The following is a 112,209-nucleotide window of genomic DNA, read 5'->3' as shown; positions in this document are numbered from 1 at the left end:
GGCGTGTGTGCTTCTTTCTGGTCATCTCTGCTTATGGATACGGTGGCCCATAGGTCAACCCCGCAGCCCTCATCGGCTTCCCTCACCACGCCCTTGCCGATTCATCGGTACCCGTCGCGGAATTGCCCGCGCCCCATGCTGCGAGCATTTCCCTCAGAACGGCAATCCGTTGCCCAGTCGGCGTTCCGCCCGTTGGAATACGCGCAGGCGCACGGAGATCGGATTCCCCGGGGACGGCGGTGCCCACCATCAAAACCACCATTTCCGGTGGCGAGAGCAGGAGACCCTACGGATCGCGGCCAGGGCTTTGGGCCCGGCTGCGGCCAGCGTGTCGATCAGGCGCGGGACGGTCGGATCAGAGGCCACCGGTGCCAACGCGTCCGGCTCTGCCCGCAGTAGACCGACATCGGCCAGGCAGTCTCCGCCGAGTGCGGTTCGCCTGGGCGCCGGCCCCGATGGGACATCTGCCTGGGCCAACGGCAAAAGACAAAGGCAAGGAGAGCTCTCTCCTTGCCACTCTCAACATATAGCGCGTTGGGGGGCTTGCCGCAAGACCCGGGTCACGGCGCAGAATCATCGCCCGATGCCACAACCTGCGGAAATGGGGGGGGCAGCACGACGTGCATGTGTTGAGGGAAGGCAGTTGAGATGACTGAGCAGTACGTGTGCCATCTTCACGAGGTTGACGAGACGCAGGTCGCGGTCGTCGGCGGCAAGGGCGCGCACCTGGGCGGGCTGTCGCGGATCGACGGCATCCGCGTGCCGGCCGGTTTTTGCGTGACGACGGACGCCTTCCGGCGGATCATGGCGGAAGCGCCGTCGATCGACGAGCGGCTCGATCAGCTGTCGCGCTTGAACCCGGACGACCGGGAGGCGATCCGCACGCTCAGCGCGCAGATCCGCCGGACCATCGAAGCGATCGCCCTCCCGGACGACCTCGCGGCGGCGATCACCCGCGCGCTCGCCCAGCTCGGCGAGCAGGACGCCTACGCGGTCCGATCCAGCGCGACGGCAGAGGACCTGCCGACCGCCTCCTTCGCCGGCCAGCAGGACACGTATCTGAACATCGTGGGTCCGACGGCGATCCTCCAGCACGTCAGCCGGTGCTGGGCCTCGCTGTTCACCGAGCGGGCCGTGACCTACCGCCAGCGGAACGGCATCGACCACCGTACGGTCCACATGGCCGTGGTCGTGCAGCAGATGGTGTTCCCGCATGCGGCCGGCATCCTGTTCACGGCCGACCCCGTCACAGGCAACCGCAAGGTCGCCACCGTGGACGCCGGCTTCGGCCTCGGCGAGGCCCTGGTCTCCGGCCTGGTGAACCCGGACGTCTTCAAGGTGCGGGACGGCGAAGTCGTCGCCAGGACGATCGCCGCCAAACAGCGTGCCCTTCACGCCCTGCCGGCCGGCGGCACGCGGGAAGTGGCGATCGACCCGCAGCAGCAGGGGCAGCCGGCGCTGACGGACGCGCAGGTCCTGGAGCTCGTGCGGCTCGGACGGCGGATCGAAGCGCACTTCGGCCGCCCGCAGGACATCGAGTGGTGCCTGGTCGATGAGGGCTTCCGGATCGTTCAGAGCCGGCCGATCACCACGCTGTTCCCCATTCCCGAGATCGGCGACCAGGAGAAGCACGTCTACCTCTCCGTCGGCCATCAGCAGATGATGACCGACCCCATGAAGCCCCTGGGGATCTCCATGTGGCAGCTGACGGCCATGACGCCGATGCACGAGGCCGGCGGGAGGCTGTTCGTCGACGCCACCGCGCGCCTCGTCTCGCCCGTGGGCCGCGCCGGCCTCCTGGACCTCTTGGGGAAATCCGATCCGCTGTTCAGGGATGCGCTGGAGACCGTCCTGGACCGCGACGATTTCGTCCCGTCGCTCCCGGACACGGGCCCTGCCGGGCCGCCGGCCGGCGGTGCGCCCGCCCCCATCGAGACCGATCCGAGCATCGTCACCGAGCTGATCGAGCGCAGCCAGGCATCCATCGCCACCCTGCAGCGCGACATCCGCACGAAGTCCGGACCGGCGCTTTTCGACTTCCTGTTGGAGGCCTTCGAGGAGCACAAGCGCGTCCTCAGTGATCCGCTGAACTTCCAGGCGATCATGGCGGGCATGGAGGCCACATGGTGGCTCAACGACAAGCTGCAGGAGTGGCTCGGCGAGAAGAACGCGGCTGACACGCTCACGCTGTCCGCCCCCGACAACGTCACGTCGGAGATGGGACTGGCGCTGCTCGACGTCGCAGACGTGATCCGCCCGCATGCTGAGGTGGTGGCCTTCCTGCAGGGCGTCGAGGACGACAACTTCCTCGACGAGCTGGCGAAGCTCCCGGGTGGGACCGAAGCACGCGATGCCATCGAGGCCTACCTCGACCGGTACGGCATGCGCTGCGTCGGCGAGATCGACATCACGAGGCCGCGCTGGCGCGAGCGCCCGACCACGCTGGTGCCCGTGATCCTCGACAACGTGAGGATCTTCGAGGCGGGCGCCGCCGGGCGGCGCTTCGAGCAAGGGCGCCAGGAGGCGCAGCAGAAGGAACAGGACGTGCTGTCACGCCTGCGGGCCCTGCCGGACGGGGAGCAGAAGGCCGTCGAGACCAAGCGGATGATCGACCGGGTCCGGACCTTCATCGGGTACCGGGAGTACCCGAAGTACGGCATCGTCAGCCGCTACTTCGTCTACAAGCAGGCCCTGCTGGAGGAGGCCGAGCGCCTCGTGCAGGCCGACGTGCTTGCTGAGCAGGAGGACGTCTTCTACCTCACGTTCCAGGAGTTCCACGACGTCGTGCGCTCGCACCAGGTGGACGACCGGCTCATCCAGCAGCGCAAGGACGCGTTCCGGTCGTACCACGCGCTCACACCGCCCCGGGTGCTGACATCGGACGGCGAGGGTGTCACCGGGGCGTACCGGCGCGACGACGTGCCGGCCGGTGCCCTGATCGGCCTACCGGTTTCCGCCGGGACCATCGAGGGCAGGGCCCGCGTCATCCTCGACATGACGCAAGCCGATCTCGAAGCGGGCGACATCCTGGTCACGACCTTCACGGACCCCAGCTGGTCGCCGCTGTTCGTCGGAATCGCGGGCCTGGTGACGGAGGTGGGCGGCATGATGACCCATGGCGCGGTGATCGCCCGGGAGTACGGCCTGCCGGCCGTCGTGGGCGTGGAGCAGGCCACCCGGCTGATCCGGGACGGGCAGCGGATCCGCGTACACGGCACCGACGGGTACGTCGAGATCCTGTCTTGACCGACCGGACCGAGTAGCCCCATGTCCCCATCAGGACCACCCGCCAAGCGGCCGTTCAATGAAGGGGGCGACTACCACGGCAGATCTGGATACGGCGGCAGGCCGCCGCTGTTGACCCAGTTCCGGACGCGTTCGACCGTACTGGCGTCGTGCGCGTCCGTCAGCGTCGCGGCTCGGGTCAGTGGGGCCTGCGCGGCGGTGAGGCGGCCGAGTCGGGCGTGGGCGAGGGCTACGCACACCAGGGCCCGGGCTTCCTGAACTCGGTCGTCGAGCGCGCCCCAGAGCCGCGCGGCGGTGTCGTAGGCGGCGGCGCTGGCATCGTGGCGGCCGTCGGCTTCGCGGTGGAGCCGGCCGAGGTACATCAGCGTGGTGGCCTGCAGTTCCTGTTCGCCGGCAGCGCGGAAGTGGTCGCGCGCTCGGGCGAAGTGCCGGGCGGCCGGACCGGTGTGGCCCTGACTGGACTCGATGCCGCCGAGCTGCATCAGCGCGCGCCCGAGCAGGCCGGGATCGGGTGCGCGCGCGCTGCGTGCCGTGCGCACCGCGTCTTCCAGGTGGTCCTGGGCGCGGCGCCACTCGCCGCGGTCGCGGTGGGCGAGACCGAGGTCGATGAGGACTCCGGCGGTGAGCGATGCGTCGTGTGCCTGCCGGGCGCAGCGGACGGCCGCGTGGAGCGTGGAGAGGGCGCCGGACGCGTCACCCGAGCGGGCATGGGCCCGGGCGAGGGCGTGGAGCGCACGGGCCCGGCCCGCGGTGTCCGCGGTGCGTCGGCAGCTCTCGTGAGCCTGCTGCAGCAACCGGACCGCGCCCCTGGTGTCGCCCTCGGCGAGCAGGATCTCGCCGAGGTTGAGTTGTGCCCCGCTCTCCACATCCGCCGCACCCGCCCTGCGGGCGCGGCGGATACCGTCCCGTAGCGCGGCGACGGCCTCTTCGGTGCGGCCCGTGCGGTAGAGGCTGATTGCCTGGTTGCAGTTCAGTCGGCACTCGTCGGCGGGCTGTCGCAGCACGCGGTACAGCTCCTGGCTGCGCCGATAGGCGGTGACGGCCCGGGCGGAGTCGCCCGCGGCGTCGTGGGTGATGCCGGACTGTTCCAGCACGGTGGCGTGACCGGCCCGGTCCCCGTCGTCCTGGTAGCGCTGCGCCGCCTCGGCAAAGGCGGCGTGGGCGTCGTCGTAACGCCGCAGCGCCCGGTGGGCGGTGCCGAGCCGGACCAGAATGTGCGCGGCGCGGTCGCCGTCGAGGGCCGCGGTGTAGTGCGCGGCGGCGCGGTCGTGCTGGGCCCGTGCGGTGGCGATGTCGCCCAGTTCGATGAGGCAGGTGCGCTCATGAGGACCACAGGTGGCCTGGCCGGCCGGGCCGCGGTGCAGCCGGTGCGCCTCGGCTGCGGCACGGTGGGCTGCTTCCAGTTCCCCCAACTGCCGCAGGACCCGGGCGAGTCGGTACAGCGCCTGCGCGAGCGGAAGATGCCCACCGGTGGACCGCAGTTGGCGTACGGCGCGGGTGAGCAGGGTCCTGGCGCGGGCGTATTCGCCACGCGCCTCGTGCAGCCGGCCCGTGTTTGCCAGGGCCATGGCGTGGGCGGTGCCGTCTGCGGCGGCCGCCGCGGCGGAGGCCGCGTGCTGCGCGGTGGCCTGCCAGGCAGCCAGCTCCTCCTGCTCCTCCAGGTGCGGCGCGAGGGCGAAGGCGAGCCGCCAGGCATACGGGCGAAGCGGGGCCGGCAGCCCGGCGGCCTGTTCCACCAGGGCGAGCAGGTTCTCCAGCTGCTGATCCAGCCAGCCGGACCGCCGGGGCGCGCCCGCGGTCAACTGCTCCTCGTACCACTCCAGGACCCGCCCGAGGGCAGACCGGCGCACGCTGTCGTCGTCCTGCTCGGCCGAGCGCTCGTGGGCGAAGAGACGCAGCAGGTCATGGAAGTGGATCTGGCCGGGTCCCGCGGCGTCCGACTCCACCAGATGGAGCCGGATCAGCCGGTCCAGGGCGGCCCTGGCCTCCGGCAGCGGCACCCCCACCGTGCGGGCGGCGGCCTCGTACGGGAGATCGACGGTGTGCGCGACGGCAGCGAGCCGGAAGAGCCGTTGCTCGGTGTCGGTCAGTTCGCGGTAGCTGAGCTGGAAGCTGGCGCGTACGTCGAGATGGCCGGAGGCCAGGGTGGCCAGCCGCTGGCGTTCGTCGGCAAGCCGGGCGGAAAGGTCACGCATGGTCCAGCCCGGGCTGTGCTTGAGCCGGGAGCCCGCGATCCGCAGAGCGAGCGGCAGCCGCCCGCAGAACCTCACGACGTCATCCGTGCTCTGCCGGTCGGCGTTGACCGCGTCGACGCCGACGATGCGGGTCAGCAGCTCGACCGCTTCGGCATCGGTGAAGACGTTGAGGGTGAGGGAGTGCGTCGCCTCCAACCCGGCCAGCCGGGAGCGGCTTGTGATCACTATGGTGCACGAGGCGCTGCCGGGCAGCAACGGCCGCACCTGTGCCTCACTGGAGGCGTTGTCCAGCAGGATCAACGCTCGCTTGCCCGCGAGCAGGGTCCGGTAGCGCGCGGCGGCGGCCTCCACGGTGCGTGGGACGCGGCGCTCGCCGAGGCTGTGCAGGAACTGCTCCAGCACCGCCAGCGGCTCCGCGGGCTCCGGATCGTCGTCCGCGCCCCGGAGGTTGGCGTACAACCGGGCGTCCGGGAACCGCCCCACCACACGGTGCGCGAGATGGATCTGCAGGGTGGACTTGCCCACGCCGGGTGTGCCGTCGATGGCGGAGATCAGCAGCGTTCGCGAGCCGGCCTTGATCAGCCGCTGGAGCTCCAGCAACTCCTCCTCACGGCCGGTGAAGTCGCCCACGTCCCGCGGGAGTTCGTCAGGTGCTGCGGTCGCGCCCGGTTCGCCCGTCGTGGAGGCACGGACCTGCAAGGTGACGGCCAGCGCCAGCAGGGCGCCCTCCACCGCCCAGGGCGCCCACCCGCTACCGCCGACCCAGTCCTTGACCGTGTCGGTGGCCACGCCCTGCACGATCGCCAGCAGGCTCGCCGCGGCGGCGGGCAGCGCGGCAGGCAGGTACCGGCGGTGGCGCATGCGACGGCTCGTCCCCGCCACTACGGAATGATGGGCACCCGCGGGGCCGGCGGGGCCACCGGCGCGAGGTGCGGGACCTCAACCCGCGGCGGATCGATCGGCACCGACTTCCTGCCGGACGAGCCGGGACCCTCCTGGACGCGGCCCTGCCCGGCGCCCGACCAGCCCGGATAGTTGACCGAGCCCTGCGTGGGGAGAACGCCGGGATAGCGGCCGCCGAAGCCGGGGGTCGGGTAGCCGTTGGAGCCGTAGCCGAATCCGTACCCGCAGGTGTTGTAGGCGGGGAGGCGGACCTCCTCGTACCACACCTTCAGCTTCTTCAGCCCGTGCGCGCCCTTGCCGACCCCGTAGAGGTGGGGGAGCTTCAGCGTCTTGCCCACGTGCAAGCACGGCCCACCGGAGTCCAGCGCGGACTCCGCCGCTGTCCCCGACTCCTCAGCCCCGCTCGTCGAGGCGTGGGGCGTGGGAGTGGAAGTGGGCGTGGGCGTCGATGACGGTTCCTCCGGGCTCACGGAGGCTGCCGGCGGGCGCGCCGTGCGGTGGGCTTGTACCTGCCGGTCGGCCCCGCCGCTCACACCGGCGTAGAGCCCGGCGGCCATCCCGAAGAGCACCACTCCCGAGAGCGCGGCCCCCGGTGTCACACCACGCCTCGGAGTGCGCATGGACGTTCACCCCCTCTCCCGCTCACGGTAGGGGAGAGGGGCCCCACCATGACGGGATTCCATTGGAAAAGGCTGACTTTCGGCCACCGACCGTCGTCGCCGCCTCGCACACGGTCGCGTCCGCGGTGGCTTCATCACGCCGGCGTGAATCGTGGGCTCAGCCCGCCCTGTCCGGGGGAGGGCGGGAAGGCACGGATCACGCCAATCTCCCACGCTCCAAAGGAAGTTGCGCCGATCCGTTGACCGTCGGATCGGCGCCGCTCAACGATGTGGGGTCGCATCCCCCACCCCTGCCCCAGGAGGCAGCATGCAACGCTCCCGAGCGGTAGCCGTCGGCACTCTCATCCTGCTCACCTGCACCGCCGCAGGCGCACACGCCGCGGAGCCGAAGGGCAAAGCGCCCACTGCCGTGTCCTGGTGCGAGCAGCAGGGTGGCACCGCGCAGAAGGAAGTGCCCTACTACACCAAGACCGGTACGCAGATGGTCCAGCTGGGCGGTGAGCGGGAGATGTGTACGTTCAGCGCCAAGGACGGCTCCCGGATCATGATCGCGGCCGACTCGCTGGCCGCCGACAAGCCCACCCTGGCCGCCCTCGCCTACCTTCATGCACCGAAGGATCCCGGTGGCAAGCCGGGCAATCCGTCCATCGCCTACTGCCAGACCCTCAACGGCACGGCGATGTACGGCCCGAGGCCGACCGACGGCGGCGGCTGGGCGCCGCCCGGCGAAACCCGTCCGGACAAGGCCGTCACCGCCTGCATGTTCGGCGACGGATCGCTGATCGATGCCTGGGGACTCAAGTACAAGGAAGGTGGTGTCATACGGGGTGCCGACCTCACCAAGAAATTCCGCGCCGCCATCCCCTGAGCCCGTGACGTGGCCCGGGCCACGTCGGTCCACGGTGGAGCGACAGCAGGGCGGCAGCGCTCGCCCATGTGCCTGAGCCGGAGTGCAGGACGGGCCCGGAGCTCCATGCCCCCACCCGGCCGGGCCGCCCCGAACCTCACCTCTCCAGCAGCCGCCGCACGGACGGCACTGCCGCCAGGCCGTCCTCGTACCCGAGCACGGCCGCCACGCCCCGTACGTCCGGGTCGAAAGGATCGGCGCCGAAGCCTGCGCGTGCTCGTTCGGACGGCTCGATGACCACCGCCCGGTCGAGGACCTCCTGGCGTTCCTCGCTCGCGTAGGCCGGCAGCTCCGGCATCGGCCGGAGCACGATCACGCGGTCGGCGTCCCGGGCGAGTTCGGCGTTGGTGGCGGAGAAGGTCGCACCGTCGATGTAGTTCTCCTCTCCGATGGCGACCACCGGCCACAGTCCGGGGACGGCGCAGCTGGCGGTGAGGGCGTCGACGAGGCCGACCCCCGATGTGCTGGTGAAGACACTTCTGCTGCCGTCCCCGCGCACCGCGGTGACGCTGAAGCGGTCGCTGGGCCAGGAGTCTTCCGCCACCCGCTGGGCGACGGCGTCACGACGTCGGGACGGTTCGGTTCCGGAGCGCTCGTGGGACAGTTGCATGAACCGTCGGGTCTTCGCCGCCAGGGAATCCTCACTGCCGTGGACGGCGAGGATCTCCGGCATCACGTCGGTGAGGGCCACTGCCGGGGCGAGTTCGTCATTGCGGCGCCACTTGCGCACCACTCTGTCGTACTCGGCGCGCGCCGCCCCGGCCTGGAGCACGGCGGCCGCGACGGCGGCGCCGGCGGACGTTCCGATCACGTGGTCGACGGTGTCCAGGCGGAGGGACCCGGATTCTTCGAGTGCCGCGAGCGCGCCGATGGTCCAGCCGATCCCGGCGAGCCCGCCGCCTCCGAGCACCAGTGCCGTCGAATCGTGCGACATGCGCATCCCCCTCGCGTGGTCGGGCCGGTCGGCCGCTGTGCCGTGTCCGCTGTTCAGCCCGATCTTGAAGCGATCTATTCCGAGCGCTCGTCCCGCAATCCCCACCCGCCGGGGTGGGGCGGGGGAGCGACAACGACCCCTGGCCATCCGGCCGTTGTGATGAGCCCCGAGTTGGGGGCCGGTCCTGGTCCGGTCGAGGAGCCCGTCGACGCGCCTCCGGCGGAGGACGTCTGCCCCCGCCCGGTGGTGGCGTCGACCCCTCGCTCGCTGGAGATCGACGACTACACCGAGAGGAGCGTGCGCATGGCCGGACAGGCAGCGGTGCGCCGGAGGGTGCCCGCCCCGCACCCTGCGACGTGCTCCAGCGGTACGTGGACCGGCAACCCCACGACCTGCACGACTCCGACTGAAGCGGGGGCGGGCGGGTAAACGGCCAGCGTTGATCGAACGGCCCGGCCCGCTGTTGGGCATCCGTCGCGATGCGGGGCCGTCGCCCTACTTCTCGGGAGCTGATGGTGACCACCAACGCTGGCGTCAGCGTTTCGCGGACCGGCTCCGGCGGCCGGCCGGGCGGCGCGCGGATGCGTCCCTTCGCCCATCTGTTCCGGTGGCTTTCGGTGGCGGCGCTGCTCGTGGCCGCCGCCGGACTCGTGGCGGCGGCGGTACTGGCGTCGCCCTGGTGGTGGCCGCCGGCCCTGCTCTTCCTGGCCCTCGGCGGGGTCGGCACCGCGGACCTGGTGCAGCGTCGGCACGCGGTGCTGCGCAACTACCCGGTCATCGGCCATCTGCGGTTCGCGCTGGAGGCGATCAGGCCGGAGCTGCAGCAGTACTTCGTCGAGCGCAACTTCGACGGCCGGCCCTTCGACCGTGATGTGCGCAGCATCGTCTACGAGCGGGCCAAGGGGACCGAGGCGGAGGAGCCGTTCGGCACCGAGCGCGACGTCTATGCCGCCGGCTACGAGTTCATGGTGCCGTCGATGGCCCCCAAACCGGTTCCCGACCGGCAGCCGACGGTCCGGCTCGGCGGCCCGGACTGCACCCGGCCGTACGACATGGCGCTGCTGAACGTCTCGGCGATGAGTTTCGGTTCGCTGTCCGCCAACGCGATCCTCGCCCTGAACCGCGGTGCCGCCCTCGGCGGGTTCGCCCACGACACCGGGGAGGGCGGTCTGTCCGAGTACCACCTGCGGCACGGTGGCGATCTCGTCTGGGAGATCGGGACCGGGTACTTCGGCTGCCGGACCGCGAAGGGCGACTTCTCGCCGTCGGAGTTCGCCGACAAGGCGGCGCACGACAGCATCAAGTGCGTCTCGCTGAAGCTGTCCCAAGGCGCGAAGCCGGGCATCGGCGGGGTACTGCCCGGCGACAAGGTGAGCGCGGAGATCGCCCGGGTCCGGGAGGTGCCGGAAGGACGGACGGTGACCTCCCCGCCCTACCACCGGACCTTCTCCACCCCGCGCGAACTGGTCCGCTTCCTCGCGCGGATGCGCGCACTGGCGGGCGGCAAACCCACCGGCTTCAAGCTCTGCGTCGGCTCCCGGAGGCAGTTCCTCGCGGTCTGCAAGGCCATGCTCCAGGAGGGCGTCACCCCGGACTTCATCATCGTCGACGGCGCCGAGGGCGGCACCGGGGCCGCTCCCCTGGAATTCGCCGACCACCTGGGCGCTCCGCTGACCGAGGGCCTGATCACCGTGCACAACGCCCTGGTCGGCTGCGGGCTGCGGGACCGGATCAAGATCGGCGCGAGCGGCAAGGTGGCCACCGGCGCGGACATGGTCAAGCGCATGATCCAGGGTGCCGACTTCACCAACGCGGCACGCGCCATGATGATGGCCGTCGGCTGCATACAGGCCCAGCGGTGCCACACCAACACCTGTCCGGTCGGGGTGGCCACCCAGGACCCGCACCGGGCCCGGGCGCTGGACGTGGCGGACAAGTCCGCGCGGGTACACCGGTTCCAGAAGGCGACGGTGGACAGCGCCCTGCAGATCATGGGCTCGATGGGTGTCCAGCACCCCGGCGAACTCCGCCCCCACATGCTGCGTCGCCGCCTCGACCCGCTCACCGTCCGCTCGTACGAGGAGCTGTACGAGTGGCTCTCCCCGGGCGAGTTGCTGGCCGTTGCGCCGGAGGAGTGGGCCGCGGACTGGGCGGCGGCCGACCCCGACTGCTTCGCCGTCTGACCCCGAAGGGACCGCACATGGCTCGCCCTTCAGGTCCGGCATGGTGTGTGCATGCTCTTCGGCGGGGCAGGAGTTCCGTTGACCGGGCCTTACGAAGGGGAAGGAGCCACTCATGAGTGTCAGCAGCGCCAGGGCCGAGACCACTCAGGACGTCGGTGTCGTCGACGGGCCGACCGCGGTACCCGCTCCGCCCACCGAGCTGCCCCTGATCGAGTCGCCCGAGAACCTCGCCCCCGGAGACGCCCGGGAACTGACCCACCTGTTCTTCGAGCGGTTGGAAAAGCTGGAGGAGGGCACGCCCGAGTACCAGTACGCGCGCAATACGCTCATCGAGATGAACCTCTCGCTGGTGCGTTATGCCGCCCGGCGCTTCCGCAATCGCGGCGATGATTTCGAGGACATCGTGCAGGTCGGCACGATCGGCCTGATCAAGGCCATCGACCGCTACGACCTGGCGCGCAACGTGGAATTCACCACGCTCGCCATCCCGTACATCACGGGTGAGATGAAGCGCTTCTTCCGTGACACCACCTGGGACGTACGGGTGCCCCGGCGGCTGCAGGAGTTGCGGGTCGACCTCGCCCGCGCCGGTGAGCACCTCGCCAACGAGCTGGGCCGGGACCCCAAGGTCTCCGAGCTGGCAGCTCACCTGGATATTCCGGAGGAAGAGGTCATCGAGGGGCAGGTCGCCGCCAACGGCTACAGCGCCTCGTCCATCGACGTCACCGTGGGGGACGACGACAACGACGTGCCGCTCGCGGACCTGCTCGGTGAATACGACGAGGAGATGTACCTCTTCGAGGACCTGCACACGCTCAAGCCGCTGCTGGACGGGCTGGAGGACCGCGACCGCCGGATACTGGAACTCCGCTTCGGCCAGGAAATGACCCAGGCCGAGATCGGGGAAATCCTCGGTGTCTCCCAGATGCACGTCTCCCGCCTGCTCAACCGCTGCCTGGCCCAGCTGCGCACCGCCATGCTCCGCACGGACTGACCGACGACCGACGGGTGCATCAACGCCTGTCGAGTGCGGGTCCGTTTCTCAACGGACCCGCAAGCCGGCGCCGTCCGCAAGGTCGTGACTGCGGTCGTCGCCGGGATGCCGGTGCCCGCCCGGGCCGGCATTGCCATCACGTGGTTCCGTGCCCCTCAAGGGCGGCCAGGACGAAGGGATGTCCTGCGGGGTCCGCATATCGACGGATGTCGAAGGGCCCGCCGTTGTCCCGGGTCTCCAGGGGACGTGCACCGAGGTTGATGGCCTCACGCTCCGCCTGGTCCATGTCGTCCTCGGGGACCACGAAGTGCAGGTGTGCCTGCTGTGAGGTGTCCGGCCGGGGCCAGCTCGGCGGCGCGGCGCCGTGGTCCCGCCGGACGGCGATGCGGACGCCCGCGGACTCGACGATCTCTATGTAGTCCGGGTGACTGCCGACGCGTGACGAGCCGCCGAGGAAGCGGGCGTAGAACTCGGCCAGTTCCTCGGGTTCGGCCGCATCCAGCACCAGTACGCTGCTCTTGGCGACGGCCATTCTGGATCCCTTCCTCCGGGGCAGGCCGGTGCCCGCCGTACACGTCGGTTACCCGGGGACCGCCCCGTCACGCAGCTACGGACGACGGGCGTCCGGCACCACTCGCGTCCGGCACCACTGGCGTCCGACGCTATGGGCGTCTCAGTCCTCGCGGGTGGCGTAGTTGAGTGCGCGCTCGCCCAGCATCTGCTCGACCACGTCGAGGAGGTCGAGGACGCCTTTGGCGATGGTGGTGGGTTTCTCGCCCGCCACGATGCGTCGGCCGATCTCGCTGTAGACCAGCGAGTGGAACCAGCCGATCTGGCTGGCCACCACGCGCGGCGTCTGGTCCCCGGGCCGGGCGCCGGTCTCCTCGGCCAGGACCGCGGCGAGCGCATCGGTCATCTGCCGGCCGAGGTCCTCCAGCCGGGCGGTGAGCGTGGGGGCGGCCCGCATCATCTCGAAGACCGGGGCGAATCCCGTGCTCAGGCCGATCTTGCGGTCGCGGCGCCGTAGTTCGTCGCGGAGCCCGGCGAGCACGGCCCGCGCGGCGGACTGACCCGGCTGCCGGGCGCGCACCATGTCGGCGAGCCGCTGCGGGGATGCCTCGTCCGGCGGGAGGACGAGGTCTTCCTTGGACTCGTAGTAGTTGTAGAGGGTGTTGACCGACACCTCCGCGGCCGCCGCCACCTCGGCGATGGTGACGTGGTCGAAGCCCCGCGCCACGAACAGGCCGATGGCCGTCTCGGAGATGCGCTGCCGCGTCTGCCGCTTCTTGCGCTCCCGCAGCCCTTCACCCATGGCGGGAGTTTAACCGCACTCCGTTTTTGCAGCGCGGTGCAGCGTTGCCGTCCGCTGCGGGCTCCGGTCCGGTTGCGGCCCGAGGTCGTTCAGGAGCCACCGGTCGGACAGCCGGGCCCGTGCGGCGAGGTGGTGGACGTACGCCTCGCGGACCTCGTCCGGTCCGGAGAACCCCGGCTCACCGGCCAGCCAGCCGTCCGGGACCGCGGCGACCACCCGGCGGAGCAGCTCCGGAGTGACCCGGTGCGCGAGGTCGGCGTCCGCCGCCCCCAGGTCGAGGTGGGGCGATCCCAGAGCGTGCCACCGGAAGTCGTACGCCCTGCCGGCCGCGTCCGCGGCGTCCGCCCACCGGTGGTGGAAGACCAGGGCGGCGCCGTGGTCGATCAGCCACAGGCGGGGCGGGCGGTGGCCGGAGGCCGGCCACGTCAGGAGGTTGGGGCTGTGCACCGTGCGGTCCACGTTGGCGGTGAACGCATCCAGCCAGACGACCCGGGCGGCCTCCGCCGGGTCGACGTCCAGCGCACCCGGCGTGAAGTCGGCGGCGCCCGGCAGATGGTCAACTCCGAGGTTGAGCCCCGCACTGGCGCGCAGGAGATCCTGCACCTCCTGGTGCGGCTCCTCCCGGGCGACTGCGGGATCGAACTGCACCAGCACCAACTCGGGTGTCCGAAAGCCAAGTTGACGGGCGAGTTCGCCGACGATCACCTCGGCGACGAGCGCCTTGCGCCCCTGCGCGGAGCCGGTGAACTTGACGACGTACGTCCCCAGGTCGTCGGCCTCGACGATGCCGGGAACGGAACCGCCGCTGCGCAACGGGGTCACGTAGCGGACGGCCGTCACCGTGCGCAGTGCGTCCGAGGGTGTCGCCATACGTTCCGCCCCTGCTCCCGTGCTTCCGGTCGGCAACCGGCCGAACCGAATCCCAGAAAAACTGAAGTGCACTGCAAATATACAGTCCACTAAGGTTTTGTTGGACGCTTCGACGGGAGGATGACGATGGACATGAACGAGCAGTCCGGCGAGCGGGACGCTGCGGTACGGCGCGCCAACGCGGCCCTGCAGACGTACACGCTCTCCGACGACGGTTGGCGCCGAAGTCCGGGCGAGACCTTGCAGCAGCTCCTCGCCGACCTGCTGTGCTGGTGCGACGACACCCAACGCGACTTCGACGCGGCCCTGGAACGCGCGCGGTCCCGGCACGCAGGGGGCTCACCCAAGTGACTGTGGGCTTGGTCACGACCCGTCGCGTTGCCCTTCTGTACTAGGGCAGGGGGGAGCAGCCCGAACGCCGGACGAGAACGGTCTGCGCTAGTACAGGGGTGCGGTAGAGCGGAAGTTGGCCGGTTGAAGGGGAGGCGCGTACGCCGTACGTTCAAGCCGCGTACAGCGTATTGAAGGAGCTTTCCATGCAGACCGTTCTCATCTCCGGCGGGGGAATCGCCGGGCCCGTTCTCGCCTACTGGCTTCACCGGCACGGCTTCGCGCCCACCGTCGTCGAACGTGCCCCGGGCCCGCGCCCCGGCGGCCAGGCCGTGGACATCCGCGGTGTCGCGCTCGACGTCATCGAGCGGATGGGCCTACGGGAACAGACGCGAAGCGTGCGCACCCGGATGCGTGGCATGTCGATCCTCGATCCCGATGGCCACGAGATCGACCGGTCCACCGAGGCGACCTTCAGCAGCGGCCGACTCGACAGCGACGACATCGAGCTGCTGCGCGAGGATCTGGTGCGCATGGTGTACGCAGCCACGCGCACCGACGTCGAGTACCTCTTCGGCACCGGCATCACCGCGCTCGACGAGGACGACGCCGGCGTGCACGTCGACTTCGATCGCGGGGCGTCCCGCCGCTTCGACCTCGTCATCGGAGCCGACGGCCTGCATTCGGCCGTTCGGCGTCTGGCCTTCGGTCCCGAGGAACGCTTCGCCCATCATCTGGGCAGCTATCTCTCGGTGTTCAGCGCGGACAACTTCCTCGCACTGGACCACTGGCAGATGTGGCTGCGTGACGGCGACGCGGGATTCGGCATCATGCCCGTCCGTGACAACACCGAACTCAGGATCGCCTTCGGCTTCCGGTCCGCGCCGCTCGGCGATGACCTTCGCAGCCACGATGCGCTGCGGCGCCTCGTGGCGGACAAGCTCGCCGCCCTGAGATGGGAAGGGACGCGCCTGGCCAAGGCTGTCTGGGAGGCACCGGACTTCTACTGCGACGCCATGGCCCAGATCCGCATGGACCACTGGTCACAGGGCAGGGTGGCCCTCCTGGGAGACGCCGGCCATTGCCCCTCGCCGCTCTCCGGGCAGGGCACCAGCCTCGCCCTCGTGGGCGCCTACGTGCTGGCTGACTGCCTCGCTCGGGCACGCGGTGATCACCAGGCCGGGTACTCCCACTACGAACAGCGGATGCGCCCCTTCGTGCGCCTCAACCAGGCACTGGCCACGGAAAATCCGGGCGGACCTGCTTCCGAGGCCTCCGTCGCGCACGCCAAGAGCGCCCTCTCGCTGGACGGGTAGGGGGTTCGGTCCGGCTGCGTCGCATCGACGCGGACGGCACGCACCGCATCTGGTTCGACTACGAAGTCGGCCGGTAGTCCGGGACGTGACGAGCCCGAGCCACAGCCGGTTGCAGCCCCAAGCGGCAGCCACACGGCTCGGGTTCACCGTCGCGTCAGGGACTCACGACGTCTGCCTCGTGTCCGGTTCGGGGCTCCGGTCGCGAGGGACCGCCCACAGCCGGACCAGTCGATCGTCGGAAGCGGTGGCGACCAGGGAGCTGTCCGGTGAGAACGCCACGGCGCGCACGGTGTCGCAGTGACCCGTGAGCTCCGCGCCGGCGCCGTCGCCCCCATCGGTCCGCAGCAACCACACGGAGTGCTCGTCCCCTCCGACAGCCAGCCAGGTCTGATCCGGTGAGAAGGCAAGCGCCTTCGGCGCGAGGACCTTCGGTACGCGACTGCCGGTGACCACCGTCCAAGTGCGCTGACGGGTCTGGAGGTGGCAGAGCCGCACTCCCTCCATCAATCCGCCCAGTGCGAGGATTCTGCCGTCCGGTGAGAGGGCCATGGCAGTGATCGAGGGGCCGGCACTGAGCAACGGCTGCAGGCTGTTGTTGGCCGGCGCCAGTTCCCATGCAGCCATGTCCCACATCCACGCCCGGTTGCCGCGCTCGACGGCAACGAGCAGCCCACCCGGAGAGATCGCCAACGACTCGATCGGGCTTCCGTGGCCGATGAGCGGTTCCCGCACGGCCTGCTGGGTGGCCGGAGCCCACAGGCGGACCGCGCTGTCGATGCCGCCGGTCGCCAGCACCTCGCCGTCGTGGGAGAACGCCGCTGCCCTGATCGAGCCGGTGGGCGCAGGAAGCTCACCAACGAGCTCATGGGTCGCGGTATCCCACAGCTGTACGGGTCTGCCTGCCTGAACAGCGGCCAACAACCGGCTGTCCGGCGAGAAGACCAACGCCCGTACCATTCCACCGCGTTGGGTGAGCCGGGTACCGACGGGCTCGCGGGTCAGGGGGTCCCACAGTTGCACCGATCCGTCATCTGCTCCGGTGGCCAGGAGACGGCCGTCCGGGGAGAACACCACCGCTCGGACGCTGTGCGGGCAGACGAGCGGGGGCAGTGCGACGTGGTGGCCGCGCCGCAGGGCGTAGTGCACCGCGCTCGTGGCAAGCGGCTCCTCCGGCTGCGGATGGTCGCCTTCGGCAGGAAGGGTGGTGCGGGGGGCCGTGGGGCGGGCGGCGGCTGTCGGGAGTGCGAAAGCCCGCTGGCCGTGAAGAGCCTCACCGAGCAGTTCCACCGAGAAGTTCCTCAGTTGGACGTCTCCGTCAGCGCCGGCAGTGGCGACGAACGTACCGTCAGGTGAAAAGGCGACCGCGAAGATCGGGCCCTGGTGCAGTGCCGCGACGAACGGCCCCGTATCGTCCTCCTGCGCCCAGACCCGCAGCGTGCCGTCATGGCTGCCCGCCGCCACCAGACGCGAGCTCCCGGGAAGCATCGCCACGGCGTACACGGCGCTGCCGGGCGGACTCAAGGTCAGCACCTTGGCGGCGTCTTCGTGTCGGGTGTCTCCCACGTACACCGCTCCGCTCGCGTGCCCGACAGCGAGGGTGCACGAGGAGTCGGCCATCGCGAACACCGGGCCGTACCCCTCCAGGAATCGTGTGGGCTCACCCGAGTCCTGGGTCCACAACTTCACATGGCCGTTGGCGTCCCCGGCCGCAAGGTCGGAGCCGGGCGTGGCCAGGGCGATCATCGGGGTGCCCTGCCCGTCGAGCGGTGTGCTGTAGGGCTTGAGCGAGTACGTGAGCCACTGCCGGATGGTGCCGTCGGCGCCGGCCGCGACCACCCGGCTGCCGTTGCCCCGGAACGTCACGGCGTGGACAGGACCGTCGTGGCCCGTCAGGGGGTCGCCGACCGGCTCCCGCGAGTAGGTGTCCCACAGGCGCACCGTGCCGTCAGCGCCACACGTCGCCAAGTACCGCCCGTCTTGGGAGAAGTGCACCCCGTAGACCGGCCCCATATGTCCGGTGAGCGGGGCGCCGAGCGGCTTCGCCTCGCCTCCGCTGCGCGCGGTGGTGGTGTCCCAGAGCTGGATGGTCCCGTCCGCACCGCCGGCCGCCAAGCAGCGCCCGTCCGGGGAGAACGCCAGACAGTAGACAGCGCGGCTGCCCTCCACAAGGGGCAGACCGTACTTGTCGCGCATGCGGAGGGGCGGGGGCGACGGCGTCGAGTCCCCTTCAGGGTGCACCCGATCTACCGCGCCGTCGTGGTCCGGCCGTTCGGAGGAGACCGGCGTGAGGAGGGCGGTACTGCGCCTCGATTGCAGCGCGACAGCGGCTGTCCACCACGTGCGCCATTCGTCCAGCTCCCGTGCTCTGCGGTCGGGCGGAACACACTCCTCACCGTACTCGTCCCAGGACATCAGGGTTCGCACGATGAGCATGAGGGTGTCGATGCTGACGTGCTTTCCGTTGAAAGCGGCGCTCTGGGTTCCGAGCGGTAACGAGGTCGTCTTGCCGAACAGCGTCTTCGCGCGCGCTTCGATCTTGCGCAGGGAGGGTTTGCCCCGCTGCGTTTTCAGCCGGGTCAGACGCGTCCCCAAGTCCGCGAGTGCCTCTTCGTAGCTGCCTTCTGCCACCTGCTGGTCGACCACGTTCGTTCTCCCCGCTGCGTCCCGGAACAGCAGGTTAGGGCTCGTCCGACGAACGGGCGTGAACTTTCCTGAACAAGCCTGAACGCGAACGTGTTCGACTGAACACGGCCGTCGCTGAACGGTTGTTCCGAGCTGATCAGCGCTTTGCGGGTTCGTTCGATCGATGCAGGTCACGGCGGTGCACGGGGCCAGAGTTGAGGCATGTCGAACTCAAATCACTTCCCGCCCGTCAACGCTCCTTCCTCCGACCGAGCCGAGTCCGAGCCGGAGCCGCCGTTCTTGTCCGTGCACACCACCGTCGTGCTGTTGGCCGCCGTCGTCATCGGGATCGTCGTCGGCTGCCTGACGGCTCTGGCCGGGACGCCGGTCGCGGCAGCGGTCGTCGCCGGGATGGCGGCGGCCGGCGCCGGCATCCCGGTTCTGCGCTCCCTCATCCGGTGACAGCGCGCCCGCTGGGGCGACCTCGCTGCGTTGCGCCGCGTACCAGGAGAGCGACGGCCGGACCGCCGGCTATGCGCTCCACCGGCACAGCTCCGTGCCGGACGGGTCGGTCCCGCTCTCCTGAACGGCCGCTCAGCTGCCGCCGTCGGTCGACACGAGGATCTGGCGGTGGCGCTCTCGGTAGGTGGACCAGGACGCGGATCGGCTCGGCGGCTGAGGAAAAGCGCTGGTAGGCGCGTCGGCGCGGCGTGTGAGTGCCGTGCTCACCTGCGTCGATGATCGCCGGCGGCGGCTCTGCGCGACGGGCGGTCGTCGGGAATAGCATGGAAAGGAGCGGCACCGGGACGGGGCGCACCCGCCCGTAATGCCTCGCGGCGGGGACGCGAAAACAGGGAGGTGGAGCCATGCCCTGGAATCTGACCGGCACGTACCTGGAGAGCTGCAACTGTGACGTGGTGTGTCCCTGCACCACCTCGGGCCTGACCGCCCCGGCCGACCACGAGCGCTGCCAGGTGACCTTCGCGTTCCATGTGGACAGCGGGAACGTGGACGGCGTGGACGTGTCCGACCGCAACGTCGCCGTCTTCATCGACGGGCCGCGGGTGATGGCCGACGGTGGCTGGCAGGTGGCGCTGTACATCGATGCTTCGGCCGACGACGGACAGGCGTCGGCGTTGGGAAAGGTCTTCTCCGGCCAGGTAGGTGGGCCGATGGCGGTGCTCACTCCGCTGATCGGCGAGGTCCTCGGCGTGCAGCGCGTTCCCATGGAATACCGCGACGACGGCCGCCGCCACGCCGTGCGGGTGGGCGACGCCATTGACATCGAGATCGAGGACCAGATCGCCCCGCAGTACGGTGCGGACGGCCCGGTGATGGGCCTGACCGGCATGTTCCACCCGGTGAACAGCACACTGACGATCGCCCGGTCCACCCGGGCGACGGGCAACGGTGTGTACGGCCGGTCCTGGGACTTCACCGGCGGCAACGGACACCACGCACCCTTCACGTGGGCCGCGTGAACGGCCTACCGATTACCGTCCGCCGCACGGCGGTCCCCTCCGGGCTACTGCTGATCGCGGCGGCCGCCGCCTGGATCTGGGTGGCGACGCGCTGGGGCGGCATGCGGGCGATGCCCGGCACCATGGGACTGGGCCTGCCCGCCTTCCTGGCCGTGTGGACGCTGATGATGGCGGCGATGATGTTGCCCGCCACGGCGCCCGTCGCCGCGCTGTACGCCCGCACCATCACCGTCCGGCGGACGCCGCGCATGGTCGTCTTCACGGTCGCCTACCTGCTCGTCTGGGCCGCGGCCGGACTGCCGGCCTACGCGCTGGCCGTCGGCCTCGGTCGGGCGGCGAGCCTCCCCACCGAGGTGGGGACCGCAGCAGCCGCGGCCGTGTTCGCAGTCAGCGGCGTCTACCAGCTGACGCCCCTCAAGGACCGCTGCCTGGCGAGGTGCCGCTCGCCGCTCGGACTGATGCTGCGCTACGCCTCGTACCCGCGGCGATCGCGCGATCTGCGTGCCGGGGCCCACCACGGAGCCTTCTGTCTGGGCTGCTGCTGGTCGCTGATGGTGCTGCTGGCGGCGTTCGGTCTGATGAACCTGTGGGCCATGGTCGTCCTGGCCGCCGTGATCACCGCCGAGAAGCTCGTCCCGGCCGGCCGCCTGGTGGCCCGTGCCGTGGGAATCGCCTCGCTCGCCCTGGCCGTTGCGGTCGTCTGGGTTCCGGCGCTGGCCCCGGGCCTGACCGGCGGCGGAATGACCGGGATGTGAGGACGGGCCGTCCCGGGGGGCTCGCGCATCCTCCCTCAACGACACCATCGGCCCGACCTCCACCGTGGGGCCATCACCTCCCCACACGTCATGTCGCGGCGGCGCCCGTCGGTTTGTGAAGGCGTCAGGCAGAGCGTGGGGGTGATTCGAGGCCGTGCCGGAGCGGGGCGTGTGCGGGCTGAGAGACTGGCGGGCATGGATATCGAGCGCAGGAACAACGTCACCGTCACGGGCAACCCGCAGGGGCCGACGGTGGTGCTGGCTCACGGGTTCGGATGCGATCAGAACATGTGGCGGCTGACGGTGCCTGCCCTCGCCGAGGACTACCGGGTGGTGCTCTTCGACTACGTGGGTTCGGGCCGCTCGGATCCGGCCGCGTTCTCGGAGGACCGGTACGCCACTCTGGACGGCTATGCCCACGACGCGGTGGAGGTGTGTGACGCGCTCGACCTGCGGGGTGCGGTCTTCGTGGGGCACTCGGTCAGCGCGATGATCGGGGTGCTGGCCGCCGGCCTGGCGCCGGAGCGCATCGGGGCGCTGGTGATGGTCGCTCCGTCTCCGCGGTACATCGACGACGACGGCTACCGGGGCGGGTTCAGCGCCCCGGACATCGACGAGCTGCTGGCGTCACTGGAGTCGAACTATCTGGGCTGGTCGGCGGCGATGGCACCGGTGATCATGGGGAACGCGGACCGGCCCGAGCTCGGCGAGGAGCTGAAGAACAGCTTCTGCGCCACCGACCCGGACATGGCACGGGTCTTCGCCCGCACCACGTTCCTGTCGGACTCCAGGAACGACCTGAAGAGCGTGCGGGTACCGACGCTGGTGCTGGAATGCACCCAGGACGTCATCGCCCCCCGCGAGGTCGGGGCCTTCGTCCACCAGGCGATCCCCGGCTCGGAGTTGGTCACTCTCGAGGCGACCGGCCACTGCCCGCACCTGTCCGCGCCCGCGGCCACCAACGAGGCGATCGCCGGCTTCCTGGCAGGCCTGCGGTGATGTGCCGCACCGGGCAGCCGGACCCGCACGACGCGGGCGACGAGCAGACCTCGGATGCGGCGTTCGCCGCACTGCTGGAGGACAGCGCCGAGGAGCTGTACGAGAGTGCGCCGTGCGGTTACCTGTCCACGCTGATGGACGGGACCATCGCCAAGGTCAATACGACGTTGCTGGGCTGGCTCGGCCTGGAGCGCGCGGCAGTGGTGGGCCGGATGCGGTTCCCCGACCTGCTGACCGTGGGCGGGAAGCTGTACCACGAGACGCACTTCGCGCCGCTGCTGCGGATGCAGGGCGAGATCGGCGGCATAGCCCTGGAGGTCAAACGGGCCGGCGGTGCCCGGATGCCGGTGCTGGTCTCCTCCGTGGTCAAGCACGGCGATGCCGGCGAGCCGCTGCTGATCCGCACCACGGTCTTCGACGCCCGGGACCGCCGCGCCTACGAGGAGGAACTCCTGCGCGGCCGGAAAGCGGCCGAAGAAGCGCGCAAACAGGCGGAGGCCGACCGCGCCCGGCTGCAGGAGGCGCTCGCCGTGCTCCAGCAGTCGCTGCTGCCCGCCACCCTGCCGCCGGTGCCCGGAGTGGAGACGGCCGCGCACTACCACACCGCCTCTCCGGACCGGCTCGGCGGCGACTTCTACGACGTCTTCCCCGTCGACGGCAAACGCTTCGCCTTCTTCCTCGGCGATGTGTGCGGCAAGGGTCCCCAGGCCGCCGCGGTCACCTCACTGACCCGCTACACCCTGCGCGCCGCCGCCCTGCACGACCCCGACCCCGTCTCCGCCCTGTCCACCCTCAACAAGGTGCTCCACGAGCGGTACACCGGCAGCGGCGACCCGCGCTACTGCACCGCCGTGTTCGGCACTCTGGAACCCGACCCGGTGACCGGGCAGGTCGCCATCCACCTCGCCTCGGGCGGCCACCCGCCGGTCCTCGTCCTGCGGGCCGACGGCACAGCCGACTTCCTGCCCACCCCCGGCGGACTCCTCGTCGGTGTCCTGCCCTCCGCGCGCTTCGTCACCGCCACCACGTGCCTGGCCCCCGGCGACACCCTCCTGCTCTACACCGACGGCCTCACCGAAGCCCGCACCGGCCAGGACCGCACCAGCTTGTACGGCGACGAGGCCCTGCTCGCCTTCGCCGCCCGCCATGCCGGCAAGTCCCCAACTGACGTCATCCAGGCCCTGACCGACCTGCTGGATAGCTTCGGTGCCGGACTCGACGACGACACCGCCCTCCTCGCCCTCGGCGCCCGCGCCCCGACCCTCTGACGAAGAACACCCGATGAGCCCGCTGAAGATCACCGCCCAAGACGCTGCGACCGGTCCCGTCCTGGAGATCGCCGGCGAACTCGACCACGTCCACGCGAACACCCTGCGCGAGGTGCTCACCACGCTCACCCTCCGGCCGGGTCAGCGCCTCGTCCTGGTCCTCGCCGCCATGGAATTCTGCGACTCCAGCGGCATCACCGCCCTGATTGCCGCCTACCGCCATGCCCAGGCCGCCCACGCAGACTTCGCGCTCGCTGCCGTCCCCGCCCCAACTCGGCGCATCTTGCGCATCGTCGGCCTCGACCAGACCTTCCGCCTCCACCCTGACAGCGACACCGCCACCCGGCCCCGACCCACGACGACCTGATCCGGGGTCCGCAGATCTTGTGGGTGTAACGCTCCGTAACGCGGGTACGGGCTCACAACGCCGGAGAGCTACCGTGGCGTTGGTCAAGCCCGCGGTGCTGTACCGGCAAGGCACAGGAGAAAGGAGCCACCGTCATGAGGAGCATCTGGACCTACCCGGCCGAGACCGGCCACGACAGCGCGATGACGCTGACGGGGTACAGCGTGGAGACGCCCCATGAGGCGCTCGGGCAGGTGCAACGTCAGATGGACGACCCCGGACGGCAGCACCTTGTGGTCGACACCGGAGTGTGGTTCTTCGGCGAGAGCGTATTGGTCCCTGCGGGCATCGTGCGGACCATCGACACGGACACCAAGACGGTCACGGTCAACCGGACCAAGGACGAGATCAAGGCCGCACCCCGGTTCGCCCGCGACAGCCAGACGACCGACGCGGGCTACCTCACCGAGGTCGGCCATTACTACATGTCCCTTGGGGAACCGGTCCTCTTGTAGCCGCCCCGGAGGCCCCGTTCCAGGGCGCTGCGCTTTTCCCGGTTCGAAGAACCAGGAATAGCCCCTGATCACCGGGGCAGGCGATGCATCGTCACAGACCGGACAGAGAGGCGGAACGGAGAAAGGGCATGGCTGAATTCCTCACGGATATCGAAACCATCCGGGAGCGAGCGCGCGCGGAGATTGAGAAGGGCCCGATCACGGATGCCTACGGCGCGGATCTGGAGCGGGTCCTCCAGGTGCTCAACGAGGCCCTGGCCACGGAGATCGTCTGCACGCTCCGGTACAAGCGGCATTACTACACGGCGTCCGGGCTGTATTCGGAACCCGTCGCGGCCGAATTTCTGGAACACGCCGCAGAGGAACAGCAGCACGCCGACAAACTGGCGCAGCGCATCGTCCAGCTCGGTGGCGAACCGGATTTTGATCCCGACACCCTGACGAAGCGTGCGCACTCCGGGTACGACGCCAGTACCGATCTGATCGAGATGATCAAGGAGGACTTGGTCGCCGAACGCGTCGCCGTGGCCTCCTACACCGAGATCACACAGTGGCTGGGCGACGGCGATCCGACGACCCGCAGGGTCTTCGAGGAACTCCTCGCGCAGGAGGAGGAACACGCCGACGACCTGCGCGGCCTGCTGGAGCGGATTCCCCGGCACACCACGAACGAACTGTCCGACCGGGCCTGACCGGGTGTGCGGTGTCCTCCCGGCGAGCGAGGACACAGCGCACTGTCGACCACAGCGAGGGAGCCCCACACATGCCTGATTCCGACCTGCTGAGCGTGGAAGTCACCGTCATCGACGAGCGGACCGCGCTGGTCGCGGTGCGCGGTGAGCTGGACACCGACACCGGTACCGCCCTGCACCACCAGCTCGCCAATCAGCTGGCACACGGCCGGCGGTATCTCGTGCTCGACCTGAGGGAGGTTCCGTTCATGGATTCCTCCGGGCTGAACGTCATCATCAGGGCGCACAATGACACCCGTCAGGTCGGCGGGAGCGTGCACCTGGCCGCCGTCTCACCGACCGTCCGGCGCCTGCTCGACCTGACGGGGATCAGCTTCACCACACCGGTCCGGGACACTCCGGAGGAAGCACTGTTCGAACTCGCCGCCGCGTCCCTGCCGGAGCCGACTCCGCCTTCCTGAGCGCATGCCGGAATTCCGCAGACGTGGAACCCCGTTCAGGGGTGGGTGTCCAGCAGGTCGGCGACGAACTTGCGGAGGACGCCCCGGGTGACGGGGGTGACGCCGTGCATCAGCTGGGAGCCGTAGGCAAGCGCGACACCGCACGGGGCCCATCGTCAAGGCTCAGACGACCTGAGCCGCTGCGGATGCCGGGGACTGCTCACCGCGGGTTCCCGCCGCCCACCGTGACACCGGCCCCATGGCGTACGACGTCGCCAGTACCAGGCCCCCGAGCAGGAGCCAACCGGTCGTGCCCGCCCCCAGGAGCAGTCCGGTGAGCAGCAACGGCCCGAGCGTACGGGCGACCGTGACGCCGGTGCCGAAGAAGGCCTGGTACTCACCCACGCGCCCCGCCGGTGCCAGATCGAAGCCGAGTTGCCAGGAGCCGGCCGACTGGAGCATCTCGGCGGCGACCAGCAGCACCGACCCGCCCACCAGAACGGTGACCGCGACCCACGGCGCATGCCCGGCCGAGAACACGAAGACCCCACAGGTCAGCAGCATGAGCACCCCGGAGTGACGGAGGGCGCGGGCCGCCGTGGGCAGTCCGGTGACCGACCGAGCGGCACGGACCTGGAAGAGCATCACGGCAACGGTGTTGAGAATGAAGAGCGCGGAGACCAGCCACTCCGGGGCGTGGGTGCGCTCGGTGATCCACAGGGGCAGGCCCACGCTGAGCAGCGGCATCCGGAGCAGCAGTACGGTGTTGAGCAGGGTGACGACGGCGTACGGCCGATCCCGCAGCACCTCGAGCTTCGCACCCCGTGGCAGGTCAACGGGTGCGACCGCAGGCAGTCTCCCCAGCAGGAACGCGCAGAGCAGAAAGCTCAGCGCGTCGCTCGCGAAGACGGCCAGATAGGCCGACCGGGTCGCCGCTGAGAGCGCGAGCCCGCCGAGTGCGGCGCCCACGGCGAGGCCCGCGTTGAGCGTCGACTGCAGGTGGGCAAGCGCGCGGGTGCGCTCTTCCTTGGCGACCAGGCCCGCGAGCAGCGCCTGCCGGGCGGCGGCGAGACCCGACTGTGCGGTGGCGTAGAGGCAGGCGGCCGTGAGGAAGGGCACGAAGTCGCGCACGACCAGAAAAGAAGCGACCGCGGCGCCGGTGGCGAGGGCGAGCAGCACCGCGGTGCCACGCGGGCCCCGCCGGTCCGCGACCCGGCCGAGGGGTACTCCGACGACGGACCCGACCGCCCAGGCCAGCGTGAGACCGAGGCCGATCCTGGCCGGTGCGAGACCGACGACATGGGTGAAGTACAGGGCTGAGGTGACGTAGTACGCGCCGTCACCCACGGAGTTGCTCAACTGCGCCAGGGCGAGCGTGCGTTGGGGGCCGGGAGGCGGGAGGGGTGTGGACATGGGCCGACCGTACACAGGCAGCGGTGCGCTCCAGCAGGACAATCAGGCGGTTTGTTCGTGGGCCACTTCGTCCGCCTCGCCGACTGGCGCACCAACGGCGGCCCGAGGACGCTCGCCGGCCGTCACCTGAGGTGCTTGCCTGTGGACCCCGTTCGGGTCGCGGCGATGTCCCCGCTGCGGGCCGCGGTGACTGGTGCGCCGATCACGACGCCGAGCGCCACGCCCCGTCCCGCAGGCCGAACGCCGGCCCCCGCCGCAGCACGGCGCGCGGCTCCCCCATATCGTCGCCCATGGTCCGATGGCGTCGCCGTCTGTCGGCACGTTCACGCGATTGTCCCCATCCGTCTTCGTCCCCGAGGAGAGCACCTGATGACGTTCCGGGAGCACATGGCGCAGATGGCGGTGCGCGCCCTGGCGGACTTCCGCGAGGAACCGGTCTCCGGGATCTATGCCGTCACGTTCCGGATCGACAGCGTCGACCAGGACCCGCGCTTCCCCTACCTGGCGATCGGCTACAACACCGACGCGGAGGTGGCCCGACTGCTGGCGGCACCGAGTCCGCCGGAGTCCTGGGACGCGCGGTGGAACTACGCCTATTTCCCCCCATCGGGGCTGGAGGGCATACGCATCTGTGGTCACCATCGCCAATACGATCCCGTCGGCGCGGAGTTGCACCGGCGGGAGGCGAGGACGCAGGGCCTGTGGTACGAGGACGGCGACGAACTCACCGACGCGGAGCGGGACGCGCGGGACGAGCGCCTCGACGAAGGGTTCCACGGACTCTGTGTCGATCTGGCACGGCAGCTGCACAGCGGTGGCGAGATCGCCGCACGGCTGGGGCGGCCGGTGCCGGTGATCCTCTACGACATGTTCCAGCCCGACGAGATGTTCGCCCTGACCAGAGCCGCCAACCCGGCGGAGCTGGTCGTGGAGTTCCTCTCACAGGACCCGGAGGGGCAGGTGCCGCGCTAGGTGAGATGGCTGGGCCGCCCCGCATGGACCGGAGTTCGGCCGGGGTATGGTGCTCAGTCGGTCGCGCGCAGCAGCAGCTTGCCTGTCGAGGTGCGCCCGCCCATCAGCCGGTGGGCCTCGGCCGCCTCCGACAGCGGGAACTCCGCGGTGATCGGGAGGGCCACGGTGCCGTCGATGACTGTGCGGAAGGCCCGCTCGGCCAGTGAGCGCAGCGCCTCGGGCGCCGACTGTGCGAGCGCCAGGATGGAGAAGCCCGCGACGGAACGGCCCTGCGCGTAGAGCTCGGGCTGTCCGACCTGCCACGGCTCCGCCCCGCTGGCGTTGCCGAAGGAAACCAGGCGGCCGAAGACGGCCAGTGCGTCGAGCCCGCGGCGGAGGGTGTCGCCGCCCACCGGGTCGAGTACCAGGTCGACGCCCCTGCCGTGGGTGACGCGGCGGATGTCGTCGGAGAAGGTGTCGGCCGTGAACACCTCGTCGTAGCCGTGCTGGAGGGCGTGCCCGGCCTTTGCCGTGGAGGAGACCACGCCGTACACAGCGCCCGCGCCGGCCGCCCGGGCCAGCTGTCCGGCCACGGTGCCGATACCTCCTGCCGCGCCGTGCACCAGGACGCTCTCTCCGGCGCGCAGGCGCCCCACCTCGTGGAGCAGGGCGTGCGCCGTCGGCAACACGGTGGGCAGCGCGGCTGCGGTCCGCAGATCCAGGCCCTCGGGGAGCGGGAAGACGGTGGTGGCTTCGGCGAGCACCACCTCCGCGTAGGCGCCGCTGCCGACGAGCGCGACGACCTCCTGCCCCGGCTGCAGCCCCTCGACGCCGTGGCCGACGGCCCGGATCCGCCCGGAGACCTCCAGGCCTGGCCGGAAGGGCAGCGAGGCCACCCGGTACCCCTCGGCGCGTGCCTTGAGGTCCGCGAAGTTCACGCCCACATAGGCGGCATCGATGGTGACGTGGCCCGGCCCCGGCGAGGGCGGTTCGGCCTGGACGACCTGGAGTACCTCGGGGCCGCCGTACTGCTGGAACTCGATTGCACGCATGGGTGGGACGCATCCTTCGACAGAGTGTTCAATGGAAGGCGAACACTGGCACTGTAAGATGCTCATCGAACACTCGGCAAGTGGCTGGGTACGACGCGAACGGCCGGGTACGAAGCCGGTGCCCGGCAAGGACGCGCACGGTGAGGACGTGCACGGCGAGGAGAGGGCATGGCGAACCAGACCACGAGCGGCAGTCACCGCGCGGCGCCGGTACACACCGATCCCGATGAGGTTTCCCTCCTGACCGCGTTGTCCGCGCTCGCCGACTCCGTGCGACTCCAGCTGATCCGCGCGCTGGCGGGTTCCCCCGACTGGACCCGCAGCTGCGGCAGCTTCGACGTACCGGTCGGCAAAGCCGCACTCAGTCACCACTTCTCGGTCCTGCGCGGGGCCGGACTGGTCGAGCAGCGCGACGAGGGGCCCAAGCGGGTCAACCGACTGCGCCGCGAGGAGTTCGACGTGCGCTTCCCCGGGCTGCTCGATCTGATCCTCCGCCCCGACGACCCCGAGTGAACCACCGGACCGTGCGTCGGTCCCCGCGCTCCGGCTTCGCCTCTCGGGTGGTGGCCCCGGAGTCGTGGCGTTGCGGGCGGTTGCCAGGCGGTTGCAGCTCTTGGGTCCCTGAAGGAGCATGAGAGGTGTCGTGGGCGTCATGTCGAGTTGCCGCCGCGACTCGCGATCCTGCTGGTCAGCGGGGATTTCTACGGAGCGCAGCATGGAAGCACGACTGAACCCCTTCACCAACCCGGTCCTGGGCAAGGTCCTCAAGCACGTCACCGCCGCGGGGAAGGTGCTCGACGACTCAGCCCTGCCCGCCTCGACGCAGGAGCTGGTGAAGCTCCGCGCCAGTCAGATCAATGGCTGCGGTTTCTGCACCGACATGCATTTCAAGGACGCCAGGCACGCCGGAGAGTCCACGGAGCGCCTCAACCTGGTGGCGTCCTGGCGGGAGGCCACGGTGTTCACCGAGGCCGAGCGCGCGGCGCTGGAGCTGGCGGAGCAGGGCACCCGCATCGCCGATGCCGCCGGTGGCGTCCCGGACGAGGTGTGGTCGAACGCCGCCGAGCACTACGACGAGGACCAGCTCGCCGCTCTGGTGGGTGTCATCACCGTCATCAATGCCTTCAACCGCGCGAACGTCATCCTCCGGATCCCCGCCGGCGACTACCGGCCCGGCCAGTTCGGATGACCACGGTATGGGGGCGTGGTGGGCATGACTGCCCGTCGGGGCCGTAGCGACCTCTGCTCCTCGTCACAGCGCAACAACCGCTGCCTGAATCCGGTCCTGCGCGCAGCCTCGCCGATCCTCATGCGGTTCCGCGTCAGCTCTTGACCTTCACACCGGTGAGGGGCCTGAGCCCGCTCGGCGATACCGCTGATGAGTGATGAGGAGGCAGTGATGCCGGGAGCCGTGGTGATCGGAGCAGGTCCGGGAATCGGCCAGGCAGTTGCCCGCCGGTTCGCGCGTGAAGGACTGCCCGTCGGGGTCATCGCCCGTACCCGTGCCACGGCGCAAGCCGCCGCCGAGGCCGTGGCACAGGTCGGCTCACGCGTCGTGGCCCGGGCCGCCGACAGCACCGACGAGACCGCACTGCGAGCCGCCCTGGACGCGATCGCCGAAGAGCTCGGTCCGCCCGACGTCGTGGTGTACAACGCGGCACTCATCCGGCCCGACGCACCGGGCGAGCTGTCCGCACAGGCCCAACTGGACGCCTGGGCGGTCAACGTGGTGGGAGCGCTCACCGCCGCGGCCCACGTCGCACCGGCCATGGCGAGCCGCGGGCGCGGCACCTTCCTCATCACCGGGGGCATGCCCGAACCCGAGCGGGAGTACGTCAGCCTCTCGCTCGGCAAGGCCGGGGTGCGCACGCTCGTGGCGCTTCTGGACCAGCAGTACGGCCCCTCGGGCGTCCATGTGGCCACCGTGACCGTGGCAGGCCCGGTCGCCCCGGGCACGGCGTTCGATCCGCAGGACATCGCCGAGCACTACTGGCGACTGCACACCCAGCCGCGTCATGACTGGGAGCGGGAGATCGTGCACGGCGGGTGAGCCGAGCGGTTCCGCTGCGTCCTTACGGGCGGTCATGAACGTCTCGTGGGCCACCACGAGGTTGTTCGTCCCCGACCACGAAATGGTGGTGGCCGTGCCGGGGGAGCGGCAACACGGTGGTGCCTGCCGAGCCGCCAAGTTGCCTGCCAGGAAGGGCGATCGGGCGGCGAAGTGGCAGGTCACCGTGTGCGGTCCGGATGGTGAGACGGGGGCACGACGCAACCCCGGCCGGCAAGCCCACGTCTGCCCATGCGAAAGAGAAAGCAAGGGCCAAAAGTAGGGGCCAGATGAACGTCGGTCGCAGCAGTGACGGAGCCGTCCGGGACGAACCACCGGGGGCGGGTTCCCTTCGGCCCGGTCCGTCGGCCCGCGAAGGCGCGCCGCCGCTGGTCGGGCGCGGCGATGAGCTGACCGCCCTCGACGCGGTGGCCGAGGAGGTGCTGGCGGGGCGGACGCGCGTCGTGCACCTGGTGGGGAACGCCGGCATGGGCAAATCGGCCCTGCTGCACCACTGGCTGGACGGTGTGCCACGGTTCCGGGACGTGCGGGTGCGCTGCCGCCGGCTCCAACGCGATTTCGCCTTCGGAACGGTCCGGCGGCTGCTCCATCCGCTCGTCGCCGCGGCCGGTGAGCAGGACCGCGGGGCGCTGCTCGACGGCGTGGGGGAGCCGGTCCTGCGCATCCTCGACCCGGAAGGGTCCTGGGGCGGCGACTCCGGGGCGTACGCCGACGCCGCCGGTACGCTCGCCGGGCTGGACCGCCTGGCCTTCCGGCTGTCCCGCCGGGAGCCGTTAGTGCTCGCGGTGGACGACCTGCAGTGGATCGACCCGCCGTCGCTGCGGTGGCTGGCGCACCTGGTCGACCGGGCGGACGCGCACCCCATCCTGGTGGCCGTCGCGGTCCGCACCGGTGAACGTCCGGCGCCCGGAGACCTGTACGACGCGCTCGTGCACCCGTCGACCTGCCGCACCCTGGCGCTGGAGCCGCTCGGACCGGCGGACGTGGCGCAGCTGGTGGCGCTGGAGTTCGGGGTGCCCGAGCCGGACCCGTCCTTCTGCGCGGCCTGCCACGCCGCCACGGAAGGGCACCCGCTCTTCCTGCGTGCCCTGCTGTGTGACGCGCGGCGCGGCGGCGTGCGGCCCACACCGGAGGACCGGGACCGGATCCGGACCTTCGGCCTGCCCACGCTCCTGCGCGAGGTCGGGCACCGGCTGGGCCAGGGATCCCCGGCCATGGCCGAGCTGGCGCGGGGACTCGCGATCCTGGGGGACGGCATGCCGTGGCCGCTGCTCGCGGCGTACTGCGGCACCGGTGAGGCCGTGGTCCGCTCGGCCGCGGCGGAGCTGCGTTCCCTCGGGCTGCTGGGTGCCAGGGACGACCCGCGCTTCGTCCACCGGGTGGTCCGCGAAGCCGTGCTCGCGACGTGGACGCCCCAGGAGGTCGGTGCGGCCCACGCGCGGGCGGCCCAGGTCCTGCACCTCAGCGGGCGCCCCGACGAGGAGGTGGCCGCGCATGTGATGGCCGCCGGTCCGGTGGCCGGCCGTTGGCCCCTGGCGGTGCTGCGCCGGGCCGCGCGGGAAGCGCTCCGCCGGGGCGCGGCCGAGACGGCCGTGACCTATCTGCGGCACGCCGCCTTCCGGCCGGCCGCGCCGGGGGAGCGCGCCCAGGTGCTCCTGCAGCTGGCCGTCGCCGCCAGCCACTACGACACCTCGCTCGCCGTCTCGTACGGCACGGCCGCCCTGGAGGACCTCAGCGACGCCGCCGCCCGCTCCGAGGCCGTCGGGGTGCTGGCCTACGCCCACCTGCTGTCCCGGGGAGGCCGCGCCGACGGGCCGGACCTGGCCCGCCTGACCGCGGAGCTGACCGCGCGCACCGACACCGACGGCGGTGACCGCGAGACCTCGCTGCGCATGCGGGCGCTGATCGAGTGGCTGGAGTTCGAGAGACCCTCGATGCGTACGGCGGAGCACACCCGGCGCGCCGTCCCCGTCACCGACCTGGACGGCCACACGCCCGGAGAGCGGCAACTGCTCGCCGTCCGCGCCTTCGCGGCCCTGCGGGCGGGCGAGCCGGCCGACCGGGTCACCGAGCTGGTGGACCAGGCCCGGGTGAACCTGCCGGTGTTCTCCCACGAACTCTTCCCCCTGCACTACTTCGTCGCCCAGTCGCTGCTGTACGTGGACGCCCTCGACGCGGCCGACGGGCTCTGCGACCGGCTGCTGCACGGGACGAAGGACAAGGGGATGGAGCTGCTGGCCTCCTCGCTGCTGGTCTACCGGGCCGCCATCGCGCTGCGCCGCGGTGACGTGGGCCGGGCCGCCGCGGTGGCGCGGTCCGTGGTGGCACGGGGCGGTGCGGCGGGCGAGCTGCCCTACCGCTTGTCGTTGGACACGATCCGGATCGACGCGCTTCTGCAACTGGGCGATCCGGAAGGCGCCGAGGACATCGCCGCGGCCTGTTCCGCCGCGGACCTTTCCGAGACCTCCTGGGAGTGGCCGCGGTTCCTGATGAGCCTGGCGGCGTTGCGTACCGCCCAGGGGGACCGGCGCGGCGGGCTGGCGCTGCTGCGCGAGTGCGGAATGCACTTCGGGGCTGCGGGCACCGTCAGCCCGGCGATCGCCCCCTGGCGCTCGCGTGCGGCCGTGGTCAGCCACCGGCTGGGATACGGGCGCGAGGCGCAGGCGCTCGCCGAGGAGGAACTGGAGCTGGCCCGGCGCTGCCGGATCCCGCGGGCCGTGGGCGTGGCCCTGCACGCCGCCGGCCGGGTCGCCGGAGGGCCGCGCGGCCTGGAACTCGTGGCCGAGGCGGTCGGCGTCCTGGAGCGCACGCCCGCCGAGCTGGAACTCGCGCGCGCCCTGCAGACGTTCGGGCGTGCGCTGCTACGGCGCGACGACAGGCCCGGGGCGCGTACGGCGCTGCGCCGCGGCCTGGACATCGCGGTCAGATGCGGGGCCACCGCGCCGGCGCAGGACCTCCAGCAGCAGCTCTACGAAGCGGGGGGCCGGGTCGGCAGCCGGGGAGCGGGCGGCTGTCCCCTGACGGCGGGTGAGGAACGCGTCGCCGTGCTGGCCGCCGAAGGGTGGAGCAACAAGCAGATCGCCGAGCACCTCTTCGTCTCCTTGCGGACCGTGGAGACCCATCTGACCGGGGCCTACCGCAAGCTCCGGATCGGTGGACGGCATGAACTCCGCGGGGCGCTGAGCGCGCCGGCCTCCCGGCCCTGACCGCCGGCGAGCGAGACCGGCACGGAGCCCTCCGCACTTCCCGGCGTCCGCAAGGGGCCGGACCGTACGGAGGGCTGCCGCGGTTTCACCGGTGCCGGGTCAGCAGTTCACCCGCAGGACCTCGGCCACGTTCGGCCAGACGCCCTCGAGGTTGTAGCAGTGGTCCTTGTCGGCGTCGTCGATGGTGACGGTCTTCGGTGCCCCGCCGGTGTAGCCGGCGAAGGTCACCTTGACGGTGGCTCCGGTCGCCTCCGGGGGGAAGTACGCCTTCCAGGTGGCCCCCTTGGCCCTGGCGTTGTGGCAGTAGTTCTTCTTCTCCACGCCCTCCGGTCCCTGCCACTCGTAGCAGGTGTCGACGAAATACAGCGCGTTGTTCGTGAACGTGAGGGAGTTGTCCGCACTCGCGGCGGCCGACGGTGCCGTCAGAATTCCACCGCCCACCACCATGGCGAGAACGGCCGCGCCGTACCCGCCCGCCTGCGTCAACCGACGAGTTCTGGCATTCATCGCTTCGCTCCTCCTGGCCCGGCCTAGCACGTCTTCTCGGTGATCTTCGGGCCCCAGGTGTAACCGGAAAGCTCGTAGCAGTAGCCGCGCTTCAGGTCGGTGATCTGCGGAGTGATGTTGCCGCCGCCGATCTGTGCGTCCACCGTCACACTGAGCTCCACACCCGTCGCGTCCTCCGGTATCTCCACCCGCCAGTCCTGGTTGATGGTCTTTCCGGAGTCACAGCTGTCGGAGGTCGTGGAACCCTTCCATTTGTAACAAGTGTTGGCCACGAACCAGCCCTTGTTCGAGAACGAGATGTAGTGGCCCGAGCCGGCGAATGCCGGCGGCGCCGTCACCACCGCGCCGCCCAGTGAGATGCCGATCGCGGCGGCGGCACAGGCCACCGTCCGCCCGGTCTTCTTCATGGTCACGCCCTTTTCGTCGATCCGGTTCACTGTTCCATCAGCAGCTTCTGCCCGCACGGCACGATGTCCGGAGCGGCGCGCTTGGCACCTTCCTTGAGAGGAACTTCGGTACGCAGTCCGGAGATTTTGGCCCCGCCGAACTTCCCGCCCTGGACCGTGACATCGGAAACGATGCGTTCCATGTCGTGACCGACCTTGAGCATGCCCCGCTCACCGGGCTTCACGGTGATGTCGATGCTGCCGGTCTTCGTTTCGGTATTGGTCTCGTTGTACTGGGCGCTGGCGCCGATCCCGACGCCCTTGGTCAGCTCGATGTCGATGGACCCGCCCACGTTCCAGCCCCAGGCGAACGCGTGCATGCCGCCGATCTGCTGCTTGATGTCCGAGCTGCTCTGTCCGCAGTTCTCCAGCGGACCGGTGCCGGTGCCGGTGTTCTCCACGTCGAACCACTTCGTCACCCTTTCCGGGGTGCCGACCGTGGTCGCCGCACACGAAACCGACTGGCTCTTGCACTGCTCGAAGGCTTCCTTGACCCGCGCCGGATCGGTGTCCGTCAGACCGTTCTGATAGACGACCGTCGGCGTCGCCCCGTTCACCCAGTCGTCCGTGTGGCCGTTCACCGCGGGGTATTCCGCCTCGCCCGCGAAGGCCGCCGGTACCGTGCAGGCGAGTGCGGTGGTGAGTGCACCGACCACCACGCCCATGCGCACAATTCTCATGGCTCTGTTCTCTTTCTGTTTGTCAGCAGCCGGTTTCGATCAGCTTTTCCGAACCCAGCAGTCCCTGGATCTCGAAGCAGTGGTTCTTGCCGGTGTCCTTCACCGCGGCACTGTCCCGGACCGCTCCCCAGGGCGACAGCTTCAGGTCGATCACGGCCGAGGTGGCGTCCGCCGGGAAATACGCGGTCCAGGAATCCCCCACCGGCCGGCCTTGATGGCAGTAGTCCTTTCCGCTGGTGCCCAGCCACTGGTAGCACGTGGTGGCGACGATCCCCGCCTTGTTCGTGATCTTCACGTAGTTTTCGGGCGCCGCATGAGCGGCTGGTGCGAGGGCCACGGCACTGGCGCAGAGAGTCGCGCCGGCCGCCAGGCCGAATACGGTCCTTCGGGCATTTCTCAAAGTTCCGGGCCTTTCGTTGAACTGTGCTGCGGTGCACGGAAAAGCGCCGCTGTTCGACGCCGTACCGCGTTCCCCCTGTTATGCCCGGAACGGATCACCGTTGGGAAGGAAGAATGCCGAGAACTTCGGTGCCCCGGGGAAAGTCAGCGGGCGACCACGAATTACCCGATCGGCGACCACGGTTCTGCACCGCGGGGCGGCCCCGGCCGGGCCCTACGGGAACGTCCCGTTCCGCCGTGGCTCCCACGACGCTGACCCTCGCCCGGCGCTTCGCCCACCATCCCGCCGTATTGGGCTACGACTTGATCAACGAGCCCATAGGGCGACTCCGCGCGGGCGAGGACCTTCCGACCGCCGCCCATCGCATCGAATCCGGGCAACTGACCCCGATGTACCACCGGATCGCGGCCGCGATCCGCACCGTCACCCGCTACCCCAGGAGCCCCCGGACACGTCACGGTGACGGTATCGGCACGAAGCTGAGGACACGCGGCTCCGGTGGCTGTCACCGCAGCGGCAGGTCCACCCGCAGCAGCCACTGGTTGCCGTCCCGCCCTGCTCGGGCCTCACCTCCGAGGAGCGTGGCGCGCTCGCGGATGCCGCGCAGGCCACTGCCTCCACCGCTGCCGGCCGCCGATGCCGCGGCGGTCAGCGGATTGCGTACCTCAAGCCGCAGCCGTGCCCGCTCCACGACGATGCGCACGCGGACCTGGACGGGGCCCGCGTGTCGCAGCACGTTGGTGAGGGCCTCCTGGAGCATCCGATAGGCCTCACGGGAGACGGGCCCCGGCAGGTGCTCCAAGGACCCCGATACCTCCGCGTCGATGTGGGCGCCCGAGGACCGCGCGGAATCCAGCAGGGAGCCTGCCTCGCCGAGACCGGGGCGGGTGCCGGCCGGCCGCTGCCTCTCGCGCAGTGCGAGCAGGACTCCTTCCAGGTCGTCCAACGCGGCCCGCCCCGTCTCCTCGATGGCCTCCAGCGCCCGGTCGGTGAACCGCGGGTCAGCCGCGGTCCGGGCGGCACCCGCCTGTACCACGGCCAGGGTGAGCGCATGGCCGAGGGAATCGTGCAACTCCCGTGCGATCCGGTTGCGTTCCAGCAGCTGCTCGGTGCGCTCCTCCAACTCGGACAGCCGCTCCTTGACCGACGGCCCCAGCAGCCGACGGGCAGCCCGAGCCATGAGCGCGCCTGCCCCGGCAGACGCCGCCACCAGCACCAACAGGGGCATCGGTATCAGCAGGACGTACACCCAGCTCCCACCGGCATGTGGCACGAGGGGGTCGGCGACGCCGGGTTCTCCGGCGGCCGCCCCGGCGAGCGACAGCGCGAGCGCCATCAGCCGCTCCGTCCCCAGCGCGACGGCGAGCCCGGTTTCCACCCGCAGCAGCAGCCAGGCACCGGTTCTGGCCCGGTCGCTCCACGAAGCGGACGGAGCGGCGGAGACGCCCGGCTGCTCATCGCTCTTCACGCGTGCGTGCGGGCCAGGAAACAGCATCAACCGCGCCTGCAGCCCCTCCGCGCGGCGCACCGACGGAATCATGGCGACGGCCAGGACCAAGGGGAGGGGAAGGACCGCGATCAGCGCCCAGTCACCTGGCGACGGACTGCCCAGCCCCGGGAAGACCATCGCGCAGGCGAGCGGCACGATCGCTCCCATCAGCAGGTGAAGCCAACGGGTGTACGTGACCGCATGCGTCAGCGGCAGCAGGAGGCTCAGCATGCCGTCATGCTGGCAGAGCGGACAGAGCTGATGTCTCCCCCACGAGAGGCAGAGGGGCGCCTCCGGTCAGGCGCCTCCCATCAGGCCTTGCCGGCCCAGCGGCGGAGCAGGCCGACTGCCTGCGCACGGTCGGTGGGGGAGAGCGCGGCGATGGTGGCGCCGTGGTTGGCTCCGGGCGCCCACAGCAGGTGGGAATCGCGGTCGCTCGGCCGGAAGGGTTCGGCGACGGCAGCGTCGTGGCTGCCGTTGATGAAGAGCATCCGCTGCCCGCGGCGGCGGACCCAGTGGTCGATGTCAGGCATGGCGTCGGGATCGAAGCGCATGGGGATGTCGCGCGGTACGAACGTACGGGGCTCCATGGCGTCCGGATAGTGCAGAAGGCCGGACAGGTGGCTGGTGGGAACGCCGAAGTACCCCATCTGCGTGCCGAGTTGGTAGAAGTACGGGATGTAGCGCCGCGCGACCGGGTCGGAGTAGAGGGCCAGTCCGGCGACGTCGTCGAGCCAGGCGTACAGCTCATCGGTGCCGGCGTCCGCGCCGGGGATGGCGGCGCAGTCCTCGGTGGTGCCGTACTGCCAGAACATGAACGAAGCCCGCAGGACGGCGATTTCGAGCGCCTTGTCGGCGCTGCCGATGATGCGGAAAGTGGCGTTGTTGTCGCGTGCCCAGGCCTCGTAGCGGGCGACCATCTCCGTGCGGCGGAGCAGGATCTGCCGCTGTGCCGCCTTGAGGGCGTCGCGGCAGGTGGCGCTGCCCACGCTGTCCAGGAAGCGCAGGTAGGCCCGGTCGTCACGGTCGTCGACGTTGTTCGGGGCGGAGTAGGCCACGGTGGCGTCCACGTCGTGGGGGTGGAAGCGGCGGTGGTAGACACTGGCCATGCCGCCCTTGCTGCTGCCGGTGGAGATCCACGCGCCGGGGTACAGCGTGCGGAAGAGACGGACGACCCGGTGGTGGTCGGCAGCCGCCTGACGGATCGTCAGGAGCGAGTGGTCAAGCGTCGCCGGCCGAGAGGTGCCGAAGAAGCGGTGCTCGACCTGGACCTGATTGCCGCCCAGCAGCACGGTGGGCTCGGCTCGGCGCGGCGTGAGCACCGCCTCATAGCCGGTGGTGAACAGCACGGTGGGCCGCTCGACGGAGGTGTGCAGCAGGGTGAGGCGCTGCTCGAAGCTGCCGGCCGCCCGGTTCGTGTGGTCGACCGGCTGACGCAGCCCGAGGACGAAGAAGCGGTACCCCGGCTCTGCGCCCGGCCGTTCCTCGACCACCCGCAGCCCCGGCAGGGCCCGCAGGGCGTCACCGATGCCGTCTCTCTCGGGACGAGCTCCGCCGGTGACCGCTGCGGCTGCCCCCGCGGGGGCAACTGCCGTGGCAGCAAGGCCCCCCGCCAACGCTGCCGACCTCAGCAGACGTCGCCTCGTCCACGTACGCATCGTGATCCTCCCGCCCCACTGCGCTGCACCAGCCCCCCGAACCCGGTGCGACGCAGTGGCCTGTGGTGCTGTAACTGACTGACCGCTCCAGTACATCCGTCGGCCGAGGCAGGGGGATCCCGCGCGCGGGGGGAGCGTCTCCCCCGAGCGGGGGAGACGCCGGCATCCGCACCGGCCGCGGGACGGGCGGCGGTGCCGGTGCGCGTTCACGTGAGGCGGTGGCCACCATCGACATGCAGGACCGTTCCGGTGATGAAGCCGTTGCGCATCACTGAGACGAACGCCTGGGCGATGTCATCGGGGGTGCCGATGCGTCGGGCCGGGAGCCGCCCGGCCAGCTCGGCGAAGGCTGCCTGCTTGTCCATGGCGAGTTGGTCCCAGATGGGGGTGTCCACCCAGCCCGGTGAGATCACGTTCACCCGGACCGGGGCCAGTTCGATCGCCAGCCCGTAAGTCAGTGCGGTGAGCGCGCCGTTGGCAGCGGCCACGATCGTGTTGGAACCGTTCGGCCGGTACGCGTTGATGCCTGAGGTGTAGGTGATCGAGCCGGTCACCCGCCCGGCCGCGTGTTTGCCGACGAGCCACGCCCCGAGCAGTTTGGTGTCCACCACTGCCCTCGCGGTGGCCGAGGTGACGTCGGCGGTCCGGCCGTATGCCCCGCTCGCATCCATCGCGGTGACCACCACGTGCTCCGCTCGCTCCACCCGGGCGAACAGCGCGGCCACCTCCTCTTCGCGGCCGATGTCCGCCCGTATCGTGCCCACCTTTCCTTGTGTGGTGCGCTCCAGCTCCGCCCGGGCCGCGGAGAGCCGGTCCGTGGACCGGCCGACGATCGTTACGTCCATTCCTTCGGCCAGCAGGGTCCGGGCCAGGGCCAGGCCCATCCCGGAGCCGCCGCCGATGATCAGTGCGTCAGTCATGGGCCGAGGTTCCGTCCTCCGCCGCCGGCCCGGGAAGGCCGTACGGTTCCTGGGTGCGATACGGCCACCCAGGAGCGGGCCGCCCGATGGCAGACTCAACGGCGTGAACGCGATGGCGGAGTTCCTTAGGATCCGGCGCGGGCGGATCGGCCCGGCCGACGTCGGTCTGCCCCTCGGGCCGGGTCTCCGTCGGGCCCCTGGACTGCGTCGCGAGGAGCTGGCCGCGCTCGCCGGGGTCAGCATGGACTACTACACCCGCATCGAGCAGGGGCGGGAGACCGCGCCCAGCGACGCGGTGCTGAACGCGCTGGCCCGGGCCCTGCGGCTCACCGACGACGAGCACGCCCACCTGCTGGCCCTGGCCGACCGCGCCGCCGGGCGGACGCCGCGGCGCCGGCCCGTCGACCCGCAGCCCGTTCGCCCGGGCCTGCGACTGCTGCTGGAATCGCTCCGGCCCGGCCCGGCGTACGTGCTCAGTGACGTCAACGACGTGTTGGCAGCGAACCCGGAGGGCCTGGCCCTGATGCCGGGGCTCGACGACTGGCCTCCTGCCCAGCGCAACACGATCCGGTACACCTTCCTGCACCCTGCCGCGCGGACGGTCTTCGCCGACTGGGACCGGGTGGCCGGCAACTGCGTGGCTCATCTGCACACGGCCGAAGTGACCGCTCCCGGGCGCACCGCCGCGCTGGTCACCCAAATGTGCGAGGCCAGCAGCGAGTTCGCCGCGCTGTGGCGCCGGCACGACGTCCGGGTCAAGCGCGGCGGCCGGACCGCGTTCCGGCACCTGGCGATCGGCCCGCTGACCCTGGCCAACGAGGTGCTCGGCCTCGTCGGCGACGGCCAGCGCATGCTGGTCTACCAGGCGGCGCCCGGCACCGCCGAACACGACGCGCTGCTCCTGCTGACCATGGCCGGCGAGCAGGTGGGGAGCCGAGCGCGATCAAGCTGACGCCCACCCCGGGGTTCCGCAGCCCTGCCCACCCACGAGAGCCAGAAGCCGCGCCGGCGGGTATTGCAATGCAGGGAATCCAGGAGAATACTCAATATCCCTTGCGGGAAGGCATCGGAAGCGCGCTGCGTGTGGACGTATCTCCACACGCAGCGCTTGTATTTTGCATGCAACCGGCGGTGCCGCGCGCTGGTCACCGGCGATAGCGGTCCGTTTTCAGACGGTGACCCGCTTTTCCCGATGGATTTCCGAGCCGGCCCCGTCGCTCATGAAGCTGGCCCCCGAGGACGGGGACCAGTCTCGTAGTTGTTTGATGGGGTGGTCCTAGTAACGGCCTCCGCGGCCGAATCCGAACCCGAACCCGCGGCCGAATCCACGTCCGCGGCCGAATCCGCGTCCGCCGCCGTAGTCACCGCCGCGTCCGTAACCACGTCCGCCGCCGCGTCCGTAGCCGCCGCCGCGTCCGTAACCACGTCCGCCGTGGCCGTGACCCCATCCGCCATTGAGAGGAAGTACGCTCCGGAAGCTCATAGGGTTTCCTCCTTTGACCCCGAATGATGGTCCAGCCCTCTCTAGTTGGACCTGTTTCCACGCTACGCCGCGACGCGAAGTCAAATCAAACAAAGGAAGCCTGAAAGTTTATGTAATCTCGGGCTCGGCCGGACTTGGGTGCACGCAAGGTGGCCGCTTGTTTGCTCTATGGATTTTCGTCGCCCTATGGGGTCAAACTAATTCAGCTCATATTTCGGCGTCCGGCGGCATGATGATGTGTCGCGGGGGAAAGTGATGCGGGCAGCTTGCTCCACTGACCCGGCACCTGGCGCCAGTGGAGCAGCCGCACCACCGTGACCACCGCGGCGCCTAGCCCATGCTCTTGGCGCCATCCAGGGACTCGCGGATGATGTCGGCGTGGCCGGCGTGCTGAGCGGTCTCGGCGACGATGTGCATCAGCACCCGGCGGGCCGACCACTGCGCGTCGGCCTCGAACCACGGGGCCTTCGGCAGCGGCCAGGCGGCACTCAGGTCGGGCAGCGTGGTGACCACCTCGTCGGTCCGGCGGGCCGCCTCCGCGTAATCGTCCAGCACGCCGGTCAGCGTCTCACCGGGCAGCAACCGGAACCCATCTGCACGGCTGGCCAGGTCGGCCTCGGTCATCGCCGTGAAGTCCGGCATCGCCGAGGGACCGTTCAGGATGAAGTCGACCCAGCTCCGCTCGACCTGAGTGACGTGCTTGACCAGGCCGCCCAGGCACAACTCGCTGGCGGTGGTTCGCAGCCTGGCCTGCTCGTCGGTGAGGTCACGGGTGGTGAAGCGCAGGAAGTGCCGGGCCTGGGCCAGTTCCGCAAGCCATTCGGCGCGCTCGCCGGTGACGGCCGGACCCTCTGCCAGATCCCGGATAGCCTGTTCGTTGCCGCTCATGGTCTCCGCCTCTCGAAGTTCTTGTTCCGTCGTTCAGGACCAACGCTAAAGGCCAAAGAGGTCAGCCTCTGTCCTCAATCGACCGCTGTCCTCAATCGACCTCTGTCCTCGATCGGCCGCTGTCCTCAATCCGCGGCACCCGAGGTCGGCACCAACTCCAAGGCTGCGAGCCGTAGGTGGAAAATCGCTGGACGACCTGGAGCCACCGAGCTTACGGTGAGCGCACGCCCGTGATCACAAGGAAGGAGGCGAGAGCGATGACCATCACGACAACCGTGCGCTCCCGCCCCGTCCACCGGGCGTTGCAGGTCTGATCCGGGAGCGCGTCACTCTCCCGAAGGACTGTTTTCTCCATGACTGAACTGGTCATTCGCCCGCTCACCGCGGGCGAGACCCCTCTGTTCGCTTCGCTGCCGGACCCGGGCCTCGTCGGCCGCGCCGTGCTCGGCGACGTCTACGGCATGATTGCCGACGGCGGCGAATACCGGCCCGAATGGACCTGGGTCGCCCTGCGCGACGGCGTTGTGGTCGCCCGCGCAGCCTGGTGGGCCAAGCCGGAGGACGAAAAGCCCATCGCCCTCGATTGGTTCGACTTCACCGATGCCGACGCCGCTGTCCAACTGCTGCGTACCGCACCGCTGCACGCCGAGTACAGCCTGCTGCTGCCGGCAGGCTGGCGCGAGAAGCCGGACGTGCGGGCGGCGGCGGAGGCCCGAATGGCCGCTGCGGAGGCGGCCGGTCTGCGCAAGCTGGTCGAGCGCTATCGCTACAACTGGACCTCCGACTGTGCGCTTCCCGAGCGCACGGGGCGCCTGGTGTACCGGCCGGAGCCGGACGACGACGTCCTGCGGGGCGTGGTGCGCCGGATCCAGGAGGGTTCGTTGGACGCCCACGACCTGAACGGCATCGCCACGTACGGAAGGGACGGCGCCGTCGAGGAGCTGTTGGGACTCCTCAACTGGATGCCCTCCCCGCGCAGTTGGTGGCGCCTGGCCTACACCCCGGCCGGTGAACTGGCGGGCTTCCACGTCCCCGCCCGCAATTCCGCGGGTCCCTGCATCGGCTTCATCGGGGTCCTGCCCGAGCAGCGCGGCAACGGCTATGCGCGCGATCTGCTGATCGAGTGCACACACGACCTGGTGGCGCGGGGCGCGACACGCATCGCGGCCGCCACCGACCAGTCGAACCTCCCGATGGCGGCACACTTCGCGAGGGTGGGATACCCGATCAGCGAGGAACGCATCGACTTCGTCTGACCGGGCCGGACGGACCCGGCGGGCCGTCACACACCACAGGGTCGGCGCCGGCCTCCGCATGCGTCCACGTGCGAATCGACGTGCGCTGAGGCCGCGTTGCCCCCTCGGCGAGCCCGATTATCGGCGATCTGTACGCGATGTGCCGGTGGCCGCTGCGACCATGGTTTCCGGGCCGCTCATCCGTCGAGCGGCCCGGAAACCACGTGGCCATGGCAGAGCGGGCAAGGCGGGACTCGTAGGGGAGCCGCTGCTGTGGGCCGCAAGAAAAGCCGATGACTTGGCTGATCACCCCGTCCAGGAGGGCATGGCATGAGCACGGTAGTGGACATCGACGCACGCGGTACGCAGCACTGCGAGACGACAGCTCTGGGGGTACTGCTGCGGCACCAAGGACTCGATCTGTCCGAGCCCATGCTCTTCGGCCTCGGATCCGGCCTGTCCTTCGTCTACTGGGACAGCAAGAACATGGGTTTCCCCTTCCTCGGGGGACGGGTCAAGCCGTTCGAGCTCACCAGAAGCCTGGCCACCGGACTCGAGCTGGAGCTCCTGGTCCAGGAGACCACCTCGTCCCGCAGGGCATGGGAGAACGTGGCCGCCCCCATCGACGCCGGCCACCCCGTCGGGCTGCAGCTCGACAGTTACCACCTGGACTACTTCACCTCGAAGGTGCACTTCGGCGGCCATGTCGTCGCCATGTACGGCTACGACGATCACGCCGCCTACCTGGTGGACACCGACCAGCAAGGCGGAGCGGTGTCCACCAGCCTGACCAGCCTCGCCCGGGCCAGGGCCGCACGTGGCCCGATGACCGCCAAGCACCGCTCCTTCACCCTCACCGCTCCGCGGGACCTGCCCTCCCCACAAGACCGGATCATTCCCGCCATCACCGCCTGCGCCGACGCCTTCCTCAACCCGCCCATCGCCAACCTCGGCCACCGCGGCATTGAGAAGGCCGGCAAGCTGGTACGCACCTGGCTCCAGCGCACCGACCAACCGCAACGGGACCTCCCGCAGGCCGCCCTCTTGATGGAGAAGGCCGGCACCGGCGGCGCCTTGTTCCGCAACCTCTACCGCGACTTCCTGGCCGAGTGCACCGAACTGCACGACAGCAGCCACCTGCGCACGGGTCTCGGGCTGTACACCGAGGCGGCCACCCTGTGGACGGAAGTGGCAGCCCTCATCACCAAGGCTGGTGAATCGGGTGAGGCGCCCTTCCTCCATCAGGCCGGCACGATCCTCGGAGATCTCTCGCGTATGGAACGCGAGGCCATGCAAGCGCTGAGCCGCCTGGAGGCGTGAGGCACCGAGCGCACCTACCGGGCCGCGGCCCGCGCAGCCCTCACCACCGCCCAGGCAAGGGCGTGGTGTTGGCCCTGGCTGCTGGTCCGATCGCCCTCCCGTCATGCCCTGACTACTCCAGTCAGGGCATGACCGCATCCCATTGGCGGCGTTTCGACTGCTGAAGACGGCTGTCCGGCTCCTGCGGCGGCCAGGATGGCGGCTGACTGGCGAGCCACGCGAGCATTTGGGAGAGACCCACCAGTGAGCATCCTCAACGAACCCCACGGTGCCGCGGCAGCCGAGGACTCGTACGAAAACGAAGTGCCGATGAAGGGCAAAGAGCCCGGCAACGTCGTGATCAGGTGGCTGACGACCACCGACCACAAGACCATCGGCACCCTGTACCTGGCGACGTCATTTGCGTTTTTCCTCTTCGGCGGGGTGATGGCGCTGGTGATGCGCGCCGAGTTGGCCCGGCCGGGCCTGCAGATCGTGTCGAGCGAGCAGTTCAACCAGGCGTTCACGATGCACGGCACGGTGATGCTGCTGATGTTCGCGACGCCGCTGTTCGCCGGGTTCACCAACTGGATCATGCCGTTGCAGATCGGCGCCCCGGACGTGGCCTTCCCGCGGCTGAACATGTTCGCGTACTGGCTCTACCTCTTCGGCTCGATGATCGCGGTCGGCAGCTTCCTCACCCCGCAGGGCGCGGCCGACTTCGGCTGGTTCGCCTACTCCCCGCTGTCGGACGCGACCCACTCCCCGGGAATCGGCGCCGACATGTGGATCATGGGCCTGGCCTTCTCCGGCTTCGGCACCATCCTGGGCGCGGTCAACTTCATCACCACGATCATCTGCATGCGTGCCCCGGGTCTCACGATGTTCCGGATGCCGATCTTCACCTGGAACGTGCTGCTGACCGGTGTGCTGGTCCTGCTGGCCTTCCCGATCCTGGCCGCCGCGCTGTTCGCCCTGGAGGCGGACCGTAAATTCGGCGCTCACGTCTATGACCCGGCCAACGGCGGCTCGTTGCTGTGGCAGCACCTCTTCTGGTTCTTCGGCCATCCGGAGGTGTACATCATCGCCCTGCCGTTCTTCGGCATCGTCACCGAGGTCATCCCGGTGTTCGCCCGCAAGCCGATCTTCGGCTACATCGGTCTGGTCGCCGCGACCATCTCGATCGCCGGCCTGTCGGCCACGGTGTGGGCGCACCACATGTACGTCACCGGCGGTGTGCTGCTGCCGTTCTTCTCCTTCATGACGTTCCTCATCGCCGTTCCGACCGGTGTGAAGTTCTTCAACTGGATCGGCACGATGTGGAAGGGCTCGCTGTCCTTCGAGACGCCGATGCTCTGGGCGGTCGGCTTTCTCGTCACGTTTCTCTTCGGCGGTCTGACCGGCGTCATCCTGGCCTCACCGCCGATGGACTTCCATGTGTCCGACTCGTACTTCGTGGTGGCGCACTTCCACTACGTGGTCTTCGGAACGGTCGTGTTCGCGATGTTCTCCGGCTTCCACTTCTGGTGGCCGAAGTTCACCGGCAAGATGCTCGACGAGCGGCTGGGCAAGATCACGTTCTGGACGCTGTTCGTGGGCTTCCACGGCACGTTCCTCGTCCAGCACTGGCTCGGTGCCGAGGGCATGCCGCGTCGTTACGCGGACTACCTCGCGGCCGACGGCTTCACGACGCTGAACACCATCTCGACGATCAGCTCGTTCCTGCTGGGCCTGTCGATGCTGCCGTTCCTCTACAACGTCTGGAAGACCGCCAAGTACGGCACCCCGGTGGGCGTCGACGACCCGTGGGGCTACGGCCGTTCGCTGGAATGGGCCACCTCCTGCCCACCGCCGCGGCACAACTTCCTCACCCTGCCGCGCATCCGTTCCGAATCCCCGGCGTTCGACCTGCACCACCCCGAGATCGCCGAAGAGGACCACGCGGCGCGCCTCGGCAAACGTGACGCGGTGGAAGCACCCGGCCATGAAGGTGACCGGCCGTGACCTCACCGAGCCGCCAAGGGGCCCCGTTGGACCGGCAGGGCACGGCACTCGCCCACGAGGTCGAGGGCTACCTCCTTGCACAAGCGGAGCGCGAGCAGGCGCGGCGCGAGGCCGCGGCTCTCTGCGCGCGCCTGACCTGGCTCACGACGGGCCAGGCCGAAGACCTCGCCCGCCATTACATCGAGCAGCGCCTCGGTCTGACCCGCCAGGCACTCCAAGCCACCGCCGACCGGGCCAAGCGCCTGCGCGGCGAATACGAGGCCCGCTACGCCACATTGCGCCGCGCCCTGCTCAGACGGCATGCCGCCTGCGCTTGCCTGCTCTTCCTCTGTTCCACCGCGGCCGGTGCGACGGCTTGTCTGCTGGACCGCTGACCTGACCTGAGCAGGGTTCCAGCCGTCGGCCTCCGCGCGGCGAGGGCGGCACGGGACCCATCAGGCAGCCTCTGGCAGGGCTCTGCTGTTGAGCGTCGCCACGGTCAACTGCCATAAGGCATAGCTGGTTTGGGCGCGGAGCACTGATAGGCGGCGGCTCTTGAGCGCTCCCCGGTGGCTCATCGCCACCTGGGCAGGGCTGTGCCTGGCCGGCATCGCCGCCACCTCTGCCCTCAATGCCGGAATGGCCGCAGACAAGCCGGAGTCTTCCAGCGAGGAGCCGACGCAGAGGGGCACACACGTAGTCGACTGCAAAAAGCTCGCCGACGCGATCGAGCAGGCCCGAGCCGAGACTGGGCGCCACCAGCAGGAACCGTTCCAGCCGACCGCGACCCCTATCCACCGGGGCACAGTCACCGCCAAGGCAGTGGCGGTACCGGAGGAGTGCAGGGACGAATTCAAAGCCGCGGCCTCAGGTGACACTGAGGCGGCCCCGCATTGCGCCGAGCCGTAACAACACCTTCCGGGTCGTGGGCCCAGTGGCCAGTCGCCGAGCCGGTTCTCCGGGTTGAGGCCGCCGCTGACTGGAGCACGCCGCCGAGGTGTGTGGCCGGCTGCGGCGGAATCAGCCCAGCACGCCGGTCAAGGCGCGGACGAGCACGGTGTCGAACCGGTCGACGGAGTTGCCGTCGGGCAGGGGAGCGGCGAGCAAGGCAGTGATGCGGGGGTGGCTTCCCGCGGCGGCAACGTGGCGGAGGTAGGCGGACTGGCGCGCGGCGCCGGTGTCCGCGGCAGCCATCTCGTTCTGCACGAACAGCGCGGTCAGGCCGCTGATGAGGGCGAATGCCTCGAGCTTGCAGGCGGGGTCGGCCGGGTGGTCCGCGAGCACGTCGAGTACGTGCTCCAGTAGGTCGACCCCGTGGGGGCCGAGGGTGGGGCGGCCCATGACCACGGCGGGGAGCCATGGGTGGCGGTGCATGATCTGCCGGGCCTGGTGGCCGATGGCGAGCAGGTCGGCCTCCCAGTCACCGGTGGGGGCGGGAAGGTGGTATTCGCTCGCGGTGCTGTCGGTCATCAGGTCGAGCAGCTCGTCGCGGGTGGCCACGTAGCGGTAGAGCGAGGCGGCGCCCGTACCAAGGACCGATGCGACGCGGCGCATGGAGACGGCCTCCAGGCCCTCCCGGTCGGCCAGTTCCACCGCCGCAGCGGTGATCTCGGCGCGGCTGCGCTCGGCCGGGCGTCCGACCGACGCTTGCTCCGGCCGCATCCAGATCACCGGCTCCTGCTGTCCTGCCACTGCCACCTCCCACGTTGCCACCAGCCTACCTATCGCATACAGTGTTCGCGAACGACGTTTGCGAATGGAGGATGCGATGGACACGATGACGCGCTTCGTGCACAACGGCGAGATCGAGATCGCCTTCGAAGACCTGGGCGGAGCCGGCGGCGACCCGCTGCTGCTGGTCATGGGGTTGGGGGCGTCACGGTTCTGGTGGCCGGAAGGCCTGGTGGCCGAACTGATCGGTCGCGGCTTCCATGTCGTGGCCTACGACCAGCGCGACGCAGGCGAATCCACCCACCTGCCCAACCGACGCGTCGGCTCGCCATTCAAGGCACTGCTGCGCCGGGAAGCTCCGGCCTACAGCGCCGAGGACCTGGCCGACGACGCGGTCGCCGTCCTCGACGCCCTCGGCTGGGAACGCGCCCACGTCTTCGGCCACTCGATGGGCGGGCTCGTCGCGCAGCGCACCGCGATCCGCCACCCGCGGCGCGTGCTCAGCCTGGCCACCTCCTCGGCGGTCCCCAGTGACGTGAAAGGTCTGCGCGTCCTGCGTTACCTGCGCCTGGCATGCCTGCCCCGTTTCACCCGGCTTCACTATCCCGAGACCCCTCAGGGCAACCTGGATCTGGCCGTGGCCCTCGCCCGCATCTTGGTCGCGCCCGGCCAGCACATCGACGAGCGCGATGTGCGCGAATTCGTGGACAAGGAGGCGGCGCGCCAGGTTGCCGGCTTCCGTGACCGGGAGGCGCAGAGTCGCCAGATCGGCACAAAGTGGCACGGCGGACCACTCTCCCAGATCACCGCGCCGACCCTGGTACTGCACGGCGAGCGCGACCCGCTTCTGCGTGTGGCGGCCGCACGCGACATCGCCGCCGCCGTCCCTGGTGCCCGCCTCCGCACCCTGTCCGGAGTCGGTCACTTCCTCGCCCGCGATGTCTGGGCCACCTACGCCGACGAACTGCGCGCGCTCGCCGATCGCGCCGACAAGCAACCGCAGATCAACCTGGCCCCACGCGGCTGAGATCAACCTGGCTCCATGCGGCTGACCGGGGACCGCGGGGTCGGAGGTCTTGCGCACGACAGTGGAGGGCAGGCGCCCCGGCGCCTCGTGCGCGCCCATGAACGTGGGCTGTTGCCGCTCCCTGGGAAGAACTGACGGTCGTCCGCCACCGTCGCCGAGGGCAATTGCCGGTGTCCGGCGGACGGTGCGTTGGACGGACGGGTTACGTTCGTCCAACGCACCGTGTCGCGCGCCACAACGAGGCACTTGTCGACGTCCTCTGCCGGGCGGCTATGGGTGACCCGGCCGTGATGGTCCGTCAGGACCCGTCGTGGTCCGTCGGACCGGTGCCTAGCGGCGACCTCTTCCCCGGCCGGTCAGGTCATTGACCAAGTCGCCGGAGATGTTGCTGCTGCGGAGACGCTGGTCGAAGTCGAAGCGGGCGTAGTGCCTGTGGGCGTCGGTGTACCTCTCGTTGTCGATGAAAAGGAACGTGCGGCAGTCGTTGCGGCTCGGGAAGAGCAGACTGAACGACGGGGCGCCGCACTGGCGATGGCCCAGCCCGAACGGGTCGTGCGACGCTGACCGCCAGCCTTCAGCACTCGCCGCGCCGACTGCCGACAACACCAGCGCGCCCGCGCCAAGAGCCACCGAAACGATCCGACCGATTTTTCTCACGGTGCTGTTTCCTCCTGTGCTCGTCCCGATCTTGTGTCGGGTTCGTCGCGGTAACGAGCACGTCTTTTGAAGATCACGCAGCGATACTCCATCCAGCCCGCGGCTGAGCGGGCGAGATCGATGCCTGGGCCTGACCGCCTCCCCCGTTCGCGGGGCGCTGATGGTGTGGCGGAGTGGGCGCTGACCTGCCCGGATGATGACCCGTTGTGGGCCAGAGGAGTGTTTCCCGATCCGGCAGGGCCGTTCGGCAGCCGGTTTCCGACCAAGACGCCCCGGCTTCGTCTCACCGCCCCAAGCCTCGTGCATGGTGAGCGAGGTGGTGAGAGGCGGACCTCCGCGGGCCGGATCGACGGGCCGGTCCCCTCCCGCACGTCGCCGGGTAGCTGGGCCGTTCGGGTGCGTGGACGCGCGCCCGCCACCGAATCGTTGTGTCGTTGACACGGGCGCGTGTCGAGATCCGGGGCTCGGCGGTTCGGGCGCTCAGTCACGGAGACGGACGGAGATGGCCATGCCCCTCATACGCGGGTTCGTAGCACGCCGCCGACGTGGTGCCGCTGTCCTGGCCGCGTTGGTGACCTGTTCGAGCGTACTGACCGGGCAGGACCTCGCCGCGGCCGACGGGATACCCACACCTTCGGTGCCCGCACCGCAGTTGGACTGGAGTCCCTGCGCGCACGGCAGCGAGTTCGACTGCGCGACCGCGAAGGTACCCCTGGACTACGGCCACCCGGATGGTCGAGCCATCGAGCTGGCGGTCATCAAACGGAAGGCAACCGGCCCCGGACGGCGCATCGGCACCCTGTTCTTCAACCCCGGTGGCCCCGGCGGGCCCGGAACGGTGCAGATGCCACAGAACTACCGGTCCTTCCCGCGCGAGGTGCGGGAGCGGTTCGACATCGTCAGTTGGGATCCCCGCGGGGTCGGCAGCAGCACCGCGGTGAACTGCTTCGCCGGTCCTCAGGAGGCCGCTGACTGGAGGGCGAGCAAGGCGGCGGGCTTCCCGGTGGGAGAGAAGGAGCGGACGGCCTTCATCGCCGCGTACAGGGATCTGGCCCGGCGCTGTCAGCAGCGTGACCCCGAGCTCCTGCGCCACGTATCGACCGCCGACACCGCTCGCGACCTCGACCAACTCAGACGAGCCGTGGGGGAGTCGCAACTCACCTACCTGGGCATCTCCTACGGCACGATCCTCGGCGCCACCTACGCCAACCTCTTCCCGGGCAAGGTCCGCGCCATGGTCCTCGACAGCAACATCGACCCACGAGCCTGGACGAATCACGCCTCCGACCAGGCACCTGAACTCACCACCTTCCTGCGCATGGGCTCCGACCGCAGCGCCGCGGCGACCCTGGACCAGTTCCTCACCCTGTGCGGGGCCGCCACCGCCACCCGCTGCCCCTTCTCCGCCGGCGGCCCGAGAGCGACTCGGAGGAAGTTCCACCAGCTGACGCAGCGGCTGCGGACGCGTCCCGTGGGCGCGTGGACCTACGCCGGCACGGTCGCCGACGTGGTGAACAGCCTCTACGCCGTCCATCCCGGGTGGACGGACCTCGCCGGCCGGCTCCAGAACCTGTGGCAAGGTCGCGTCCCCAAGCACCCTCCCCTCCCACCCGCACCACCGGTCCCGCATCCGAATCCGTATCTGGGCGAGGAACAGGCCGCTGCGGTGCTGTGCGCCGACAGCCCCAACCCGCGCAACCCGGACGTCTACCACGCCCTGGAAGAGGCAAGCGCCGCCCGTGCGGGCGACGCCGGACGCTTCTGGACGTGGGCCACCGCGGGGTGCGCCACCTGGCCCGCCGTAGCGGCGAACCGCTATCGCGGTCCGTGGAACAGGCCGACGGCACACCCCGTGCTGGTGGTCGGCACCACCTACGACCCCGCCACGCCCTACAAAGACGCGCAGGCCATGGCCGAGGAACTGGCCAACGCCCGCCTGCTCACCCACTACGGCTACGGGCACACCGCACTGACCAACCCCAGCAGCTGCATCCAGGCCCACGAGAGCCGTTATCTGATCGACGGCCTCCTCCCACCGCCCGGAACGACATGCCGACCGGACACCCCGCCCTTCTCCCGCTCCGCGCCCCGGCCGAACGGCGGCGTCGCCACCGGCGGCGGCGGAATGGCCGGCACCGTCTCCTGAGCCGTCCTTCGACGAAGTTCCGTGTCGCATGCCAGAGTTGGCGCCATGGAGGCGGCGGAACCGGCGGACGTAGCGGTGGACGAGGTCGAAGCGTTGACTGCGGACGCTCTGCGATGGTTGCTGGGAAGTGCCCGGGAAGTCGGGGACGACGGGCTCGCCTGGGCCACCGTGCCCTCCGACGACGAGCCCGATCCCACGTTGTACGGCGGTACGGCGGGTGTCATACCCGTCCTTCTGGAGGCGTGGCGGCACTTCGGCGACGACCGGTACGGCGACGCCGCGCTGCGCGCCGCGCGCAGCGTGGCCGCCGCCGTGGACGGCCGGGAGGACAACTCCCTGTACTTCGGCCTGACCGGCTTGGCGTTCGCGTTGCGGGCGGTCGACACGGAACTGGGCGCTCCGGATGCCGCTGCCGCCGCGGATCGGGCCTTGGAGCTGGTGCGCTCACGCTTCGACGGGACGCGCTGGGGCGACTGGTTCGACCTGCTCGGCGGCAACGCCGGCATCGGCCTCGGCGCATGGGCGACGGGCGATACCGACCTGGCCGTGCTCGCGCTGGAGCCCTATCTGCGCACGGCTGAGCAGACTCCGGCCGGTGTCCACTGGGAGGCGGAAGCCGGTAGGGTCCCGCGGTTCCACCACCTCTCGCACGGCACGCTCGGCATCGTGTACGCGCTGGCCGGCGTCGGCCGGGCCACCGGCCGCGCCGACCTGGTCGAGCTGGCGCGAGCGGGCGCGGCCGACGTCGTGGCACGGAACGAGGCCGGCCCGGCCGATTTCCTCGTCCCGCACTCCGACCCGCAGGACCACCCCGACCTGACCGCGCGCCACAGTTACGGCTGGTGTCATGGCCCGGCCGGTGACGCCCAGGTCTTCCGGTTGCTGCGGGACGTCCTCGACGATCCCGCCTGGCAGAGTTTCGCCGACCGCTGCTGGCACACCGTGACCCACTCCGGCCTGCCGCGCCGTCTGCGGCCCGGCTTCTGGGACAACAACGGACGGTGCTGCGGCACGGCCGGCGTCCTGGCACTGGCCTGCGACCGGATGGCCGAGCAGGACGACCGCCCGGACTTCGCACGGCTCCTCGTCGCGGACCTCGTCTCCCGCGCGACCCGGGACGCCGACGGCGTGCGGTGGTCGAACATCGAACACCGGGCCACACCGAGCACCCTCGAACCCCATATCGGGTATGCGATGGGTAACGCCGGCATCGTGCGCGAACTGCTGCGTTTCGTACGGATGAGTCGAGGAGGCGACCCGGCTTATGTGGTGGCCTGGCCGGATCAGCCGGTGGTGCATCGGAACGGGAGCTCCGGACGTGCCTCCGTGCCATTGAGCGGTTTTCAGCCACGGGACCGGGGGCTTTCCGTCAAACCGTAGGCGAGGCACGTCGCGTCCCGCGGATTCATCGACGGTGACGGTCAGTTGGCGGTCCGTACCGTTCGCCGGGAGCCTCAGGTGTTGTTGGCAGGGCGGGGCGGTGCACGCTGTGCTGCCTGGGAGACACCGTGGGAGGTGGCCCGGCGGCGCCCGCTCACGCGGAGCAGGCAGCGGCGGTCCCTTGGACGCTCTTTCCCCGTGATCGCCTTCGGGGTTCGGTGCCCCTTGCGGAGGACACCTTCGGTACATGTCACCCTGTAGCGCAGATGTCGTCGGAGGGGGATGAGGGTTGGATCACCAAGAGTTTGCCCAATCAGCGGATGCGTCGGCTTGTCTCGACGAGAGCGTGCATGCCGCGAAGACCGCCATCGCCCGCAGGCTCCGGCACATCCGCCAGCAGCATCCTGAGGGCCCCTTCACCCTGGCCGGGCTGGCGGAACGCGCCGGGGTCTCCAAGCGGACGCTGGCGTCGGCCGAGTCCGTGGACGGGACGAATCTGACCGTTGAGACCCTCGTCAAAGTGGCGCACAGTCTCGGGATCTCCCGAGTCGGCTACTTCCTGGACGACCAGGTCTTCGACCAGGTCAACTCGGAACTGGAGTGGCTGAAGAAGATGCGCAGCCAACGGGTGGAGAGCGTTGCCCTGCGGCAGTCGGCGCCCGCGGGGTCGCCGGCCGGTTCCTCCCTGAATGAGCTGAGCCACCTCATCACGCATCTGGTCAGCACTGCCGAGGCAGCCCGCGCGACCCTCGAGGACTTGCCCCGGCAGGATCTCCCTGACGACACCCAGCCGTGATAGTGATGCGCTGGCGACGCAAGGGCGGAGATCTGCAGGCGGTATGGCTGCGTGAGCAGTGCGAACGACGGGTCGACGCGCTGGGGCTGCCCAGTCGCACGAAGCTGTCGATCGATGCGTTGTGCGACCACCTCAGCGAGCTCTCCGGGCGTCCCATCCAGCTCATGCCCTTCGCGCTGCCGCTGGGAAGCCCGGACGGCCTGTGGGTGTCCGCGGCAGGGGCGGAGTACGTCATCTACGAGCAGCGGCTCGCCCCGATCCACCAGCAGCAGGTCGTCCTGCACGAACTGGGGCACCTCATCTGCGACCACGAAGCCACCCCCGTGCTCACCCCCGAGGCCTCCCGGCTCCTCCTTCCCTCGCTCGATCCCGACCTGATTCGGCGGACGCTCGGACGGGAGCACTCACAGTCGTCGGCCGAAGTGGAGGCCGAGTACATCGGCACCCTGATCGGCCGCCGCATCGGCGCCTGGACGTCGGAGCACGTCCGGCCGGTCCCCCCTGAAATGCAAGAACTCGCCGCCCGGCTCAGTGCGTTGGACAACCCCGCCTTCCGAGGGAGCAATGAATAGCGTTCTCTACCCCCTGTGTGCCGCAATAGCCTGCCTGGCACTGCTGTACAAGCTTCGAGTGCTGCGCGCGGACCGTTCGGTCACCCAGGTCGCCCTCGTCGGCAACTTCTTCTTCCTGTTCATCACGTACACCGTCTCCACACCCGTCGTCTGGGTGGCCACCAGCAAGGCCGTGGGCGTGGTCAACTTCTCCGGTCTGCTGACGCAGAGCTGCGTCATTCTGCTGACCGCCTGCCAGCAGGTCGTCCTGCTGCACCTGAGTCACGAGGCCCCCACCGCCTGGCGCAAGGCGAGACCGCGGCTGATCGCGCTCGCACTGGTCCTGGCCGGCATGGTGGGCCTGTTCGTCGCAGCCACCAGCCGGGGCGAGAAGCCCGACGACTTCGCCATCGACAGCGCCCAGTACTACCCCGCGTACCTCACCATCTATCTGCTGGCCTACGCGGCGAACCAAGTGGACGTCGGCGTGCTGGGCTGGCGCTACGCGAAGATCGCCCCGCATCCCTGGATGCGCCGGGGGCTGTATCTCATCGCGGCGACCCTGCCCTTCGCGCTCATCTACACCGGCTGCCGCGCGGCGGACGTCGTTGCCGCACAGTTCGACGTGAGCGGGGAGGCATGGGAACCCCTCGCCCAGGTCGCCGTCACGATCGCCACCCTCACCAAAACCCTGGGCTGGGTGCTCCCCGACTGGGGCCGCAGCCTCAGTGACCTCTGGCAGCGGATCGACGATCGCCGGGCCTACCGTGACCTGGCACCGCTGCACCGGGAGGTCACCGGACAGGTACCGGAACCCGTGCTGCATCTGGAGCCCGACACGGATCTGCGCACCCGGCTCTACCGTCGGCTCGTCGAGATCCGCGATGCCCAGTGGGCCCTTCGCACCTGGACTCCCGCGGCCGTCGCCGAAGCCGCGGAGCGACGCGGCCGCTCAGCGGGCCTGGCCGACACCGACCTGGCGGCCACGATCGAAGCCGCGCAGCTCAAGGCCGCCCTGCAGGCCCGGGCCGCACAACGGCAGCCGGTCCCGCACACCCTCTCGCCGCGGGTGGCGGAGCCCGAAGACCTGGCCGCGGAACTGGCCTTCCAGCGCAAGATGGCCCGGGCGTTCGCGACGTCCCCCGTCGTCGCAGCCGTGGCCGCAGACTTCGTGCCCAGCCCGTCCGTCCAGGAGAACACGTGACCCAGCAGATCCCGTCGCCGGCCCTCAGTCAGCCGTTCGACCAGGAGTTCTTCAACGATCCGTATCCCGTCTACGCACGGCTGCGGGCGGCGGGACCGGTGCACCGGGTCGCCCTCCCCGACGGCTCCACCGCCTGGCTGGTCACCCGCGAACGCGACGTGCGGCCGGCTCTGACCGATCCCCGGCTGTCGGTGAACAAGGCCCACTCCACCACCGGCTACCAGGGCTTCTCCCTGCCGGCCGCCCTGGACCGCAACCTCCTCAACATCGACCCGGACGACCACCTGCGCCTGCGCCGCCTGGTCTCCAAGGGCTTCACCCCACGTCACGTCGAACGGCTGCGGGACCGGGTCGCCACCGCCGCGGAAGACCTCGCCGATCACCTCGCCGCGCTGGGACAGGCCGATCTGGTCAGCGAGTTCGCCAACCCGCTGCCCCTCGTCGTCATCGGCGACCTGCTGGACGTGCCCCACGCCGACCGCCGCCCGTTCTCCTCCTGGGTCAGCGCCATGTTCGCCCCCCAGCACCCCGGGCACACCGCCGAATCCATCGACCGCATCCACCACTTCCTGCTCGACCTCATCGCCACCCGGCGCGCGCATCCCGGTGACGATCTGCTCTCCGCACTGATCGACGCGCGCGACGACGGCGACCGGCTCAGCGAGGACGAGCTGGTGTCGCTGGCCTTCCTCATCCTCATGGCCGGCAGCGAGAACGCCCAACACCTCATCAGCATCGGCCTGTTGGCCCTGCTGCGCCACCCCGACCAGCTGGAGCTGCTGCGCTCCCGGCCGGACCTGATGCCCGGGGCGGTCGAGGAGGTCCTCCGCTTCGCCCACCCCAACCAGATGGCCATCCGCCGTTTTCCCACCGAGCCGATCGAGATCGGCGGCGTACCCATTCCCTGCGGCGAGACGGTGCTGCTCTGCCTCGCCTCCGCCAACCGCGACCCGGACCGCTATCCGGAACCGGACCGCTTCGACATCCGCCGCGCGGACGTGGCGCACCTTGCCCTCGGCCACGGACTCCACTACTGCCTGGGAGCCGCCCTGGCCCGGCTGGAGATCGGCACCGCCCTGGCCACCCTCCTCCGGCGGTTCCCGGACCTGCGTCTCGCCGTGCCCGCGGAGACGTTGCAGTGGCGGGCCTCGTTCAGGTCACATGCGCTCAGGCAGCTGCCCGTACGCACCGGATGAGGCGTCAGCGCCCCTCCGCGGCCCTCACGAGGCCCGTTGTCCGACGGGCCGAGGGATCGTGTCGTCAGTAGCCCGGCGCCTCGTCGTATGCGGAGCGGAACCCCGCACAGGCCATCACGGTCGAGGGCAGGCCGTGGCTCTCGTACGACAGGCACTGCATGGACCCGCGAATGATCCGTTCGGCTTCCTTGCGGGCCTGCCCGAGTCGGCTGCGCCAGACCAACTCCTCAGCGATCCCGTACGCCCATGCGCCGAACCACGCGGCCTGTGGTGCGCACTGCAGCGCCAGCGCGCTGCTGTAGGTGTCGTACGCCCGCAGGAGCTGGGAGGACAGGGCGGCGTCCGGGTGTTGGGCGTGCGCGCGCTCGTGTAACGGCGGGACGTGCTGCCCGTCGAGGAAGCGAGCGACCCGGGAGTACAGCAACTCGACTCCCTCGGCGACCTTTTGGACGCTCCCTCCGCTCGGTGCCGACTCCTCCCAGAGGTCTTCGAGCGGATCCCGGGCGCCGAGCGAAGGTTGCGGGACGGGAGGAAGGACCGCGCAGCCGTCGGCCTGCGGAAGGCAGAGCTGGTCCTCCGTCAGGTACTCGCAGGTCTCCGCGTCGTCGCCGGCGAGTTCGTCGCTCGCCGCGGCATGGTGGATGACGTGCTCGTGGCGCAACTGGGACCAGGTGGCGCGCGGGGCGCTGGGCCCGGTGAGTTGGCGCCAGACGGGGTTGATGTCCCAGGAGTAGCCGGTCACTCGCTCCACGTGCCCGGAGGCGCGGGTGGCGAACACGGCGAACCGGCCGGTGAAGTCGTCCTGCACCTGGGTGTAGAGGCCGTCCCCGACCTGCCAGGCCCCTCCCAGGCGGAACGGAACGGGCTGTGAGCCGGCTGTTGTTCGCCCGGCGGCGGGGGGAAGGAGCACATGGAGCGTGTCACTGACCGGCTGGTGTGCCGGGGTCACGAGGAAAGGGAGCCGCTGGCGTGAGCTCCTGGAGAGAGAACTGTTCCGATCAGTGCCCATGCCGGCCCCTTGACGCGGGACGGCACGGTGTCTCACCGATGGACGGAGTAGCGGCACGAGCGATGACGAACAATGGTCAACCCCCTCTGGCCCACTTACAGGGCCTCTGCGGCGAGACGATAGGCACACATGCACCGCGGTGCAACTTGCTGCCGGATGGGTGCAATGAATTGCAACGCCGTGATGTGCCTCCGCGTGGCGGGAGTTGGGCCGGCGGGCCGCCCTCCGGCCGAACGGCAGCGGAAAGGGCCGGACGGTCCCTGGCCGGGGAGGCCGGTGATCTGGAGGCTGGAGATGTCATGGCGGACGTGGGCCGTCGGTCCGGTTACGGAGGAAACTTCATGATGAACACTCCGCACATCGTCAGTGACGTGATGACCGAGACCGTCGCCGCGGTCGACCGCCAGGCGCGGTTCAAGGGGGTCTTTCTGCGTTCGGACGAAGACCTGGCGGAGGAGGTCCGCCGGAACGTCCTGAGCGAGCCGTTCGCGCCGCCGGCCCAAGGCCTGCGGGTCGAGGTCGCCGACGGAGTCGTCACCCTCGGCGGGCGAGTCCGGGCCTCACTCCAGGCCGGCCGCGTGATCGGGGACGTAGGTCTGCAGGTCGCGGGGTGGCCGTTGATAGCCGGTGTTCGGCGGCCGGGGCGGGAGGTCGAGCTCCGGCGGGGTGACGTGGTGGTAGGGCACCGTGGACAGCAGGTGGGCGATCATGTTCAGCCGGGAGCGGTGCTTGTCGTCGCTCTCGACGACGTACCACGGCGCCTCGGCGATGTCCGTGTGCACGAACATCTCGTCCTTGGCCCGTGAGTACTCCTCCCAGCGGGTCAGCGACTCGAGATCCATGGCGGACAGCTTCCAGCGCCGCGTGGGGTCCTTGAGCCGCCGCCGGAACCGTTTCTCCTGGACCTCGTCACTGACCGAGAACCAGTATTTGCGCAGCAGGATCCCGTCCTCCACGAGCATGCGCTCGAAGACCGGGCACTGCCGGAGGAACCGCTGGTGCTCGGCGGGCGTGCAGAACCCCATGACCCGCTCGACGCCGGCCCGGTTGTACCAACTGCGGTCGAAGAGCACGATCTCCCCGGCCGCGGGCAGGTGTTCCGTGTAGCGCTGGAAGTACCACTGGGTTCGTTCACGCTCGGTGGGCCTGGGCAGTGCCACGATCCGCGCGACCCGCGGGTTGAGGTACTGGGTGACCCGCTTGATGGCGCTGCCCTTGCCGGCCGCATCGCGTCCCTCGAAGACCACGACGAGGCGGGCGCCCTCGTGACGCACCCACTCCTGCAGCGCCACCAGCTCGGTCTGCAGGCGGTACAGCTCCCGCTCGTAGACCGACCGGGACAGTTTGGTGCGGTCCTCGTCACCTCGCTCCTTCGCCATGAGACGACGGTACGAGGAAACCTCCGTCTCCGGCTCGGGCAGGTGGCCTGAACGGAGCCAGAGAGGCCGGCTCGGGGCGCGGCAACGGGCGTGGCGCATCCAGGACGGCCGGTCGGCGCGGGCAGGGGCCGGACGGCCCCTGCCCGGCGAGCGGGGACGGCAGCAGGCTGGAGGTGTGACCACCGGCCGTGCCTCTGCGGTCCGTATCGAGGAGGCGTCATGGAGCACTCTCCGCACACCGTCGGCGATGTCATGACCCGGAGCGTGGTGGCCGTCGGGCAGGATGCGCGGTTCAAGGAGATCGTCGAGACCATGGAGCAGTGGAAGGTCAGCGCGCTGCCCGTGCTGGCCGGGGAGGGGCGGGTGATCGGCGTCGTCTCCGAGGCGGACCTGTTGCCGAAGGAAGAGTTCCGGGGCAGCGCGCCCAGCCGTCTCGAACAGGCACGGCGGTTGGACGACGTGCGCAAGGCCGGTGGTGTGACGGCCCGGGACCTGATGAGTGCTCCCGCCCTGACGGTGCACCCCGGCGACACCCTCGCCCAGGCGGCGCGGACGATGGCGCACAAGTCGGTGAAGCGGCTGCCCGTGGTCGACGACGAGGGGCTGCTGCGGGGGATCGTGAGCCGTTCCGACCTGCTGAAGGTCTTCCTGCGTTCGGACGAGGAACTGGCGGCGGAGGTGCGTGCCGACGTCATCGACCGGCTGTTCGCGGGCGCCGCGGAAGAGGTGGAAGCCGTGGTCACCGACGGTGTGGTCACGCTCAGGGGCCGCTTTCCCACGGCCTCGATGCTGCCCGTCGCGGCCCGCTTGGTGCGGGCGGTGGAAGGCGTCGTGGACGTGACGCTCGACGTCACGGGCACGACCCCGGCCCCGGCAGAGCCGCCCGCGGCGGGGCCGAGATGAAGCAGCGACGGGTCGGCAGCGTGATGACGGACGACGTCGTCAGCGCGCGGCATGACACCTCGACCGAGGACATCGCGCGGTGGCTGGCGGAGTACGACATCAACGGGCTGCCCGTGGTGGATGCCGAGGACCGGGTGATCGGCGTCATCTCCGTCACGGACCTGGAGCGCGGCCGCGGTTCGGGGGCCGGCACCGGCCTGCTCACCGCCGGCGCGGTGATGTCCGCTCCCGCGCGCACGGTCCGCGCCGACGACTCCGTCGTCCGTGCGGCCCGCCTGATGTGTGCGTGCGGCGTCGAACGCCTCCCCGTGGTGGACGAGGAGGCCCGTCTGGTCGGCATGGTCACCCGGCGGGACGTGCTGCAGATCTTCGCCCGGCGGGATGCGGACATCCGCCAGGAGGTGATCGACCAGATCGTGGTGCGGGCGCTGTGGCTGGGGCGGCAGAGCGTGGACGTCGCGGTCGATGACGGGGTGGTGACCCTCAGCGGGCACCTGGAGAGCAGCGGCGCGGTGGCCGTTGCGGTGCAGATGACCCGGCAGGTCGACGGTGTCACCGCGGTGGTCAATCGCCTGACCTCGGCGCGGGAGGCGCCGTACTGCGGGCCGGTGTAGCGCCGGCGCCGTGGCTCAGGGCTGCCGGTGCCGTCCCTGGGCGTCCAATCCCGCCCAGTCCTTCTCCCACTGGGCGTAACGCCGACGGTTCAGCAGGACGACTCCGGCCTTGTCCGCGCCGATCAGCAGCAAACCGGTGGTGGACGCGGCCACGATGCCGACCGCGATGCTCTCGACGACGGCGTCTTCGGGAGTGACCGGGTCCGTCAGCAGGGATCCATGCCGGTCGACCCGTGCGGTGGTCCGGTCGCCGGCCCGCAGGCCGGGTTGCACGGCCGTCACTCCGGTCCGCACCGTGCCGTCCCCGGCCGCCCAGCGCACCGTGGCGTGGACCCGGCCGGCGGTGCCGCCCGGGGTGTCCACCCCGATGGCGGTGGGGGCGTCTTCCGTGAGGACGGCGGTCACCGGCACCGACGCGCGGCTCTGCTGCTCGGCCGCGTGGCTCACGGCACCGGCCGCCGTCACCCCGGCGGCCGGGGCCAGCACCGCGATCAGCAGCCCCGTGGCCAGGAGCAGCCAGGACTCCGCCACGTCCGTGCCGCGCTTGAGCGGGTTACGCAGCCACAACCATCGGATCTTCGTCAGAGGCATGGCACACCTCTTTCGCCCTGCCCTCCGAGAGTGGCACACCCGGCGGGCGCGGGCGAGGGCCGAACGGCCTTGTCGGGAGAGCACGTGGGGGGCGCCGGCGGACGGAAGGCGGCGTCCGGATCTGGCGCGGCCCCCGGGGGTGATTCACGATGGGGGGAGGAGGCGTCGGTTCGTACCACCGGCCCGGAGGACGCCATGAGCGAGGCAGACGGTTTCTCACCGCAGCGGCCGATCCGCGTGTTCCTCGTGGACGACCACGAGGTGGTCCGTCGTGGTGTCGAGGACCTGCTGGACGCCGAACCGGACATCGAGGTGGTCGGCGACGCGGGGACGGCGAGCCATGCGCTGGCCCGCGGACCCGCGCTGCGACCGGACGTCGCGGTGCTCGACGTGCGGCTGCCGGACGGTGACGGGGTGTCCGTCTGCCGGGAGCTGCGCTCGCGCATGCCGGGTCTGGCCTGTCTGATGCTCACCTCGTTCGACGACGACGAGGCGCTGCTGGACGCGATCATGGCCGGTGCGGCCGGATACGTCCTGAAGGAGATCAAGGGTGCGGATCTGGTCGCCGCGGTGCGCACGATCGCCTCCGGACGCTCGATGCTCGACCCGGCGACGACCGCGCGGCTGATGAGCACGCTGCGGGGCGAGGACGCCGACGAGCCCGAAGCCAGTGCGCTGTCGAGCCTCTCGCCACGGGAGACCGAGATCCTCGGCCTGATCGGCGAGGGTCTGACGAACCGTCAAATCGGAAAGCGGCTCTACCTTTCGGAGAAGACCGTCAAGAACCACATCTCCCGCATGCTGGCCAAGCTCGGCGTGGAGCGGCGCATCCAGGCGGCCGTCCTCGCCACCCAGGCCGCCCCCGCTCCGGGCCCGGCGCCCGGCCGGCAGCACGGCTGAGGCGGCACGGCTGAGACGTGCGACGCGGCCGAGGCATCCGGCGCGTCACCCCGCGGGCATCGGCACCTGCCACACCAGCCGCGCGCCACCGCCCACCGGTGTCTCGACGGCCATCGCGCCGCCCAGCCCCTCGGCCCGCGCGGCCAGGTTGCGCAGACCGCTGCGCCGGCCGTCCGCCGGGATGCCCACACCGTCGTCCTGGACGGTCACGGTCAGCGTCCGGTCGTGGAGGACCAGGGACACCGCCGCAGCGCCGGCGTGAGCGTGCCGCGCGGTATTGCTCAGCGCCTCGTCGAGTACGGCCAGTACCTGCTCGGCGATCTCCGCGGGCACCTCGGTGTCCAGCAGGCCTTCCATGCGCAGCGACGGCGCGAAGCCCAGCGCCCGCGCGGCCCTTTCCACGGCACCGACCGCGCGGGCCCGCAGGCCGTGGGAGACACGGGAGGACTCGTGGGCGCGGAGCCCGAAGATGGTGGAACGAATGATCTTGATCGTCTCGTCCAGATCGTCCACCGCCCGCAACAGCCGCTCACCGGCCTCCGGATGATCGACGAAACGCAGCGCGCTCTGCAACGTCATGCCCGTGGCGAAGAGGCGCTGAATGGCCAGATCGTGGAGGTCGCGCGCGATGCGTTCATGGTCCTTCAGCAGGGCCAGCTGTTCGGCGGCCCGGCGCTGGTCGGCCATCTCCATGGCGAGGGCTCCCTGACCCGCGAACGTCAGCAGCGGCGTGGTCTCCGACTCGGTGAACGGATCGCGGCCGCGGATCCGGGCCAGCAGCAGCGCCCCCCGCACCCGGTCGCCGGTGATCATCGGCACCGCGATCGCGGGCCCCAGACCGCTCCAGCGGGGCGGACCGGCGGTGATCCTCGGGTCGTGCTCGACGTCGAGGCTGGTCAGCGGGCGTCCGGTGCGCAGCGCCGTACCGACGAAGGAGCCGTCGAGGGGGAGGACCAGGCCGCGATGGGCCTCGGCCTCCACGCCGACGGCGAGTGCGACGCTCACGTGGTCGTCGTCGACCGGCAGTGCCAGCGCGCCGAGATCCGCCGCGAGGATCCGCACGGCGTGACCGAGGATCATTTCGAGCACGTCGTTCTCACCCGGCCCGGGCAGCAGACCGGCGACGATCTCGCTGTTGGCCTCCAGCCACTGCCCCCGGTAGCGGACCTCGTCGTACAGCCGGGCGTGCTCGATGGCCACACCGGCCGCCACGGCCAGCGTCGCGAGCACCGTCTCGTCCGCGGCGTCGAAGGGGCGGCCGCCGCGCTTCTCGGTGAGGTAGAGATTGCCGAACACCTCGTCACCGACCCGTATCGGCACCCCGAGGAAGGAGTGCATCGGCGGGTGGCCGGGCGGGAATCCGTACGACGCGGGATGGTCGGCGAGCTCTGTCAGGCGCAGCGGCGTGGGGTGGCGGATCAGCTCACCCAGAATTCCGTGCCCCTCCGGAAAATGGCCGATGGCCTCGGCCTGCGCCGGGGGGATCCCGACGGTCAGGAACTGGGAGATCCGGGTGTCTTCGCCGATCACGCCGAGGGCCCCGTACTCGGCGTCCACGAGGACCACCGCGACCTCGACGATGCGGCGCAGCACCTGCGACAGCTCCAGCCCGCCGCCCACGGACATGACCGCTTCGAGCAGCAGATGCGGCGACCGGTCCGTGGTGTGTTCCATCGCCCGGAGCCGCTCCTGCAGATCGTCCGGCAACGCGCCCAGGCTCAGGCGCGCCCCGTCGCCTCGGTCAGGCCTCTCGCCAGCCACCATGTCCTCCGCGATGGCCGCCCCGGCATCCGCGGCCACACCTTCCACGGTAGTGACCGCGGCGGGACGGGCACGTCCGTGCCGGGCGTGCGCGGCGCCGGACCGCGCGGCGGTGGGCCGTTCGGCCCCCTGACGGCACCCTTCGGCTCATTGCCGACCGGGGGAGCATTCAGCAGGCTCGACACGTGGGACGGGTGCATCGCGACCCGTACCCCTCTCCGCCCCGGAAGAAGGACAGCCATGGAGCCGGAAGTGATCACCGTGGGGCTCGACGGCTCTCCGGAGAGCCTGGCAGCCGCAAGCTGGGCAGCTGACGAAGCGGACCGGCGGCACTGGGTGCTGCGACTCCTGCACGCCTGGATCCTGCTGGCCGCCGAAGCCCCCGACACGCCCCCCGAGCGCGACCAGAACGCCGGCGCCCGGCAGATCGTGCGCCGGGCGCGGGAAGAGGTGGTGAGCCGCCATCCCGATGTGCAGGTCATCGAGGACCTGGTCGGCTCGGATCCCTTGCCCGCGCTGTTGTACGCGGCGAACGATTCGCGGATGGTCGTGCTCGGGACCCGTGCGCTGACGGCGTGGGAGAGCTATGTGCTCGGCGATGTCAGCCTGGACGTCGTGGGCCAGGCCGACCGGCCGGTCGTGCTGGTCCGCGGGGGCTGGTCCGTGGAGGCACCACGACCCGCGGCCGAGGTCGCGGAGCCACGCATCGTCGTCGGGGTGAGCCTGAACGGCCCCTGCGACCCGCTCCTCGACTTCGCCTTCGACGCGGCGGCGAGCCGCGGTCTGCCGCTGCAGGCCGTGCACGGCCGGGCGCTCCCGGCAACCGCCTATGTGCCGTGGGGGATCGAACCGGAGGTGGCGGAGGAAATCGCCAAGGAGGCGGACGGGGAACTGCGGGAGGCGATCCGCCCCTGGCGGGAGCGCTTCCCCGATGTGCCGGTACGACTGACCGTGCTGCCGGAGAACCCGACCCGGGCCATGGTGCAGACGGTCCCGGGCGCCGAGCTCCTGGTCGTCGGCCGGAGGAAGAACCATCCGCGCCTCGCACCCCGGGTCGGTCCGGTCGCGCACGCCGCGATGCACCACGCCACGTGTCCGGTGGCAGTGGTGCCCCACGACTGAGGGACCTCCGGCCCCGGCCCGCGAGGGGCGCGTCCGGCGGCCGCTCAGATCCGCGGCACGACCGCCACGGGGCAGCGGGAGTGATGCAGCACGGCGAAGACGACGGGCCCGAGCAGCATCGGCGTCCGTTGCATGCGTCTTCCCACGACCAGCAGACTCGCCCCGGAGCAGGACTCCAGCAGGACCGGTGTGATCCGGCCGCGTCGCAGGTGTACGACGACGTCGACGTCGGGGAACTTCGCCCGCCACGGCGCCAGAACGTCGGCGAGCTTCCGCTCCTCCTCGGCCGCGAGCTCTCCTTCGTCCGGCGGCGGCGCGGTGGTGGGCACGCACTCCACCACGGGCGGCTCCCAGGCCCGTACGGCGCGCAGCCGCGTGTGATGGGCCTCGGCGGCAGCGAACGCGAACTCCAGCACCGCCTCGCCCCGCGAACCGGCTTCCTGGACGCCGACCACGACTTCGGGCCGCTCGTAGGCGGCGTTCTCCTCCTCGCGCACGGTCACCACCGGGCACTCCGCGCGACCGAGGACGTGCAGGCTGACCGAACCGAGCAGGAAGCCGGCGATCGCGCCGTGGCCGCGCGATCCGAGCACCATCATCGTGGCCCGGCCACTGCGGTCCACCAGCGCGTCGACCGCTTGCTCGGAGACCTGCTCGGTCGTGACCGCAACGTCCGGACACACCTCGTGCGCCATGGCTTCGGCCGCTCCGAGTACCTCGTCCCCGTAGCGCTTCCGGTCCGCGGCTCCCCGGGCGCCGGGGACGTCCAGCGGCTGCGAGACCCAGGAATGGAGGAGGTGCAGCGGAAGGCCGCGGGCCACCGCCTCCGCGGCGCCCCAGCGCACGGCCGGCACGCTGTTCTTGGTGCCGTCCAGACCTACGACAACAGACCCGCCCATGACGTACCTCCGTGCAGTCAGGGCTCTCGGATACCGGCTTTCTGGTTCCAGCATCGCCGCAGCCCGGAACGGAGCCCATGGGCCGAGTGGGCCCGGACGGGGGCCGGGTGGCGGTGCGGGCGCGGCTCCCGGTCGGCAGTCCGGCACCGCCTGCCCAGGGGCGCCGCGATCCGGGCTGTTCGGCCCACCGATCGGCGCCGAACAGCCCCTGCCCCGAGCACCGTGCGCGGACGCACGCTGGAGGGTGACCGACTTGCGGAAGGCCGGCCCGCACGCCGCCGGCCGGAAACCGGGAGCAACCGCCATGACCACGGAGCCACTGCTCACTGCGCTGCCGGCAGAAGGGCGGGAACGCCTGATGCGGTTCGCCCACGAGGTGTCGTTCCCGGCCGGGAAACGGATCTTTGACGAACACGGGCTCGCCGACCGGTTCTGGATCATCCGCACCGGCTCGGTGAACCTGGACGTCCACATAGCGCCCGGCCCGCCGACGGTCGTCGACATGCTCGGGCACGGCGACCTGGTCGGCTGGTCATGGCTGGTACCGCCGTACACCTGGCGCATGGGCGCGGAGACATCCACCCCCGTACGCGCCTACGAGTTCGACGCCACGGCCGTGCGTGCGCTGTGCGAGGCGGACCGGGAGCTCGGCCTGGCACTGACCCGCCGGGTCCTCGGCGTGGTCGCCCGCCGCCTCCAGGCCACCCGGCTCCGGCTGGCCGACATGTGCGCGCCCGGGGCGACCACCATGCCGGCCCCGCCGTGAGCGGGGTCGGTCACGACGTGGTGGTCGAGGGCGTACGGGCCCCCATGACGCGGATGCGGCGTCCGGTGATCCGGGTCGGGTGCACCGCGATCCAGAGGCCGCGCCCGTCGCCGGTCCAGGGGCCGGTGTGTGCGCGTTCGTCCAGCCGGCGGCACTCGGACCTGGTGGTGACCGTACGGGCGGGCCCGACGACGAGGACGCTCCATCCCTGACTGAAGGCGTCATCGATGTGGTCGACCTCCAGCGCGACCTGCTGGCCGGCCGCGGCAGCCGGGCCGGAATCCGGGGCGGTGCGGTAGGCGATGACCTCGTCGGCGACGGTGTAGTTCACGGGGAAGATCGCCGGCGCACCGTCAACGGTCACGGCCACTCTGCCGACCCCGTGGGTGGAGAGCAGGCCCCGGCACTCATCAGAGCTGAGGACCAGCACCTCCGGGTGGGCCGCTGCCGTGCCGAAGCCCGCCGGCAGCTCCGCCGTGCCCCCGGTGAGTTCGGCCACCGTCGTTTCCAGCGCACCGGCAAGGCGCAGCAGGAAGCCGATGGCGGGCTCGGCGGCGCTCTCCTCCACGTACCGGAGATACTCCGGCGAGGCGGCGGCCCGTGCCGCGACCTCCTCGCGGGTCAGCCCCAACTGCTGACGGCGCAGGGTGGCGCGCCGGCCGAGGTCACCGCGCGTGGGGACCGGCTCCGACGGGGGCTCGGGCTGCTGGTTGCTCATCGTCCACACGTCCCTTCGTCGCGGCGCTTCATGCGTGTGCCGCGCTCCGTCCGGCGGGTCGGGCCGAACCGGCGGCCACGGCCGGCCGCAGCTCTTCGGAGACCGCGACGACGCCGTCGACGCCGGCGCACATGCGCATGAGGACGGGTATCAGCAGCGGATCGTCCACCGAACCGTGCAGCGTGACCTGACCCCGCACCACCTTGGCGGTCACTCCCGCTGCGCCGAGGCGTGCCGTGCGTCCGATGACCTCATGAGAGATCTCGTCCTCGATGGCCTGGTCCTTGCGCAGGAAGACGCGCAGCAGGTCGCTGCGGCTGACGATGCCCAGCAGCACGTCCGCCTCGTCGACCACGGGGAGACGCTTGACGTTCTGGACCTCCATCAGCCGTGCCGCCTCCACCACCGTCCACTCCGGGTGCGCACACACTGCCGGCGCGGACATCAGCTCACCGGCGGTGCGCCCCTCGGCCCGGGCCCGCTCCCACGCCTCCAGGTGGGGCACGGGCGTCCTGCCGGAGAGGTCGGACCGGTCCGCCGCCTTCCGCAGCAGGTCGGCCTCCGACACGATGCCGGCCGGCCGGCCGAGGGCGTCGAGGACCGGCACGGCGCTCACCGCGTGGTCGGCGAGGACCCGCGCGATGTCCTTGAACGGCGTGTCGAGCTGCACGCTGACGACCTTCCTCGTCATGAGCTCGCCTATCGTGCGGTGTTCCATCTCCGGCTCCTTCCGCCGGCGGAACCGACGGGGCGTTCACGTCGCAGACCGCCGGTCCGCGTGCTTCTCCAGCCTGGCCGCGGCGGACCGGCCGGGGGATGAGCCGATCGGCCCCCGGGCGGTGGCCGGCAGGCCCGAAAGGCCCGGGTGGCCCATGGTCAGGGTCCTATGGCCCCTGACCCGGCCCGGCCGCACCGGCGACGCTGAAGAGGTTCTGCGATCCCCTGCCCGCCGCTCCGGGAGGCACCCGGTGTTCACCAAGATCCTCGACGACACCCTGGTCAAGAACCTGGTCGCCGACGCGGTCACCGCGCCGTCCATGCACAACGCCCAGCCATGGCGCTTCCGCTACGCCCGCCACAGCCGCACCTTCACCCTGTCCACCGACCCGGACCGCGCGATCCCGCAGGCCGATCCGACGACCCGCGGCATGCACCTGGGCTGCGGAGCGGCGCTGCTGAACCTACGGGTGGCTGCGGCCCACGCCGGCCACCGCACCTGGACCGCGCTCCTGCCCGACCCGCACACCCCGGCGCTGCTGGCGACCGTGCGCCTGGACGACCCGCACGGCCACACCGACGAAGCCCTTCCCGACCTCCATCAGGCGATCCGCGAACGCCACACCAGCCGTTTCCCGTTCACCGAGCGGCAGATCCCCGACACCGTCCGCACCGCCCTGACCGAGGCCGCGGCCCGAGAGGGCGCACAGCTGAGCTTCCTCACCGACTCGCACCGCGAGACCGTACTGGACCTGATCAAGCACGCCGAGGGCTACAACCGCATGGACGACGCCCGGGACGCCGAACAACGCGGCTGGACCCGCGACACCGGTACCGGGCCGTCCGCCGACGACGGGATCCCGGCCTACGCCTTCGGTCCCCGCAAACGCGCCGGTTCCACCCCCGTCCGGGACTTCGCCGGCCGGCACACCGTGCCCGACCGCGACTACGCCGACTTCGAGAAGAACCCCCAACTGGCCTCGCTCAGCACCGCCGGAGACGAGCCCGCGGACTGGCTGCGCGCCGGCCAGGCGCTCGAACGCGTACTGCTCGTGGCCACCTCCGAGGGAGTTTCCGCTTCGTTCGCGACCCAGCCCGTCGAATGGCCCGACCTGCGATGGATCCTGCGCGACCCCGTCTCGGGATCCGGGTACGTGCACATGCTCCTGCGCCTGGGGTACGGCCCGCGGGGGCCCCGCACACCGCGACGCCCGGTGGACGAGGTGCTGACGATCACCGCGTGATCGAGGCTCGCATCTTGGGAGTCCCGGTGCGGGGGCGTGGCCTGCACGGCCTCCGCGCGCACTGCCTCCCCGGCCACCCGTTCAGGGCGCGGTGAAGTCGTCGCGCGCCAGGGCGTAGACGGTGCAGGCGCGGCCCAGGACGCTGTCCTCGCGCAGTGGTGTGAATCCCAGGCGACGCGCCACGACGGCCGAGGCGGTATTGCCGTGATGGATCATTGCGGTGATCTGTGCGAGTTCCAGCGTGCCGAAGCCCCAGGTGAGGACGGCCTGGGCCGCTTCCGTGGCGTAGCCGTTGCCCCAGTGGTGTCGAGCGAAGGTCCAGCCGATCTCGGTTTCGCCGAACTGCTCCCACCAGTTGAGGCCACAGCGCCCGATCGCCTCGCCGCTGCTTGTCAGTTCCACGGCGCACAGGCCGTGGCCGCGCAGAGTCCACTGCTGTTGGATGTCGCGCAGCCGCGCTGCGGCTTGCTCTCGTGAGTAGCCACCGACGAACCGGTTCACCTCGTCATCGGCGTGAAGGCGCACCCACCAGTCGGTGTCGGCCTCGGTGAGTGGGCGCAGTCGCAGGCGTGGTGTGGTGATCACTGTGCTTCAGTCCTTGCTGTCCATGGTCAGGAGCACCCGTCCGAAGGGCCGGTCCTCGATCAGGTGGCGTTGTGCCTCGGCCGCCTGCGCGAGGGGGTACTCCTTCGCGACGGTGGGCTCGAACCTCTTGTCGGTCAGCCAGTCCAGGAGGGTCTGCCGTGCGGCGCGCGTGACGTCGTCCGGGAACATGTCGAACTTGTAGCCGTGCACGCGGGCGGTCTTCCACATGAGGTCCGTCACGTCGATCGTGCCGCGGGTGCCCGCCGAATAGCCGATGGCGATGTAGGTGCCGCCATGGGCCAGGGAGCCGATTGCCTCACCGAGCAGCGGGCCCGCGACGCCGTCGAGGACGACATCGACGCCTCTGCCGTCGGTGAGCCGTGCCACGCCGTCGCGCAGGGATTCCCGCGACAGGTCGATGACGTCGTCGAAGCCGGCAGCCCGGGCCCGCTCGGCCTTCTCGGTGCGACTGGCCGTGGAGATCACCCTTGAGGCACCCAGCTGTGCGGCGACGTGTACGGCTCCCATGCCGACCGCTCCTCCCACGCCCGGCGCGAGCACGCTCTGGCCCGGCCGGAAGCCGGCCAGTTCGGTGAGCGCGAGGTAGGCGGTGGAGTATCCGGCCCCGGCCAGCATCGCGGCCATCTGCCGATCACTGACCTCGTCGGGCAACGGGACGAGTGCCCCCGGGTACTCGGCTATGTACTCCCTCCAGGTGCCGTCCGTGCTCAGGCCGCGTCCCGCACCGTTGATCGCTACGCGAGTTCCTTCGGGCAGGCCGCTGGCTCCCGCGTCGACCACGACGCCCACGGCGGCTCCGCCGGGAACGAGGGGAAGCGGTTTGCACAGCGACGGTGACATGCGCCCCGCACGCACGGTGTCGTCCAACGGGCTCACCGTGCTGACGGTCACCCGCACCAGCGCCTGACCGGGCGCCGGTTCGGGCAGGTCCATCTCGACCAGGCGTAGCCGGTCGTATCCCCCGTGTTCCCGGTACTGGATCCCGTACATGGGACTTCCCTCTCTCCTCCAACAGAACAACTTCTGTTACAACAAAGGTCATGAAAAGCGAGCGGTGAAAGGCAACCGGTGGAAGAAGACTGGCCCCGGTTGAGGCAGATCCATGGGGTAGGTCTATGTCGACGGGGCGGCCAGCGTCTCGCGCAACATGTCCTCGATCGTCGTCCGGCCCAGTGCGCTCCGCGCTGCGTCCTCGGCTTCGTCGTAAGCCTGGCGCAGCGCGGGTCGGATGCCCGCGCCGACGGGGCACTTCGGGTTCGGGGCGTTCCGATGCAGGCCGAACAAGGGCTCGTCCTCGACTGCTTGGAGGACTTCCAGCAAGGTGATCTCGCCCGGATCGCGGGCCAGCCGCCACCCGGCCCCCGCCCCATGACGGACCTCAACCAGCCCGGCGTCGCGCAACCCGCCCAGACAGCGCCGAATGACGACCGGATTCGTGTTCACGCTCTCGGCGGCCTGTTCCGACGTCACCAACTCCCGGCCTCGCCGATGGACCAAGGCCATCCAGACCAAGACATGGACGGCGACGGTAAGTCTGCTGTTCGCGGCCATCGGTCCTCCTTTGAAAGAACAATTTCAGTTACATAGGGAGATCGTCAAGGGCACTCGTGTCTCCAACTCAGCCCCATGTCGCGATGGTTGCGAAGGAAGGCGGCGGGCTCGCCCCTTGATGTCTGCCGACCGCTCGGCAGTGGTCCTACGTTCAGAGGGGCTGCGCCGGACGGTCCTCAGGCCAAGAGCAGCCTGGTCGCCGCGTCGAGCACGTCGGCGCGGCTGCGTGGGCCGTGGTCGGCCGCCAGGAAGTGTTTGCCGACGGCGAGCGAGAAGGCGAGCATGCTGCGGGCCTCGACTTCGTCCTGGTCCTTGCAGAACGTGCTGAACAACGAACGCGCGTATTCCATCCGGCGGTTGTCGACGCGGCGGAGGCGCTGGGCGACGGCCGGGTCGCGCCGCGCCCAGTCCCGGACGGCAAGGTCGATCGGCAGCAAGGTGTCGGAGAAGGTGAGCGCGCCCGCACGCCGTACCTTGTCCCGGGCGTCGCCGCCTTCGGTCTCGACGCGTTCGATCACCTCATCGGTACTCATCCGCTCCCAACTGTCGAGCATCTCCTCCAGCAGTGCACCCCGGTCCTTGAAGTGCCAGTAGAAGCCGCCTCGGGTAACCCCCAATGCCTTGGCCAGCGGCTCGACCCGCACGGCGCCGGGACCGCCCGCGGCAAGGGCCCGCAGCCCGGCTTCGATCCACGTACTGCGCGGGGTGCGCGTCGGTGCCGCCATCGGTTTCTCCTCGGTGTTGTCGTCTCCGCCACGGAGTCTGCCTCCTCCGGCGTGCGACTGCTACGCTCCATCCATACACCACTGTATGGATGAGGTGGCTCATGACGCTCCCGCATGCCCCGCGCACCTCCCGGCCTTGGCCCGTCCATGGCTCACCAGCGGTTTCCGGCTGCGAGACGTCCGGGTCACTCCCATGTCCCTGAGGAGTAGCGATGATTGATGCCACGTCACCACCGCAGGTCCCGGGTCGGGTGCGTCATGTCCCGGTGCCAACCGACGCGCAGCGGATCAGTACTCTCGACCGGATCGACTACGAGAACGCCCTGCTCGCCGACCTCGGCCCGACGGAGGACCGCACCGCCGAGCAATGGGCGCGAACGGTCCTGGAAGAAGCACCTCGTGACATGCGGCGGGCCCTCACTCAGGGCTGGACCGCACTCGGTCTGCAGCTCGGCCCGGCCCTGTCCGAAGGATGCGTGCTCGGCTGGCCGGTGCGGCACAGCACTCCGGACTCCGTGCTCCTCTCCACCAGCTCCACCCTCGGGCTGCACGGCCAGCTTGTCTTCCAACGCCGGCCAGGAGAACTGCTGTTCGCCTCCTTCATCCAACTGGAGGGCGACGCCGCACGCGCCCTGTGGGCTTCGGTCGAAGGCCGCCACCCCGATGCCATGCACCGGCTTCTCGACCGAGCCATATCCCGGACCACCCCGGCCTGACCACATCACCACAACACGCCGATCGGCGGGGCGGCGATGCGGCGGCAGGCGGGCGCCGGAGCGGCCAGCCGGCTGTGATCCTTCCCATTCGGAACCGTCTCTGCGCTCCACCCGGTCGGCGCCTTGGTGCTACCGGTGCGCACCCCGAAGGCAATTGACCCGACGTCAGACCTGTACCGCGGCCGATTGTCAGTGGGTCCTGTCATAGTCGACGGCATGACGACTCCGCTTGTGTGGGTGTCCGCCGCGCGCGGCTATGAACTGGCGCTGGACGGCACGACGTTGAGGTGCCGCAGGACCGATGGACGGGACGTGAAGTCCCCGCCGAAGGGCGTGCTCGCCGACCCGGTCGGCGAGCGGTTCGCCGCGCTGCGGGACCGGTTGGTGCGGCATGAGGAGGAGTGCCGGGACACCGTGGAGTCGTGGTTGCTGAGCGGGGTGCCGGTGCCGGCCGGGCTGCTTGCCCGGATCTGGCCGGATCCGGGCTGGCGGTCCTGCCTGGAGCATCTGGTGGTGCACACCGACGGGCGCATCGGGCTGCTGGTGGACGTCGCCGAGGACGGGCGGGTGTCCGTACGGGACGAGAGCGGCGTCCTGTACGGGCCGCCGGCCGGCGCCTCCGTCACGCTGCTGCACCCCGCCCTGCTCGGCGATCTCGGGCCGTGGCACCGCCTCCTGGAGGCGCATGGCGTCGCACAGGGCTGGGCGCAGCTGGACCGGCGGGTGTACCGACGGCCGGAGGGGACGGATCCGCAGGCGACCGGTATCGACGCCTTCGAGGGCGAGCCGTTCACGGCGCAGTGGCGTGCCAGGATGAACGCCCTGGAGAACGGCTTCGTCGTGCGGGGCGGCTTCGCCGTCGCCAAGTTCGCCGAGCGGTTTCTCCGGATGGAGGCGCGCTGCTGGGTGGGGGAGGCCGACCCCGGGGCGTCCGAGGAGGCCGGACGGCTCCTATGGGTCGACGAGGCCGAACATCCGGTAGCCGTCGGCACGTTGGGACCGGTTGCCTGGTCCGAGGGGCTGCGGATGGCGGAACTGATCTACGGGGGAGCGACGAACGATGACGCGTGAAGCGCACGTGAGGGGCGAAGGGGGCGCCGCGGCGGCCGCGGACGAGCCGGCAGCGGTGCTGGATGCGGCGCTGGCGGCGGGGTTGGCGCCCGTAGGAGCGCCGGACGGGGAGCCGATCACCGCCCGGCGCTACGACCATCCCCATCTCGGTGGGCGGCCGGTGGTCCGGCTGACCGGGCATGCGGTGGCGCCCGTCGAGGACCGGCTGCTGGCCGACCTCGGATTCTCCGCCCCGGAGGCCGGGGACCCGGTGGCGTCGGGGCAGCGCCCGCAGCCGCGCTACCCGGCGTGGGCGCTGGTGCACGACCTCGCGCACGCCGAGGTCGCGCTGGCCGCCGGGGTGGAGATGGCACGGGCCGGGCGGCTGGCCGTCCCCAAACCGGGGCCCGCGCTGGAGAGGTTCCAGGCGATCGCCGCGACACTTCCCGATGACCACCTGCCCGTGTACTGGGAGGAGGTCGGCCGGATCTTCCTCGCCGCCGGGCGGGACAAACAGGCCACGATGATGTTCGGCCGGGCGCGGACGGCGGACCGGCAGGCCACGGGGCCCGTCGCCGACCCGGCCCGGCGCCGCGCGGTGTTCCTGGAGTTCGCGCTGGCCGGGGCGCTGTCGGCCAAGGACATCAAGGCGTACGTCACCGAGCTGAGCCGGCGGCCCGACCCCGTCGAGGCGTACCGCGAGCTGTGGGAGCTGGCCGTACGGCGGACGACGGGCGGGCTCGCGCCCTGGCCCGAGATGCTCAAGCAGATCGCCAAGCTCGCCAAGGCCGCGGGGCGCGAGGTCGTCACCGAGCACCGGCTGCTGCTGGAGGGCCTGGTGGACGCGCCGGCACTGTGGCGGGTGGCGGACGGGTTCTGGACGGCGCAGCGCACGCTGCTGCTGCCCGTGGTCGCCGGTTCCGTCGTGCTGAAGCGGCGGTTGCTGTGGCGGCTGACCGCGGTGCCGCGCTCAAGGATGGACGCCTGGTGGTGCGCCCTGCTGGAGGAGACCGGCGCGCTGGACGAGCTGGCCGGTGATACGGGCAACTGGCTGTCCGCGATGCTCGGCCGGTACGGCGACCGCGGTGCCGCCGCCCCCGAAGAGCTGCTGCGGCTGGTTCCGGCGCTGGCGGACCGTATCCGGGAAGCGGGGACGCCCGTACGGTTCGACGCCGGCGAGCCGGATGAGTACCACAGCATCGATGCCGTCGCCCTGTGCCGCTGCCTGGAGGCGGGCGTCCCCGTGGCGGACCCCGGCCCGAAGGCCTCGCTGACCAACTGGCAAGGGCCCGCCCGCGTCGATCTGCGGTCCCTCACCGACGACACCCGCTTCGGGCCGGTGCTGGCCCGGTCCGTTCCCACCGGTGGAGGCGAGTTCCGCTCCCTGTGGGGGACGAAAGCCCTGCGGCCCCTCCTGGGCAAGACCGTCGGCGCGCGACTTGGGCAAGCACGGTCGGGCGGCCTGGAGGACGCCAGGACGGCCGTGCGCTGGCTGGGCGAAAACATCCGAGCGGACATGCTGACGGGGATACCGGACCTGGCCACCCGGATCGAGGACCTCGACATGGTGACGCCGCTGACCCGTACGCTGCGCGCGGGCATCCTGGACGAGCTGGGCTGGGCCGCCCTGGACGAGGCCGCCGCCGAGCTCAAGGGCGACAGCTGGTGCTGGGCGAGCTGGCCCGTGCTGGTGGTGCACGACCGCAGAAAGGCCATGGCGATAGGGCCCGGCGGCCGCATCGCCGAACACCGGCTGCGGGTCCCGCGCGGAGCCGACAAGTTCGACTACGACGTCAAGGTCTTCTTCTCCGACGGCCAGTTCCTGGTCTGCCACTTCGTCAACGGCCGCCAGATGCACTACTGGTCGGACACACCGGAGGAGCTGTTCTCCGTACGGCCCAGGCTGTGGGAGTCGCTCTACTACGAGCGGGAGCAGCTCGGCTACACCTTCATGGCGCCGAGCGGACGAAGGTTCATGGGCCACAAGGTCCTCGGCCCCGGCGAGAAGCGGGTCGGTCCGAACGGCCAGATGTTCCACGACGGCCGGGACTTCTGGTGGCACGCCACCGACGAGCTGGACTCGCAGGTGCACCGCGTCGACCTGGCGACCGGTGAGCTGACCGACGCCGAACTGCCGGAATTCTTCGATCCGTCGCTGCTCGGCAAGGACGAGCATTGGCGCTTCGATTCCTCATGGCTGGCGCCGCTGCCGTACGGCGTTACGGGGTCACCGCTGGGCAGCGACGGCAGGCACGTGGGGCTGCGCGTTGCCGAGGACCGGGCCACCGGACGGGTCCGCTATCACCGCATCGACGGCGTCCAGGGCGTGTTCGACGGGTCCGGCGGCACGGCGGTGTGGGGGCTGCTGGACATCCCGGGATCCGCGAAGCCACTGGTCCTGAGCGGGGGTCTCAGGCGGTACGACCCGGTGGTGGCCCGCGACGCCGAAACGGGCGAGCAGTACTGGGCGGCGCAACGGACGAACTACGGCTACACGCGCCACGATCCGTCCCCGGTGGCCGCCGGGACGCGGCTCATGCCGCCGTCCGCCTTCTGGCACTTCCTCAAGCCCCGCGATCCCGCCGGATCGGCGGCGCTGCGGGAGGTCTCCGAGGACACGGCGCGACGTCTGCTGAAGGCCGCCGCCACCTCCGAGGAAGCGCTGCGGACCGCCGTCGCGAAGCTGCTGCCCGAGGTCGGTCATCCGCTGCTCATACGGGGCGTCATCGGGTGCGTCCAGGAGGCCGCCGCAACGGCCCGTTCCCACAACGCACTCCTGCGCCGCCTGAAACGCGTCGAGTACCCGCGGCTCAAGGTACGGGAACGGGATCTGGGCGGGGCGCTGGAGGGGCTGCTCAGCCGATACACCACCGGGGACGAGGGCGGGGTGGCGCAGATCGAACTCGCCTCGGCGTTCCTGGCCGGCACGATCGGCGGCGACAGCGGGAGGGAGCAATGGCGGGAGTACCCGAGTGCGGTCGACTGGACCGAGCTGCCCGGCCGGATCGGCGGTCTCGCGGTCCGTGCGGTCAGTGCCGTCACCGGCCCCGCACACAGCCGGGCACTCCTGCGGCTGCTCCGCTTCTGGGCCGTCTCGCCCCTCGCCGAACCCGGGCTGCAACGCGGTCTGTTGAAGGGCGAGGAGCCTGGCGCGGTGTCCGGGGAGAACGGCAGCCTGCTGCCGCTGCACAGCGCCATCCGTAACGGCTCGTGGGCCCGGTCCCTCGCCGTCGCCGACGAGGAGCTCTGCGTGTTCCTGCAACGGGGGACCGTGCCGCACCCCGACGGTGTCGTCGACATCCGTCCGGTGCCCGACGGCTGGGCCACGCCCGAGCGGCTCCAGCGGCTGGTGGACGAAGCGGAGCGCAGCGGCTCGGTCCCCTTCGAGCCCGGCGAGGCCGACCGGCTCGCCGATGCCACCGGTCTTGACCGCGGCGCTGCGGCCCTGCTCCTGGCCGGTCTGCCGCACATCGAGGGCGAAGGCCGCGACTTCCTCCCCACGGCGGTCCGCAAGGCCCTGGACCTGAAGGTGACCGAAGCCCAGACCGGTCGCGACCGGCTGCTGCGGATACGCCCGGTCGCCCGGCTGGAGCTCTACGACGCCGCCATGCCCGACGACCCCGCCGACCTGTGGGACCAGGCCGCGACGGCCGACCGGCTGGCGCGGGCGTGGAAAGAGGTGGCGCCTGGATGAGGATGAGACCGGCTCCCCCGTGCGGGGGAAGGATCGGTGCCCTGGCCACCTCGGAGGATGAGCGATCTTCCGTCCCGGGCTCGATGCCTTCGAACGCGGGCCCATGGAACCGTGTCTCTTGATCAGAATCTGGGCGGACAAGGACAAGTTCCGGAAGTGGTACGCGGTCGGCGGCGGTCCGTACCTGTTCGTACTCAGCGGCCTGGCACTGCTGGTGGGCATCCTGGCGTTGAGCCTGGTCCGGCCGTGGGGTCTGGTGTTCCCGAGCTGGACCCCGTTCCTCGCCGGGTGCAGAGTTCCGCGCCGGACGCTGGCCGCCACGGCCTTCACCGTCTCGGCCTTTCTCCTCCTCTACACCCTCTGGGCAGCTGCGCAGACGATCAAAGACTTCGACGACGACGGCATTTTCCGCCCCTGGATCGTCGTCTACGGCATCCCGCAGTTCCTGGTGTGGGGCGTCGGCTTGGCCATCGCCGCACTCTCCTACCGCCGCCGCACATCAACCGGGCGCTGAGGACTGTCCGGCGGGTCACGAACGAAGCCAGCGCGCCCGGGGCACTCCGCACGCGGTCACGGGCTTGACTCATCGCCAAGACCCGCGGATCGGTGCGGTTGTCGCCCGCTGCTCCGGCACCATCGGATCTCGCCCTCGTGCCATGCGTCGGTGGGCATGAGCCCGGCGGCGGTGGCGACGGCAGTCGATGCCTGATGTTCGGGGTGGATGTGGGCGATGACGGTCTGCACGGGCTGCCGACTGAGCCAGTCGACGAGCCCTCGGGCCGCTTCGGTGGCGATGCCTCGTCCCTGCCACGGGGTCCCCACGACCCAGGCGATCTCGGCGGCGGTGCCCTGGCCGGAGGGGCTGACCGTCGCCTGGACCGTGCCCGTCAGGCAGCCCTCGTCACGGAGCCAAATCACCCAGTTCAGCCAGGAGACGGCCGGATCGGGTGAGCCCGCGGTCAGCCGCTGGTAGCGCGAGCGCAGGGCTTGTGGGGTGTCCGGGGTGCCGCCGATGAAGGTGTGCAGAGCCGGATCGGACAGCACCGCGGCCATCTCCTCGGCGTGCTCGACGCGAAGGGGCAGCAGGTCCAGCCGCGCAGTCCTGAAGGCCCGGGCGTTGAGGGTGCTCATGCCGCGTCCCCCTCGAAACGCTCGACGCAATGGCCGAGTTCGCAGCGGGCGCCCTCCCGGGCCCGATCCACAGGTCTTGCGCATTTTTCCACGGCCGGGCGGTCCGGCTCCTCAGCGGCTGGTAGCAGGACTGTCATTGCTCTGTGATGCGGCTGCCGTTGCCGTGCGGGGTGTTGGGCGGAGGGTGAGTGCGGCGACGACGGTGACACCCATCGCCGCGGCGCCGATCCAGGACGCTGCCGTGTATCCGGTGTCGGTGGGGAAGGTCGAGCCGGCCGGGGTGTGGGCGGCCAGGGTCAGGCCGCCCAGGGCACTGCCGACGGAGAAGCCGACGCTGCGGACGACTTGATGGAAGCTCATCGCGCTGGAGGTCTCCTCCGCCGGGGTGACGGCGAGGATCGCGTTCGGCATCGCGGCGGAGAAGACACCGACGCCCAGGCCGAGCACGCCCATGACCGTGAAGGCCAGCCAGAGCTGGCTGCGGTGGACGGCGAAGAGCGCCAGGGCCGCCAGTACGGCAGTGGCCCCGGCGGCCAGGACCGTCGCGGGTGCGAGCCGCCGGCGTAGCGGAGGCACCAGCTTGCCGCCGGCGAAGCCCAGTGCGGAGAACGGCACCAGTACCAGGCCCGCGATGACGACATCGACACCGAAGCCGTACCCCGTCGACTCAGGTGTCTGCACATAGCGGGTCACCAGGGTCAGCAGCAGATACATGCCGATGCCGCCGAGCAGCATGACGGCGTTGGCGCCGGCGACCGCGGGATGCCGCAGCAGGGCGAGGTCCACCAGCGGGGCGGCGCACCGGCGTTCACGGCGTACCCAGGCGCCGATGAGTACGACCGCGGCGGCCACGAGCGTGGCGGCGATCGCCGGGCGATCGGTCCACACGGGGTGGTCTGGCTGATCACCAGGAGCAGGGCCAACGGGCCGCCGCCCAGCAGGGCCGCGCCCGCTACGTCGACGGATGACGCGCGGCCAGGGGGCGGCTGGGGCACCGACCACCAGGCCGCGGCCAGCGCGATCGCGGTGATCAGCAGGCCCAGCCCGTAGGCGGCAGGTAGCCCGGCGAGGTCGGTCAGCAATCCCGCCAGCGGGTAACCGACACCGATGCCGATGGTGGAGGCCACCGAGAGGAGTGCAATCGTCGGGCCGGAGCGCTCGGCCGGTCATCGGTTCACCTCGGTGGTGAGGTGCGAGAACAGACCGGCGTGGATGCGGGTGGTTGCCTGGCGCGCCCAGTCGGCGTCGACGTCCGCGGCGGCGAGCGCGGCGTTGGTGTTCAGCAGCATCCCGAACGCCATGAAGGTCTTGATCTGCACCGCGTCGAGGCCGGTGGTGTCGCTGACGGTCGCCCACAACTGGCCGAAGCTTTCCCGCACCGCCTCGCGCACCTCGTCGTCACCGCACGCGGCGAATGCCTGCAACTGGAGCAGCAGCAGGGTGCGGTCCTTCAGACTCGCGTCGTAGCGCTGGCCCATGGCTGCCAGTGCCTCCATGCCGGAGGCCGGGCCGGCGGAGGTGGCGAGGCCGTCCGTCATCGTGGCGAAGGCGCGGCGGACGACTTCGAGGAAGAGCTGCTTCTTGGTGCCGAAGAGGCGGAAGACGTAGGCGTGGGTGATGCCCGCCTTACGTGCGATCACCTCGGCCGAGACTCCGTGCAGACCGTGCTCCGCGAACTCCTCCGCGGCGATCTTCAGCACCTGCTCACGACGCTCCGCACCGGCCAGCCGCTTGCCGCGCTCCGTGGCCACGGCAACCTCCCGAGTAGAAACTAGTAAGTCACCTGTAACTTACCTCGTAGGTACGGCAGATGGGGAATGGTCCGGGCGCCTGGCAGCATCTCCTCGCAGCCACAACGAGACAGCCACAGCCAATACGAGCGACCGCCCGCGCCGGTGGGACGGCGCATTCGCCGATCTGGCCCGCGAACAGGCGGCAACCGACGCGGCGCTGGCCGCGTACCCGGATCTGGGCGCGCGGGTGGGGCGCGACCGTAACGCCGTCCGGGAGCTGTGGGTTCACCGGATCGAGGAGTACGCCCGCCACTGCGGGCACGCCGATCTGCTGCGCGAACGCATCGACGGCCGGGTGGGGCAATAGCAAGAGCGCACTCGACCGCCGGGAGCCCGGGGCTCCCTCAGGCGTGGTCGGGTAGGGGGACCCATCACTGTGCCCCACTACCCGGCCAAGTCGACCTGGCGGCCGTCACCGGCCCTGGCCGCTACCGGTCCTTGGCCAGAGCGACGAGCTCGGCGAACAACCCGCCGGCGTCGACCAGTTCGTCGTAGTCGCCCTGCTCGATGACCCGACCCTCGCGCATCACAAGGATGCGATCCGCCAGCCGGGTGTTCTCCAGTTGGTGCGTGACGACGATCGTCATGCGCTCGGCGGCAATGCGCTTGACCTCCAGGAAGATCTGGTGTTCGCCGCGCGGGTCCATCTGCGAGGTCGGCTCATCCAGGATCAACAGCGGCGTGCGCCGGTAGAGCGCACGTCCGCACACCAGGCGCTGCCACTGTCCTCCGGACAGCTCCACCCCACCGAAGAGCTCCCGAGCGAGCAGGGTGTCGAGCTGTCGGGGCAGCTTCTCGATCGCCTCGCGCATCCCCACCGCGTCCACGGCCTCCCACACCGCCTCGTCGTCCCATGTCTTGGGCTGCCCGAGGGTGATGTTCTCCCGTGTGCGCAGTGGCCAGCAGGCGAAGTTCTGCGGGACCAGGGCGGTGCGTTTCCATACGGCGTCAGGGTGCGCACGGGCGAGGTCGATGCCGTCCCACACGACACTGCCCTTGTCGGCCAGGAGGATTCCGGTGATGAGTTTGGCCAGCGTGGACTTGCCCGAGCCGTTCTCGCCGACGATGGCCAGGATCTCGCCGCGGCGCAGAGTGAGGGACACCCCGTTGACCGCCGGCTCGTCCTTGCCGGGGTACTGGTACACCACCTCATCGAGGCGGATCTCCGCGACCTGATCGGGGATGGTCAGCTCGCCACGCTTCGGCGCACGCTCGGCGGCCATGTCCAGGAAACCTCGCATGTCGGCGAGGTACAGGGAGGTGTGGAACAACGCGGCGCCGTAGATCACGAACTGCGAAAGTGCGGCCAGTGTCGTTTGCACGGCGACGACGGCGGTGGCCGCGATGGGCAGGGCCACCCGGCCGGTGGTGGCCAGCCAGGCCAGGGTGGCCCAGGTGCCCAGGAGAAAGGCTCCACCGACAGCACTGGTCACCAGGACGATGCGCAGCATGCGGGGCGCGGCGCTCAGGGTCCGTTTGTCGATCCGCTCGGACAGGGCGCGGTACCAGAAGGTGAGGTAGCCGGTCATGCCGTTGGCCCGGACCTCGTCGCCGTGCCGGGAGTAGGTGGCCCACCAGCGCATCATGCCGCGGACGTTGCGGTCGCCGACGTTGGCGTAGTGGGTCTCGTAGTCGACGCGCGCGCAGAGCACCGCGCCGATGCCGGCGGGGATGACGGCGAGCAGGAGCAGTGGGAGCATCATCCAGTGCAGGGCGGTGATGACGCCGCTCGCGGCGATCATGCGGATCAGTGAGGCCATGAAACGCTGGGCGTCCTGGACCATCATCCGTGTGCGGGTGACGCCGACTTCGGCCGCTTCCTGCCGGTCGGCGAACCCGCTCTCCCCGTAGGCGGACGCCTCGACCCGGCACACGGCGGACACGAGCGCGACGTCCGCCTCGGTCATCAGCAGAGGGGTGATGCGTCCGTCGGCGTAGGACGACAGGGCGCTGCTGATGCGGCCCACGCCCGCGGTGGCTGCCACCACGATCAGGGCGGGCATCGCGGCGTGCAGGCGCAAGGACACCGCGCCCGACCCGAGGAGGTGGGTCATGGCCTTCGCGGTGAACCCGAGGACCATGGCCGCCGAGGCGCCCGTGAGGAGCTGGCAGATCAGCAGCAGTGCGACGGCGGGCTTGTCGACGGACCAGGCCATGCGCGCGGTGTGGCCGAGTACCGCGGGCAGGCGCCGGCACATGGCCGCGAAACTGGCTTCTGCCAGGGGATTCTTACCGTGTTTGCCCTCGAAGGTGATGGTCGCCGGCGGGGGAGGGGGCGGGTTCTCCGCACGTGCGGTCGAGGCGTCGGTCACAGTCATCTGCATCCTCCCTGGGGCGGGCGCCGCGTCTGGATGGCTCGGCGGTGCACGGCATAACGACGGTCCGACGGAATCGAACGCGCTCGATTCCGGACTGGCTGAGACCCTGCAAACGCCGGGAGTTGACGTTCTGGACGCGGCACTACGGCCGCCGTGGCGAGGACGGGGATGGCCGAAACACCGAGACCCGTGAAGCGAGTGACGGACGGGAATGGGCACGCCCCGCGGCCTCTTCGCGCCGGGGCGCGCCGGTGAAATGGTGAGGTGGTCGGGGTGGTGAGGTGGTGAGCGCGCAGCGCTACCGGTTCCCGTGCTCACCGGAAGGTGTTGATCGTTCCGGTACAGGGGCAACCGGGGTGGTTGGGTGGGAGATGTGGAGGAGTGCCCGTTCCGGGCTCATCGAGAACAGGTCTCGCTAGCATCTCGGCGGAACGCGTCGAGGAGAGAGGGGGACTCATGCTCTTGAAGAGGCTGGCCGCCGTGGGGGCGGGCGTCGCGCTCGTGGTGAGCCTGAGCAGTACACCGGCAAGCGCGATCCCACGCACCACCGGCTTCCGGAATCAAGCCACGGACAAACCGTGCCTGGACTTCCGGGCCGACTACGGTCCGTACGTCTTCAACTGCAACCGCACCGACTACCAAAGGTGGCATTGGGACGACGACTTCGAGTACACGGCATTGCGGCAGGTGGCAACCAAGCTGTGTCTCACGCTGCGCAACGACCGACTGACCATGAAGCCCTGTTCCGCTGCCGACCAGGCAGCGCTGTGGCAAATCGACGAGACGGAACCCGTGCAGATCAGGAACAGCGTCAGCCACAAGTGCCTCGCGCGGATGGCGAACGACCGTGTCTCCACCGCCCGGTGTACCGGGGGCAAATCCCAGCGCTGGACGCTCAGGTAGACCTCCTGGAGAGAGAGGACAGCGGAGGCGTTGACGCCCCGTCACCGAATGTCCTGACGGTCCGCCTTCAGGAGAGTGTCCCCACCCGGTCACTCTCCTTCTCCGTACGGTCGACCTGCTCCGCACAGGCGAGGCCCTTCTTCCCTTCACCCTCCGCAGTGCGGGCGACACCTTGCCGCCCCTGGTGCCATGTCCCGGTTCGCCCCGCCGCCGGAGCCTGCCGGGATCCGCGACGCATCTCCTGCAACCCCCTGTCGATCCCGTCGCGCAGCCAGGCGCCCACCGAGCGCTCCACCCACCGGTTGACGGCGTACGAGAGCACGAGCATGAGGGCGATGATCGACGTGAGCAGTACCGGAGCCGGCAGACGGTGCCGCAGCAGGGAGATGAGCGTGAACCCGATGTACATGTGCAGCAGGTACAGCGGGTACGTCAACGAGCCGGCCCGGCTCAGCCAGCGCCACCGCACTCCGTCGAACAGCCCCAGCGCGATGGCCGCCATGAGGAGGAAGGCCAGCAGGACGCCGATGCGTGCCGGCCAGTCGTGTGCGGTCGCGGCCTTGTCCCCGAGGTTCATCACCACGCGACCCTTTACGTAGTGCTGGGCCAGCAGGAATTCGACCGCGACGATCGCCCACAGCAGCATGGTGGGCCGGAAGCGGTACATCAGGTAGAAGGCGATTCCCGCGATGAAATAAGGGGAATACGGCGCGATGGCCCATACCGAGAGGAAGCTGGTGTCGGCCTTGTAAGCGACCACGCCGGCGACCGTCCACAGGCCGCAGAACAGTACGCACCTGCGATAGGTCACGCCCTTGTAGACGACGAGAGCGAAGAGCAAGTAGAACTTCAGCTCGATGAACAACGACCAGTAGACATCGTCGAGATCGGACACCCCCACGCCTTGCTGCAGCATGGTGAGGTTGGTGAGCACCGTCTCCAGACTGTCCGCACTGCGTACGCGCGGCCACAGGGTCAGGACGGACGCCGTCAGGAGAACGGCGACCCAGTACGCGGGATAAAGACGCGAAACCCGGGACTTCACGAAATCGCCCAGGGTGCGTCCCCAGGCGCTCATGCAGATGACGAATCCACTGATCAGGAAGAAGACCTCGACACCCAGCCAGCCGAACTGTGCGACGTGGTAGAGCTCCGGTGAGAACGCCTGCGGATCGTTGCCCCATCCGTCGCGAAGGGTGAGGTAGTGGTAGCCGAGGACCATCAGTGCTGCCACGAACCGCAGCCCGTCGAGCACATAGAGTCTGGGGCGCCCGAGTGCCGTCTCCGAAGGTGCCGGACCGTCAGGCGCGACCAAGCGCATACCGCTATTCCTCATTCTTCCTGGGCTGTCGGGCGTGGGTGTCGGGCGTCGTCCTCGCTCCCCGTGGGCGAGTGAGGAATTGTCTCTTCGATCGTGGCAAATATCGATCACGCCGTGCGGCAGGGTGGCGCACGGCGGCGCGTGAGCGGGTGGGGGAACAGTCTGTCGTGCCGAACTCCGGGGCCGCTCGCGTTCGGCGTGCGGACGCCCGGGAAGCGCCGGCAGGTGGGTTATGGAGGGTGCGGGCACGTGCGTGGGTTCCGCCAGGTGGGGGGACTTTCCGGCTTTCGTGCACTGGAAGAGGGGAGCCCCCGGCCTTCGGTTCAGTGAGTGCACCGCATTTCTCCCTCCCGACACGCCGACCGCACCTCCGGTCAACCTCAACGTCAACGTCGTCGGGAACGCGAAGGGAAGGCGAGTCGAGGCGTCCGGTCGGGTCAGCGTGAATGACGGACCGCCCCCCTCGGTCGATGTCGTCAGCGTGCCGTGGCTGTGGGTGTCCGCTCGATGAGGGTGGCGGTGGCGCGGTCGAGGAACTCGCAGAACTGGCGGTGTTCGTCGGTGCTGAAGCGATCGGTCAGGGCGCGTTCCCACACGATGACCTCCTGGTAGGCACGGTCGAGCAGGTCTTACCCGGCGTGGGCGCGGGTGCCCACCCGCGGCGGACGGACCCCGTCCCGCCTCAATGTCCCCGCGCTTCGAGCGTGGTGAGCCACTGGGTGACTACCGTGTCGATGAACTCGTCGGTGGGCTGTGCGCGGTCCAGGAGGAGCCGGGCGAGCACCGGCCCGTAGAGCAGGGTGTACTCGCTGTCGCTGATCTGGACGCCCGAGGGTTCCAGCAGTGTGTTCAGGGCCGCGAGGCGGTCCTGGCCGATGCGCGCCAGGGCCTGTGCGCTGTCGGGGTCGTGGTCGGCCTGGGCGGTGACGGCCAGTACGGCGGTGCGGATGGCCGGTTCGCTGATGCCGGCGCGCAAGCTCTTGAGCCAATCGGTGGCCACGGTGCGTACGTCGCTGCCCGGCTCGGGGTAGTTGCCGAGGTCGGGGCCTTCCAGGATCAGGTCGAAGAGCAGCGCGGCCCGGTTGGGCCAGTGGCGGTACAGGGTCTGGCGGGTGACGTCGGCGCGCTCGGCCAGCAGTGCGTACGTCAGCCCGGTCGGTCCGACCTCGGGCAGCAGCTCGCGTGCGACGGCCATAACGCGGTTGCGGGTGCGCTGGACGCGAGGGTTGCCAGGGGTCGGCTGGCGGCGATGGGGAGGCGGCTGCTGCATGGCCGCCATCCTACCCATGAATCATACGAGACGTGTGATTCATGGCATACCTCGAATCACACGCGGTGTGTGATACACAGGAAAGGAAATCACACGCACTGGATGATTCATGGTGTGTGCGGTTCCCTTTCCCCAGGAAGTGCCTGATGCCTACAGCGATCACCTTCTCCGAGTACGGCGGGCCCGAGGTCCTCACCCTGTCCGAGGTCGCCACCCCCGAACCGGGCCCGGGCCAGGTCCGCATCCGCGTACGGGCGACCGCCGTGAACCCGATCGACGTGCGGATCCGTGCCGGGCGGATGCAGGGCCTTTTCCCGGTCGCCTTCCCGATGGTCCCGGGCTGGGACGTGGCCGGTGTCGTCGACAAGGTTGGCGCGGGCGCCACCGCCTCGGTCGGCGACCAGGTCTTCGGGCCGGCGACGTGCGGTGGCTACAGCCAGTACGCGCTGCTCGACCAGCCCCTGGCCAAGCCCAAGGAGCTGTCGTTCGAGACCGCGGCCGCGATGGTCACGGTCGGCGAGGCCGCCTACCGGGCGATCAAGCACCTCGGCGTGCGGTCGCCGCCGGCAAGCTCGACGTCCCCGTCCGGCATGCCTATCCGCTCGCCGAAGCAGCCCGGGCCCACGCGGACATCGAAACCCGCCGCAACAAGGGCAAGACCGTCCTCCTTCCCTGACCCGAGCCGCAGTCTCGGGCGAGGCGTTCGCAGCGCACGCGGCCCACCAACGCACAGCCACGCGCAGACTGCCGCGGCGCCCTGACACGGCCCCGCCCCACCACCCCACAACCCCTGCCACCCCACAACCCCCATCACCCCTGACGGAAATTCACCGAGAGGAACGTGACATGAAGGCCGCGCAGTTCACTGGCTTCGGCGCACCGGACGTCCTGCAGATCAACGACGTCGACCGCCCCGCCCCCGGCGCGGGTGAGGTCCTGGTGTCGGTCGAGGCGTCCAGCGTGAACGGACTCGACACGATCGTCCGCTCAGGCGGATTGCGGATCGTGACCGGACGCCGGTTCCCGATGGGGCTGGGGTTGGACTTCGCCGGGGTTGTTGCCGCAGTCGGCGATGGCGTCCATCGGTACCGGGTGGGAGAACGGGTGTGGGGCACGGTGCACCCGCTCAAGCGGCACACCGTCGGTGGCGCCGCCGAATACGTCGTGGTCCCCGCCGGTCGTATCGGGCCCGCGCCGGCCGGCGTCTCGTCGGTGGAGGCGGCCTCCCTGGTCGTCGCAGGGGCGACAGCGTTGCTCGCACTGCGGAAAACGGTGCACCTCAAGAGCGGTGAACGGCTCCTGGTACGCGGCGCCGCCGGGGGAGTCGGCACGGCCGCCGTACAACTCGCGCACGCGATGGGTGGGCACGTCACCGCGCTGTCCCGCAGCCGCCATGCCGATGCGCTGCGTGAGTTGGGTGCCGACGAGGTCTTCGACTACGGCGCCACCACCGCGGACCAGATCGGGCCCTTCGATGCCATCCTGGACACGGTCGGCTCGGAACTCCGTTGCTACCGACGCCGATTGGCCCGTGGCGGCAGGATGGCCACCATCGCCCTGTCGGCTTCCTCGGTGGCCGCCATCGCCGCCTCGAGTGTGCACGGCACCCGCCGCATCCGCACACTGAGCACGAACCCCGATACCGCCGTGCTGCGCGACCTGGCCGCCTACGTGACCTCCGGTGCACTGCGCCCCGTCATCGACAGGGTGTATCCCTTGGCGGACATCGCTGCGGCGCACCAGGCATTCGAGCGCGGTGGTGTGGTGGGCAAGCAAGTGGTGGCGGTGTCCGGGGAGTAGGCAAAACGGTGCGTGGACTCACGAGTCGCCGTCTGCCGCAGCCGCGACAACAGCAACGGCGAACACCGAGGCGGCTGCTCGACCGGCCGGGCAGCCGCCCCATGCCGCTGCCGCTCCTAGTACGGATGCTTCTCCAGCCGGTTCGTCCATGCCGCGTAGGCCTTGGAGCCCAGCTCGGGGTAGATCTGCTTGATCTTGATCCGGCGCTCGTCGAGCGGTTTGGTGAAGTCCTCGTACTGGAACGAGTCATCGAAGCCGATCTTCCGGGTTTCGTCGAGATCGCAGCCGAAGTAGACCGCGTCGATCCGCGACCAGTAGATGGCGCTCATGCACATGGGGCAGGGGGCGCCGCTGATGTAGATCGAGCAGCCCTGGAGCATACGGGCGCGTTCGGGGACGGGGTCGGGCGAGCCCTCGGGGCGCGGGACGTACTCCAGCGTGCTCTCGTTCTGGTGATCCGGGGAGATTGACGGCGCCTCAGGGTTGAGCATCTGCACGGCCTTCCGGATGGTCTCCACCTCGGCATGGGCGGTGGGATCGCCGGTCAGCAGTACGCGGTTCTGCCCGCGGGCGAGGATCTCGCCATCGCGGGTGAGGACTGCCCCGAAGGGGCCGCCCCAGCCCTTTTCGACGGACTCCGTAGCGAGTCGTACCGCCTCGGCCATGAGCTCTTTCTGTTCCATAGCGGGGTCTCCCCTCGACGCGGCCAATCGGCCTCTTTCCGGAACCGAGAATTAAATGCCCCATTTGCCGTTTAAATGGTTTATGCACTAGGCTACTCCAGGTGAGTGCCCGTGCAAGCCGTGACTCCACGGCCGACATTGCCACCGTGGTGACCTCGCAGAAGGTCCGCGAAGGCCGGGCTGATGAGTACCGGCGCTGGCAGGACAGAACCAACCACGCGGCCCGTGAATTCGAGGGTTTCGTGGGCGCCGAGGTATATCCACCCGGTGCCGGCGGTGCAAACGAATGGGTCACTGTATTCCGCTTTTCCGGAGTGGACCACCTGACGGCCTGGCTGGATTCGGAGCGGCGGGCGGACCTGCTCGAGGAAGCGCGCGGACTCTTCGAGGGGCCTCCGTCCCAGGAGGTACTGCGCGGCGGCAGTCCGGCTCAGGTGACGCCGAAGGTCGTCACGGCCGTCATCGCACACGATGTGAAACCAGGATGCGAACAGGGCTTCCTCAGATGGCAGGAGAAGACACTCAAGGTCCAGGAGAAGGCGCCGGGCTTCATGGGCTCCGAACTGTTCAAGCCGGTCGAGGGCGTTCAGCAGCACTGGGTGGTCGTCTTCCGGTTCGACTCCCGCGAACACCTCGACGACTGGCTCGAATCGGAGGTGCGTGCCGCGCTCGTGGAGGAGGGAAGCAAATACTTCACCGCCTATGACGTGCGCAAGGTCAGCTCGGCGTTCAGCGGCTGGTTCCGGTTCGGCCACGGCGAGGGTGAGGGCGCGCCGCCCAACTGGAAACAGGCGATGACCGTGCTCCTGGCGCTCTATCCGACCGTCATGGTGCTCACGCTGACCCTCGGCGACGCACTGAACCGCGTCAAAGTCCCTCTCTACTTCGCCATGTTCGTCTCGAACATCCTCAGCGTCAGTGCGCTGACATGGCTTCTGATGCCCTTGGTGAACAAGGCCCTCGCGTTCTGGCTGGAGCCCGGCAGGACACTCGGCCGCCGGACACAGATGGCGGGCATCGCCGCCGTGGCGCTCTGCTATCTCGTGTCCCTCGCCGTCTTCGCCCTGATCACCCACATGATCCACTGACGTCCCTGACGGTCCGCTGCGCATCGAGGAGGCGACATGGGCCGACGGACACCGGTGTCCGCGCCGAACCTCGTGGGGCCCCTGATCCGCCGGGGTGATGCCGGATACGAGGACGCCCGAGCCGAGGCGGTCTGGAACCGTGTCACACCGGCGCGGTTCCCCGACGTCATCGTGCGGGCCGCCTCGGAGGGGGACGTCGTACGGGCCGTCACCTACGCCCGCGACCACGGGCTGCGCCTCTCCACCCGCTCCGGCGGGCACAACTGGTCCGGCGCCCCGCTCCGCGACGGCGGGCTGCTGCTCGACCTCTCCGGACTGCGCGAGTGCACCCTGACCACGGCCGATGGGCCGGGCCCTCCGACGGCCACCGTCGGGCCCGCCGTCACCGGCCAGGAACTGGTCGCCGTCCTCACACCGCGCCAACTGGCCTTCCCCGTCGGCCACTGCCCCACCGTGGCGATGGGCGGATTCCTGCTCAGCGGCGGCCTCGGCTGGAACTCCCGGGCCTGGGGCGCCTCCTGCGCCGACGTCCAGGAGGTCCGGGTGGTCACCGCCGACGGACGGGCCGTCGACTGCAGCGAGACCCAACACCCCGACCTCTTCTGGGCCGCGCGCGGCGCCGGACCGGGCTTCTGCGGCATCGTCACCCGCTTCCGGCTCGCCCTGCACCCCCACCCCGTGTCGATCATGACGACCAGCTGCACCTTCCCGCTGGCCGACACCGTCCGGGTCACGGAGTGGGCGGAGCCGATCGCGCGCGGGTTGCCGCCGTACGTGGAGACCGCCTTCGTCCTCACGGCGTCCGGCCCGGCGACGGCGTCGGTGCCCCCGGGGCCCCGGATCACGGTTGCCGCCACAGCCTTCGCGCCCTCGGCCGAGAGTGCCCGGGAGGCCCTGAAGCCTTTCACCGAGTGCCCCTTCGGTGAGCTCGAAGTCGCTGCGGGGCCGCCCGCGCCGACCTCGTACGCCGCCCTGCACGAGGGCGCGAGTGCGGTCTGGCCGCCGGACCACCGTTACGGGGCGGACACCCTGTGGGCCCCGGAGAGCTATCACACCCAGATGACCCGCCTGGTGGAGCCGGTGGCCGCCGCGCCCTCCGGCAAGTCGCTGGTGCTCGCGCCCGTGCAGCCGGTCTCCGAGGACCCGGCGCTGCTGAGCACCATGGCCTTCGCCCCGCTCGGCGCCTCCTACCTGGTCTGTTACGCGATCTGGGACGACCCGGCCGACGACCCGGCGAACGGTCGCTGGCTACGGGAGGCGATGGCCGCGGTGGACCCGCGCGGAGACGGCCGGCACTACATCGCGGAGGCCGATCTGGAGGCCGGCGGTCCGCGGGCCGGGGCCTCGTACGCACCGGCCGCCTGGGACCGCCTCGCCGAGATCAAAGCCCGCTGGGACCCGGAAAACCTCTTCCACTCCTACCTCGGCACCTGAGCGGCCCGGAGTGCGGGCGCCCCCGGGGTGCCGCGCATCATCAGCAGGCCCGGCCCCAGCCGTGGTGGAAGTCGGCCGTGCGATGCGTGACCGGTGGCAGGTGCTGCCGCGGGTAACCCCTTGGGGCGTCTGGATGGGTGTAGGGGGCGTCGCGTTGGTGTGGGCGAATGCGGGGGAGTGTGCGCCTGGCGTGGAGAGGTTGTGTAAATGTCTGTGTTTTGTAACACCAAATAGGAATTCTTCCGGCAAGGCATGACGTGGGGTCACTGTGTGGGGGCCCGGTCAAACCGGCCGGGCTTCCGGTTTCTTTCCGGCACCTGCTTCGGGTGCCTCAGGAGGGGATTTCGTGTTCCGTCACGCTTCGCGCATCGCCGTAGCCGTAGCGGGGGCTGCGGCTCTGGCCGCCACCGCCGTGCTGCCGGCCGCCGCCGCCGACCACCACCGCGGCCACCACGTCCCGGGCCGGCACCACCAGGTGCGCTCCGCGGTGGTGCTCGGGCCGATCCAGTACGACAGCCCCGGCCGCGATGACCGCTCCAACCGGAGCCTGAACGCCGAGTGGGTCACGGTGAAGAACACCGGCCGCTGGCCCGTGACCATCAAGGGCTGGACCCTCTCCGACAAGACCGGGCACGGCTACCGCTTCGGCAACGTCCGTCTGGCCGGCCACAGCCAGGTCCGCGTCCACACCGGCATCGGCCGCGACGACCGCACCGACCTGTTCCAGGACCGCCGCACCTATGTCTGGGACAACTACTCCGACACCGCGACCCTGCGCAACGACCACCGCCGCGTCGTCGACTTCAAGTCCTGGGGTCACCGCGGCCACTGGGGGCACCACTAGCACACTCGGCCGCCGGTGAGAGGTGACGTCACTCACCGGCGCCGTCCACGATGCGCCGCACGGGTCCGGTCCTGCGGCGCATCTTCATGTCCGGCCGGACACGGCATGTTTCCTCATGCGGTGAAGGGGCACACGGGATGTCAGTCCCCGGCTGGCCTCCCCCGTCCAGCCGGGGACTTCGCCCCCGGGCCCGCCCGCGTGCCGTCCCGGCTCGGTCCCGCTGCGAGCAGCACCGCTCGGCGCGTCGAGGGGGACGCATGGCACGGGTCAGCTGAGGTTGGTGATGGGGAGCAGGCCACGTTCGGCGAAGACCTTCTTGGCGACGAGTGTGGCGTTGATCGACCGCGGCATGCCGCAGTAGACGGCCGAGTGCAGCAGCGCCTCGGAGACCTCGGTGGCGGTCAGGCCGACATTGAGCGCCGCGTTGATGTGCACCTCCAGCTCGATCTCGCAGCCACCGAGCGCGGTGAGCACGCCCAGGGTGACCAACTGCCGCTCCTTCGCGGCCAGTTCGGGGCGGGAGTACATGTCGCCGAACGCCCATGCCACCACCTGGTGACCCAACTCCGGCGAGGTGTCCGCGAGAGAGTCGACGATGCGCTGGCCCGCTTCGCCGTCGACCTGCTCCAGCACCTTCATGCCGTATCCGTAGCGGTCTTCGCGGTTCATGGATGCTCCTCAGGGTTCTGGTGTGCGTTCCGGTTCCGTCCGGTGCGCTGTGTCCAGCCTGGCCTGAGCGGCGCCCATATCTGCTCCATAGGCATTACTGCCTATACTTCCCATGCCTGGGAGGTATGGATGGAGCTAAGGCTGCTCGGCTACGCAGTGGCGATCGCGGAAGAGGGAAGCATCAGCGGTGCGGCGCGCCGGCTGCATCTGACGCAGCCCACACTCAGCCGTCAACTGCACGAGATGGAACGGCAGTTGGGGACCACGCTCTTCGTCAGGCAGGGGCGTGGGCTGACGCCGACGCAGGCCGGCCAGGTTCTGGTGCGGCGTGCGGTCACCGTGCTCGCCGAGGCGGAGGCCGCCCTGAAGGACGTACGGCTGGCGGCACAGGGCATGACCGGGCGACTGGTCGTGACCTTCGCCGGTTCAGGCATCAACGGACCCCTCGGTGCGGCACTGGGCCGCGTGCGGCGCGAACTCCCCCGAGTACAACTGCAGTTGGAGGAAAGCTTCAACGATGCCGAGATGTCGACCGGGGTGCTGGAGGGGCGCTACGACCTCGCGGTCCAGCGCCTTCCGGCGCGCGATGCCCGGCTGGCCACCCAGGAGTGGTGGCGCGAACCACTGACGCTGTTCCTGCCCGCCGGTCATCCGCTGGCCTACCCCTCCGAGCCCGCCCCGCTCACGGCACTGGGCCAGATCCCCTTGGTCATCTGGCCACGGGACGTCTCACCGCGGTCCTACGACGAGATCATCGCTCTCTGCCACGGCGCCGGCGTCGTGCCGCGGATCGGGGCGGAAGGCCGCAGTGTGCAGACACTGCTGGCCCTGGTCGCGGCCAAGTTCGGCGCGGCGGTGCTCGCCGATTCGCACCGTGCGCTGCGCCGCATCGGAGTGACCCCGCGGCCCTTGGCCGAGACCTCGACCACCTTGCACCTGGTCTGGCGGGCCGAGGACACCAACCCGCTCATCGATCGGTTCCGCACCGTCCTCACCGACGCAATCGGTGGATGAGGTTCGAGCTCGGGGTGGTCGCACCGACCGGGCCGCGACGCACGACGTTCCCCATGGCGTCCTTCATCGCGTAAGGAACCCCACGGCGTCGACGGCGCCCGCGTTCAGGGCGCCGGCCGGGGATCGATCCACAGCGCCTCGGAGACGGCGCACAGTTCGCCCTCCGCCGTGGCGAGCGCCACACCCGTCATGTGCTTGCGGCCGGACTCCGACAGCAGCCACGCGTACGCCAGGTACGGCTCACCCGCGGTGACCGGCCGCAGAATCGTGCCCGTGAGGGCTGCGGTGACCGCGCCCGGACGCTGGGTGCCGAGAAGGCGGCCCGCCCAGTTTCCCGGGCAGTCCAGGGCACCCCAGACCAGTCGGGTCGGGAGGAGGCCGTCGGGACCGGCGAAAACGGGGGACGGGACCCAGGCAGTGGCCACAAGGCCGCGATCCGGCACCGGCGTGCAGTGCATACGCAGGCCGCGGTCAGCAGGACGCAGACCGCAGCCGAAGCAGTCGACCACACCCGACGGCGGTGCCGCCCGGAACCTCTCGGCCGCGGCCGCCGCCTCGTCCCAGGAGGGCGCGGCCGGGGTGTCAAGCAGCAGCTCGGCGGGGCGCGCAGCGGCCAGGGGCCGCTCGGTCTCGCCCAGCTCCACGCCTCCTCCCGCGGTCTCGGCGATCCGCACGGGCACGTCCGTCGGCACCGGCCCGCGGAAGTCCACCCGTACCGTCTTCGCCTCGGATCGCTCCGCCAGCACGCCGGCGACGTAGCCGCCGAAGGCCACTCCGGGATAGCCAACGTACAGACCCGGCACCACGATTGCGTCAGTCCTCATCATGATCCCCATCTCACCGCATCTCCGGGCCAACCGCACCGCCTCGCCGCCGAGGCGCGACCGCCGTCGCGGCGGGCGCTCTGCCGACGGACACCGACCCGGATCAGGTCGTGTACGAGCTGGTGGGCTGCTACCTGGCCCTGAATCAGGAAATCCAGCTCCTGGCCGGTCCGATGGCCGCCGCCCGCACCCGCAGGGCCGTGGGCCGGCTCCTCGACCAGCCGTAGGGATCCGGGTACGGCGAGCGAGAGTTCTGCGAGAGAGTCTTGTCCCCCGGCCCGCGCGAGAACCGTGCCGTGACGGAGCACAGACCTGTTGCGCGACTGATGGGTTACGGTTTTCCGGACTTGTCGGATCGTCGCAGAGCCACGCGGAGAGAACGTTTGACTCCTCACCACTCAGCCCCTGCGCCTTCCGATCCCTCTCGGACCAGCGCCGTGTCGCATGTCCGTGGTCTGCGCCGGCCCCGTGCCCTCGTACGGGCGGTGGCGTTGGCGAGCGTGGTGGCGGGAACTGCGGTGCTGCTGGGCGGCTGTGGGCAGGCCAGCGCGCCCAAGAGCGCGGGGCATGCGGCTCCCGTAACCGGTCCGGCAGAACTGTGGCCCGGCAGCAAGCCCGCGCCGGCGGCTTCACCGGCCACAGGAGGGCAGGAGAAACCGCAGCCGCTGACCGCGGTGCCACGGGTGCCGTCCGGGGACATCCGGAAGGTGTCCGCGGGTTCCGTGCTCCTGGCGCAGATCGACGCGGACAAGCGCCGCGACCAGCCGGTCTTCGAGGAGAACGAGGAGCGCACGATCCGCTCCTGTGCCGACAAGCCGGGCTCGGGCTCCTGCCCGGTGCGGGCCCCCGAGTACCACGATCTGACCGGCGACGGGAAGGACGAGCTGATCGTCGGCGTTCGAAGCGGAAGCAACCTCCTGATCATCTACGCCTACACGCTCAAGCACGGGGTGGTGACCTCGATCCTGGGTTCCACCAGTTCGCCGCAGTCGGTGGAGGTCGCCGACCACAAGCTGGTCATCCACGAGCCCGGTGACGCCCCCGGATACGAGAGCCGCACGGTCTATGCATGGGATGCGCGGCACCAGGTCATGACGATCCAGGATGTCGGCTACGGCCGGCGGGCCCCGGCCTCCGCAACCCCCTCGGGCAGGTGAGCCGTGCGCACTCCCCGACCGCGACCACCGCGGTGGCTGCATGCCTGGACGGCGACGCTCTACTGGAAGGCCGCCGTCTTCATCACCGTCATGTGCTGCCTGCTCGCCGCCGTGCTCGGCATCCTGGTGCACGTCCTGGTCGACCGGCAGACCCAGGACCGTGCGCGCCACACGGCGCTGGCAGAACTGGACCGCAGCAAGTCCGTGTACGTCGCGGGGGACCCCCTGGACCGCAACGTTTCGGTGAATCCGGCCGACCTTCCCGCTCCGCTGCGCGAGATGGCCGTGCGACGGCACGAGCGCGGGACCCAGCTCGCCACGCACCGGGGCCGCCCCGTGATGTGGGCCGCCACCCCCGTCGCCGGGGGGAAGGTGCTCGCGCTACGGCTGGACTACAGCGAACAGGCAGCCTCCCTCCGCGGCCTGGACGGGGCCATCATCGGCTCCTCCGCCGCCGCGATCGCCCTGACCCTGGCGGCCGGACTCATCTCCGTCTCCCGCATCACCCGCAGACTGCACCACACCGCCCGCGTCGCCCGACGTATCAGCACCGGCGACCTCGACGCCCGCGTGAACGACCCCCGCGCCCGGCGCCCCGCCCGGGCCCAGGACGAGGCCGCCGCCGTGGCGACCGCGCTCGACGCGATGGCCGCAAGCCTCCAGACCCGACTGCACAGCGAACAGCGCTTCACCGCCGACGTCTCCCACGAGCTGCGCACCCCGCTCGCCGGGCTCCACTCAGCGGCGGAGCTGCTGCCGCCCGGCCGCCCGACCGAGATGGTGCGGGACCGGGTCCGGGCCCTGCGCGGGCTGACCGAGGACCTGCTGGAGATCTCCCGGCTCGACGCCCAGGTCGAGAGCGCCGACCTCGATATCCACCAACTGGGACCGCTGGCCGAACGCGCGGTACGGGCCACCGGAACGACGACCGAGGTCCGCATCGTGGGGGACGACCAGGTCGAGACCGACCGGCGCAGGCTTGAACGGGTGCTGGGAAACCTGGTCGCCAACGCCCACAAACACGGCCGCCTGCCCGTCGTGGTCATCATCGACGCGCCCGTCATCACCGTGCGGGACCACGGCGACGGCTATCCCGCGTACCTCCTCGACCAGGGCCCGCAGCGCTTCCGGAGCCAGTCGGGCGGGTCTGACGCCGGCAGGCGAACCGGCCACGGCCTGGGCCTGACCATCGCCGCCGGCCAGGCCCACGTGCTCGGTGCCACCCTCCGCTTCTCCAACGCCCCCGACGGCGGCGCCGTCGCCGAACTCCACCTTCCGCCGTCCCCCGACCAGGTCGATAACTGACCTGCTCATTCCTCCACGTTGGACGGCAACACCGGTACCGCCACCGTCAAGGACCCTGAGCACGGTGTCACCAGGGTGCTGAACCACGACACGCCTGGCCCGGTGCCGAGCCGGATGGAGCCCAGCGGAACCCTCATGCTCTCCGAGCCGAAGCCCGCGGCGCAGGCCGATGCCACCGCCAAGATCATCTACCGGCACGACGCGCATGGCCGGGTGGCGACGCGTGACGAGCGGCCCAACGCCCCAACTCCCGGCGGACACGGCCTAGCGGAGCTCGACGGTGACCCCCATCCGCTCCAGGAAGGGCACCACCGCTTCGAAGTAGCTCAGCTCGCCCTCCGCGTCCACGCTGACATCCACCAGTGCCTGCCGGGACACGTCCGCGTCGTGCCAGACGAGCGTGAAAGGCACGCGGGGCGCCTCGCCGCCGCATTGGCAGCCGCGCAGCACGTTCCAGCACTGGTGCCATCGGGATCCCGGGCCGCCGACCGCCTCGCCGATCGCGCAGTGCAGGCCCGGGATGTCCGTGGCGTACCGCCCGTCCATCTCGCACACCGCGCCGGGCTCCTCGGGGCCCAGGCACACCTCCGTGAACCGTAGCCACTCACTGCGCCCCACGGTCGGGAACCGCGCCCACGCGTTGCGTTCGCGGGGCGGGCCCGCGCGCCAGGCGTCCCACACGGGCCGGGCCGCGGGCGGAAAGGGCACGCGACGGAAGAGCCCGCCCTTGAGCGTGACGTCGATGAGGGCGCCGCCCAGCGTGGAGGGACGGCACTCGTCGACGTCCACCGCGATGTGCTCGTCGACCGCGGTGGGCCGGCCCTCACCGTCGAGGAGCCAGAGCTTCAGGTTGTCGCCGCCGTGGCGGGGGTGGACCAGGCGGCGCACCAGGTTCGGCGCGGGCTCGCAGCCGATGAGCCGTACGGGCGGCCGGGCGGGTTCCGGCCAGTCGCCGTAGAGGCCGTCCACCCGGAGGCAGCGTCCGAGCGGGCCGCCGCTGGGGCCGTTCAGGAGGAGCACGTCCGCCCTCTCCGGTTCCTTGCGGTGCAAGCGCGGCCCCTCGCTGACCACGCACTCGACGACGAGGTCGAGGCGCGTGGGGTCCTGCGTACTGGGCGCGCTGTCGAGGACGAGGACGTCTTCGAGCGCGAAGTAGTCGCAGGTGTACGGATCCTCGGTGTCCAAGTCCTCCACGATGAGGTCCAACGCGCCGAAGAGGACGGTCGCGTGACCCGTACACCGCTCGGCGGCCTTGAGGAGCCGGCCGGTGGGCGCGCAGCCGAGGAAGGTCAGTTGCTCCCGGAAGACGGCCCGGTCCATGAACAACCCGTCGGCGTCGACGCACCGCGCCCACACCGTCTGCTCCCCGTCCCACTCCTCGCTGACGAGCGCGAAGCGCAGAGGTAGATCCCGCCCCCAGCCGACCTCACGGAGCGAACCGTCCTCGTCGTCGTCCATGGCACCTTGCTCCCCTTCGGCCTCCGAGAGCCGAGCCGATCATAGGTCCTGCGCCTGTCGGACGGTCGGTCCAAGGTGTTGGGGCTCCAGTAGCTGCGACGGGTAGGTGAGCATGCCTCCAAGCGGCGCGACATCGTTCGAGTACGCGATGACGAATGTCAGCCACCACTGTCTCGTCCACGGAGGCACGGGGCACCTTCTCAGGGCCAAGTGGGGTGAGAATGCTGGTTGTTGACCGCGCAGGCTCCCGAGAATCGATGCGCGGCCACCATCACCGACGGCCCGTGGCGTGCGTCCTTCGAGTCCGTCTACCTCGATGCGTCACCCACGCACGGCTCAAGCTCCCGCCCGGCCGCGTCGGCCTGGGGATGTAAACCCGTGGGTTGATGGGGGCGATGGATGGCAACCGGTGGGTTGATGTGGGTCGGTGGCGGCGGGTGACAGCGTTGTGTCCGCACGGAACTTCGGTACGGCGCACCGATGCGCGACCGCGGGCAAAGCTGACTGCCAGTCAGTTGCGCCCGGTTCCGTCAGAAGACCGACTCAGGGAGGGGCCGTGGCCACCACACCGTTCACCAGTCCAGACACCTTGACGCGCCGTCGCCTGCTGGGAGCCGCGCTGGCGGTCGGCGCGGCCGTGCCGCTCGGCCTCGCCGGCCCGGCCCGGGCGGCCGCAGGGGCGTCGCCGGTCCCGGTGCAGCTCACCCTGCCCGCGCCGACCGGGCCGTACCCGGTGGGTACGGTGGCGCTGCACCTCGTCGACGCCGCCCGCCCGGATCCCGTGGCGGGCCCGGGGCACCATCGGGAGCTGATGGCGAGTGTCTGGTACCCCGCCCGGGACGTCGAGCGGTACTCACTGGCGCCGTGGATGTCCGCGGGCACTCTGCGGGGGCTGCTCACGTCCGCGGAGTTCCCCGCCGACGTCGCACAGGCGCCGCTCACCGCCGGCCACCAGACTGCCCCGGTGCGGCGGAGCGGCCGAGAGCTGCCCGTCGTCGTGTTCTCGCACGGTGCGCACAGCCACCGTGCCGACCACACCGTCATGGTGCAGGAACTCGCCAGCCACGGCTACGTGGTGGTGACGGTGGACCACACCTACGACGCGTTCACCGAGTTCCCCGACGGGCGGATCCTCGCCCCGCTCGCGGACCCGCAGCACGCGATGGGGCCGGCGGACTTTGCCGCGGACATCCGGTTCGTCCTCGACTGCGTCGAGGATCTCGCCGCCGGCCGCAATCCCGACGCCGACGGCCGGTCGCTGCCGGAGGGCCTGACCGGCGCGATCGACCCGCGGCGCATCGGCATGTTCGGCTGGTCGAAGGGTGGGACGGCGACCGCCCGCGTCATGCTCGACGACCCGCGCGTCCGGGCCGGTCTGAGTCTCGACGGCCCGATGCAGCCCACCATGACCGGCGACCTCGACCGGCCGTTCATGATGATGACCGCCCAGTTCACCCGGGCCCAGGACCCCGGCGTCGCCGAGTTCTGGACGCACCTGCGCGGGTGGCGGCTCAACATCCAGGCCCAGGGCGCCGTCCACTCGTCCTACGGCGACAACCAGGTGCTGATTCCACAGCTGGCGAAGGCGGTGGGGATGAGCGACGAGCGGCTACGCGCCTGGATCGGCACCCTCGCCCCGGCCCGGGCAGTGCGCATACAGCAGGCGTACCCGCTCGCGTTCTTCGACCGGCACCTGCGCCACCGGCGCGGACACGTGCTCGACGGCCCGTCCCGCGCCTTCCCGGAGGTGACCTTCCTGCCGTGAGACGTGGATCGCCTCCGCCGTATCGCGCGCTGCCCACGCCGCGCGCGCCGCCCGCGCCGATCCGACCGGTTGACCGGGCCTTTCGCCCCGACGCAGCGGTGCCAGCGAGCGAGCGCCTAGTGGGGTATCGGGGCGTCAGACGAGACGCCGATGCTGCTGGTGATCATGGCTGTGTGGTACATCATGAAGCCGATGCAGGCGTGTGCGTGCGTGCCGGCGTCGGAGTCGGGGAAGCTCGGCACCTGCGAGAAGCTGTTCGTCGGCAGGAACCGGTAGCCCGCGGGCGGGTTTTGCCGGAACCGCTGGGTGTAGCAGCTGGACACGGCGCCGGGCGACGGGGTCAGCTCCGCGGGTTCGGTGAGGATGAAGGGGCTGTCGAAGTCGATGACTTCGCGTAGGAGCCCCGAGGGTTTCATCGCGGTGATGAACTTCCGCATGGCCTGGATGCCGGAGCTGAACGAGGTGACGCCGACGTCCGTGAGAGTCGGCGGCGGGAGGAACGGGACGAACGCGGCCTGGATGGCCGCTGTGATGTTGCTCAGGGTCGCGACCGGGTCGATGGAGAACATGTTCTGCTGAGGGTCGACGCCGAGCGCGGCCATGGTGGTGAACGGCACCAGCAGCGGAACACGCCGGACGGATGCCAACTGGCTGCCCTGGAGCGCGATGTACCGCTGCAGGCTGCCGGACCAGCCGCCGGCGAAAGTGGGGTAGTCGGTTTCCTTGGCATGGATGAGGGGAGGCTGCGGCGGGGGCCGGAGCTGGAGGACTGTCGGGTGGAAGAAGACCTGTATCCGGGAGAAGTCGGTGGTGCCGAACGGTACCGCGACACCCACCCAGAACACGTTGCTGTCCTTGGTGACCTTGAACAGGAATTCGTGGATCGTCGCGGTCAGCTGTATCTCTTCCAGGAACTCCCCCTGCACCACGGGTTTGATCACCGGGTTGGTCACGGCGTGCGGAAGCGTCAGGGGAAGCGGGTTGGTTTGTGTCACCGTGATGTTCATGGTCGTCATCTCACCTACTCGGTGACCTCGTTCCGGTACTCGGTGACCTCTTGTCCTGGCAGTAGCACAAGGCCGTACACAGGGGCCACGCGAACGGCCCCTCCACAACCTCAGGAGACACCCGCCGCTCGGCACCCGCAACTGGGGCTTCCACGAGCGGCAGCCGTTGTCAAGTCAACGACTCGGCGGAGGGCCGCTCGTGAGCTGCCTTGCCGGTCGCCCCTCGCATGTGGACGACAACCCCTCGCATGTGGCCGTCAAAGCGAGTGGCTAGCTGACCCAAGACACCTAAGGAGCTGAGGCGGTCAGCGAGAGCACGGCACTGAGTGCGGCGGCACCATCGAGGAGTGCTTTGGAGCGAGCCGCGATGCCGGCGTCCCTGGCGGCCAGCGCGGCGGCGACCTCTTCCGACCGGTGGGCGCACCGCAGCTCCGGCATGAGCGTCCGAAGAGGTGCGATGCGGTAACCGGCCTTCCGCAGCTGGTGAACGATCCGGGCATCCCGCACCTGAGTTGGCGTGTATCGCCGTGCTTCCCGCACGGAGTCGCGGTCGGGGACGACAAGTTCCTCCGTGTCCCAGTGCCGCAGCGTCGAGGGCCGTACGCCCAAGGCGGCGGCGAGTTCGGAGATGCTCATCGAGTCCGATGCACGTACGTCTTCGATGGGCTCACCGGTGATCGCCCGGGCCGCCTCCTCGGCCTGCCTCAGTTGCCTGCGCTCCGCGTGGAGTCGGGCGTGTGCAGCGTCGAGCAGGGCAAGCGCGTCCTGCGAGATGGGTGACTGGTGGACGGCCCGAATGATCTTCTTGGCCTCGGTCGGCCCCGCTCCAGCTGCCAGGGCCCGGTAGGCCAGCGCGGACTGCAGATGTGTCTCCGTATAGATCCGGTAGCCGGCGGCGGTGCGCGTCGCCGGCGGAAGCACACCGTCGCGCTCGAGATTGCGCACCTGTTGAACGGAGCACCCGGCGCGCCGTGCGACGTCGACGGTGCGCATGCCACCCGATTTGAGACCTGACATCGCTCAGCCCCTCCATCGCAGCCTCAAAGTCTCCACAAGCACTTCAATGCAACGCTAGAGCACATGACCATGGACGAGATCATCAGTTTCGTGGACGGCCTCGACGGCGTCCTGACCCTCCGGCCGGCGCCCGGCGACGGCTCGCCGGAAATCGGCTGGGGCGACACGTTCTTCTACTACGCATCTGACGGCGTCACCCCGACCGCGACCCAACCGTTCGCGACAGTCGTGATCAAGAACTACCCGGGCGACGAGGCATCACGTCTGGAGCGCCCGGACACCTTCCGCGTGAACATCTCTGCCGGGAAGGAAGCGTTCATCCGGTGGACCGGTCACGCGCCCCGCGAACCAGCCCCCACCGAAGTCGACCCCAGCACCACCGACACCGTGATCGCGCACCCCGTCTACGGCACCGTCGGCTGGCTGGCAGTGGTGAATCCGGGCCCGCGTACGGAAGCGGCAGCCCGTGAACTGCTGTCCACGGCCTATCACCTCGCACGCTCCCGCTATGAGCGACGCACTGAATCTGCGGAGTGACAGCGCGACCGTGCCGTGCACCCTGACTGCAGGGGACATGGCGCCAGTCGGTGTGGTCAAGGGAATTGACGGCCTGTCATAGAGCTCGGTGCCCGCCATGAACCAGCAGCGTCGCGGTCGTTCCGGTCCCCTTCACGTCACGTCATTGGGCGCGTTGTGCAACCTGTGCCCCGCCCACCCCTGGTCCTGCACCCAGTCCGCCGGAGCCGGCGAGTTCCCTCGAACCGCAAGGGTGCCGGACGTCTCGCCCGGGCCGCCGGTGTGCCACCCCTCTCCCACACGTTCACCGCGTGAGCCGGCTCCGGGCGGTCCGTCCCGCCCGGAGCCGTAGGTGCGCAATCGGGTCAGCTGCAGTGGGGCGTGAAGGCGGGGTCGGCGGGGCCGCTGCGGCCGAGGGCGTTGAGTACCCACTGGGCGACGACCGGATCGTTGGGGCTCTGGTCGTGTTCGAAGGCGTCCAGGGGGCAGCGGTCCTGGAGCGTGATGTTGGTGACCTGCTTCGCCGGTCCGCTGAGGAAGGCGCTGGTGTACGGGGTCACGACCTCGTCGTGCTTGGTGGTGATCACGGTGTAGTCGGGGCCCGGCACCGTGTCGCCCTTCGCGTTGAGGTGGGTCAGGAACGGTGAGCCGACCATCTGGTCGGTGCAGGCGTCGCAGCCGGCAAACCCGGTCGGGATGGTCAGGGGGTTGGTCGTGCCGTGGTTCGAGGGGACGATTCCCACCAGCTCGTCGACCTTGGCGGCGCCGCCGAGGAAGTCGAGGTAGTAGCGGGGCATCATTCCGCCCTGGCTGTGACCGACCAGGTCGACCTTCTTGGCGCCGGTCGCGCCGAGCACCGAGTCGACGAAGGTGTCGAGCTCCTGGGCCGAATCGGCGATGTGGGCGGTGGCGTTATTGCCGTAGTTGAGTGCGAAGACGCAGTATCCGGCGTCCTTGATCTGCGGCGACAGGATCGACCAGTTCTTGGCCATGTCCTCGAAGGTGCCGTGCACCAGCACGACGGGGTAGGGGTGCGCGGCGGACGGCTTGCACGTCCAGTCGTTCGCGCCGGGCGGTGAGACGCCGTCGGCCTGGGCGGGGCCGGCCGTGAAACCGAAGAAGGCGCAGGTGGCCACCATCAGGGCAAGGGGGAGGGTCCTCAGACGCATGCCGTTCCTTTCGCGGACCGCGCGGGCGGAGCCCACGTGGCCACCGGGTGCCGACTGCGCACGGGAGCCTGAAGGCGGCGGCTCGCCCCCTGTGCGCTGACGACAGCTGTGTCCCCTGTTCGGCAATGTCGAACAGTAAGCGGGATTCTGGATTCCGGTTACTGGCGCGTCAACCCTTCGGGCGCCCATTGAGGCGCTGAACACACAGGTCGGCTCGGACGGCGACGATATGCCCCGATTCACTCAATTCTGGCCGTTCTGACTAGCTCCGTCAGGCGCTGCCCATCGGCGGGCCCGGACCCCGCCGCCGTGCCGTCAGGTGTTCCCGGGGCGACTCGGGGGTCGGCGGAGCGCCCTCGGCTCCGTCCCCGTGAGCCATGGGGCGGCTGTGGAGAGGCGCGGTGTCCGCGCGCGTGCGAGTCTGAATGGGCCGGATGCCGGCATCCGGCCCAGAAGGAGCATGTCCGAATTGCCATGAGCACGTCCGCGGATTGCGATGTGCGCCTCCGTTCGGTCGCCGGCCGGGCTGTGGACTGTCCACTCACAGCTGTCCACTCCCAGCCGTCCACTCACAGCCGTGCGGACCTGCCGATCCACCGGGCGAGTGCCGGTACCGGCCGACGGCCTGCCGGTGGGGCCGAGAGGACGCAGGACCATCCGGCGTCGCAGACAAGCAACCAACAGAAGGAATTTCGATACAGGAAGAAGGACGGACGTGTCCGGCAGCGAAAGTGAGAACCCAGTAATCCCCTCCCCGGCCCCCACGTCGACTCCGCCCAGGACGAACCGTGACTGGTGGCCGAATCAGCTGGACCTTCAGGTTCTCCACCAGCACTCGCCCCAGTCCAACCCGATGGGCGAGGACTTCAATTACGCGGAGGAGTTCGCGAACCTCGATCTCGACGCGCTGAAGCAGGACGTCTTCGAGGTGATGACGACGTCACAGGACTGGTGGCCTGCCGACTACGGCCACTACGGTCCGCTCTTCATCCGGATGAGCTGGCATGCCGCGGGAACGTACCGCATCGCCGATGGCCGGGGCGGTGGCGGCGCCGGCGCTCAGCGCTTCGCACCGCTCAACAGCTGGCCCGACAACGCGAGCCTCGATAAGGCGCGCCGTCTGCTCTGGCCGGTGAAGCGGAAGTACGGCCGGAAAATCTCCTGGGCGGACCTTCTGGTCTTCGCCGGTAACTGCGCCATGGAGTCGATGGGATTCAAGACCTTCGGGTTCGGCTTCGGGCGGGAGGACATCTGGGAACCCGAGGAGATCTTCTGGGGGCCCGAGGACACCTGGCTGGGAGACGAGCGCTACAGCGGCGACCGGGAACTCGCCGGTCCCTTCGGCGCCGTGCAGATGGGACTGATCTACGTCAATCCGGAGGGGCCCAACGGCAACCCCGATCCGATGGCTGCCGCCAGGGACATCCGCGAGACGTTCGGGCGTATGGCGATGAACGACGAGGAGACGGTGGCGCTCATCGTCGGCGGCCACACGTTCGGGAAATGCCATGGCGCGGTCGATCCCTCGTACATCGGTCCGGAACCCGAGGCGTGTCCCCTCGAGCAGCAGGGCCTGGGCTGGCGCAACACGTACGGCAGCGGCGCCGGCGGCGACGCGCTGACCAGCGGTCTCGAGGGCGCATGGACCTCGGAGCCGACGAAGTGGGACAACGGTTACCTGGACAACCTGTTCAAGTACGACTGGGAGCTGACCACGAGCCCCGCGGGCGCGAAGCAGTGGACTCCCACGGATCCGTCGGCCAAGGACGCCGTGCCTGATGCGCATGATCCGTCGAAGCGGCACGCTCCCATGATGCTGACGACGGACCTCGCGCTGAAGCTGGATCCGGTCTACGGGCCGATCGCGAAGAGCTTCCACGAGAACCCGGACAAGCTCGCGGTGGCGTTCGCCAAGGCGTGGTACAAGCTGCTGCACCGCGACATGGGACCCGCCTCGCGCTACCTCGGCCCGTGGGTTCCCGAGCCGCAGCTGTGGCAGGACCCCGTTCCTGAGGTCGATCACGTACTGATCGACGACGAGGACATCGCTGTCCTCAAGCGCAGGATCCTCGACTCGGGGCTGTCCCTCTCCCAGCTGGTCACCACTGCCTGGGCGTCAGCGGCAAGCTTCCGCGGCACCGACAAGCGCGGCGGGGCCAACGGGGCACGGATCCGCCTCGCGCCGCAGAAGGACTGGGAGGTCAATGACCTGCCCGAGATGGCCGAGGTGTTGCAGACCCTCGAGCAGATCCAGCACGACGTCAACCGCTCTCAGAAAGCCAAGGTTTCACTGGCCGATCTGATCGTCCTGGGCGGGTGCGCGGCCGTCGAGCAAGCCGCCAAGAACGCCGGGCACGACATCACCGTCCCGTTCGCACCGGGGCGTACGGACGCCTCGCAGGAGCAGACCGACGTGGAGTCGTTCGCCGTGCTCGAACCCAAGGCGGACGGGTTCCGCAACTACCTCCGGGCGGGAGAGAAGTTGTCGCCGGAGACCCTCCTGCTGGACCGCGCCAGTCTGTTGACACTGACCGCTCCCGAGATGACGGTTCTGATCGGCGGCATGCGGGCCCTGAACACCGGCTTCAAGCGGTCCCCGCACGGCGTTTTCACCCAACGGCCGGAGGCCTTGACCAACGACTTCTTCGTCAACCTGCTCGACATGGGAACGGAGTGGAAGGTATCGGACTCCGCTGAGAACGTCTTCGAAGGGCGGGATCGCGCCACGGGCGACGTCAAGTGGACCGCCACCGCCGTCGATCTCATCTTCGGTTCGCACTCCCAGCTCCGAGCCATCTCGGAGGTCTACGCGTCCCAGGACGCGGGGGAGAAGTTCGTGCGCGACTTCGTGGCAGCCTGGGACAAGGTGATGAACCTCGATCGGTTCGACCTCGCCTGAGCCCGAGGTCCCGGTCGGCCAGTCATCGGCCGACCGGGACTTGCTGGGACCGGGACCTGCTCGGACCTCAGGGTGGCGACGAGCTACCCGAGCCCGCCGTTGCTCTGGAGAAGCTGGGCGTTGATCCATCCGCCCTCTGCTGAGCAGAGAAAGGTCACCAGATGCGCGCAGTCCTGCGGGCGCCCCGCCCCTCCCACGTCCGGCCGCCTCTCCTGGCGCCTCTCGCTGCTCACGATCCGCATCCTGGCGGGCTGCCCTGCACACAGCCACCCGATTTTTCCCGGCCACGGATGTCGAGGGCACCGCCGGGTACGTCCACGCCCAGGCCCCCACACACGCCCACGCACACGCGCACATGGGGCACAGCAGGTGACTGGACACCGGTCAGGAATCAAGAAGCACCGGTCACCGCGCCGCACCTAGCGTGAGGGCCATGGCAACCATCGAATCCGTCACCCTTGAGGTGGCCGACCCCACGGCCGCCCACCGCTTCCACACCGCCGCCTTCGGGTTGGACGCGCAGGTACGTGTGCGGTCATCCCAGGCACCCACGACCGGCTTCCGCGGGTTCACGCTGGCGCTCACGGTCTCCCAGCCGGCCACCGTCGACAGCCTCATCAACGCCGCGCTTGACGCCGGCGCCACGTCGCTGAAGCCGGCCGCGAAGTCGCTCTGGGGCTACGGCGGTGTCGTACAGGCCCCGGACGGCACCATCTGGAAGGTCGCGACCTCGGCGAAGAAGGACACCGGCCCGGCCACCCGCGAGATCGACGAGATCGTGCTCCTGCTGGGAGTCGAGGACGTGAAGGCGAGCAAGCAGTTCTACGTGGGCCGGGGTCTGGCCGTGGCGAAGAGCTTCGGCGGCAAGTACGTCGAATTCGCCGCCAACGCGTCCAGTCCCCTCAAGCTGGCCCTGTACAAGCGTCGCGCCCTGGCCAAGGAGGTAGGCGTTCCCGCCGACGGCACCGGATCGCACCGGATCGTGCTCGCAGGCACCGCCGAACCCTTCACCGACCCGGACGGCTTCGCCTGGGAGTCCACGACGCTCGCACCCGCATCGTCCTGACTCCCGGCCCCGGCCCGGCGACCAGGCACGCGGGAGTCCGGGGGCGGGGGAGGGCCGGGCTCCCGTCGCGGCTACCGTGGCCCAGCACCCCACCGAACCGATCCCTGGAGAGCCCCCGTGCCCGTACCTCTCGGCGAGGACCTGGTGGCCCTGCTGCGCCGCCCCAGCACCTGCTACCTCGCCACCACGATGCCCGACGGCTCGCCCCAGCTCACCCAGACCTGGGTCGACACCGACGGTGAGCACGTCCTGATCAACAGCGTCGAGTCGCATCAGAAGACCCGGAACATCGCGCGCGACCCGCGGGTGGCCGTCGCGGTCGCCGACCCCTCGGACCCCTTCTCCTACGTACAGATCCGCGGCCGGGTGGTGCGGGTGACCACCGAGGGAGCGGTCGACCACATCGAGGCGCTCGCGCAGAAGTACCTGGGCGGGCCCTACCCCTGGTTCGGCGGCCGCGACCAAGTGCGGGTGATCTACGTGATCCAGCCCGAACGAATCAGCAGCCCGCGGGGCTAGGGCTGTCGTCTGGACCATCAGGGACTGCCTGCCCCGAACAGCGATGACCAGTCCGATCGCGGCGAGGCGCCTACGCGTACGGCGGGAGGCCGGCCGTCGGCCCGTCGGGCCGACGGCTCGGTCGCGGCCGCGCACGTTCAGCGTCGCGCTCGAATACTTCCTGGTTCGACGAGGCGGTCGCCGGACAGGAGCGTGCCGGCCTGCTTGATCTGCTGAAGCAGTGGAGAGACCTCCATGCTCTGGAGGCCGGACAGGGACCCGATGCGGTCCGAAGTGAATTCAAACAGTTCGTCGAGGTCCCGGCAGTGTGCGACGGCATGGATGTTGTAGGGACCGGACACGGCCGCGGCGAACGCGATCTCGGCTTCCTGCGCAAGGGTGCGTCCGACCCTCTTGATCGCCGACGGATGCACGGCGAGCCAAAGGTGCGCCCGGGCGTGATAGCCCAGTGCTGCTGCGGCGATCTCGACATCGATGTGGACGGCGCGGCGCAGGAGCAAGGCTTCGAGGCGGCGTGAGGCGCGTCCAGGGGTGAGGTCCGCCGCTGCGGCGAGATCGACAAGGCTGGCGCGACCGTCCGCGGCGAGAACTTCGAGCATCCTCTCGTCCTCGGGGGTGAGGTGCACGGGATCACGAGTGACGACGGGAGATTCCGTGAAAGGGCCGCCGTCGTTCCCGAGGATCGATTCCTGCTGTGGAGTCAGCGTGCCGCGTAGCGCCGCCCAGTAGTGGCCGCGGCCTCCAACGAACTGACGGAGCATCGCGGACGCATTGATGTCGATCACGGCTGCGGTGCGCGGAAGTCGCTTACCGAGCAAGTCCTCGCGCTGTTCCTGGGTGCGCGACCGGACCGCGCAGGTGATTTCGGAGCCCGCGGCGGTGAGGGCGATCCAGTTGACATCGTCGCGCTTCGCGAGGGCGTCGGCGATCGCTCCCACGCTGCCGGGGCGGCAGCGCAGTCGCACCAGCCACTTGCTCTGTCCCAGCGCCCCGGGATCGACGACGCCGGCGACGCGGATGACGCCATCGGCGCGCAGCCGACGATAGCGGCGGCTGACAGCGCCTTCGGTGAGGCCGAGTGCGACCGCGATCGAGGCGAACGAGGCCCGCGGAGCGACCTGGAGTGCACGAATGAGACGCACATCGTCGGGCTGCACAGCGGCGGATTCAGTCATGAACGCTCTTGTCACGTGGGCGATCGTACAAATCGGCACCTCGGACGTGCCCTGAAGACGGCGTAGCGGAAAGACTCGAAGCGCAGACGTTGCAGAATTTCGAAGAAGGGAGATGGCACGAAGTGTCATCAACTGGCGCGGACCGGCACACGCCGACCGCTCTCATCGTTGGGGCGTCGCGCGGCCTCGGACACGCGATGGCGGCCGAATTCCTGGGCAGAGGATGGAACGTCATCGGGACGGTCCGAGACCCCACTGCTCGGACGCTCCTGCACGATCTCGCGGACCGCTCCAACGGGCGCGTTTCCGTCGAGCATCTCGACATCAACAAGCCTGCTCAGTTGGCACCCCTGCACGACCGTCTCGCGCAACGAGAACTCGATGTGCTCTTCGTCAATGCAGGGACCACCAACAATGAGCAGACGCCGATCGGTGCGGTCCCGACAGCCGATTTCGTCGAGGTGATGATCACTAACGCGCTCAGCCCCATGCGTGTCATCGAAACACTGGAAGATCTCGTCTCGCCTACGGGACTCATCGGCGCGATGTCCTCCGGACAAGGCAGCATCACGAACAACACGACCGGATTGCGCGAGGTCTACCGGGGCAGCAAAGCAGCCTTGAACATGTTCGTGCGCAGCTTCGCGGCCCGACAGTCCGAGACGCAGCGCGCGTTCGTACTCATGGCGCCCGGCTGGATCCGCACGGCCCTAGGGGGGCCGGACGCGCCATTCACCCTCGACGAGACCGTCCCGCGGGTGGTGGACGTCCTGCTGTCCAGGCTGGGGAAGCCTGGCCTCGCGTACCTGGACCGTGCGGGCCGGACCGTGCCGTGGTGAACCCTGCCGGCGACGCCGGTCACCCGCGGTAGGCCATTGCGGCGTTGCTGCTCATGGGCCTCGTCAGGACGGGAGGGCGCCGAGCTGACGTAGCTGCGTGAGGACGTCGACGATGCCCCGGATCTCGACGATCCGCCCGTCGGTGAAGCGCATGATGAAGATCTCGCCGTAGGTGACGGTCTTTCCGGTGGGCGGCAGGCCCTGGTACTCACCCCGGTGGGTTCCGGTCACCGTGTTCCTGGAGACGACCTTGTCGCCCTCCGCGATCGTCTCCTCGACGGTGACGTGGATGTCGGGGAACGCGCGCACGAGCACCTCCCACACCCGCTTCAGGGCCTCCGCTCCCGTCCCGCCCATCGGTACCGGCGCGTGGAAGACCACGTCCGGTGCGACGAACTCGTCGATGGCCTTCGAGATGACTTCCGGGTCGCCGCTGTTCACGGCGGAGTGGAAGCGGTGGAGCGTCGCTGTGTTGTCTGTTGCCCCGGCTGCCGACATGCACCTTCTCCTCTGCTCTGGGCCTTCGCCGCGTGCTGGACGGCGTCTGAGCAGTAAGACGGCACGGCCTCCGGAAATGTGACACGACGCGCGGACGACAGGCCAGGGAGTCGCTGCCATGGCCGGCGGACCGGGGATGACGAGTGGGCCTGAGATGACTGGCGGACCGGATGACCGGCAGGTCGATGTGCACGGCAGGCCGCCGAGCCAGGCGACCGGACCGAGGTCGAGGAGCGGCGTCGAAGAACGCACCGAGGTCGTCCATCACCCGCTCGGATCCGTACGCCCGCCCGTGCACGAGACCGGGACGGCGTCCGGATCTTTGTGGCTTCTGCCAGTACGACGGGCCGCCGGGGTGCGGGGAGACTGCCCGGCAGAGGCCGCGGCGTGCCCAGGGAGGGAGGCCGAGGCCGAGGACACGACGAATTACGGGGAGGGCGGCACGGTGAGCGTGCAGCAGTACGACGAGATCGGTGAGGCATTCGAGGGCTTCAAGGGCCTGCCGCTGGCGCAGTACGGGGAGGTGCC

Annotated in this window: 104 protein-coding genes and 3 pseudogenes (1 of these 107 running past the window's edge); 61 read left to right on the top strand and 46 right to left on the bottom strand. The window is 70.1% G+C overall.

Features of this window, described 5'->3' with window-relative positions; genetic code table 11:
* Positions 1-258: 258 nt before the first annotated feature.
* Positions 259-432 (bottom strand): annotated as a pseudogene (locus V2J85_RS41230) (IS1380 family transposase); the annotation flags it as partial.
* Positions 433-648: 216 nt separating this feature from the next.
* Here V2J85_RS41230 and rph point away from each other — a divergent pair.
* Complete coding sequence (gene rph / locus V2J85_RS06460) at positions 649-3,246, top strand: rifamycin-inactivating phosphotransferase (protein ID WP_330820881.1); 2,598 nt, start codon at positions 649-651, stop codon at positions 3,244-3,246.
* 71 nt (positions 3,247-3,317) lie between these two features.
* Here rph and V2J85_RS06455 read toward each other — a convergent pair whose 3' ends face one another.
* Together V2J85_RS06455 and V2J85_RS06450 are read right to left on the bottom strand one after the other, a co-directional pair.
* Complete coding sequence (locus V2J85_RS06455; RefSeq protein WP_330820880.1) at positions 3,318-6,302, bottom strand: tetratricopeptide repeat protein; 2,985 nt, start codon at positions 6,300-6,302, stop codon at positions 3,318-3,320.
* A gap of 20 nt (positions 6,303-6,322) precedes the next feature.
* The gene (locus V2J85_RS06450) at positions 6,323-6,964 is read right to left on the bottom strand and encodes a hypothetical protein (RefSeq protein ID WP_330820879.1); all 642 of its coding nucleotides are present in this window, start codon (positions 6,962-6,964) and stop codon (positions 6,323-6,325) included.
* Between the two features lie 307 nt (positions 6,965-7,271).
* On the opposite strand from V2J85_RS06450, the gene V2J85_RS06445 reads away from it, so the two are divergent.
* Positions 7,272-7,832 (top strand): hypothetical protein, encoded by a 561-nt coding sequence (locus tag V2J85_RS06445; RefSeq protein ID WP_261957841.1) that lies wholly within the window; start codon positions 7,272-7,274, stop codon positions 7,830-7,832.
* A 136-nt stretch (positions 7,833-7,968) separates the two neighbouring features.
* Here the strand turns inward: V2J85_RS06445 and V2J85_RS06440 are convergent, their stop codons facing one another.
* Complete coding sequence (locus V2J85_RS06440) at positions 7,969-8,805, bottom strand: patatin-like phospholipase family protein (protein ID WP_330820878.1); 837 nt, start codon at positions 8,803-8,805, stop codon at positions 7,969-7,971.
* Between the two features lie 581 nt (positions 8,806-9,386).
* On the opposite strand from V2J85_RS06440, the gene V2J85_RS06435 reads away from it, so the two are divergent.
* Both V2J85_RS06435 and V2J85_RS06430 read left to right on the top strand, forming a co-directional pair.
* Positions 9,387-10,988, top strand: a complete 1,602-nt coding sequence (locus tag V2J85_RS06435) for an FMN-binding glutamate synthase family protein (protein WP_330821410.1) — start codon at positions 9,387-9,389, stop codon at positions 10,986-10,988.
* 112 nt (positions 10,989-11,100) lie between these two features.
* On the top strand, positions 11,101-11,982 hold the full coding sequence (locus tag V2J85_RS06430) for an RNA polymerase sigma factor SigF (protein WP_261957843.1): 882 nt from the start codon (positions 11,101-11,103) through the stop codon (positions 11,980-11,982).
* A gap of 136 nt (positions 11,983-12,118) precedes the next feature.
* Here V2J85_RS06430 and V2J85_RS06425 read toward each other — a convergent pair whose 3' ends face one another.
* The 3 genes from V2J85_RS06425 to V2J85_RS06415 form a co-directional block, all read right to left on the bottom strand.
* Positions 12,119-12,514, bottom strand: a complete 396-nt coding sequence (locus V2J85_RS06425; RefSeq protein WP_261957844.1) for a VOC family protein — start codon at positions 12,512-12,514, stop codon at positions 12,119-12,121.
* Between the two features lie 141 nt (positions 12,515-12,655).
* Positions 12,656-13,294 (bottom strand): TetR/AcrR family transcriptional regulator, encoded by a 639-nt coding sequence (locus V2J85_RS06420; RefSeq protein ID WP_330820877.1) that lies wholly within the window; start codon positions 13,292-13,294, stop codon positions 12,656-12,658.
* A 9-nt stretch (positions 13,295-13,303) separates the two neighbouring features.
* A complete protein-coding gene (locus V2J85_RS06415) occupies positions 13,304-14,164 on the bottom strand; it encodes a HipA family kinase (protein WP_261957846.1) in 861 nt (286 codons plus the stop codon).
* 132 nt (positions 14,165-14,296) lie between these two features.
* Between V2J85_RS06415 and V2J85_RS06410 the strand changes: the two genes are divergently transcribed.
* Positions 14,297-14,515, top strand: a complete 219-nt coding sequence (locus V2J85_RS06410) for a hypothetical protein (RefSeq protein ID WP_261957847.1) — start codon at positions 14,297-14,299, stop codon at positions 14,513-14,515.
* 185 nt (positions 14,516-14,700) lie between these two features.
* Positions 14,701-15,810: an FAD-dependent monooxygenase gene (locus tag V2J85_RS06405; protein WP_261957848.1), complete on the top strand. Its 1,110-nt coding sequence runs from the start codon at positions 14,701-14,703 to the stop codon at positions 15,808-15,810.
* A 162-nt stretch (positions 15,811-15,972) separates the two neighbouring features.
* On the opposite strand, the gene V2J85_RS06400 is transcribed toward V2J85_RS06405, so the two are convergent.
* Entirely contained in the window at positions 15,973-18,453 is a 2,481-nt protein-coding gene (locus V2J85_RS06400; protein WP_330820876.1) for a WD40 repeat domain-containing protein, read from the bottom strand.
* A 201-nt stretch (positions 18,454-18,654) separates the two neighbouring features.
* On the opposite strand from V2J85_RS06400, the gene V2J85_RS06395 reads away from it, so the two are divergent.
* From V2J85_RS06395 to V2J85_RS06355, 9 genes are all read left to right on the top strand, one after another.
* The gene (locus V2J85_RS06395) at positions 18,655-18,894 is read left to right on the top strand and encodes a hypothetical protein (RefSeq protein WP_261957850.1); all 240 of its coding nucleotides are present in this window, start codon (positions 18,655-18,657) and stop codon (positions 18,892-18,894) included.
* A gap of 404 nt (positions 18,895-19,298) precedes the next feature.
* Positions 19,299-19,913, top strand: coding sequence for a DUF1326 domain-containing protein (locus V2J85_RS06390; RefSeq protein ID WP_261957851.1), 615 nt, complete (start codon positions 19,299-19,301; stop codon positions 19,911-19,913).
* Positions 19,910-20,668 carry a DUF2182 domain-containing protein gene (locus tag V2J85_RS06385; RefSeq protein ID WP_330820875.1) on the top strand — a complete coding sequence of 253 codons (759 nt, stop codon included), beginning with the start codon at positions 19,910-19,912 and terminating at the stop codon, positions 20,666-20,668. The genes V2J85_RS06390 and V2J85_RS06385 overlap by 4 nt, the downstream gene beginning before the upstream one ends.
* Positions 20,669-20,863: 195 nt before the next feature.
* The gene (locus tag V2J85_RS06380; protein ID WP_330820874.1) at positions 20,864-21,667 is read left to right on the top strand and encodes an alpha/beta fold hydrolase; all 804 of its coding nucleotides are present in this window, start codon (positions 20,864-20,866) and stop codon (positions 21,665-21,667) included.
* Positions 21,667-22,935, top strand: coding sequence for a PP2C family protein-serine/threonine phosphatase (locus V2J85_RS06375; RefSeq protein WP_330820873.1), 1,269 nt, complete (start codon positions 21,667-21,669; stop codon positions 22,933-22,935). Before V2J85_RS06380 ends, V2J85_RS06375 begins: the two co-directional genes overlap by 1 nt.
* A gap of 13 nt (positions 22,936-22,948) precedes the next feature.
* A complete protein-coding gene (locus V2J85_RS06370; RefSeq protein ID WP_330820872.1) occupies positions 22,949-23,302 on the top strand; it encodes an STAS domain-containing protein in 354 nt (117 codons plus the stop codon).
* A 134-nt stretch (positions 23,303-23,436) separates the two neighbouring features.
* Complete coding sequence (locus tag V2J85_RS06365; RefSeq protein WP_261957856.1) at positions 23,437-23,796, top strand: PRC-barrel domain containing protein; 360 nt, start codon at positions 23,437-23,439, stop codon at positions 23,794-23,796.
* A gap of 128 nt (positions 23,797-23,924) precedes the next feature.
* Positions 23,925-24,488 (top strand): ferritin-like domain-containing protein, encoded by a 564-nt coding sequence (locus V2J85_RS06360; protein ID WP_261957857.1) that lies wholly within the window; start codon positions 23,925-23,927, stop codon positions 24,486-24,488.
* Positions 24,489-24,559: 71 nt separating this feature from the next.
* Positions 24,560-24,949 (top strand): STAS domain-containing protein, encoded by a 390-nt coding sequence (locus V2J85_RS06355; RefSeq protein ID WP_261957858.1) that lies wholly within the window; start codon positions 24,560-24,562, stop codon positions 24,947-24,949.
* A gap of 162 nt (positions 24,950-25,111) precedes the next feature.
* Here the strand turns inward: V2J85_RS06355 and V2J85_RS06350 are convergent, their stop codons facing one another.
* Positions 25,112-26,341: an MFS transporter gene (locus V2J85_RS06350; RefSeq protein WP_261957859.1), complete on the bottom strand. Its 1,230-nt coding sequence runs from the start codon at positions 26,339-26,341 to the stop codon at positions 25,112-25,114.
* Positions 26,342-26,710: 369 nt separating this feature from the next.
* Between V2J85_RS06350 and V2J85_RS06345 the strand changes: the two genes are divergently transcribed.
* The gene (locus V2J85_RS06345; protein WP_330820871.1) at positions 26,711-27,313 is read left to right on the top strand and encodes a hypothetical protein; all 603 of its coding nucleotides are present in this window, start codon (positions 26,711-26,713) and stop codon (positions 27,311-27,313) included.
* Between the two features lie 53 nt (positions 27,314-27,366).
* Here V2J85_RS06345 and V2J85_RS06340 read toward each other — a convergent pair whose 3' ends face one another.
* Positions 27,367-28,344 carry a quinone oxidoreductase family protein gene (locus V2J85_RS06340; RefSeq protein ID WP_330820870.1) on the bottom strand — a complete coding sequence of 326 codons (978 nt, stop codon included), beginning with the start codon at positions 28,342-28,344 and terminating at the stop codon, positions 27,367-27,369.
* A 168-nt stretch (positions 28,345-28,512) separates the two neighbouring features.
* On the opposite strand from V2J85_RS06340, the gene V2J85_RS06335 reads away from it, so the two are divergent.
* The 4 genes from V2J85_RS06335 to V2J85_RS06320 all read left to right on the top strand — a co-directional run bounded on the left by V2J85_RS06335 (position 28,513) and on the right by V2J85_RS06320 (position 33,618).
* Positions 28,513-28,857 (top strand): ArsR/SmtB family transcription factor, encoded by a 345-nt coding sequence (locus V2J85_RS06335; RefSeq protein WP_330820869.1) that lies wholly within the window; start codon positions 28,513-28,515, stop codon positions 28,855-28,857.
* Between the two features lie 202 nt (positions 28,858-29,059).
* Positions 29,060-29,533, top strand: coding sequence for a carboxymuconolactone decarboxylase family protein (locus V2J85_RS06330; protein WP_261957863.1), 474 nt, complete (start codon positions 29,060-29,062; stop codon positions 29,531-29,533).
* Between the two features lie 210 nt (positions 29,534-29,743).
* Positions 29,744-30,394, top strand: a complete 651-nt coding sequence (locus tag V2J85_RS06325; protein ID WP_330820868.1) for an SDR family NAD(P)-dependent oxidoreductase — start codon at positions 29,744-29,746, stop codon at positions 30,392-30,394.
* Positions 30,395-30,681: 287 nt separating this feature from the next.
* Positions 30,682-33,618 carry a helix-turn-helix transcriptional regulator gene (locus tag V2J85_RS06320; RefSeq protein ID WP_330820867.1) on the top strand — a complete coding sequence of 979 codons (2,937 nt, stop codon included), beginning with the start codon at positions 30,682-30,684 and terminating at the stop codon, positions 33,616-33,618.
* A gap of 99 nt (positions 33,619-33,717) precedes the next feature.
* On the opposite strand, the gene V2J85_RS06315 is transcribed toward V2J85_RS06320, so the two are convergent.
* The 7 genes from V2J85_RS06315 to V2J85_RS06280 all read right to left on the bottom strand — a co-directional run bounded on the left by V2J85_RS06315 (position 33,718) and on the right by V2J85_RS06280 (position 39,718).
* On the bottom strand, positions 33,718-34,125 hold the full coding sequence (locus V2J85_RS06315) for a hypothetical protein (RefSeq protein WP_330820866.1): 408 nt from the start codon (positions 34,123-34,125) through the stop codon (positions 33,718-33,720).
* 23 nt (positions 34,126-34,148) lie between these two features.
* Positions 34,149-34,538: a hypothetical protein gene (locus tag V2J85_RS06310; RefSeq protein ID WP_330820865.1), complete on the bottom strand. Its 390-nt coding sequence runs from the start codon at positions 34,536-34,538 to the stop codon at positions 34,149-34,151.
* A 20-nt stretch (positions 34,539-34,558) separates the two neighbouring features.
* Positions 34,559-35,251 (bottom strand): hypothetical protein, encoded by a 693-nt coding sequence (locus V2J85_RS06305; protein ID WP_261957868.1) that lies wholly within the window; start codon positions 35,249-35,251, stop codon positions 34,559-34,561.
* Positions 35,252-35,273: 22 nt separating this feature from the next.
* Positions 35,274-35,546 carry a hypothetical protein gene (locus tag V2J85_RS06300; RefSeq protein ID WP_261957869.1) on the bottom strand — a complete coding sequence of 91 codons (273 nt, stop codon included), beginning with the start codon at positions 35,544-35,546 and terminating at the stop codon, positions 35,274-35,276.
* A gap of 610 nt (positions 35,547-36,156) precedes the next feature.
* Complete coding sequence (locus V2J85_RS06290; RefSeq protein WP_330820864.1) at positions 36,157-37,371, bottom strand: sensor histidine kinase; 1,215 nt, start codon at positions 37,369-37,371, stop codon at positions 36,157-36,159.
* 80 nt (positions 37,372-37,451) lie between these two features.
* The gene (locus tag V2J85_RS06285) at positions 37,452-38,798 is read right to left on the bottom strand and encodes a S28 family serine protease (protein ID WP_330820863.1); all 1,347 of its coding nucleotides are present in this window, start codon (positions 38,796-38,798) and stop codon (positions 37,452-37,454) included.
* 206 nt (positions 38,799-39,004) lie between these two features.
* A complete protein-coding gene (locus V2J85_RS06280; RefSeq protein WP_330820862.1) occupies positions 39,005-39,718 on the bottom strand; it encodes an SDR family oxidoreductase in 714 nt (237 codons plus the stop codon).
* Positions 39,719-39,830: 112 nt separating this feature from the next.
* Between V2J85_RS06280 and V2J85_RS06275 the strand changes: the two genes are divergently transcribed.
* Positions 39,831-40,670 (top strand): helix-turn-helix domain-containing protein, encoded by an 840-nt coding sequence (locus tag V2J85_RS06275; protein WP_330821409.1) that lies wholly within the window; start codon positions 39,831-39,833, stop codon positions 40,668-40,670.
* Positions 40,671-41,531: 861 nt separating this feature from the next.
* Here the strand turns inward: V2J85_RS06275 and V2J85_RS06270 are convergent.
* A complete protein-coding gene (locus V2J85_RS06270; RefSeq protein ID WP_261957873.1) occupies positions 41,532-42,089 on the bottom strand; it encodes a DinB family protein in 558 nt (185 codons plus the stop codon).
* Positions 42,090-42,442: 353 nt separating this feature from the next.
* Between V2J85_RS06270 and V2J85_RS06265 the strand changes: the two genes are divergently transcribed.
* From V2J85_RS06265 to V2J85_RS06250, 4 genes are all read left to right on the top strand, one after another.
* Positions 42,443-43,345 carry a GNAT family N-acetyltransferase gene (locus tag V2J85_RS06265; RefSeq protein WP_330820861.1) on the top strand — a complete coding sequence of 301 codons (903 nt, stop codon included), beginning with the start codon at positions 42,443-42,445 and terminating at the stop codon, positions 43,343-43,345.
* A gap of 309 nt (positions 43,346-43,654) precedes the next feature.
* Positions 43,655-44,644: a BtrH N-terminal domain-containing protein gene (locus tag V2J85_RS06260; protein ID WP_261957875.1), complete on the top strand. Its 990-nt coding sequence runs from the start codon at positions 43,655-43,657 to the stop codon at positions 44,642-44,644.
* A gap of 243 nt (positions 44,645-44,887) precedes the next feature.
* On the top strand, positions 44,888-46,627 hold the full coding sequence (ctaD, locus tag V2J85_RS06255; RefSeq protein WP_419836747.1) for an aa3-type cytochrome oxidase subunit I: 1,740 nt from the start codon (positions 44,888-44,890) through the stop codon (positions 46,625-46,627).
* Positions 46,624-47,001 (top strand): hypothetical protein, encoded by a 378-nt coding sequence (locus tag V2J85_RS06250; protein ID WP_261957877.1) that lies wholly within the window; start codon positions 46,624-46,626, stop codon positions 46,999-47,001. The genes ctaD and V2J85_RS06250 overlap by 4 nt, the downstream gene beginning before the upstream one ends.
* A 625-nt stretch (positions 47,002-47,626) precedes the next feature.
* Here the strand turns inward: V2J85_RS06250 and V2J85_RS06245 are convergent.
* A complete protein-coding gene (locus V2J85_RS06245; RefSeq protein ID WP_261957879.1) occupies positions 47,627-48,298 on the bottom strand; it encodes a TetR/AcrR family transcriptional regulator in 672 nt (223 codons plus the stop codon).
* Positions 48,299-48,374: 76 nt separating this feature from the next.
* On the opposite strand from V2J85_RS06245, the gene V2J85_RS06240 reads away from it, so the two are divergent.
* The gene (locus V2J85_RS06240) at positions 48,375-49,304 is read left to right on the top strand and encodes an alpha/beta fold hydrolase (protein WP_330820860.1); all 930 of its coding nucleotides are present in this window, start codon (positions 48,375-48,377) and stop codon (positions 49,302-49,304) included.
* Positions 49,305-49,634: 330 nt separating this feature from the next.
* On the opposite strand, the gene V2J85_RS06235 is transcribed toward V2J85_RS06240, so the two are convergent.
* A complete protein-coding gene (locus V2J85_RS06235) occupies positions 49,635-49,961 on the bottom strand; it encodes a hypothetical protein (protein ID WP_261957880.1) in 327 nt (108 codons plus the stop codon).
* Between the two features lie 508 nt (positions 49,962-50,469).
* Between V2J85_RS06235 and V2J85_RS06230 the strand changes: the two genes are divergently transcribed.
* The 6 genes from V2J85_RS06230 (at position 50,470) to V2J85_RS06205 (ending at position 57,234) form a co-directional block, all read left to right on the top strand.
* Entirely contained in the window at positions 50,470-52,107 is a 1,638-nt protein-coding gene (locus V2J85_RS06230; protein ID WP_330820859.1) for an alpha/beta hydrolase, read from the top strand.
* Between the two features lie 45 nt (positions 52,108-52,152).
* Positions 52,153-53,487 carry a lanthionine synthetase LanC family protein gene (locus tag V2J85_RS06225; RefSeq protein ID WP_330820858.1) on the top strand — a complete coding sequence of 445 codons (1,335 nt, stop codon included), beginning with the start codon at positions 52,153-52,155 and terminating at the stop codon, positions 53,485-53,487.
* Positions 53,488-53,833: 346 nt separating this feature from the next.
* On the top strand, positions 53,834-54,283 hold the full coding sequence (locus V2J85_RS06220) for a helix-turn-helix domain-containing protein (RefSeq protein WP_261957883.1): 450 nt from the start codon (positions 53,834-53,836) through the stop codon (positions 54,281-54,283).
* A 5-nt stretch (positions 54,284-54,288) separates the two neighbouring features.
* Positions 54,289-54,855 (top strand): ImmA/IrrE family metallo-endopeptidase, encoded by a 567-nt coding sequence (locus tag V2J85_RS06215; protein WP_261957884.1) that lies wholly within the window; start codon positions 54,289-54,291, stop codon positions 54,853-54,855.
* Positions 54,848-56,038, top strand: a complete 1,191-nt coding sequence (locus V2J85_RS06210) for an MAB_1171c family putative transporter (protein ID WP_330820857.1) — start codon at positions 54,848-54,850, stop codon at positions 56,036-56,038. The genes V2J85_RS06215 and V2J85_RS06210 overlap by 8 nt, the downstream gene beginning before the upstream one ends.
* A complete protein-coding gene (locus V2J85_RS06205; protein WP_330820856.1) occupies positions 56,035-57,234 on the top strand; it encodes a cytochrome P450 family protein in 1,200 nt (399 codons plus the stop codon). Before V2J85_RS06210 ends, V2J85_RS06205 begins: the two co-directional genes overlap by 4 nt.
* Before the next feature lie 64 nt (positions 57,235-57,298).
* Here V2J85_RS06205 and V2J85_RS06200 read toward each other — a convergent pair whose 3' ends face one another.
* Positions 57,299-58,183 (bottom strand): hypothetical protein, encoded by an 885-nt coding sequence (locus V2J85_RS06200; protein WP_330820855.1) that lies wholly within the window; start codon positions 58,181-58,183, stop codon positions 57,299-57,301.
* A 620-nt stretch (positions 58,184-58,803) separates the two neighbouring features.
* Positions 58,804-59,622: a polyphosphate kinase 2 gene (gene ppk2, locus V2J85_RS06195; RefSeq protein WP_261957888.1), complete on the bottom strand. Its 819-nt coding sequence runs from the start codon at positions 59,620-59,622 to the stop codon at positions 58,804-58,806.
* Positions 59,623-59,841: 219 nt separating this feature from the next.
* Here ppk2 and V2J85_RS06190 point away from each other — a divergent pair, with 219 nt between their 5' ends.
* Positions 59,842-60,525, top strand: coding sequence for a CBS domain-containing protein (locus V2J85_RS06190; RefSeq protein WP_330820854.1), 684 nt, complete (start codon positions 59,842-59,844; stop codon positions 60,523-60,525).
* Entirely contained in the window at positions 60,522-61,139 is a 618-nt protein-coding gene (locus tag V2J85_RS06185) for a CBS domain-containing protein (RefSeq protein WP_261957890.1), read from the top strand. The genes V2J85_RS06190 and V2J85_RS06185 overlap by 4 nt, the downstream gene beginning before the upstream one ends.
* Before the next feature lie 15 nt (positions 61,140-61,154).
* Here the strand turns inward: V2J85_RS06185 and V2J85_RS06180 are convergent, their stop codons facing one another.
* Complete coding sequence (locus V2J85_RS06180; protein ID WP_330820853.1) at positions 61,155-61,730, bottom strand: Rv1733c family protein; 576 nt, start codon at positions 61,728-61,730, stop codon at positions 61,155-61,157.
* Positions 61,731-61,925: 195 nt separating this feature from the next.
* On the opposite strand from V2J85_RS06180, the gene V2J85_RS06175 reads away from it, so the two are divergent.
* Entirely contained in the window at positions 61,926-62,630 is a 705-nt protein-coding gene (locus V2J85_RS06175) for a response regulator (RefSeq protein ID WP_261957892.1), read from the top strand.
* A 45-nt stretch (positions 62,631-62,675) separates the two neighbouring features.
* On the opposite strand, the gene V2J85_RS06170 is transcribed toward V2J85_RS06175, so the two are convergent.
* The gene (locus tag V2J85_RS06170) at positions 62,676-64,394 is read right to left on the bottom strand and encodes a sensor histidine kinase (protein ID WP_330821408.1); all 1,719 of its coding nucleotides are present in this window, start codon (positions 64,392-64,394) and stop codon (positions 62,676-62,678) included.
* A 237-nt stretch (positions 64,395-64,631) separates the two neighbouring features.
* Here V2J85_RS06170 and V2J85_RS06165 point away from each other — a divergent pair, with 237 nt between their 5' ends.
* A complete protein-coding gene (locus V2J85_RS06165) occupies positions 64,632-65,513 on the top strand; it encodes a universal stress protein (protein WP_330820852.1) in 882 nt (293 codons plus the stop codon).
* A gap of 44 nt (positions 65,514-65,557) precedes the next feature.
* On the opposite strand, the gene V2J85_RS06160 is transcribed toward V2J85_RS06165, so the two are convergent.
* Entirely contained in the window at positions 65,558-66,412 is an 855-nt protein-coding gene (locus tag V2J85_RS06160) for a universal stress protein (RefSeq protein ID WP_330820851.1), read from the bottom strand.
* A gap of 304 nt (positions 66,413-66,716) precedes the next feature.
* Between V2J85_RS06160 and V2J85_RS06155 the strand changes: the two genes are divergently transcribed.
* Positions 66,717-67,178 carry a Crp/Fnr family transcriptional regulator gene (locus V2J85_RS06155; protein WP_261957895.1) on the top strand — a complete coding sequence of 154 codons (462 nt, stop codon included), beginning with the start codon at positions 66,717-66,719 and terminating at the stop codon, positions 67,176-67,178.
* A 10-nt stretch (positions 67,179-67,188) separates the two neighbouring features.
* Here V2J85_RS06155 and V2J85_RS06150 read toward each other — a convergent pair whose 3' ends face one another.
* Both V2J85_RS06150 and V2J85_RS06145 read right to left on the bottom strand, forming a co-directional pair.
* A complete protein-coding gene (locus tag V2J85_RS06150) occupies positions 67,189-67,896 on the bottom strand; it encodes a helix-turn-helix domain-containing protein (RefSeq protein ID WP_261957896.1) in 708 nt (235 codons plus the stop codon).
* Positions 67,897-67,924: 28 nt separating this feature from the next.
* Positions 67,925-68,614 (bottom strand): CBS domain-containing protein, encoded by a 690-nt coding sequence (locus V2J85_RS06145; protein WP_330820850.1) that lies wholly within the window; start codon positions 68,612-68,614, stop codon positions 67,925-67,927.
* A 250-nt stretch (positions 68,615-68,864) separates the two neighbouring features.
* On the opposite strand from V2J85_RS06145, the gene V2J85_RS06140 reads away from it, so the two are divergent.
* Positions 68,865-69,857: an Acg family FMN-binding oxidoreductase gene (locus tag V2J85_RS06140; protein WP_330820849.1), complete on the top strand. Its 993-nt coding sequence runs from the start codon at positions 68,865-68,867 to the stop codon at positions 69,855-69,857.
* Positions 69,858-69,938: 81 nt separating this feature from the next.
* On the opposite strand, the gene V2J85_RS06135 is transcribed toward V2J85_RS06140, so the two are convergent.
* From V2J85_RS06135 to V2J85_RS06120, 4 genes are all read right to left on the bottom strand, one after another.
* On the bottom strand, positions 69,939-70,442 hold the full coding sequence (locus V2J85_RS06135) for a GNAT family N-acetyltransferase (RefSeq protein WP_261957899.1): 504 nt from the start codon (positions 70,440-70,442) through the stop codon (positions 69,939-69,941).
* 6 nt (positions 70,443-70,448) lie between these two features.
* A complete protein-coding gene (locus V2J85_RS06130) occupies positions 70,449-71,453 on the bottom strand; it encodes a quinone oxidoreductase family protein (protein WP_261957900.1) in 1,005 nt (334 codons plus the stop codon).
* 123 nt (positions 71,454-71,576) lie between these two features.
* On the bottom strand, positions 71,577-72,014 hold the full coding sequence (locus tag V2J85_RS06125; protein ID WP_261957901.1) for an Rrf2 family transcriptional regulator: 438 nt from the start codon (positions 72,012-72,014) through the stop codon (positions 71,577-71,579).
* Positions 72,015-72,190: 176 nt separating this feature from the next.
* The gene (locus V2J85_RS06120; RefSeq protein ID WP_261957902.1) at positions 72,191-72,739 is read right to left on the bottom strand and encodes a TetR/AcrR family transcriptional regulator; all 549 of its coding nucleotides are present in this window, start codon (positions 72,737-72,739) and stop codon (positions 72,191-72,193) included.
* A gap of 266 nt (positions 72,740-73,005) precedes the next feature.
* Here V2J85_RS06120 and V2J85_RS06115 point away from each other — a divergent pair, with 266 nt between their 5' ends.
* The 4 genes from V2J85_RS06115 (at position 73,006) to V2J85_RS06100 (ending at position 78,713) form a co-directional block, all read left to right on the top strand.
* The gene (locus tag V2J85_RS06115) at positions 73,006-73,455 is read left to right on the top strand and encodes a hypothetical protein (protein ID WP_330820848.1); all 450 of its coding nucleotides are present in this window, start codon (positions 73,006-73,008) and stop codon (positions 73,453-73,455) included.
* 216 nt (positions 73,456-73,671) lie between these two features.
* Positions 73,672-74,526 carry a DUF4132 domain-containing protein gene (locus tag V2J85_RS06110; protein WP_330820847.1) on the top strand — a complete coding sequence of 285 codons (855 nt, stop codon included), beginning with the start codon at positions 73,672-73,674 and terminating at the stop codon, positions 74,524-74,526.
* Positions 74,516-78,199, top strand: a complete 3,684-nt coding sequence (locus tag V2J85_RS06105; protein ID WP_330820846.1) for a hypothetical protein — start codon at positions 74,516-74,518, stop codon at positions 78,197-78,199. The genes V2J85_RS06110 and V2J85_RS06105 overlap by 11 nt, the downstream gene beginning before the upstream one ends.
* Positions 78,200-78,317: 118 nt before the next feature.
* A complete protein-coding gene (locus V2J85_RS06100; RefSeq protein WP_261957906.1) occupies positions 78,318-78,713 on the top strand; it encodes a hypothetical protein in 396 nt (131 codons plus the stop codon).
* A 56-nt stretch (positions 78,714-78,769) separates the two neighbouring features.
* On the opposite strand, the gene V2J85_RS06095 is transcribed toward V2J85_RS06100, so the two are convergent.
* The 3 genes from V2J85_RS06095 to V2J85_RS06085 all read right to left on the bottom strand — a co-directional run bounded on the left by V2J85_RS06095 (position 78,770) and on the right by V2J85_RS06085 (position 81,081).
* Positions 78,770-79,330: a GNAT family N-acetyltransferase gene (locus tag V2J85_RS06095; RefSeq protein WP_261957907.1), complete on the bottom strand. Its 561-nt coding sequence runs from the start codon at positions 79,328-79,330 to the stop codon at positions 78,770-78,772.
* A gap of 111 nt (positions 79,331-79,441) precedes the next feature.
* Complete coding sequence (locus V2J85_RS06090; protein WP_261957908.1) at positions 79,442-80,218, bottom strand: MFS transporter; 777 nt, start codon at positions 80,216-80,218, stop codon at positions 79,442-79,444.
* A 278-nt stretch (positions 80,219-80,496) separates the two neighbouring features.
* A complete protein-coding gene (locus V2J85_RS06085) occupies positions 80,497-81,081 on the bottom strand; it encodes a TetR/AcrR family transcriptional regulator (RefSeq protein ID WP_261957909.1) in 585 nt (194 codons plus the stop codon).
* A gap of 31 nt (positions 81,082-81,112) precedes the next feature.
* Between V2J85_RS06085 and V2J85_RS06080 the strand changes: the two are divergent.
* A pseudogene (locus V2J85_RS06080) lies at positions 81,113-81,430 on the top strand (mycothiol transferase); the annotation flags it as partial.
* Positions 81,431-81,551: 121 nt separating this feature from the next.
* Here the strand turns inward: V2J85_RS06080 and V2J85_RS06075 are convergent.
* Positions 81,552-83,441 (bottom strand): ABC transporter ATP-binding protein, encoded by a 1,890-nt coding sequence (locus V2J85_RS06075; RefSeq protein WP_330820844.1) that lies wholly within the window; start codon positions 83,439-83,441, stop codon positions 81,552-81,554.
* Between the two features lie 456 nt (positions 83,442-83,897).
* Here V2J85_RS06075 and V2J85_RS06070 point away from each other — a divergent pair, with 456 nt between their 5' ends.
* Positions 83,898-84,344, top strand: a complete 447-nt coding sequence (locus V2J85_RS06070) for an RICIN domain-containing protein (protein WP_330820843.1) — start codon at positions 83,898-83,900, stop codon at positions 84,342-84,344.
* Between the two features lie 67 nt (positions 84,345-84,411).
* On the opposite strand, the gene V2J85_RS06065 is transcribed toward V2J85_RS06070, so the two are convergent.
* Positions 84,412-85,665, bottom strand: coding sequence for an acyltransferase family protein (locus V2J85_RS06065; protein WP_330820842.1), 1,254 nt, complete (start codon positions 85,663-85,665; stop codon positions 84,412-84,414).
* A gap of 682 nt (positions 85,666-86,347) precedes the next feature.
* A complete protein-coding gene (locus V2J85_RS06060) occupies positions 86,348-86,860 on the bottom strand; it encodes a TetR/AcrR family transcriptional regulator (protein WP_330820841.1) in 513 nt (170 codons plus the stop codon).
* Between the two features lie 116 nt (positions 86,861-86,976).
* Between V2J85_RS06060 and V2J85_RS41225 the strand changes: the two are divergent.
* The 3 genes and pseudogenes from V2J85_RS41225 to V2J85_RS06050 all read left to right on the top strand — a co-directional run.
* A pseudogene (locus V2J85_RS41225) lies at positions 86,977-87,312 on the top strand (alcohol dehydrogenase catalytic domain-containing protein); the annotation flags it as partial.
* Between the two features lie 44 nt (positions 87,313-87,356).
* Positions 87,357-87,611, top strand: a complete 255-nt coding sequence (locus V2J85_RS41210; RefSeq protein ID WP_419836758.1) for a zinc-binding dehydrogenase — start codon at positions 87,357-87,359, stop codon at positions 87,609-87,611.
* A 170-nt stretch (positions 87,612-87,781) separates the two neighbouring features.
* Positions 87,782-88,735 carry a quinone oxidoreductase family protein gene (locus tag V2J85_RS06050; protein ID WP_261957916.1) on the top strand — a complete coding sequence of 318 codons (954 nt, stop codon included), beginning with the start codon at positions 87,782-87,784 and terminating at the stop codon, positions 88,733-88,735.
* A 116-nt stretch (positions 88,736-88,851) separates the two neighbouring features.
* Here V2J85_RS06050 and V2J85_RS06045 read toward each other — a convergent pair whose 3' ends face one another.
* Positions 88,852-89,418 carry a nucleoside deaminase gene (locus V2J85_RS06045; RefSeq protein WP_261957917.1) on the bottom strand — a complete coding sequence of 189 codons (567 nt, stop codon included), beginning with the start codon at positions 89,416-89,418 and terminating at the stop codon, positions 88,852-88,854.
* A 101-nt stretch (positions 89,419-89,519) separates the two neighbouring features.
* Between V2J85_RS06045 and V2J85_RS06040 the strand changes: the two genes are divergently transcribed.
* From V2J85_RS06040 to V2J85_RS06030, 3 genes are all read left to right on the top strand, one after another.
* Positions 89,520-90,506: an antibiotic biosynthesis monooxygenase gene (locus V2J85_RS06040; RefSeq protein WP_261957918.1), complete on the top strand. Its 987-nt coding sequence runs from the start codon at positions 89,520-89,522 to the stop codon at positions 90,504-90,506.
* Positions 90,507-90,542: 36 nt separating this feature from the next.
* Complete coding sequence (locus tag V2J85_RS06035; protein WP_330820839.1) at positions 90,543-91,940, top strand: FAD-binding oxidoreductase; 1,398 nt, start codon at positions 90,543-90,545, stop codon at positions 91,938-91,940.
* 346 nt (positions 91,941-92,286) lie between these two features.
* Positions 92,287-92,784, top strand: coding sequence for a lamin tail domain-containing protein (locus V2J85_RS06030; protein ID WP_261957920.1), 498 nt, complete (start codon positions 92,287-92,289; stop codon positions 92,782-92,784).
* A 267-nt stretch (positions 92,785-93,051) separates the two neighbouring features.
* Here V2J85_RS06030 and V2J85_RS06025 read toward each other — a convergent pair whose 3' ends face one another.
* The gene (locus tag V2J85_RS06025; RefSeq protein ID WP_261957921.1) at positions 93,052-93,453 is read right to left on the bottom strand and encodes a carboxymuconolactone decarboxylase family protein; all 402 of its coding nucleotides are present in this window, start codon (positions 93,451-93,453) and stop codon (positions 93,052-93,054) included.
* A gap of 129 nt (positions 93,454-93,582) precedes the next feature.
* On the opposite strand from V2J85_RS06025, the gene V2J85_RS06020 reads away from it, so the two are divergent.
* Complete coding sequence (locus tag V2J85_RS06020) at positions 93,583-94,467, top strand: LysR family transcriptional regulator (RefSeq protein WP_261957922.1); 885 nt, start codon at positions 93,583-93,585, stop codon at positions 94,465-94,467.
* A gap of 104 nt (positions 94,468-94,571) precedes the next feature.
* Here V2J85_RS06020 and V2J85_RS06015 read toward each other — a convergent pair whose 3' ends face one another.
* Entirely contained in the window at positions 94,572-95,291 is a 720-nt protein-coding gene (locus tag V2J85_RS06015; RefSeq protein WP_330820838.1) for a PaaI family thioesterase, read from the bottom strand.
* A 110-nt stretch (positions 95,292-95,401) separates the two neighbouring features.
* On the opposite strand from V2J85_RS06015, the gene V2J85_RS41205 reads away from it, so the two are divergent.
* The 3 genes from V2J85_RS41205 (at position 95,402) to V2J85_RS06005 (ending at position 97,753) form a co-directional block, all read left to right on the top strand.
* Positions 95,402-95,518 carry a hypothetical protein gene (locus tag V2J85_RS41205; protein WP_410011386.1) on the top strand — a complete coding sequence of 39 codons (117 nt, stop codon included), beginning with the start codon at positions 95,402-95,404 and terminating at the stop codon, positions 95,516-95,518.
* Positions 95,519-95,728: 210 nt separating this feature from the next.
* On the top strand, positions 95,729-96,448 hold the full coding sequence (locus tag V2J85_RS06010) for a hypothetical protein (RefSeq protein WP_261957924.1): 720 nt from the start codon (positions 95,729-95,731) through the stop codon (positions 96,446-96,448).
* A 3-nt stretch (positions 96,449-96,451) separates the two neighbouring features.
* Positions 96,452-97,753: a HAMP domain-containing sensor histidine kinase gene (locus tag V2J85_RS06005; RefSeq protein WP_330820837.1), complete on the top strand. Its 1,302-nt coding sequence runs from the start codon at positions 96,452-96,454 to the stop codon at positions 97,751-97,753.
* Positions 97,754-98,017: 264 nt separating this feature from the next.
* Here V2J85_RS06005 and V2J85_RS06000 read toward each other — a convergent pair whose 3' ends face one another.
* Positions 98,018-99,211, bottom strand: coding sequence for a barstar family protein (locus V2J85_RS06000; RefSeq protein ID WP_330820836.1), 1,194 nt, complete (start codon positions 99,209-99,211; stop codon positions 98,018-98,020).
* Between the two features lie 556 nt (positions 99,212-99,767).
* Between V2J85_RS06000 and V2J85_RS05995 the strand changes: the two genes are divergently transcribed.
* Positions 99,768-100,976, top strand: coding sequence for an alpha/beta hydrolase family protein (locus tag V2J85_RS05995; RefSeq protein ID WP_330820835.1), 1,209 nt, complete (start codon positions 99,768-99,770; stop codon positions 100,974-100,976).
* A 116-nt stretch (positions 100,977-101,092) separates the two neighbouring features.
* On the opposite strand, the gene V2J85_RS05990 is transcribed toward V2J85_RS05995, so the two are convergent.
* On the bottom strand, positions 101,093-101,992 hold the full coding sequence (locus V2J85_RS05990) for a hypothetical protein (RefSeq protein WP_330820834.1): 900 nt from the start codon (positions 101,990-101,992) through the stop codon (positions 101,093-101,095).
* A gap of 279 nt (positions 101,993-102,271) precedes the next feature.
* On the bottom strand, positions 102,272-102,976 hold the full coding sequence (locus tag V2J85_RS05985; protein ID WP_330820833.1) for a MerR family transcriptional regulator: 705 nt from the start codon (positions 102,974-102,976) through the stop codon (positions 102,272-102,274).
* A gap of 87 nt (positions 102,977-103,063) precedes the next feature.
* Between V2J85_RS05985 and V2J85_RS05980 the strand changes: the two genes are divergently transcribed.
* Positions 103,064-103,537: a DUF6194 family protein gene (locus tag V2J85_RS05980; protein WP_330820832.1), complete on the top strand. Its 474-nt coding sequence runs from the start codon at positions 103,064-103,066 to the stop codon at positions 103,535-103,537.
* A gap of 344 nt (positions 103,538-103,881) precedes the next feature.
* Here V2J85_RS05980 and V2J85_RS05975 read toward each other — a convergent pair whose 3' ends face one another.
* Positions 103,882-104,685 (bottom strand): alpha/beta fold hydrolase, encoded by an 804-nt coding sequence (locus V2J85_RS05975; RefSeq protein WP_330820831.1) that lies wholly within the window; start codon positions 104,683-104,685, stop codon positions 103,882-103,884.
* A 715-nt stretch (positions 104,686-105,400) separates the two neighbouring features.
* On the opposite strand from V2J85_RS05975, the gene katG reads away from it, so the two are divergent.
* From katG to V2J85_RS05955, 3 genes are all read left to right on the top strand, one after another.
* Positions 105,401-107,584 (top strand): catalase/peroxidase HPI, encoded by a 2,184-nt coding sequence (katG, locus tag V2J85_RS05970; protein ID WP_330820830.1) that lies wholly within the window; start codon positions 105,401-105,403, stop codon positions 107,582-107,584.
* A gap of 433 nt (positions 107,585-108,017) precedes the next feature.
* Positions 108,018-108,650: a glyoxalase gene (locus V2J85_RS05960; RefSeq protein ID WP_330820829.1), complete on the top strand. Its 633-nt coding sequence runs from the start codon at positions 108,018-108,020 to the stop codon at positions 108,648-108,650.
* A 117-nt stretch (positions 108,651-108,767) separates the two neighbouring features.
* Positions 108,768-109,169: a PPOX class F420-dependent oxidoreductase gene (locus tag V2J85_RS05955; RefSeq protein ID WP_330820828.1), complete on the top strand. Its 402-nt coding sequence runs from the start codon at positions 108,768-108,770 to the stop codon at positions 109,167-109,169.
* Between the two features lie 137 nt (positions 109,170-109,306).
* Here the strand turns inward: V2J85_RS05955 and V2J85_RS05950 are convergent, their stop codons facing one another.
* Positions 109,307-110,344 (bottom strand): Lrp/AsnC family transcriptional regulator, encoded by a 1,038-nt coding sequence (locus V2J85_RS05950; protein ID WP_261957933.1) that lies wholly within the window; start codon positions 110,342-110,344, stop codon positions 109,307-109,309.
* A gap of 122 nt (positions 110,345-110,466) precedes the next feature.
* On the opposite strand from V2J85_RS05950, the gene V2J85_RS05945 reads away from it, so the two are divergent.
* Entirely contained in the window at positions 110,467-111,183 is a 717-nt protein-coding gene (locus V2J85_RS05945; RefSeq protein ID WP_261957934.1) for an SDR family oxidoreductase, read from the top strand.
* Positions 111,184-111,246: 63 nt separating this feature from the next.
* On the opposite strand, the gene V2J85_RS05940 is transcribed toward V2J85_RS05945, so the two are convergent.
* On the bottom strand, positions 111,247-111,681 hold the full coding sequence (locus V2J85_RS05940; RefSeq protein ID WP_261957935.1) for an ester cyclase: 435 nt from the start codon (positions 111,679-111,681) through the stop codon (positions 111,247-111,249).
* Positions 111,682-112,126: 445 nt separating this feature from the next.
* Here V2J85_RS05940 and V2J85_RS05935 point away from each other — a divergent pair, with 445 nt between their 5' ends.
* A protein-coding gene (locus tag V2J85_RS05935) for a class I SAM-dependent methyltransferase (RefSeq protein ID WP_330820826.1) crosses the window boundary here: on the top strand, positions 112,127-112,209 show its start. The gene runs 658 nt beyond the window's last position; 83 of the gene's 741 nt are visible here — the first part of the coding sequence; the start codon lies at positions 112,127-112,129; the stop codon falls past the right edge of the window.

The sequence above is a fragment of the Streptomyces bugieae genome, assembly GCF_036352915.1.
In the GTDB taxonomy this organism is placed as follows: domain Bacteria; phylum Actinomycetota; class Actinomycetes; order Streptomycetales; family Streptomycetaceae; genus Streptomyces; species Streptomyces endophytica.
This window is presented reverse-complemented; position numbering and strand designations above follow the sequence as displayed.

What these genes read in the sequence shown, in the direction of transcription:
- rph (WP_330820881.1), top strand. Translation starts at nt 649, where the DNA reads ATGACTGAGCAGTACGTGTGCCATCTTCACGAGGTTGACGAGACGCAG.
- V2J85_RS06455 (WP_330820880.1), bottom strand. Translation starts at nt 6,302, where the DNA reads ATGCGCCACCGCCGGTACCTGCCTGCCGCGCTGCCCGCCGCCGCGGCG.
- V2J85_RS06450 (WP_330820879.1), bottom strand. Translation starts at nt 6,964, where the DNA reads ATGCGCACTCCGAGGCGTGGTGTGACACCGGGGGCCGCGCTCTCGGGA.
- V2J85_RS06445 (WP_261957841.1), top strand. Translation starts at nt 7,272, where the DNA reads ATGCAACGCTCCCGAGCGGTAGCCGTCGGCACTCTCATCCTGCTCACC.
- V2J85_RS06440 (WP_330820878.1), bottom strand. Translation starts at nt 8,805, where the DNA reads ATGTCGCACGATTCGACGGCACTGGTGCTCGGAGGCGGCGGGCTCGCC.
- V2J85_RS06435 (WP_330821410.1), top strand. Translation starts at nt 9,387, where the DNA reads ATGCGTCCCTTCGCCCATCTGTTCCGGTGGCTTTCGGTGGCGGCGCTG.
- V2J85_RS06430 (WP_261957843.1), top strand. Translation starts at nt 11,101, where the DNA reads ATGAGTGTCAGCAGCGCCAGGGCCGAGACCACTCAGGACGTCGGTGTC.
- V2J85_RS06425 (WP_261957844.1), bottom strand. Translation starts at nt 12,514, where the DNA reads ATGGCCGTCGCCAAGAGCAGCGTACTGGTGCTGGATGCGGCCGAACCC.
- V2J85_RS06420 (WP_330820877.1), bottom strand. Translation starts at nt 13,294, where the DNA reads ATGGGTGAAGGGCTGCGGGAGCGCAAGAAGCGGCAGACGCGGCAGCGC.
- V2J85_RS06415 (WP_261957846.1), bottom strand. Translation starts at nt 14,164, where the DNA reads ATGGCGACACCCTCGGACGCACTGCGCACGGTGACGGCCGTCCGCTAC.
- V2J85_RS06410 (WP_261957847.1), top strand. Translation starts at nt 14,297, where the DNA reads ATGAACGAGCAGTCCGGCGAGCGGGACGCTGCGGTACGGCGCGCCAAC.
- V2J85_RS06405 (WP_261957848.1), top strand. Translation starts at nt 14,701, where the DNA reads ATGCAGACCGTTCTCATCTCCGGCGGGGGAATCGCCGGGCCCGTTCTC.
- V2J85_RS06395 (WP_261957850.1), top strand. Translation starts at nt 18,655, where the DNA reads ATGTCGAACTCAAATCACTTCCCGCCCGTCAACGCTCCTTCCTCCGAC.
- V2J85_RS06390 (WP_261957851.1), top strand. Translation starts at nt 19,299, where the DNA reads ATGCCCTGGAATCTGACCGGCACGTACCTGGAGAGCTGCAACTGTGAC.
- V2J85_RS06380 (WP_330820874.1), top strand. Translation starts at nt 20,864, where the DNA reads ATGGATATCGAGCGCAGGAACAACGTCACCGTCACGGGCAACCCGCAG.
- V2J85_RS06375 (WP_330820873.1), top strand. Translation starts at nt 21,667, where the DNA reads ATGTGCCGCACCGGGCAGCCGGACCCGCACGACGCGGGCGACGAGCAG.
- V2J85_RS06370 (WP_330820872.1), top strand. Translation starts at nt 22,949, where the DNA reads ATGAGCCCGCTGAAGATCACCGCCCAAGACGCTGCGACCGGTCCCGTC.
- V2J85_RS06365 (WP_261957856.1), top strand. Translation starts at nt 23,437, where the DNA reads ATGAGGAGCATCTGGACCTACCCGGCCGAGACCGGCCACGACAGCGCG.
- V2J85_RS06360 (WP_261957857.1), top strand. Translation starts at nt 23,925, where the DNA reads ATGGCTGAATTCCTCACGGATATCGAAACCATCCGGGAGCGAGCGCGC.
- V2J85_RS06355 (WP_261957858.1), top strand. Translation starts at nt 24,560, where the DNA reads ATGCCTGATTCCGACCTGCTGAGCGTGGAAGTCACCGTCATCGACGAG.
- V2J85_RS06350 (WP_261957859.1), bottom strand. Translation starts at nt 26,341, where the DNA reads ATGTCCACACCCCTCCCGCCTCCCGGCCCCCAACGCACGCTCGCCCTG.
- V2J85_RS06345 (WP_330820871.1), top strand. Translation starts at nt 26,711, where the DNA reads ATGACGTTCCGGGAGCACATGGCGCAGATGGCGGTGCGCGCCCTGGCG.
- V2J85_RS06340 (WP_330820870.1), bottom strand. Translation starts at nt 28,344, where the DNA reads ATGCGTGCAATCGAGTTCCAGCAGTACGGCGGCCCCGAGGTACTCCAG.
- V2J85_RS06335 (WP_330820869.1), top strand. Translation starts at nt 28,513, where the DNA reads ATGGCGAACCAGACCACGAGCGGCAGTCACCGCGCGGCGCCGGTACAC.
- V2J85_RS06330 (WP_261957863.1), top strand. Translation starts at nt 29,060, where the DNA reads ATGGAAGCACGACTGAACCCCTTCACCAACCCGGTCCTGGGCAAGGTC.
- V2J85_RS06325 (WP_330820868.1), top strand. Translation starts at nt 29,744, where the DNA reads ATGCCGGGAGCCGTGGTGATCGGAGCAGGTCCGGGAATCGGCCAGGCA.
- V2J85_RS06320 (WP_330820867.1), top strand. Translation starts at nt 30,682, where the DNA reads ATGAACGTCGGTCGCAGCAGTGACGGAGCCGTCCGGGACGAACCACCG.
- V2J85_RS06315 (WP_330820866.1), bottom strand. Translation starts at nt 34,125, where the DNA reads ATGAATGCCAGAACTCGTCGGTTGACGCAGGCGGGCGGGTACGGCGCG.
- V2J85_RS06305 (WP_261957868.1), bottom strand. Translation starts at nt 35,251, where the DNA reads ATGAGAATTGTGCGCATGGGCGTGGTGGTCGGTGCACTCACCACCGCA.
- V2J85_RS06290 (WP_330820864.1), bottom strand. Translation starts at nt 37,371, where the DNA reads ATGCTGAGCCTCCTGCTGCCGCTGACGCATGCGGTCACGTACACCCGT.
- V2J85_RS06285 (WP_330820863.1), bottom strand. Translation starts at nt 38,798, where the DNA reads ATGCGTACGTGGACGAGGCGACGTCTGCTGAGGTCGGCAGCGTTGGCG.
- V2J85_RS06280 (WP_330820862.1), bottom strand. Translation starts at nt 39,718, where the DNA reads ATGACTGACGCACTGATCATCGGCGGCGGCTCCGGGATGGGCCTGGCC.
- V2J85_RS06275 (WP_330821409.1), top strand. Translation starts at nt 39,831, where the DNA reads ATGGCGGAGTTCCTTAGGATCCGGCGCGGGCGGATCGGCCCGGCCGAC.
- V2J85_RS06270 (WP_261957873.1), bottom strand. Translation starts at nt 42,089, where the DNA reads ATGAGCGGCAACGAACAGGCTATCCGGGATCTGGCAGAGGGTCCGGCC.
- V2J85_RS06265 (WP_330820861.1), top strand. Translation starts at nt 42,443, where the DNA reads ATGACTGAACTGGTCATTCGCCCGCTCACCGCGGGCGAGACCCCTCTG.
- V2J85_RS06260 (WP_261957875.1), top strand. Translation starts at nt 43,655, where the DNA reads ATGAGCACGGTAGTGGACATCGACGCACGCGGTACGCAGCACTGCGAG.
- V2J85_RS06240 (WP_330820860.1), top strand. Translation starts at nt 48,375, where the DNA reads ATGGACACGATGACGCGCTTCGTGCACAACGGCGAGATCGAGATCGCC.
- V2J85_RS06230 (WP_330820859.1), top strand. Translation starts at nt 50,470, where the DNA reads ATGCCCCTCATACGCGGGTTCGTAGCACGCCGCCGACGTGGTGCCGCT.
- V2J85_RS06225 (WP_330820858.1), top strand. Translation starts at nt 52,153, where the DNA reads ATGGAGGCGGCGGAACCGGCGGACGTAGCGGTGGACGAGGTCGAAGCG.
- V2J85_RS06215 (WP_261957884.1), top strand. Translation starts at nt 54,289, where the DNA reads ATGCGCTGGCGACGCAAGGGCGGAGATCTGCAGGCGGTATGGCTGCGT.
- V2J85_RS06210 (WP_330820857.1), top strand. Translation starts at nt 54,848, where the DNA reads ATGAATAGCGTTCTCTACCCCCTGTGTGCCGCAATAGCCTGCCTGGCA.
- ppk2 (WP_261957888.1), bottom strand. Translation starts at nt 59,622, where the DNA reads ATGGCGAAGGAGCGAGGTGACGAGGACCGCACCAAACTGTCCCGGTCG.
- V2J85_RS06190 (WP_330820854.1), top strand. Translation starts at nt 59,842, where the DNA reads ATGGAGCACTCTCCGCACACCGTCGGCGATGTCATGACCCGGAGCGTG.
- V2J85_RS06185 (WP_261957890.1), top strand. Translation starts at nt 60,522, where the DNA reads ATGAAGCAGCGACGGGTCGGCAGCGTGATGACGGACGACGTCGTCAGC.
- V2J85_RS06180 (WP_330820853.1), bottom strand. Translation starts at nt 61,730, where the DNA reads ATGCCTCTGACGAAGATCCGATGGTTGTGGCTGCGTAACCCGCTCAAG.
- V2J85_RS06175 (WP_261957892.1), top strand. Translation starts at nt 61,926, where the DNA reads ATGAGCGAGGCAGACGGTTTCTCACCGCAGCGGCCGATCCGCGTGTTC.
- V2J85_RS06170 (WP_330821408.1), bottom strand. Translation starts at nt 64,394, where the DNA reads ATGGTGGCTGGCGAGAGGCCTGACCGAGGCGACGGGGCGCGCCTGAGC.
- V2J85_RS06165 (WP_330820852.1), top strand. Translation starts at nt 64,632, where the DNA reads ATGGAGCCGGAAGTGATCACCGTGGGGCTCGACGGCTCTCCGGAGAGC.
- V2J85_RS06160 (WP_330820851.1), bottom strand. Translation starts at nt 66,412, where the DNA reads ATGGGCGGGTCTGTTGTCGTAGGTCTGGACGGCACCAAGAACAGCGTG.
- V2J85_RS06155 (WP_261957895.1), top strand. Translation starts at nt 66,717, where the DNA reads ATGACCACGGAGCCACTGCTCACTGCGCTGCCGGCAGAAGGGCGGGAA.
- V2J85_RS06150 (WP_261957896.1), bottom strand. Translation starts at nt 67,896, where the DNA reads ATGAGCAACCAGCAGCCCGAGCCCCCGTCGGAGCCGGTCCCCACGCGC.
- V2J85_RS06145 (WP_330820850.1), bottom strand. Translation starts at nt 68,614, where the DNA reads ATGGAACACCGCACGATAGGCGAGCTCATGACGAGGAAGGTCGTCAGC.
- V2J85_RS06130 (WP_261957900.1), bottom strand. Translation starts at nt 71,453, where the DNA reads ATGTACGGGATCCAGTACCGGGAACACGGGGGATACGACCGGCTACGC.
- V2J85_RS06125 (WP_261957901.1), bottom strand. Translation starts at nt 72,014, where the DNA reads ATGGCCGCGAACAGCAGACTTACCGTCGCCGTCCATGTCTTGGTCTGG.
- V2J85_RS06120 (WP_261957902.1), bottom strand. Translation starts at nt 72,739, where the DNA reads ATGGCGGCACCGACGCGCACCCCGCGCAGTACGTGGATCGAAGCCGGG.
- V2J85_RS06110 (WP_330820847.1), top strand. Translation starts at nt 73,672, where the DNA reads ATGACGACTCCGCTTGTGTGGGTGTCCGCCGCGCGCGGCTATGAACTG.
- V2J85_RS06105 (WP_330820846.1), top strand. Translation starts at nt 74,516, where the DNA reads ATGACGCGTGAAGCGCACGTGAGGGGCGAAGGGGGCGCCGCGGCGGCC.
- V2J85_RS06095 (WP_261957907.1), bottom strand. Translation starts at nt 79,330, where the DNA reads ATGAGCACCCTCAACGCCCGGGCCTTCAGGACTGCGCGGCTGGACCTG.
- V2J85_RS06075 (WP_330820844.1), bottom strand. Translation starts at nt 83,441, where the DNA reads ATGACTGTGACCGACGCCTCGACCGCACGTGCGGAGAACCCGCCCCCT.
- V2J85_RS06070 (WP_330820843.1), top strand. Translation starts at nt 83,898, where the DNA reads ATGCTCTTGAAGAGGCTGGCCGCCGTGGGGGCGGGCGTCGCGCTCGTG.
- V2J85_RS06065 (WP_330820842.1), bottom strand. Translation starts at nt 85,665, where the DNA reads ATGCGCTTGGTCGCGCCTGACGGTCCGGCACCTTCGGAGACGGCACTC.
- V2J85_RS06060 (WP_330820841.1), bottom strand. Translation starts at nt 86,860, where the DNA reads ATGGCCGTCGCACGCGAGCTGCTGCCCGAGGTCGGACCGACCGGGCTG.
- V2J85_RS06050 (WP_261957916.1), top strand. Translation starts at nt 87,782, where the DNA reads ATGAAGGCCGCGCAGTTCACTGGCTTCGGCGCACCGGACGTCCTGCAG.
- V2J85_RS06045 (WP_261957917.1), bottom strand. Translation starts at nt 89,418, where the DNA reads ATGGAACAGAAAGAGCTCATGGCCGAGGCGGTACGACTCGCTACGGAG.
- V2J85_RS06035 (WP_330820839.1), top strand. Translation starts at nt 90,543, where the DNA reads ATGGGCCGACGGACACCGGTGTCCGCGCCGAACCTCGTGGGGCCCCTG.
- V2J85_RS06025 (WP_261957921.1), bottom strand. Translation starts at nt 93,453, where the DNA reads ATGAACCGCGAAGACCGCTACGGATACGGCATGAAGGTGCTGGAGCAG.
- V2J85_RS06020 (WP_261957922.1), top strand. Translation starts at nt 93,583, where the DNA reads ATGGAGCTAAGGCTGCTCGGCTACGCAGTGGCGATCGCGGAAGAGGGA.
- V2J85_RS06015 (WP_330820838.1), bottom strand. Translation starts at nt 95,291, where the DNA reads ATGAGGACTGACGCAATCGTGGTGCCGGGTCTGTACGTTGGCTATCCC.
- V2J85_RS06000 (WP_330820836.1), bottom strand. Translation starts at nt 99,211, where the DNA reads ATGGACGACGACGAGGACGGTTCGCTCCGTGAGGTCGGCTGGGGGCGG.
- V2J85_RS05990 (WP_330820834.1), bottom strand. Translation starts at nt 101,992, where the DNA reads ATGACGACCATGAACATCACGGTGACACAAACCAACCCGCTTCCCCTG.
- V2J85_RS05985 (WP_330820833.1), bottom strand. Translation starts at nt 102,976, where the DNA reads ATGCGCACCGTCGACGTCGCACGGCGCGCCGGGTGCTCCGTTCAACAG.
- V2J85_RS05980 (WP_330820832.1), top strand. Translation starts at nt 103,064, where the DNA reads ATGACCATGGACGAGATCATCAGTTTCGTGGACGGCCTCGACGGCGTC.
- V2J85_RS05975 (WP_330820831.1), bottom strand. Translation starts at nt 104,685, where the DNA reads ATGCGTCTGAGGACCCTCCCCCTTGCCCTGATGGTGGCCACCTGCGCC.
- V2J85_RS05960 (WP_330820829.1), top strand. Translation starts at nt 108,018, where the DNA reads ATGGCAACCATCGAATCCGTCACCCTTGAGGTGGCCGACCCCACGGCC.
- V2J85_RS05950 (WP_261957933.1), bottom strand. Translation starts at nt 110,344, where the DNA reads ATGACTGAATCCGCCGCTGTGCAGCCCGACGATGTGCGTCTCATTCGT.
- V2J85_RS05940 (WP_261957935.1), bottom strand. Translation starts at nt 111,681, where the DNA reads ATGTCGGCAGCCGGGGCAACAGACAACACAGCGACGCTCCACCGCTTC.